At 68.3% G+C, this 114,182-nt stretch carries 101 protein-coding genes, 3 rRNA genes, 14 pseudogenes and 1 riboswitch (1 of these 119 only partly in view); of the genes and pseudogenes, 48 read left to right on the top strand and 70 right to left on the bottom strand.

The window, feature by feature from the left end; translation table 11 throughout:
- Positions 1-157: 157 nt before the first annotated feature.
- The 6 genes and pseudogenes from cutA (at position 158) to OG609_RS34795 (ending at position 4,278) form a co-directional block, all read left to right on the top strand.
- A pseudogene (gene cutA / locus OG609_RS34820) lies at positions 158-477 on the top strand (divalent-cation tolerance protein CutA).
- Between the two features lie 48 nt (positions 478-525).
- Entirely contained in the window at positions 526-786 is a 261-nt protein-coding gene (locus tag OG609_RS34815) for a hypothetical protein (RefSeq protein ID WP_327276462.1), read from the top strand.
- Positions 787-812: 26 nt separating this feature from the next.
- Positions 813-1,988: a damage-control phosphatase ARMT1 family protein gene (locus OG609_RS34810; protein ID WP_327276461.1), complete on the top strand. Its 1,176-nt coding sequence runs from the start codon at positions 813-815 to the stop codon at positions 1,986-1,988.
- Between the two features lie 128 nt (positions 1,989-2,116).
- Positions 2,117-2,398 (top strand): annotated as a pseudogene (locus OG609_RS34805) (IS5/IS1182 family transposase); the annotation flags it as partial.
- A gap of 60 nt (positions 2,399-2,458) precedes the next feature.
- Positions 2,459-3,841, top strand: a complete 1,383-nt coding sequence (locus tag OG609_RS34800) for an ASCH domain-containing protein (RefSeq protein WP_327276460.1) — start codon at positions 2,459-2,461, stop codon at positions 3,839-3,841.
- Positions 3,838-4,278 carry an arsenate reductase/protein-tyrosine-phosphatase family protein gene (locus OG609_RS34795; protein WP_327276459.1) on the top strand — a complete coding sequence of 147 codons (441 nt, stop codon included), beginning with the start codon at positions 3,838-3,840 and terminating at the stop codon, positions 4,276-4,278. The genes OG609_RS34800 and OG609_RS34795 overlap by 4 nt, the downstream gene beginning before the upstream one ends.
- Positions 4,279-4,827: 549 nt before the next feature.
- On the opposite strand, the gene OG609_RS34790 is transcribed toward OG609_RS34795, so the two are convergent.
- From OG609_RS34790 to OG609_RS34780, 3 genes are all read right to left on the bottom strand, one after another.
- Positions 4,828-5,064 (bottom strand): DUF397 domain-containing protein, encoded by a 237-nt coding sequence (locus tag OG609_RS34790; RefSeq protein ID WP_327276458.1) that lies wholly within the window; start codon positions 5,062-5,064, stop codon positions 4,828-4,830.
- Positions 5,061-5,960, bottom strand: coding sequence for a helix-turn-helix domain-containing protein (locus tag OG609_RS34785; RefSeq protein WP_327276457.1), 900 nt, complete (start codon positions 5,958-5,960; stop codon positions 5,061-5,063). The genes OG609_RS34790 and OG609_RS34785 overlap by 4 nt, the downstream gene beginning before the upstream one ends.
- A 219-nt stretch (positions 5,961-6,179) precedes the next feature.
- On the bottom strand, positions 6,180-6,818 hold the full coding sequence (locus OG609_RS34780) for a transposase (protein WP_442818022.1): 639 nt from the start codon (positions 6,816-6,818) through the stop codon (positions 6,180-6,182).
- An 826-nt stretch (positions 6,819-7,644) separates the two neighbouring features.
- Here OG609_RS34780 and OG609_RS34775 point away from each other — a divergent pair.
- Together OG609_RS34775 and OG609_RS34770 are read left to right on the top strand one after the other, a co-directional pair.
- A complete protein-coding gene (locus OG609_RS34775) occupies positions 7,645-9,084 on the top strand; it encodes an HNH endonuclease (protein WP_327276456.1) in 1,440 nt (479 codons plus the stop codon).
- A gap of 169 nt (positions 9,085-9,253) precedes the next feature.
- Positions 9,254-9,496: a hypothetical protein gene (locus OG609_RS34770; RefSeq protein ID WP_327276455.1), complete on the top strand. Its 243-nt coding sequence runs from the start codon at positions 9,254-9,256 to the stop codon at positions 9,494-9,496.
- Positions 9,497-9,711: 215 nt separating this feature from the next.
- Here OG609_RS34770 and OG609_RS34765 read toward each other — a convergent pair whose 3' ends face one another.
- The 3 genes from OG609_RS34765 to OG609_RS34755 form a co-directional block, all read right to left on the bottom strand.
- Positions 9,712-9,873, bottom strand: coding sequence for a hypothetical protein (locus tag OG609_RS34765; protein ID WP_327276454.1), 162 nt, complete (start codon positions 9,871-9,873; stop codon positions 9,712-9,714).
- Positions 9,874-10,154: 281 nt separating this feature from the next.
- Entirely contained in the window at positions 10,155-10,373 is a 219-nt protein-coding gene (locus OG609_RS34760) for a hypothetical protein (protein ID WP_327276453.1), read from the bottom strand.
- A gap of 990 nt (positions 10,374-11,363) precedes the next feature.
- Complete coding sequence (locus OG609_RS34755) at positions 11,364-11,819, bottom strand: MarR family winged helix-turn-helix transcriptional regulator (protein WP_327276452.1); 456 nt, start codon at positions 11,817-11,819, stop codon at positions 11,364-11,366.
- A 58-nt stretch (positions 11,820-11,877) separates the two neighbouring features.
- Here OG609_RS34755 and OG609_RS34750 point away from each other — a divergent pair, with 58 nt between their 5' ends.
- The gene (locus OG609_RS34750; protein WP_327276451.1) at positions 11,878-12,747 is read left to right on the top strand and encodes an SDR family NAD(P)-dependent oxidoreductase; all 870 of its coding nucleotides are present in this window, start codon (positions 11,878-11,880) and stop codon (positions 12,745-12,747) included.
- A gap of 249 nt (positions 12,748-12,996) precedes the next feature.
- Here the strand turns inward: OG609_RS34750 and OG609_RS34745 are convergent, their stop codons facing one another.
- The 21 genes from OG609_RS34745 to OG609_RS34645 all read right to left on the bottom strand — a co-directional run bounded on the left by OG609_RS34745 (position 12,997) and on the right by OG609_RS34645 (position 36,457).
- Positions 12,997-13,425 (bottom strand): SsgA family sporulation/cell division regulator, encoded by a 429-nt coding sequence (locus OG609_RS34745; RefSeq protein ID WP_327276450.1) that lies wholly within the window; start codon positions 13,423-13,425, stop codon positions 12,997-12,999.
- 97 nt (positions 13,426-13,522) lie between these two features.
- Complete coding sequence (locus OG609_RS34740) at positions 13,523-14,257, bottom strand: alpha/beta fold hydrolase (protein WP_327276449.1); 735 nt, start codon at positions 14,255-14,257, stop codon at positions 13,523-13,525.
- A 371-nt stretch (positions 14,258-14,628) separates the two neighbouring features.
- Positions 14,629-15,843: an IS110 family transposase gene (locus OG609_RS34735; protein WP_327270875.1), complete on the bottom strand. Its 1,215-nt coding sequence runs from the start codon at positions 15,841-15,843 to the stop codon at positions 14,629-14,631.
- A gap of 179 nt (positions 15,844-16,022) precedes the next feature.
- Positions 16,023-16,214 carry an AraC family transcriptional regulator gene (locus OG609_RS34730; RefSeq protein WP_327276448.1) on the bottom strand — a complete coding sequence of 64 codons (192 nt, stop codon included), beginning with the start codon at positions 16,212-16,214 and terminating at the stop codon, positions 16,023-16,025.
- A complete protein-coding gene (locus OG609_RS34725) occupies positions 16,211-16,663 on the bottom strand; it encodes a hypothetical protein (protein ID WP_327276447.1) in 453 nt (150 codons plus the stop codon). Before OG609_RS34725 ends, OG609_RS34730 begins: the two co-directional genes overlap by 4 nt.
- Before the next feature lie 189 nt (positions 16,664-16,852).
- Complete coding sequence (locus tag OG609_RS34720; RefSeq protein WP_327276446.1) at positions 16,853-17,710, bottom strand: alpha/beta fold hydrolase; 858 nt, start codon at positions 17,708-17,710, stop codon at positions 16,853-16,855.
- A gap of 155 nt (positions 17,711-17,865) precedes the next feature.
- Positions 17,866-19,113 (bottom strand): PucR family transcriptional regulator, encoded by a 1,248-nt coding sequence (locus tag OG609_RS34715; RefSeq protein ID WP_327276445.1) that lies wholly within the window; start codon positions 19,111-19,113, stop codon positions 17,866-17,868.
- A gap of 141 nt (positions 19,114-19,254) precedes the next feature.
- Complete coding sequence (locus OG609_RS34710) at positions 19,255-22,098, bottom strand: ATP-binding protein (protein ID WP_327276444.1); 2,844 nt, start codon at positions 22,096-22,098, stop codon at positions 19,255-19,257.
- 113 nt (positions 22,099-22,211) lie between these two features.
- The gene (locus tag OG609_RS34705) at positions 22,212-22,826 is read right to left on the bottom strand and encodes an FMN reductase (RefSeq protein ID WP_327276443.1); all 615 of its coding nucleotides are present in this window, start codon (positions 22,824-22,826) and stop codon (positions 22,212-22,214) included.
- Positions 22,823-23,920 carry an LLM class flavin-dependent oxidoreductase gene (locus tag OG609_RS34700; protein ID WP_327276442.1) on the bottom strand — a complete coding sequence of 366 codons (1,098 nt, stop codon included), beginning with the start codon at positions 23,918-23,920 and terminating at the stop codon, positions 22,823-22,825. The genes OG609_RS34705 and OG609_RS34700 overlap by 4 nt, the downstream gene beginning before the upstream one ends.
- Before the next feature lie 68 nt (positions 23,921-23,988).
- Positions 23,989-24,825, bottom strand: coding sequence for an alpha/beta fold hydrolase (locus OG609_RS34695; protein ID WP_327276441.1), 837 nt, complete (start codon positions 24,823-24,825; stop codon positions 23,989-23,991).
- A 138-nt stretch (positions 24,826-24,963) separates the two neighbouring features.
- Entirely contained in the window at positions 24,964-27,732 is a 2,769-nt protein-coding gene (locus OG609_RS34690; protein ID WP_327276440.1) for an ATP-binding protein, read from the bottom strand.
- On the bottom strand, positions 27,729-28,616 hold the full coding sequence (locus tag OG609_RS34685; protein ID WP_327276439.1) for a carbohydrate ABC transporter permease: 888 nt from the start codon (positions 28,614-28,616) through the stop codon (positions 27,729-27,731). Before OG609_RS34685 ends, OG609_RS34690 begins: the two co-directional genes overlap by 4 nt.
- Positions 28,613-29,578 carry a carbohydrate ABC transporter permease gene (locus OG609_RS34680; protein ID WP_327276438.1) on the bottom strand — a complete coding sequence of 322 codons (966 nt, stop codon included), beginning with the start codon at positions 29,576-29,578 and terminating at the stop codon, positions 28,613-28,615. Before OG609_RS34680 ends, OG609_RS34685 begins: the two co-directional genes overlap by 4 nt.
- Complete coding sequence (locus tag OG609_RS34675) at positions 29,578-30,906, bottom strand: ABC transporter substrate-binding protein (protein ID WP_327276437.1); 1,329 nt, start codon at positions 30,904-30,906, stop codon at positions 29,578-29,580. Before OG609_RS34675 ends, OG609_RS34680 begins: the two co-directional genes overlap by 1 nt.
- Positions 30,907-31,091: 185 nt before the next feature.
- A complete protein-coding gene (locus OG609_RS34670) occupies positions 31,092-31,406 on the bottom strand; it encodes a GNAT family N-acetyltransferase (RefSeq protein WP_327276436.1) in 315 nt (104 codons plus the stop codon).
- 44 nt (positions 31,407-31,450) lie between these two features.
- The gene (locus OG609_RS34665) at positions 31,451-32,191 is read right to left on the bottom strand and encodes an acetate uptake transporter family protein (RefSeq protein ID WP_327276435.1); all 741 of its coding nucleotides are present in this window, start codon (positions 32,189-32,191) and stop codon (positions 31,451-31,453) included.
- A 16-nt stretch (positions 32,192-32,207) separates the two neighbouring features.
- Complete coding sequence (locus OG609_RS34660) at positions 32,208-34,073, bottom strand: amidohydrolase (RefSeq protein ID WP_442818089.1); 1,866 nt, start codon at positions 34,071-34,073, stop codon at positions 32,208-32,210.
- A 17-nt stretch (positions 34,074-34,090) separates the two neighbouring features.
- Complete coding sequence (locus OG609_RS34655) at positions 34,091-35,044, bottom strand: alpha/beta hydrolase (RefSeq protein ID WP_327276433.1); 954 nt, start codon at positions 35,042-35,044, stop codon at positions 34,091-34,093.
- A 220-nt stretch (positions 35,045-35,264) separates the two neighbouring features.
- Positions 35,265-35,789 carry a DoxX family protein gene (locus tag OG609_RS34650; RefSeq protein ID WP_327276432.1) on the bottom strand — a complete coding sequence of 175 codons (525 nt, stop codon included), beginning with the start codon at positions 35,787-35,789 and terminating at the stop codon, positions 35,265-35,267.
- Between the two features lie 5 nt (positions 35,790-35,794).
- Complete coding sequence (locus OG609_RS34645) at positions 35,795-36,457, bottom strand: hydrolase (protein ID WP_327276431.1); 663 nt, start codon at positions 36,455-36,457, stop codon at positions 35,795-35,797.
- A gap of 313 nt (positions 36,458-36,770) precedes the next feature.
- Here OG609_RS34645 and OG609_RS34640 point away from each other — a divergent pair, with 313 nt between their 5' ends.
- The 12 genes and pseudogenes from OG609_RS34640 (at position 36,771) to OG609_RS34590 (ending at position 46,017) form a co-directional block, all read left to right on the top strand.
- Positions 36,771-38,021 carry a PucR family transcriptional regulator gene (locus OG609_RS34640; protein ID WP_327276430.1) on the top strand — a complete coding sequence of 417 codons (1,251 nt, stop codon included), beginning with the start codon at positions 36,771-36,773 and terminating at the stop codon, positions 38,019-38,021.
- Positions 38,022-38,249: 228 nt separating this feature from the next.
- The gene (locus OG609_RS34635) at positions 38,250-39,116 is read left to right on the top strand and encodes an alpha/beta fold hydrolase (RefSeq protein WP_327276429.1); all 867 of its coding nucleotides are present in this window, start codon (positions 38,250-38,252) and stop codon (positions 39,114-39,116) included.
- A 225-nt stretch (positions 39,117-39,341) separates the two neighbouring features.
- Positions 39,342-40,037, top strand: coding sequence for a helix-turn-helix domain-containing protein (locus tag OG609_RS34630; protein ID WP_327276428.1), 696 nt, complete (start codon positions 39,342-39,344; stop codon positions 40,035-40,037).
- Between the two features lie 50 nt (positions 40,038-40,087).
- Positions 40,088-40,304: pseudogene (locus tag OG609_RS46355) on the top strand (alpha/beta hydrolase fold domain-containing protein); the annotation flags it as partial.
- A gap of 26 nt (positions 40,305-40,330) precedes the next feature.
- A complete protein-coding gene (locus tag OG609_RS34625) occupies positions 40,331-41,050 on the top strand; it encodes an alpha/beta fold hydrolase (RefSeq protein WP_327276427.1) in 720 nt (239 codons plus the stop codon).
- 62 nt (positions 41,051-41,112) lie between these two features.
- The gene (locus tag OG609_RS34620) at positions 41,113-41,304 is read left to right on the top strand and encodes a hypothetical protein (protein ID WP_327278422.1); all 192 of its coding nucleotides are present in this window, start codon (positions 41,113-41,115) and stop codon (positions 41,302-41,304) included.
- A gap of 223 nt (positions 41,305-41,527) precedes the next feature.
- Positions 41,528-42,253, top strand: a complete 726-nt coding sequence (locus OG609_RS34615; RefSeq protein WP_327276426.1) for an alpha/beta fold hydrolase — start codon at positions 41,528-41,530, stop codon at positions 42,251-42,253.
- Positions 42,254-42,335: 82 nt separating this feature from the next.
- Positions 42,336-43,190 (top strand): alpha/beta fold hydrolase, encoded by an 855-nt coding sequence (locus OG609_RS34610; RefSeq protein WP_327276425.1) that lies wholly within the window; start codon positions 42,336-42,338, stop codon positions 43,188-43,190.
- Between the two features lie 166 nt (positions 43,191-43,356).
- Positions 43,357-43,594: pseudogene (locus tag OG609_RS34605) on the top strand (fumarylacetoacetate hydrolase family protein); the annotation flags it as partial.
- Between the two features lie 116 nt (positions 43,595-43,710).
- Positions 43,711-44,685, top strand: coding sequence for an SMP-30/gluconolactonase/LRE family protein (locus tag OG609_RS34600; RefSeq protein WP_327276424.1), 975 nt, complete (start codon positions 43,711-43,713; stop codon positions 44,683-44,685).
- A 140-nt stretch (positions 44,686-44,825) separates the two neighbouring features.
- Positions 44,826-45,335: a MaoC family dehydratase gene (locus OG609_RS34595; protein ID WP_327276423.1), complete on the top strand. Its 510-nt coding sequence runs from the start codon at positions 44,826-44,828 to the stop codon at positions 45,333-45,335.
- A gap of 190 nt (positions 45,336-45,525) precedes the next feature.
- Positions 45,526-46,017: a DUF4232 domain-containing protein gene (locus OG609_RS34590; RefSeq protein ID WP_327276422.1), complete on the top strand. Its 492-nt coding sequence runs from the start codon at positions 45,526-45,528 to the stop codon at positions 46,015-46,017.
- A gap of 350 nt (positions 46,018-46,367) precedes the next feature.
- Here OG609_RS34590 and OG609_RS34585 read toward each other — a convergent pair.
- The 4 genes and pseudogenes from OG609_RS34585 to OG609_RS34570 all read right to left on the bottom strand — a co-directional run.
- A pseudogene (locus OG609_RS34585) lies at positions 46,368-46,714 on the bottom strand (GNAT family N-acetyltransferase).
- A gap of 15 nt (positions 46,715-46,729) precedes the next feature.
- A pseudogene (locus OG609_RS34580) lies at positions 46,730-47,194 on the bottom strand (pirin family protein); the annotation flags it as partial.
- 111 nt (positions 47,195-47,305) lie between these two features.
- The gene (locus OG609_RS34575; protein WP_442817924.1) at positions 47,306-48,568 is read right to left on the bottom strand and encodes an IS701 family transposase; all 1,263 of its coding nucleotides are present in this window, start codon (positions 48,566-48,568) and stop codon (positions 47,306-47,308) included.
- 53 nt (positions 48,569-48,621) lie between these two features.
- A pseudogene (locus OG609_RS34570) lies at positions 48,622-49,153 on the bottom strand (pirin family protein); the annotation flags it as partial.
- Positions 49,154-49,267: 114 nt separating this feature from the next.
- Here OG609_RS34570 and OG609_RS34565 point away from each other — a divergent pair.
- Together OG609_RS34565 and OG609_RS46350 are read left to right on the top strand one after the other, a co-directional pair.
- On the top strand, positions 49,268-49,756 hold the full coding sequence (locus OG609_RS34565; RefSeq protein ID WP_327276421.1) for a carboxymuconolactone decarboxylase family protein: 489 nt from the start codon (positions 49,268-49,270) through the stop codon (positions 49,754-49,756).
- Between the two features lie 37 nt (positions 49,757-49,793).
- Positions 49,794-49,918 (top strand): annotated as a pseudogene (locus tag OG609_RS46350) (IS256 family transposase); the annotation flags it as partial.
- 160 nt (positions 49,919-50,078) lie between these two features.
- Here the strand turns inward: OG609_RS46350 and OG609_RS34560 are convergent.
- Positions 50,079-50,303: pseudogene (locus tag OG609_RS34560) on the bottom strand (helix-turn-helix domain-containing protein); the annotation flags it as partial.
- A gap of 25 nt (positions 50,304-50,328) precedes the next feature.
- Between OG609_RS34560 and OG609_RS34555 the strand changes: the two are divergent.
- Positions 50,329-50,688 (top strand): annotated as a pseudogene (locus OG609_RS34555) (helix-turn-helix domain-containing protein); the annotation flags it as partial.
- On the opposite strand, the gene OG609_RS34550 reads toward OG609_RS34555, so the two are convergent.
- The 4 genes from OG609_RS34550 to OG609_RS34535 all read right to left on the bottom strand — a co-directional run bounded on the left by OG609_RS34550 (position 50,658) and on the right by OG609_RS34535 (position 54,719).
- The gene (locus tag OG609_RS34550; protein ID WP_327276420.1) at positions 50,658-52,397 is read right to left on the bottom strand and encodes an MFS transporter; all 1,740 of its coding nucleotides are present in this window, start codon (positions 52,395-52,397) and stop codon (positions 50,658-50,660) included. The pseudogene OG609_RS34555 and the gene OG609_RS34550 overlap by 31 nt on opposite strands.
- Positions 52,398-52,581: 184 nt before the next feature.
- Positions 52,582-52,740 carry a hypothetical protein gene (locus OG609_RS34545; RefSeq protein ID WP_327278421.1) on the bottom strand — a complete coding sequence of 53 codons (159 nt, stop codon included), beginning with the start codon at positions 52,738-52,740 and terminating at the stop codon, positions 52,582-52,584.
- A complete protein-coding gene (locus OG609_RS34540; RefSeq protein ID WP_327276419.1) occupies positions 52,665-52,883 on the bottom strand; it encodes a DUF1275 family protein in 219 nt (72 codons plus the stop codon). Before OG609_RS34540 ends, OG609_RS34545 begins: the two co-directional genes overlap by 76 nt.
- A 408-nt stretch (positions 52,884-53,291) precedes the next feature.
- Complete coding sequence (locus tag OG609_RS34535) at positions 53,292-54,719, bottom strand: NF041680 family putative transposase (protein WP_327276414.1); 1,428 nt, start codon at positions 54,717-54,719, stop codon at positions 53,292-53,294.
- A gap of 270 nt (positions 54,720-54,989) precedes the next feature.
- Here OG609_RS34535 and OG609_RS34530 point away from each other — a divergent pair.
- Positions 54,990-55,205: pseudogene (locus OG609_RS34530) on the top strand (hypothetical protein); the annotation flags it as partial.
- Positions 55,206-55,223: 18 nt separating this feature from the next.
- Here the strand turns inward: OG609_RS34530 and OG609_RS34525 are convergent.
- Positions 55,224-56,351 (bottom strand): low temperature requirement protein A, encoded by a 1,128-nt coding sequence (locus OG609_RS34525; protein ID WP_327276418.1) that lies wholly within the window; start codon positions 56,349-56,351, stop codon positions 55,224-55,226.
- A 50-nt stretch (positions 56,352-56,401) separates the two neighbouring features.
- Positions 56,402-57,769 (bottom strand): dihydrolipoyl dehydrogenase family protein, encoded by a 1,368-nt coding sequence (locus OG609_RS34520; RefSeq protein ID WP_327276417.1) that lies wholly within the window; start codon positions 57,767-57,769, stop codon positions 56,402-56,404.
- A 242-nt stretch (positions 57,770-58,011) separates the two neighbouring features.
- On the opposite strand from OG609_RS34520, the gene OG609_RS34515 reads away from it, so the two are divergent.
- The 3 genes from OG609_RS34515 to OG609_RS34505 all read left to right on the top strand — a co-directional run bounded on the left by OG609_RS34515 (position 58,012) and on the right by OG609_RS34505 (position 60,690).
- Complete coding sequence (locus OG609_RS34515; protein WP_327276416.1) at positions 58,012-58,590, top strand: Dps family protein; 579 nt, start codon at positions 58,012-58,014, stop codon at positions 58,588-58,590.
- Positions 58,591-58,845: 255 nt separating this feature from the next.
- A complete protein-coding gene (locus OG609_RS34510) occupies positions 58,846-59,184 on the top strand; it encodes a LysR family transcriptional regulator (RefSeq protein WP_327276415.1) in 339 nt (112 codons plus the stop codon).
- 78 nt (positions 59,185-59,262) lie between these two features.
- Positions 59,263-60,690, top strand: a complete 1,428-nt coding sequence (locus OG609_RS34505; protein WP_327276414.1) for an NF041680 family putative transposase — start codon at positions 59,263-59,265, stop codon at positions 60,688-60,690.
- A 401-nt stretch (positions 60,691-61,091) separates the two neighbouring features.
- Here the strand turns inward: OG609_RS34505 and OG609_RS34500 are convergent.
- The 3 genes and pseudogenes from OG609_RS34500 to OG609_RS34490 form a co-directional block, all read right to left on the bottom strand.
- Positions 61,092-61,196 (bottom strand): annotated as a pseudogene (locus tag OG609_RS34500) (HipA family kinase); the annotation flags it as partial.
- A gap of 53 nt (positions 61,197-61,249) precedes the next feature.
- Positions 61,250-61,597 (bottom strand): hypothetical protein, encoded by a 348-nt coding sequence (locus OG609_RS34495; protein WP_327276413.1) that lies wholly within the window; start codon positions 61,595-61,597, stop codon positions 61,250-61,252.
- Between the two features lie 119 nt (positions 61,598-61,716).
- A complete protein-coding gene (locus OG609_RS34490) occupies positions 61,717-62,097 on the bottom strand; it encodes a YunG family protein (RefSeq protein WP_327276412.1) in 381 nt (126 codons plus the stop codon).
- Between the two features lie 327 nt (positions 62,098-62,424).
- On the opposite strand from OG609_RS34490, the gene OG609_RS34485 reads away from it, so the two are divergent.
- Together OG609_RS34485 and OG609_RS34480 are read left to right on the top strand one after the other, a co-directional pair.
- Positions 62,425-62,829, top strand: coding sequence for an alpha/beta hydrolase family protein (locus OG609_RS34485; protein ID WP_327278287.1), 405 nt, complete (start codon positions 62,425-62,427; stop codon positions 62,827-62,829).
- A gap of 72 nt (positions 62,830-62,901) precedes the next feature.
- A complete protein-coding gene (locus OG609_RS34480) occupies positions 62,902-63,378 on the top strand; it encodes a Rieske (2Fe-2S) protein (protein ID WP_327276411.1) in 477 nt (158 codons plus the stop codon).
- Positions 63,379-63,402: 24 nt separating this feature from the next.
- On the opposite strand, the gene OG609_RS34475 is transcribed toward OG609_RS34480, so the two are convergent.
- On the bottom strand, positions 63,403-64,050 hold the full coding sequence (locus tag OG609_RS34475; RefSeq protein WP_327276410.1) for a cysteine hydrolase: 648 nt from the start codon (positions 64,048-64,050) through the stop codon (positions 63,403-63,405).
- A gap of 112 nt (positions 64,051-64,162) precedes the next feature.
- Between OG609_RS34475 and OG609_RS34470 the strand changes: the two genes are divergently transcribed.
- Complete coding sequence (locus OG609_RS34470; RefSeq protein WP_327276409.1) at positions 64,163-64,639, top strand: pyridoxamine 5'-phosphate oxidase family protein; 477 nt, start codon at positions 64,163-64,165, stop codon at positions 64,637-64,639.
- A gap of 16 nt (positions 64,640-64,655) precedes the next feature.
- Here OG609_RS34470 and OG609_RS34465 read toward each other — a convergent pair whose 3' ends face one another.
- Positions 64,656-65,570, bottom strand: coding sequence for a LysR family transcriptional regulator (locus OG609_RS34465; protein WP_327276408.1), 915 nt, complete (start codon positions 65,568-65,570; stop codon positions 64,656-64,658).
- 74 nt (positions 65,571-65,644) lie between these two features.
- Here OG609_RS34465 and OG609_RS34460 point away from each other — a divergent pair, with 74 nt between their 5' ends.
- Positions 65,645-66,655 (top strand): DMT family transporter, encoded by a 1,011-nt coding sequence (locus tag OG609_RS34460; RefSeq protein ID WP_327276407.1) that lies wholly within the window; start codon positions 65,645-65,647, stop codon positions 66,653-66,655.
- On the opposite strand, the gene OG609_RS34455 is transcribed toward OG609_RS34460, so the two are convergent.
- The gene (locus OG609_RS34455; RefSeq protein WP_327276406.1) at positions 66,646-67,977 is read right to left on the bottom strand and encodes an aminotransferase class I/II-fold pyridoxal phosphate-dependent enzyme; all 1,332 of its coding nucleotides are present in this window, start codon (positions 67,975-67,977) and stop codon (positions 66,646-66,648) included. The two genes, OG609_RS34460 and OG609_RS34455, sit on opposite strands and share 10 nt — an antisense overlap.
- Positions 67,978-68,012: 35 nt before the next feature.
- On the opposite strand from OG609_RS34455, the gene OG609_RS34450 reads away from it, so the two are divergent.
- Positions 68,013-68,708, top strand: coding sequence for a pyridoxamine 5'-phosphate oxidase family protein (locus OG609_RS34450; RefSeq protein WP_327276405.1), 696 nt, complete (start codon positions 68,013-68,015; stop codon positions 68,706-68,708).
- Between the two features lie 54 nt (positions 68,709-68,762).
- Here the strand turns inward: OG609_RS34450 and OG609_RS34445 are convergent, their stop codons facing one another.
- The 3 genes from OG609_RS34445 to OG609_RS34435 form a co-directional block, all read right to left on the bottom strand.
- A complete protein-coding gene (locus OG609_RS34445; protein WP_327276404.1) occupies positions 68,763-69,719 on the bottom strand; it encodes a DMT family transporter in 957 nt (318 codons plus the stop codon).
- A 157-nt stretch (positions 69,720-69,876) separates the two neighbouring features.
- Entirely contained in the window at positions 69,877-70,905 is a 1,029-nt protein-coding gene (locus OG609_RS34440) for an EamA family transporter (RefSeq protein WP_327276403.1), read from the bottom strand.
- A gap of 95 nt (positions 70,906-71,000) precedes the next feature.
- Complete coding sequence (locus tag OG609_RS34435) at positions 71,001-71,420, bottom strand: nuclear transport factor 2 family protein (protein ID WP_327276402.1); 420 nt, start codon at positions 71,418-71,420, stop codon at positions 71,001-71,003.
- An 87-nt stretch (positions 71,421-71,507) separates the two neighbouring features.
- On the opposite strand from OG609_RS34435, the gene OG609_RS34430 reads away from it, so the two are divergent.
- A complete protein-coding gene (locus OG609_RS34430; RefSeq protein WP_327276401.1) occupies positions 71,508-72,074 on the top strand; it encodes a TetR/AcrR family transcriptional regulator in 567 nt (188 codons plus the stop codon).
- A 25-nt stretch (positions 72,075-72,099) separates the two neighbouring features.
- On the opposite strand, the gene OG609_RS34425 is transcribed toward OG609_RS34430, so the two are convergent.
- Complete coding sequence (locus tag OG609_RS34425; protein WP_327276400.1) at positions 72,100-72,669, bottom strand: Clp protease N-terminal domain-containing protein; 570 nt, start codon at positions 72,667-72,669, stop codon at positions 72,100-72,102.
- 254 nt (positions 72,670-72,923) lie between these two features.
- Between OG609_RS34425 and OG609_RS34420 the strand changes: the two genes are divergently transcribed.
- Positions 72,924-73,145 carry a hypothetical protein gene (locus OG609_RS34420; protein WP_327276399.1) on the top strand — a complete coding sequence of 74 codons (222 nt, stop codon included), beginning with the start codon at positions 72,924-72,926 and terminating at the stop codon, positions 73,143-73,145.
- 61 nt (positions 73,146-73,206) lie between these two features.
- Positions 73,207-73,638, top strand: a complete 432-nt coding sequence (locus tag OG609_RS34415; protein ID WP_327276398.1) for a type II toxin-antitoxin system Rv0910 family toxin — start codon at positions 73,207-73,209, stop codon at positions 73,636-73,638.
- 68 nt (positions 73,639-73,706) lie between these two features.
- Here OG609_RS34415 and OG609_RS34410 read toward each other — a convergent pair whose 3' ends face one another.
- The gene (locus OG609_RS34410) at positions 73,707-74,333 is read right to left on the bottom strand and encodes a PadR family transcriptional regulator (RefSeq protein WP_327276397.1); all 627 of its coding nucleotides are present in this window, start codon (positions 74,331-74,333) and stop codon (positions 73,707-73,709) included.
- A 293-nt stretch (positions 74,334-74,626) separates the two neighbouring features.
- Here OG609_RS34410 and OG609_RS34405 point away from each other — a divergent pair, with 293 nt between their 5' ends.
- The 3 genes and pseudogenes from OG609_RS34405 to OG609_RS34395 all read left to right on the top strand — a co-directional run.
- Positions 74,627-75,271, top strand: coding sequence for a TnsA-like heteromeric transposase endonuclease subunit (locus OG609_RS34405; RefSeq protein ID WP_327276396.1), 645 nt, complete (start codon positions 74,627-74,629; stop codon positions 75,269-75,271).
- A 525-nt stretch (positions 75,272-75,796) separates the two neighbouring features.
- Positions 75,797-77,321 (top strand): annotated as a pseudogene (locus tag OG609_RS34400) (Mu transposase C-terminal domain-containing protein).
- Positions 77,306-77,886 (top strand): annotated as a pseudogene (locus tag OG609_RS34395) (ATP/GTP-binding protein); the annotation flags it as partial. The pseudogenes OG609_RS34400 and OG609_RS34395, both read left to right, overlap by 16 nt.
- On the opposite strand, the gene OG609_RS34390 reads toward OG609_RS34395, so the two are convergent.
- Complete coding sequence (locus OG609_RS34390) at positions 77,885-78,610, bottom strand: DUF2625 domain-containing protein (protein ID WP_327276394.1); 726 nt, start codon at positions 78,608-78,610, stop codon at positions 77,885-77,887. The pseudogene OG609_RS34395 and the gene OG609_RS34390 overlap by 2 nt on opposite strands.
- 455 nt (positions 78,611-79,065) lie before the next feature.
- Positions 79,066-79,662: a hypothetical protein gene (locus OG609_RS34385; RefSeq protein WP_327276393.1), complete on the bottom strand. Its 597-nt coding sequence runs from the start codon at positions 79,660-79,662 to the stop codon at positions 79,066-79,068.
- Positions 79,663-79,729: 67 nt separating this feature from the next.
- On the opposite strand from OG609_RS34385, the gene OG609_RS34380 reads away from it, so the two are divergent.
- On the top strand, positions 79,730-79,873 hold the full coding sequence (locus tag OG609_RS34380; protein WP_327276392.1) for a hypothetical protein: 144 nt from the start codon (positions 79,730-79,732) through the stop codon (positions 79,871-79,873).
- A gap of 163 nt (positions 79,874-80,036) precedes the next feature.
- On the opposite strand, the gene OG609_RS34375 is transcribed toward OG609_RS34380, so the two are convergent.
- Positions 80,037-80,474: a VOC family protein gene (locus OG609_RS34375; protein ID WP_327276391.1), complete on the bottom strand. Its 438-nt coding sequence runs from the start codon at positions 80,472-80,474 to the stop codon at positions 80,037-80,039.
- A 213-nt stretch (positions 80,475-80,687) separates the two neighbouring features.
- Between OG609_RS34375 and OG609_RS34370 the strand changes: the two genes are divergently transcribed.
- Entirely contained in the window at positions 80,688-81,509 is an 822-nt protein-coding gene (locus OG609_RS34370) for a PhzF family phenazine biosynthesis protein (protein WP_327276390.1), read from the top strand.
- Positions 81,510-81,637: 128 nt separating this feature from the next.
- On the opposite strand, the gene OG609_RS34365 is transcribed toward OG609_RS34370, so the two are convergent.
- The gene (locus OG609_RS34365) at positions 81,638-82,417 is read right to left on the bottom strand and encodes a CPBP family intramembrane glutamic endopeptidase (protein ID WP_327278286.1); all 780 of its coding nucleotides are present in this window, start codon (positions 82,415-82,417) and stop codon (positions 81,638-81,640) included.
- A gap of 185 nt (positions 82,418-82,602) precedes the next feature.
- On the opposite strand from OG609_RS34365, the gene OG609_RS34360 reads away from it, so the two are divergent.
- Entirely contained in the window at positions 82,603-84,393 is a 1,791-nt protein-coding gene (locus OG609_RS34360) for a substrate-binding and VWA domain-containing protein (protein WP_327276389.1), read from the top strand.
- A gap of 51 nt (positions 84,394-84,444) precedes the next feature.
- Here the strand turns inward: OG609_RS34360 and OG609_RS34355 are convergent, their stop codons facing one another.
- Entirely contained in the window at positions 84,445-85,950 is a 1,506-nt protein-coding gene (locus OG609_RS34355) for a glutamate-cysteine ligase family protein (protein ID WP_327276388.1), read from the bottom strand.
- Positions 85,951-86,434: 484 nt separating this feature from the next.
- On the opposite strand from OG609_RS34355, the gene OG609_RS34350 reads away from it, so the two are divergent.
- Complete coding sequence (locus tag OG609_RS34350) at positions 86,435-87,028, top strand: hypothetical protein (RefSeq protein WP_327276387.1); 594 nt, start codon at positions 86,435-86,437, stop codon at positions 87,026-87,028.
- Positions 87,029-87,358: 330 nt separating this feature from the next.
- A complete protein-coding gene (locus OG609_RS34345; protein ID WP_327276386.1) occupies positions 87,359-87,565 on the top strand; it encodes a DUF5999 family protein in 207 nt (68 codons plus the stop codon).
- Between the two features lie 87 nt (positions 87,566-87,652).
- On the opposite strand, the gene gcvP is transcribed toward OG609_RS34345, so the two are convergent.
- Positions 87,653-90,538: an aminomethyl-transferring glycine dehydrogenase gene (gene gcvP / locus OG609_RS34340; RefSeq protein WP_327276385.1), complete on the bottom strand. Its 2,886-nt coding sequence runs from the start codon at positions 90,536-90,538 to the stop codon at positions 87,653-87,655.
- A gap of 194 nt (positions 90,539-90,732) precedes the next feature.
- Positions 90,733-90,829: riboswitch (glycine riboswitch) on the bottom strand.
- Between the two features lie 112 nt (positions 90,830-90,941).
- Here gcvP and OG609_RS34335 point away from each other — a divergent pair.
- Entirely contained in the window at positions 90,942-91,310 is a 369-nt protein-coding gene (locus tag OG609_RS34335) for a PRC-barrel domain-containing protein (RefSeq protein WP_327276384.1), read from the top strand.
- Here the strand turns inward: OG609_RS34335 and OG609_RS34330 are convergent.
- From OG609_RS34330 to OG609_RS34270, 13 genes are all read right to left on the bottom strand, one after another.
- Positions 91,235-92,695, bottom strand: coding sequence for a DNA polymerase IV (locus OG609_RS34330; RefSeq protein WP_327276383.1), 1,461 nt, complete (start codon positions 92,693-92,695; stop codon positions 91,235-91,237). The two genes, OG609_RS34335 and OG609_RS34330, sit on opposite strands and share 76 nt — an antisense overlap.
- A 57-nt stretch (positions 92,696-92,752) precedes the next feature.
- Positions 92,753-93,370, bottom strand: a complete 618-nt coding sequence (locus tag OG609_RS34325) for a MerR family transcriptional regulator (protein WP_327276382.1) — start codon at positions 93,368-93,370, stop codon at positions 92,753-92,755.
- 168 nt (positions 93,371-93,538) lie between these two features.
- Positions 93,539-94,012, bottom strand: a complete 474-nt coding sequence (locus OG609_RS34320; protein WP_006123076.1) for a bifunctional nuclease family protein — start codon at positions 94,010-94,012, stop codon at positions 93,539-93,541.
- 53 nt (positions 94,013-94,065) lie between these two features.
- Positions 94,066-94,809, bottom strand: coding sequence for a transcriptional regulator FtsR (gene ftsR / locus OG609_RS34315; protein WP_327276381.1), 744 nt, complete (start codon positions 94,807-94,809; stop codon positions 94,066-94,068).
- A 17-nt stretch (positions 94,810-94,826) separates the two neighbouring features.
- Positions 94,827-95,615 (bottom strand): FHA domain-containing protein, encoded by a 789-nt coding sequence (locus OG609_RS34310; RefSeq protein WP_327276380.1) that lies wholly within the window; start codon positions 95,613-95,615, stop codon positions 94,827-94,829.
- 190 nt (positions 95,616-95,805) lie between these two features.
- Entirely contained in the window at positions 95,806-96,594 is a 789-nt protein-coding gene (locus OG609_RS34305) for a DUF881 domain-containing protein (RefSeq protein WP_382902274.1), read from the bottom strand.
- A gap of 5 nt (positions 96,595-96,599) precedes the next feature.
- Positions 96,600-96,932: a small basic family protein gene (locus tag OG609_RS34300; protein WP_003970459.1), complete on the bottom strand. Its 333-nt coding sequence runs from the start codon at positions 96,930-96,932 to the stop codon at positions 96,600-96,602.
- Complete coding sequence (locus tag OG609_RS34295; RefSeq protein ID WP_327276379.1) at positions 96,929-97,852, bottom strand: DUF881 domain-containing protein; 924 nt, start codon at positions 97,850-97,852, stop codon at positions 96,929-96,931. The genes OG609_RS34300 and OG609_RS34295 overlap by 4 nt, the downstream gene beginning before the upstream one ends.
- Positions 97,853-97,950: 98 nt before the next feature.
- Entirely contained in the window at positions 97,951-100,446 is a 2,496-nt protein-coding gene (locus OG609_RS34290) for a mannose-1-phosphate guanyltransferase (RefSeq protein ID WP_327276378.1), read from the bottom strand.
- Positions 100,447-100,560: 114 nt separating this feature from the next.
- Positions 100,561-101,169 (bottom strand): CDP-alcohol phosphatidyltransferase family protein, encoded by a 609-nt coding sequence (locus OG609_RS34285; RefSeq protein WP_189280773.1) that lies wholly within the window; start codon positions 101,167-101,169, stop codon positions 100,561-100,563.
- 146 nt (positions 101,170-101,315) lie between these two features.
- Positions 101,316-101,432, bottom strand: a 5S ribosomal RNA gene (gene rrf, locus OG609_RS34280).
- Positions 101,433-101,511: 79 nt separating this feature from the next.
- Positions 101,512-104,636, bottom strand: a 23S ribosomal RNA gene (locus OG609_RS34275).
- A 298-nt stretch (positions 104,637-104,934) separates the two neighbouring features.
- Positions 104,935-106,460: ribosomal RNA gene (locus OG609_RS34270) — 16S ribosomal RNA — on the bottom strand.
- The 16S, 23S and 5S rRNA genes sit together here, the layout of an rRNA operon.
- A 675-nt stretch (positions 106,461-107,135) precedes the next feature.
- On the opposite strand from OG609_RS34270, the gene OG609_RS34265 reads away from it, so the two are divergent.
- On the top strand, positions 107,136-107,585 hold the full coding sequence (locus tag OG609_RS34265) for a PTS sugar transporter subunit IIA (RefSeq protein ID WP_189281020.1): 450 nt from the start codon (positions 107,136-107,138) through the stop codon (positions 107,583-107,585).
- A gap of 76 nt (positions 107,586-107,661) precedes the next feature.
- Entirely contained in the window at positions 107,662-109,332 is a 1,671-nt protein-coding gene (ptsP, locus tag OG609_RS34260) for a phosphoenolpyruvate--protein phosphotransferase (protein ID WP_327276377.1), read from the top strand.
- A 62-nt stretch (positions 109,333-109,394) separates the two neighbouring features.
- On the opposite strand, the gene OG609_RS34255 is transcribed toward ptsP, so the two are convergent.
- Positions 109,395-110,330 carry a hypothetical protein gene (locus OG609_RS34255; protein WP_327276376.1) on the bottom strand — a complete coding sequence of 312 codons (936 nt, stop codon included), beginning with the start codon at positions 110,328-110,330 and terminating at the stop codon, positions 109,395-109,397.
- A gap of 67 nt (positions 110,331-110,397) precedes the next feature.
- Positions 110,398-112,374, bottom strand: a complete 1,977-nt coding sequence (locus OG609_RS34250) for an acetoacetate--CoA ligase (RefSeq protein WP_327276375.1) — start codon at positions 112,372-112,374, stop codon at positions 110,398-110,400.
- Positions 112,375-112,597: 223 nt separating this feature from the next.
- Here OG609_RS34250 and OG609_RS34245 point away from each other — a divergent pair, with 223 nt between their 5' ends.
- Positions 112,598-114,182 carry the 5' portion of a glycoside hydrolase family 31 protein gene (locus tag OG609_RS34245; RefSeq protein WP_327276374.1) on the top strand. 767 nt of this gene lie beyond the right edge of the window, so 1,585 of the gene's 2,352 nt are visible here — the first part of the coding sequence; it begins with the start codon at positions 112,598-112,600; its stop codon lies off the right edge, out of view.

The following is a 114,182-nucleotide window of genomic DNA, read 5'->3' as shown; positions in this document are numbered from 1 at the left end:
CGTAACCGCCCTGCCACCTGCCGGGTCGAATACGGCAGCGGCGATGTGTACCTGCGGGTGGCGGTGTGGGCGGCGTGGCCCGAGCAGACGGTGCGGCATCCGGTGTGCCCTGGCCGACTGGGTAGGGTCACGGTACCCGAGCTGGAGAGGTAGTTGCATGGCCAACGATATTGTGATTGCGCAGACGACCAGCGACAACGAGGATCAGGCGAAGGCACTGGCCCGGGGCGCGGTCGAGAGCAAGCTGGCAGCGGGCGTTCACATCGATGCGCCGATCACTGCCTTCTACTGGTGGAAGGGGAATGTCGAGAGGCGCAGGAGTGGCGGATCTCGTACATGACTTCGACGGACCGTCTCCCGGCGCTGGAGGCGTGGCTGCACGAGAAGCACCCGTACGACGTCTCCCAGTGGATCACGCTGCCCGTGACCGGCGGGTCGGAGGCGTGCCTGTCCTGGGTTGTCGAGGAGACGGCATAAGACTGAGGAGCGACGGGCCGGCCGTACGACGGCGTTCGCGTCCGGAGCGTGTCCGACGACCGGTTCACCTCCCACCTCCCGGGGCACACCGGTCGGGTTCTCATTGCCGCGTTCCTCGATGACCCAGACCACCTGGCGTTGGCCGCGGCTGACGGCACCGTACGCCTCTGGTCGCTGACCGAACAGCGACAGCTCGCCAAAGTACGCGTCGCCGCCTCGCTGCGCAGCGCGGCCTACGACCAAACCACCGGACACGGGGTCGTCGGCACCGCGGCCGGCACCATCGCCTTCTCCATCCGCCCCCACTGAACCACCGCGAAGGAAGCCCGCACACCATGACGCAGCCCCCTCCCGCCCCCGTCGTCGTCAGCAACGTCGCAGGCTCCTTCGCCTGGGGTGTCCTGCACGACCGACACCCCACCCTGATCGAGCGCGTCCGCCAGACCACCCCCTACCCCCTCGAACAGCAGCGTGCCCTGGACACCCTCCTACAGGAGATCGCCGAGGACGGCGTGATTCTCCCCCTGCCTGACACCGAGCCCGGAGCGGACCAGTGGCAACAGTGGGGCAAGGAGCACATCGGCAGCCGCTGGGGGGACGCCCCGTTCCTCTGGGCGGAGAGCTACTTCTACCGCAAACTCCTGGCCGCCCTCGGCTACTTCGCCCCCGGCCCGTGGCAGGGGATCGACCCCTTCGCCCCGTTCAAGAACGCCGAACTCGCGGGCCCAACGGTGGAGGCCGAACTGGCCGCCCTCGACCAACTCCCCCAGATCCCGGCAGTCGAACAGGATCGCACCCTCCTCCACGCCTCCCTCTGGGGCAACCGCGCCGACCTCGGCTTCGCCGTCTCAGCGGGCGACGCCGGCCTTGGCGACCGTGTCACTAACCTCGTCGCCGACAACTCCGCCGTCTTCTGGGAAACCCTGTCCGCCAGCCCGCCCGGCAAGGTCTGCCTCGTGGCCGACAACGCCGGCCCCGAGCTCCTCCCGGACCTGGTCCTCGCCGACCACCTGCTCCACACCGACCGCGCCGCGTGCGTCGTTCTGCACCTCAAGCCGTACCCGTACTACGTCTCCGACGCCACGGCCACCGACACTCTGGCCTGCCTCCACCGCCTGACCACGGCCCCCGGCTACGCCTCCGAGATCGGCAAGCGCCTGCGGCAGGCCCTCACCACCGGCCGCCTCACCCTGCGCGCCCACCCTTTCTCCTGCGCCCCGTTCCCCTACGCGGACATGCCCGCCGACCTCCACGAGGACTTCGCCACCGCCACCCTGACGATTATGAAGGGCGACCTGAACTACCGCCGCCTCGTCGGTGACCAACACTGGTCGGCCACCACCCCGTTCACCGACGTCACGTCATACTTCCCCGGTCCGGTCGCAGCTCTGCGCACACTGAAGTCGGACGTCATCGTCGGCCTGGCGCCGCAAACCGTGCACGAGCTGGAAGTTACCGGGCCCCAGTGGCGTACGAGCGGCACGCACGCGCTGGTCCAGGTCACTTCATGACGCCCGGGTTTCGTCCTTACAACCGGGTTACGTCCCTCGTCAGCACGTGGCTTCCACGCTGATGCCAAGGCACCTGAAGACGCGGGAAACGTAAGCTCGCCCCGGCCGTCGGCGCGCTCCTCGGCTGGAACAGCTGCTACCTGCACAAACGCAACATCAAAGCGGTCATCCCGGTGAAGAAGGACCAGGCTGCCAACCGGAAGAAGAAGGGCAGCCGGGGCGGCCGCCCCGTCAACCACGACGCCGATCTCTACAAAGAACGCAACACCGTCGAGCGCCTGATCAACAAGCTCAAAGCCTGGCGGGGCATCGCAACCAGGTACGACAAGACACCCGAAAGCTACCTCGCCGGCCTCCACCTCCGCGCCTCGATGATCTGGATCAACGACCTCCTGCAGACACCCGATTGATCACAACCTCACACACGCCCTAACAGCGTCCTCGCGAATGCCCTCCTGCGCACCATCGACATGATCCGACCCCGCGTGCAGGCGATGCGGCCCCAGCGCATTGAGTTCGTCGTCGGCACACAGATCAATGGGGCCCCGCACCTCGGCACGAACCTCGTCCAGGCATCTGCGTTCCTCCTCGCCCAGCAGGCCCGGCGCACATTCCGTACGGACACCGCGGTGAACTTCGGGGCGCTCGACAACGCCCCTCACGACATCGTCCTCGACCCCGAAACCCACCACGCCTACCAGCAGACGTATTTCCACGCGCTCGGCAAGGACGGAGTCGCCAATCTGATAGATGGCTACTACCGGCCCTTCTTCGACTCGTTGTCGGACGCCACCGACGTCGAGTACGGCACCGAGACGTACAACGACCAGCAGGCCAGCCCCGCCTTCAGGGCCGAGTTCCTGCGAACCCTGGAGGTTCTGGACGACCTCCGGTGGTGGCTGAACCCGTCCACGGGCGTCGTCCACACGCGGCTGCCCTGCCCGACGTGCGGGTGGGCTGAGAAGCGGGCCGAGCGGACACGCCTGGTCCGGCTCGACGGCGACGGCGCTGTGTTCTCGGCGATCTGCCATGATCACGGCCCGTACGAGCTGTGTATCGACCCCATGGACGGCGGTTACCTGGACCTGGCCACCCTGTACCGCAACGTCGTCAAGGAGCGTTCCTTCACCCGGAACACGAGCACCCTGCACGTCATGCTCAAGGGTGGTGACTGGGCATTCGGCTGCCAGTTGGTCGACGGAGCGCTCGCCGAGCTCGGTACGCCGGCCCGTGCCATGCCGGTCCGGATCTTCACCCCGCAGGTGCTCTCCGACACTGGCGGCAAACTCTCCAAGTCCCTCATCCGGGCAGCGGGGAAGATCACAGATTTCCCCGGCGTCGAGCCGTGGATGCTCTCCACCACCGAGTGGCCGGGTACCACTGACCAGTACGTGGATGCCCTCCTCTGGATGGTCAGTCACCTGCTCACCGACCCCAAGCACTTCTTCCGCAGTTTCACCTCACAGGAGTTAGGACGTCTCATGGCCTCGCGCCCCTCCCGCCTCGCCACAACCCCTCGCGCCCGGGACATGCCGATCTACAAGCAGTACTACGACCTCATCGCCGCTGGCACGAAGACCATCGAGGTCCGCGTCGCCTACACGTCGATGCAGCGCATCAAGGAGGGTGACCAGATCCGCTTCACGTGCCGCAACGAGGCGACGCTCACCCGGGTGAAGCGCGTTACCCGGTACACGTCCTTCACAGAAATGTTCGACCACGAGAGCGCGGCCGCGATCAACCCGACGACCACCCCCGAGGAGCAGCTGCGCGCGATCCGGGACATCTACCCGGTCGAGAAGGAAGCGCTCGGGGTCCTGGCCATCGAGGTTGAGAAGGTCGAGTCCCGGTGACCGCTGACCGGCCCCGGCGGATTCTGACGGTGTGCATGGGCTGCCACTGCCGGGCACCGCTGGCGGCCGCCGTGCTCGCCGCGCGGGGCGGTGACGCTGTCGAAGTACGGTCTGCCGGCATCCGCGATTGGCACGTAGGCCGCGGTGCCCACCCCGTCATGATCGAGGTTGCGGCCGAGCACGGTTACGACTTGAGCGGCCATCGTGGGGTCCAGGTCAGCGAGGGCCTCCTCGCTTGGGCGGACGTGGTGCTTGCCATGGACGCCAGGATCCTGGAGGCCCTGCGGGACTTGGCCGGTCGGAAGTCTGGTCCGGAACTGAAGCTCTACCTGGGCGACAATGACGTCCCCGACCCGTGGGAGAAGCCACGCGAGGCGTTCACCGAGTGTGTGACTGCGGTCGAGGCCGGCGCGCACCAGCACCTGGCACGGACGTAGATGGCCGTGGGCGGCTCCTGCCGCCGGGCAGTTCGCTCAGATATGGCCGCCGACCGACTGGGTCGGTGGCCATATCGCTGCCCGATGTGGTCCGGGGTGGGGCGCGGAGCGCTGCCGAGGCGCGGCCCGTTGCGGCAGGAGGAGGAGGTTCCCCGTCGCTCGCTGTTGATGCGGCTCTGTGTTCACTACTGCGCACTGCCCATCGCCGACCGCCGGCCGTCGGGTTACTACACACGGCAGCATCCTCGTCCTCGCCCACAACCACGACCGGGTTGAGTCCCTTCGCCGGGCCAGGTCTTCCGGGGCGCGATTGCTGAGGGCCAACCTGATCGGGCCCGCACCGCCCCGCAGCAGTTTCGGGCAAGGCCGTTTGCCGGACGTGCCCCAAGCTCTCGTGGTTCAGCTAGCGGCTGTCAGCACCGTTACGCGCTGCCCCGTCGGGACGACGAGGGTTGCTGAGCCGTCCTCGTCCACGGTCAGGACGAAGCCGTCAGAGCTGTGCTCGTTGCTCGACCACCTGTGTGTGGCCAGGTTACGGCGCTGCAATGGCTATGCGGGTGGGTTCTCCTCCTGGACTACGACGGTCAGGAAGGCTGTCAGCGCCGCAGCAGGGAATGACAGCACCGCACCACCGGGAATTTTGCTGTCCCGGACCAAGATCTGGCCAGGTCGGGCCAAGGCAAACTCGACACAGTTTCCGGACCCGCCGCTGTATGAGGACTTGCGCCACCGGACGCCGTCGCTGCTGCAAGGGGTACCTGTGGTGACGGTCTTGCTGGGGTTCACTGTTGAAGCTCCTCCATCGCTGTTCTGAGACGATTCTGGGTCTCGGTGGGGGTGAGCGCCCGCTGCCACAGCCAGTCGAATGCGTTGTGGTAGCGGGAGACTTCGTCCTCGTCCTGCGGGTAGACGGAGCGGCTCATGAGTTCTGCGCACGCAACGTCCCGGACCGCGTGCGAGGGGAACTTCATGATCACAAAGCCGCCCGTGAGTCCTGGGTGGAGGCCGACGGACTTGAGGCTCATCCGAAGCGTAATTCGAGGGTGGTCGGCCGCGTCGATGAGGTGTTGAAACTGACGGTTCATGACAGCCGGCCCGGCTGCGGGAGGCTCGACCGCCCGCTCGTCCACGAGAATTGTCAGCCGAGGTCCGTCGCCCTGGTCCGAGGGGGCGGCCAGGATGCGCCGCTGGCGTGCGGCCCGGATCTCAGCGAACCGCCGGACCTGGGCTTCGGTCAGATCCGGACGCAGTGCAGGTACGACGGCGCTGGCGTACTCGGGAGTCTGAAGAATGCCCGGAATCACCAGCGGTTCGTAGTTCCTGATCTCACTGGCCACCGCTTCCAGGCCAAGGTAGTTGTCGAAGGCGGTCGGGCTGAGTACGTCGTTGTGCCTCTTCCACCACTGCGGCTTCCGCCTCAGTGACGCGTCAAGACGGATGAGCTCAAGAATCTCGTTCCGTACTCCTTCGCCGGTGACGTTGTAGCAGTCCAGGAGGCGCTCGGCGGTGGGCTGAGTGATTCCTCGGGTACCGCCCTCGACTCTGCTCAGCCCGCCCTTGTCCAGGACGCCGGCCTTGGTCACGGCCTCGCTCTGGCGCAGCCCGGCTTCAACCCGTAGTTGGGCCAGCAGGGCGCCCAGTTGGGACCGGACCATGGAGGTCGGGGGCGCTTTAGTCGACATGCCGACAGTGTGCCGTCGCTCGCCTCGTATCACAACCAAAAGTGCGAGCAATTTTGCTCAGCTAGTTGTCAAGCACAGTTGATTAGGAGCATCCTAGCCAGGTCACAGTGCGTGCAGAAGCTGTCGCCTGTCGTGGCTGTCGCTGTCTCGGTTGGCTTGTCCCAGGAGGACTGTCGTCTTGACCCGGAAGATTTCAAGTCCAGTGAGACGGTCGTGATGCTATGAGGTTTGTGGTGCGGGTTCCCTGCGCTTGGCCGGGTCGTTGATCCACACTTTCTGAGGTATCTGGGGTGGTCGGGGGCGCCGGCCGAAGCGTTCGGGGTGGCGGGTGTATGCCTCGGCGAGGGTGACGGCTCGCTGGTCGCGGACTTCCTCGGCGGTGCCGAAGTGCACGCTGGCGGGCGTGTGCCAGCCGATGCCCGAATGCCGGTGCTCGTGGTTGTAGTACGCGATGAACGCGTCGAACCACTCGCGGGCATGGGTCAGCGAATCGAACCGCTCGGGATAGTCGGGCATGTACTTCGTGGTCTTGAAGTGGGCTTCGCTGTAAGGGTTGTCGTTGGAGACCTTCGGCCGCGAGTGCGACCTTGTCACCCCCAGGTCGATCAGCAACTGGGAGACTTTCTTGGAGGTCATTGACGTGCCGCGGTCGGCGTGCACGGTCTCGGGCACGATGCCGTTGCGCGTGATGGTCTCGCGGATCAGCTCCTCGGCCCGCGCAGCTGATTCGGCCGCTTCGACGGTGTGGCCGACGATGTAGCGGCTGAAGATGTCGATCACGACGTAGGCGTGGTACCAGACACCCTTGACCGGTCCGGCAGCCTTGGTGATGTCCCAGGTTCCCGGGCGGCCCGCCATTCCTTGACGTGCGAGTGGTAGAGCCGTTCCCGGCGCAGGACCGCACCCTTCTCGTTTCTGGGCGCGGCGTCGTACTCGGCGATGATCCGAAGCTTGTATTCCGAGGTGAAGGTACGACGCTTCGGCCTCGGCGCCGGGTCGGACCCGACGGGCTCAGTGCTGGGCATAAGGGGCGATTCTCCTGTCGTGCCCTCTCAGGCTAACCCGACGAAGCGGGACGTCTCACCCAAGGCTGACCGAGAGGGGATCGCTGACCCGGAGCCCTGTGATGCGCACCTCTACCGTGCAGGCATGCTCACCATGCGCCGGATGCGGCGTTTGCTTGTGTCCAGGCTGGCGGCAGCCCTCGCGGTCGGGGGCGGAGCGAGTCCGGCCCTCGCGAGGCCTCCACACCCCGACACCACCACGCATACCGAGATCATCCCGCACCAATGATCACGAACCGCAGGAAGGTTGCCGGTTACTGAGACACGCTCCTAGGTAACCACCCGACTCTCCGCACTATCGATGGCCCCTACACACCAATCCCGAGCGGAGGCCCACAGGCAGCAGCAGCCGGGGCACCCCGCACCGTTACTCCCCCCGCTTCTCCTGTCCGCACCCATCGCCCCGGCAGCTCTTCGCCCGCTGGCGGGAGCAAGCACCGGGCACGTCCGTGGCCGCCGCCGGGTTTCCGGAGCCGCAGCAGGCCCTCGAGTTGTCGCCATCGGTGCAGGCGGAGGCGGCGTGCTCGGCGAACTGCCAGGCCCCCCTTTGTCAGTACCGTGGGACAGAATCCCACCACATCAGTGGCCACGATGCGGTGCTCAAGGGGAAGGGGAAGTTGATGGGGGACGACATCACCTACCGAGGACCGCTGGGGAGCTTAGCGCTGGCTGAAGCCGGGGCAGCGGGTGTCGATCCGGCAGATCTGTACCTCGCAGCAGTCAGCTGGTGGTCGGCAGCTGTCGCTCCTGCAGTGTCGCTCTCGGCCTGGCCGGGCCTCACAACAGTCTGGACCGCACTCGTTCATCGCAACACTCCCGAGGCTGACCCGCTCCTTCCCCTCCTGCAACGTCTCCTCGACGGCATCAGCCCACTCGCGGTGCACGCAGACGTGACAACCGAGAGGCAGTTCGACGCTGCCACTCACGCGACCCAACGAGCAGTCAATGCCGGCAAAGGCACCTCCAGCATGCTCCTGACGGGGTCCCCCTTCACCACAAACCGCGGCAGACCAAACCTCAGCTGGACTCTGCAAGGCCCCCTCCGCCTCGCATGGGAACGCGAACACATGCCGCCCACACGTGGGAAGGCTCGATTTCGGGGACCATCCGAAAGGCTCGCGCCTCCGGATGTCGCTTCACTCTGGACTCCGTCCATCGCCGAGTGGGAGGGATTCCAGGCCACAGACGCCGCCACATACTCCCGCGTCCTGCATTTCTCCACCCGCCCGGTGGACATCCCGCCTATCTCACCGGAATCGGATACCTGGCAGGATGAACTGGCCTTGGCATACGCATGGGCCTTCAACACCCGCCCTTTCCTGCGTTTCAGCAAGCAAGCCTTACGTCTTCGCAAGGTGATCCGCAGAGTTGATGGCCGATGGGACGAACTGGCGGACCCGCACGCCGATTTCTTTGTCCGCATCGACGATCATGTCGTCCGCATAGCCGGAACTCTCGCAGCATCCGAACGCACCACGGTAGCCAGCGCGCACGTAGAGGCAGCCTGGAACCTGGCACGTCGCGCTGTCCGAGACACGTCGCACCTCATAGGCATGGACACCGATATGGTGAATGAGATTGTCGACGACCTAGACCGGAAGCTGCTCGACGGGGCTGAACCAGAGGGAGAGCTCGAGCGAGTTAAGTCGAACATGCCCAACCCTTACAGCTACACACGCTGGAAGGAACCTTCCGGTGATAATGCCGTACGGAAACTTAAGCTGTGGTACCGGGGGCGCTGCCAGATGTGCGGAACGGTCCTAGCTCTGCCCTCACCGCGCGACAGGTACAGCGAAGCTGCCCACATTCAGGCACGAGAAGACAACGGCCCGGACGTCATCGAGAACCTCTTGTGCCTCTGCCCGAACTGCCACGTGCTATTCGATGCCGGCGGGCGGGTCCTAACCGACGACCTCGCCGTCATTGACACCGTGTCAGGTGACGCGGGCAGGAGACTACATCTTCACAGGTGGCACTTCATCGACCTCCAGTACGTGCGCCACCATCGTGAGCGTTGGCGAAGCTGGCAAGAACCCGCCACCGAAAGCATTTCGTCTTAGAAGCCGCGCGAATTGGTGAGGCAAGGGCGGACTGTGGGTCTGGGGCGGGTCTTGTCCGTTCGGCTGCTGGGGGGCTTCGTCAGTGACGTTGCGTAGTTGGCTACGCGATCGTGTGGTGGGTGTCGGGTGGGGGGTGGCGTGTCGGCGAGGGCTGGCCCCAGGCGGCCACATGCTCCTGGCGTTCAAGGTCGGGGACCAGCATCGGTACCTTGACCAGGCATACGGTCACGAGCTGTCGCTCGATGTCTACTGGATGTCTCCTGATCACGTCGCCAACCTGGTCAGCAAGACCGGCCTGGTCATGGACGCCCGGATGATTCGCGAACCGGACGAGAGCGAGAAACCCCGACAAGGCCAGCAAGCGTTCTTCCTCGCCCACAAGCCCAGGAGTCGTGACAGATATCTCTGGTGAGTGAGCAGACGAACACCCGGAGTTTCACTCACCTGAGGCCCCCACGCCAGAGCGCTGCCCTGCCGACACTGCCAAGTTCGGCGAGAAAGGCGCGCGGCCAGTATCAGCGAGACTGACGAATCCGCAGATCGGAGAGAGCTGCCCCTCGCCAGGATCGATGACACGGCACTGCCCCACTGATCCGCGCTGTGCCGCACCCTGCCGTGGAGTGTGGCTCAGCGAAAGACCGGTTGTCCACCGAGGAGACGTTCACGCAGCCTGTCACCCAAGACCAGCCCCGGGCGTACATTCCAGTCGCTGTGGAACCGGCTGATTGCCGTGATGACCTCGTCGGGGGAGACCTGATTCTTCTTGTAGCTACGCACGTTGGCAATCATGGCCAGGACACTATCCTCGTGTGATTGGTGTCGAGTTCTGTCGAAGTGCATCTGTCAGATGGTGAGCCGCTGAGCCGACCTCTTCGAAGCCACACCGGCATGGTAAACGCCCTCGCCGACACGCCCGCTCCGGCCCGACACTCCATGGCGAAATGCCGTAGCGCAATAGGTACTTCTACCGATACCGCCGATCTGGAGGCACCACCGTACCTGTAGCAACAATCACAGTCCGTAGCAGCGGCCCCGCCTCAGCATGACCTGGCCAAAACGCCCAACCGCCCCTATCCGCGCGGGTTGTTAAACAAGGTCCTGGAACCCGCCAGGCTGACCTCCTTTCCTCGCGTCCGGCACAAGGGGCAGAAGGAGCTGCCCAAGTTGATCAGCAGGTTCGCGCCGGCCGCCCGGCGGGCGGCGGCGACACGCACATCCTGATGGGGATCGTCGTCGGGGGCAGCGCCTTCCTCGAAACCTTCATCCTCTTCGGCGTCGACCCTGGACACTATGACGACGCCTTCGGCCCGAGAAACTCGACTTGCTACTCGCTGTCTGGGGGAACGAAAACGTCACCTGGTCCGGCCGCCATCACCGCGCACTCGACGACGTGCCCGTGCCGCCCCGCCCCCAGGAGGACTTGCTGCCGCTGTGGCTTGCCCTTGTGCTCTCCGCGCGAGCAAGCGTGGTCGATCGGCGACGAAGGGTTCGGGCGGGACGCCGGGCCCCGCTTCGGCGTCCCGCCCGCTCTCACACGCCTCTCACCAACTGTGCCGACTCCTCAAGACTCGAATGCCCTGAGCTGGCATTACGCGCCCGCCCTGGACTGAATGGACGCGACAGGACGGTCTCTACGACCTGTGCCAGGTTGGACCGTCACGGCCCAGGGCGGGCAGCCATCTCGATATCAGTGGCCGGACGCAGTTCCTTCGGAGGGACGGGTACGCACAGGGCGGAGATCTTGGAGCCGAGATCGCCCCTGGGATGCCGGCTGAGCGCCCGCTACAGTCACTCAGCGTGCCTGCGACAGCGCCAAGTTTCGTCTCCCCCGTCCGTCACGGCGGCCCTCCCTGGGGAGAATCTGGGGAGAATCAGCGCTGCTGGGGAGCGTCTAGGGAGAATCGACTACATAAAACGGCACGCCCCTGAAAGGCCCTGAAAGATTCATCGGCGCTGGTCAGAGGCGAATGAAGCTGCATCGCTCCAGGTCAGCCCGACGTGGTAGACAACTTCACAATGAAGTGGTCGAGATGGCGCCGCCGACACCAGGCCCGGGCCCACCGCCGTCACTACACACGGCGCAGTCACTCCTGCGCGGGACAGGCCGGGCGAACCCGCCCCGCACTCGATACCACCTCGCTACAATTCCCGCACCCAAGCCGTTGACCAGGGCATACACCCCGGCTGGAGTACTAGCCCTGAAGCACTTCAGGGCCCCCTGGCCAGAGCGGGCAGGGAACCTGCAGGGCTCAGGTAAAAGAGCCGCACTCGAAGCCTCGTCAGGTTGCACCTGTCGCGGCGTCATTGACGAGGTCGAGCAGTCTCTCCAGGCGGGCCAGCTGGTGGATGTCCAGCGAGCCAAAGAGTTGCTGCAATATCTGCTCACCGGCCTGTTCCGCCGTTGCCAGCGCTGCCTGTCCGGTGGCGGTCAGGGAGACGGTCTTGCGGCGGCGGTCCTCGGTATCGCTGGCCCGGGTGATAAAACCGTCGCGTTCGAGGGCTTCAACGGTCTGCGTGACGGAGCGTGGCGCCTGGCCGAGAGCCTCGGCGAGCTCGGCCTGGTGCAGTGCGCCGCGCCGGGCGAGCAATTGCAGGACTTTGGTGCGGGACAGGGACAGACCGGCGGCGGTCATGCGCTGGTCGACCTTCTCCCGTACCTGGTAGGCGACGGACAGGAAGTGCAGCCCCACCCGTTCGCGGCCGTCGACGGCGGCCTTTGCCTCGTGCTCACTCATGGTGTCGGGTATCGTCCCACACAGAGTTAATGAGGTACCTCACGAATGGAGTCGAGTGATGGACCGTCCCATCGCCGTGATCACCGGCGCCACCTCCGGACTGGGCAGAATCACGGCCCTGGAACTGGCGCGCCGCGGCTACCGCATCGGCGCGGTGGCGCGCTCCAGGCCCAAGGCCGAAGCGCTGCTCAGTGAACTGCGGTCAGCCTCCCCCGATGTTCAAGCGGACTTCTTCTTCGCGGACCTGGGGCTCGTGTCCCAGGCGCGCCGGGTGGGTGAGGAGATCGCCGCGCACTATCCCCGGCTGGACGCGCTGGTCAACAACGCGGGCCTGCACGCGTTCTCCCAGCGCACCACAGCCGAGGGTCTCGCGGAGATGACCGCGGTCAATTACCTCGGCCCGTTCGTGCTGACCGAGACGCTGACGAACACGCTCCTTGCATCCGGCCCGGCACGCATCGTCAACGTCGCTTCCGAGGCCGCGCAGCAGGCCAAGACGATCTCGCCGGGGCCAGACCTGCGCCGCACCGACCCCTATACGCGGCGGGAGTCGATGGCTCTGTACGGCCGGACGAAGCTGATGACCATCATGTGGACCCAAGAGCTGGCCCGGCGTCTGCATGCCGCGAAGGTCACGGTCAACTGCTGCGATCCAGGCTTCAACGCCACTGGGCTCGGCCGGGACCTGCCCGGGTCCGGGCTGCTGCAGCGCGTGCTCAACCTCCTGAGGGTGGGCGATCCCCGCAGGGGCGCCCGGATCATCGTGCGCCTGGCCACCGATCCGGCTTTCGCCGACACCAGCGGAGGCTACTTCTCCGTGCGCGACGCCAAGGCGCTGCAGTGCCCCGAACCCGGCCGCAGCGAGCGCGTACAGCGGGAGCTGCGGGTGCAGACGGTGGCGCTGCTCGCCGGCCTCGGCGCTCCGTAACGGCAGTCGGGGCCGAGGCCGGACAATGAGACCCTGACCAGGCAATATGCCCCCGCCCCTGGATAGGGTGGCACGCCCTGCACACAATCACATCTCACCATTTCTCACGCGCTTGGGCCAAAACCCCGTGCAGGCCCTCCCACGTCGTGGCGGCTCTGCGGAAATCCTCTACGTCGGCGGGGCCGGAGCACGAGCATCGGCCCATGGCGCGGGAGGCGGGGGTTCCTCCTGGACGAGGGCCTCTACCCACTATGAATCCGCATTCTTGACGCCCGCCGGGAGGAGCTCCGTCAACATCCGATCGAGTGCGGTGTCGATCTCCTCGCCGCAGTACACCTCGGCTGACCGCGTCCTGACCACGAAGTCACGCACATCGGCCGATGCCATCCTGACGACACACCAGGCCCATCCCGAGATGAGTTCGACGTCCGTCTCGTCCTCACCGTGCGGACGCACTCGCACATCACCCTCGCCCGACGGAAGGATGAGCCCAGTGGCAAGCAGATCCCGACCGAACACCCAGGTGGCGACCGGCGGCTCGTTCTCGGTCACGTGGAAATCCATCCGAATCGCCAGCGGATCGTCCGGAAAGTTCCGCATAAGCAGGGGCACTTCATGCCATTCACCCACTACCGACTGTACTGTCACGTTGATTCTCTTCTCAACGGGGAGTCTCATGCCAATTCCTTTCGCCACACTCGAAACTACGGGTTCTCCGGATGGCGGCGAGCCTCCCCAAGCACGCGATCTTGACCTCGTGCGCACACCTTGAAGATCAGGGCCAGCCCGGTCGGCTCGTCGCCCGTACCGCGTCCCGGATCAGGTCGGCAACCTGCTTGGGTTCGGACAGGGCGACGGCGTGGGAGGCGTCCGGGAGCTCGACGACGACGGCCCCGGCGCGCTCAGCGCCGAAGCGCTGAACATTGGGGTTGATCGCGCGGTCAGCCCCGGCCACCAGGGCCCAGGACGGCTTCGTCCGCCACGCGGCCGCAGAGGCCGTCTCGGTGAAGGCGACGGCGGCGAGCGGGCGTTGGGCAGCTGCCAGGACCCTGGTGACGTCCTCGGCCACATCCGCGGCGAAGACGGAGGGGAAGGCCGCCTCGTCGATGGTGACCTCAACGGCTGATTCGCCGTCGAGGTGGGGGTACGTCCACTCCTTCAAGTTGCTCGCCAGCAGGGAATCGGGGAAACGCCCCTGCAGCTCGCCGAGGCTCTCGCCCTCATACGGTATGTACGCGGCGACATACACGAGCCCGACGACGTTCTCCGCGGCGCCGGCCACGGTGATCAGCGCGCCGCCGTAGGAGTGACCGACGAGTATGACGGGGCCGTCGATCTGGGAGACGACGTAGGCGACGTAGGCGGCGTCGGAGGCGAGGCCGCGCAGTGGGTTCGGCGGCGCGATCACCGGGATGCCGCGGCTCCGCAGTTCCGAGATGACGCCTATCCATGCTGCCGCGTCGGCGAAGGCGCCGTGCACGAGGACGACAGTGGGGGTGGGGGTGGTCATGGGGAGGTTCTCTTCTCGGTGTCAGGTCGCGTGTGGGGCGTCGCGCAGTATGCCGAAGGTGCCCACGGTAGAGCCGAGGGGACGACACCCCTTGCGCACCGGCGCACCACCGCTGTCACGACAGCGCACCCCCCAGGCGATGCGGGGCCATGGAGAGTCGGTGCGGGGGCTCCTGCGGTGACTCAGGCAGGAGTCGGGCCGAGGACTCCTGCAGCGGTGTGCGAGACCGGCGACGGTGAACGGGGAACGCGGGCGCCGGTGACCGTCGCGGCGAAGACCGAGCTCGCCGGCGATTGCCATTCGCTGGGGGGGGGGTGCCTCTATGTCGTTCGTCAATCCCGCGCTGTCGGTTTTGTGGGTGTCGGTCCTGTTCACGCGGCGAGGGCGATGGTGGGGGTTCGGGACTCGTAGAAGGTTCCGTCGCGGAGCATCGCGAACAGGACGCTGATGCGTTGGCGGGCGAGGCGGAGGAGGGCTTGAGTGTGGGTTTTGCCGCGGGCGCGTTGCTTGTTGTAGTAGGTCCGGGAGGCGGGATCGGCGTTCATGCAGGCGAAGGCGGAGAGGAACATGGCCCGTTTGAGCTGCCGGTTGCCGCCTCGGGGTGCGTGCTCGCCGTGGATCGATGTTCCCGAGGACTTCGTTGTGGGGGCCAGGCCCGCGTAGGAGGCGAGGTGGGCGGCGGTGGGGAAGCTGGTGCCGTCGCCGACGGTGGTCAGCAGGACTGCGGCGGTCCTGACGCCGACGCCGGGCATCGAGGTCAGGACCTGGGAAAGAGGGTGTGTCTCCAGCAGGGTGTTGATCTGGGCTTCCAGGGCTCGGCGCTGTTCGTGGACAGCTCCCAGCGAGCGGGCCAGGGAGGGCACGACGGTGTCGAGGGTGCCGGTCCCGGGGACGGTTACGGTCTGCTCGTCCAGTGCGTCGAAGACCTCGTCGATCAGCCGGGCGGCCATGCGTGGGGCTTTGGGGCGGATGAGCTCGACGAGTCTGTGGCGGCCGGCCTTTCGCAAGGCGGCTGGGGATCCGTGGCGTTCAAGGAGCCAGGTGACGGCCTGGTGGTCCAGACGCGGACCCAGGACGCGCTCCAGGCTGGGGTGGAATTGGGTGAGCAGGCCGCGTATCCGGTTGCTGGTCCGGGTGGCCTCTGCGGCGAGGTCCTGGTCGAAGCCGACCAGGACGGTCAGCTCGGCGGTGATCTCGTCGGTCAGTTCCAGCGAGCGCAGGGTGTGGGGCAGAGTGCGGGCGGCATCCGCGATCACCGCGGCGTCCTTCGCGTCGGTCTTCGCCTCGCCCGGGTAGAGATCGGCGATCCGGCGCATCGCCAGTCCGGGCAGGTAGGCGACCCTGCAGCCCGCGTCCCGGGCGACGGCCAGGGGCAGGGCGCCGATGGAGGCGGGCTGGTCCACGATCACCAGGACGGTGCCGAACTTCGCGGCCAGCTTGTCGAAGACGGCCCGCAGTTTCGGCTCGCTGTTGGGCAGCTGCTTGTCGAAGACCTTCTTCCCGGCCGGGGTCAGCGCGTGCCCGTGATGGGCGCTCTTACCGACGTCCAGGCCGAGGAACACGCCGACGTCTTCGGTGTCGAACATCGCACCCTTCCCAAGGGGTTGGCGGTGCTGGCCTCGGCAGAGGTGTCGTGCGCGCGCATCCACGTTATGCAGACCTGCCGCCCGCGAGCTGTCCGGCATTGCGCCGGACCGGACGGTGGCCGGACCTCTCATCAGCGTCTCCGACGGCACCCCCAGGCCCGGTGACACCACCCCCCAGGTCATCGAGTTCGACAGGGGGACACAGTCATGCCGGGCCCGGAGGCCAGCGGCCCCGTTGCAGGACCGCGAAAAAGATAACGGGGGGACATGCCGTACGCGCCCCTGAAGGTGCGGCTGAAGTGCGAGGGGCTGCTGAAGCCCCAGCGGTGTGCCACCGCGTCCACGGTGAATCTCCGGTTTGACCGGCTCAACTCGACCTGCAGGACTCGAGCCTGCGTCGCCGTACCCTTTGGCTCACCGTGATGCCGTCGTTCTGGAAGAGCTTGTGCAGGTACCGGACGGAGATGTGGTGGGCACGTGCAATCTCCGGTGAGAGGTTCGGGTCCTTCAGATGCTCTTCGATAAAGGCCTGGATCCGGGACAGCATCTCGTTGCCGCCACGCGACCCGTCGGCCGCCTCGTCCGCCGTGCTCGTCTCCAGGAGTTCCATGACCAGTACGGAGAGGAGGTGAACGGCCGTCCGGGAGAGCCGGTCCCTGATCGTGGACCGGCGGAACTCCGCCTTGGCGGCGAGCGAGGACAGGAAGTCCGACACCAGCGTGCCCGGCCCCTCTCCGCCGCGCACGGGCACACCCACCACCTGGTCCACTTCCGACTCCGTGACTCCCAGATAGCAGAGGGGTACCGGGAAGAAGGTCATCCGGCTGTCGTCGCGGACCTCACCAGGTGACGCCGGGCCGGGTCACAGAGGACCAGGTCGTTCGGCTCCAGGACACGCTTGGCGCCATCGCGGACAATCGTGACCGGCCCGCGGACATGCATGCCGAGGTGAAGGAATTTCCTGTCCCCTCGCCCGGCATTCCGGAAAGAATCTGGACAAGGGGTCGGGTCACCGGAACTCCACACCGTATGGTTCCTCGGCCAGGAACTTCTCGACCACTGCGTTGAACGCGGCCGGGTTTTCGAGGAAGGGGAAGTGCGAGCTCGCCACGTCGAAGGGGAAGACGTGCAGTCGCGCATCGGGAATCTGCTCGGCGATGAAGCGCTGCGAATCGGGGTGCACATGGCTTCCCTCACAGCCGATCACCAGGGTCGGCACATCGACCCGGGGAAGCACGTCGCGCCAGTCCTGAGCGCAGTGGTCGAACAGCAGAGGTACACCGGCGTAGGCGGGTGTCGCGGTGATCTGCTCGGCGACAAAGGCGAGCATCTCCGGGTCGGGCTCGCCGGAGAACATGCCGCGTACGAAATCGGCACGCACTTTGTCGCCGCCCGGCGCCGCGAGTGCGGCGCCCAGAGCGAGAAGTGCCGACACGTCGAAGATGGCGCCGGAGTCCTGCTGCTCCCGCTTGGTCATCCAAGGAACGGCGGCGACGGCTGCCGGCTGGTCCACGGCGACGAAGCGCCGGATCCGTCCGGTGCCGTACTGGTCGATGAAGCTCCACCACACCGAGACGCCCATGGACCAGCCCAGCGCGTCGAACCGCTCCAGCCGGAGATGGTCGACGAGTTCGAGCACGTCGCGCGAGAGGCGAGCGATGCGATAGCCGTGATGCGGCTTGTCGGACAGCCCGTGGCCGCGCAGGTCGATGGTGACGACGCGACGGCCGGGGGACAGATCCGCGACCTGGTGGCGGAACATCTCCTGCGTCTGGCCCCAGCCGTGCAGCATGACCAGGGGCACGCCCTCGCCACCACTGTCTCGGTACGCGAGCCGTGTCCCGTCCGTCGTGATCAGTTCTCTCATGGCATCTCTCCTGGCCGCGGTCTGGCTGTCGAGCCCGCCTCGTCCCCACAGTGTCGGATGCGGCGCGGCGCCGTTGCCACCGCGTGCTGTAGGAATCGGGCGGGAGGTCATTCGCACTTCGTCGAAGCGGTGCCGGCCATGAGACCGGGCGGGGATCACGCGCCCACGTCGTCGCCCGTGGGGAGGAGTTCCTCGATCTTGAGCCCCAGGTGCAGAGTGAGCCGGTGTGTACCGTCGTCCAGGTCGAGTCCGGTGATCTTCTCGATCTGGCGCAGGCGGTAGTAGAGCGACGTGCGGTGAAGTCTCAGCGCGTCCGCGGTCTTGGGGATCGAGCCGGCGTGTTCGAGGAAGCACCGCAGAGTGTCCCGCAGCCGGTCGCCACCGTTGGCCTCGTTCAGGGTGCGGAGCGGCTTCGGGACGAGGGACTCGTTCAGTGCGTGCTCCGGGAGTTGGAGGAGCACGGCGAACTCCCCGAGCAGGTCCCAGTCGCCCAGGCTCTTCAGGGAAGGCCGCCGGCGCGCGGCGCGAGCCGCCACGAGCGCCTGCTCGTACGACCGCCACGCGTCGTGCAGGCCCAGGTGCCGCCCGCCGACGCCAATCACGGGGGCCGCCGAGGGGTCCAGGAACGTGGTGAGTTCCTCAAGGATGCGGGCGGACTGGGCGGCAACCTCGGCCGGACCGGAAGCCCGGTCGCTCAGCTGGACCAGGATCGCCCGCTCCTGGTCGATCGCGATGAAGCCCTGCGCCGATCGTGTCTGCCGGAAGCCTTCCAACGTCCCCCACAGGGCTGCCTCGGCCTGCCGCACGGGCTCCGTGCCGCGGCACAGCTGGACGACGGTGACCAGGACGTGCTCGGCGTCCCCGAGCAGCCCGGACTCCATCGCCCGCCGGCGTGCGGCGGTAGACGTGGCGACGTTGGTGTCGATCAGCTCCGACACCAGGGTCCGCTCGTCGGACTTCCGGGTGTCGGCGGCGAGGTGTTCCGCGTACATCTGGGCGGCCATGGCCTCGGCCGCCCGCGCGATGGCTTCGGTCTCCTGCTCCGCGAGCGCCTTTTCCGGCGCGACCACCATCAGAAGCCCGAGGAGGTACCCGCGCTCTCGCAGCGGCACGACGTAGCGGGGAAGCAGTCCGAGATCGTCCCGGCCCTCGATGAATCCGGGCTTCGGCCACTGGGCCACGCCCTGGGCCAGGACGTATCGGACGGTCGCGTTGTCGGCGCGGCCCTGCAGCAGTGTGCCGATGCGCACCGGGTCCTCGTCACCGAAGTGGCGGCTCGTGCAGATCACGCGAACCAGCGGGTCGTCGACCGCGACGGACCGGCCCAGCTTCTCGGCGAGTTCGTCGACAAGCGCCTGAAGCCCGGGGCTGCCAGGACGGGCCCGCTGAGGCCTTCCGGTCATGCACTGTTCCTCTCTTGACCACCTGTGAACTGCGGATCTTTTCTCCTTTCCGCAGCTCTAGATCATTCTGAGGAAGCGACGACGTCAGCACATCGCACGAATCGTCCATGGGGCACGACATCAACAGGGGATACGAAGCGATTACTCTCCGCTGTCGCGAGTCCCTACCAGCCGTGCCAACTCCGTTCGCGAGGCGATGTCGAGCTTGGTGAAGGCGCGGCGCAGGTGCGAGCTCACCGTGTGCGGCGAGAGGGAGAGCCGCTCGGCCACCTGAAGGTTCGTCAGTCCTTGGGCGACGAGCCGTGCCACCCGGACCTCGGACGCCGTCAGCTCGGGCCATTCCTTGATGTGTCCGGCCGACGAGGGCGGCCGGCGGACGCCCGCGGCCCGCAGACGTCGACGGACGCGTGCGACATCCCGCTCGGCGCCTGCCTGCGTGTAAAGGGCGAGGGCTTTGTCCAGGTACGGCACCGCTTCGGAGATACGGGTGGCGGCGAGCTTGCGGCCGGCGTCCTCCAGTGCCGACGCCCGGGCGATCGGCCGAGGGCAGTCCTCGTGCAACCGGACCGCGCGCAGGAGGTGACCGAAGTCGTTGTCGTGCAGCCCGCGGGCGTGCGCGGCCGTGGCGGCGAGGATCGTGACGCCGGGGTTGCGGGCGGCCCGTCGCTCGGCCACCGCGACCGCGAGCGCGGCCCGCTCGTGGGCGCCGGCCCGCAGCGCCATGCGGACGAGGACGGGGGCGTCTGCGGGGTCGACCGGGCCGACGAGGGAAGGCCGGTCCTCGGCGAGCGCCGCGATCACGTCGTCGAGTGCGGCCATGGCGTGGCCGGGCCGGCCTTCGCAGTCCGCCAGCAGGGCCAGCATCCACGAGCCCATGTTGCGGACGAGCGGTGCGCTGTCGCTTCGCATCCGCCGCGCATCGGCCGCGTACCCTCGTACGGCCTCCTGGTCGCCGGTGTGGAGTGCGACGCGCATCAGTGTGTACGAGAGCGTGAGGTCGGCGAGGTTGCCCATGCCGAGCTCGTCCGCCATCGCGGACGCGGCTTCCGCCTCGGCCCGGGCGTCCGTCAGCCGTCCGGCGTCGAGGAGGACTCGGGTGCGGATCATGAGCCACATGCGTGTGGCGGCCGCGTGGCCCGCCTTCCGGGTGTTCCAGAGGCCGGCCTGCGCGACGGCCAGCGCCTCCGCGGAGCGGCCGGCCGCGTTCAGCAGGAAGCCCTGCCACAGGGCCTCCGGAACCCACCCGGAAGGCACGATCCCCAGCTCGGCGACCTGGTCCACCTGACGGAACGCCTCGTTCCAGTCCATCCGGTGGAAGCTGACGATCGAGTCGACCACCCGGAAGGTGGCCTCGGCGGCCCGGTCCCCGGCCGCTTCGACGGTCCCCAGCGCTTCGGCCGCGGTCTGCTCGGCCGCCTCGTTGTCGCCCGACATCGACAGACTGAGACAGAGCAGCGCGAGCAGTCGGGCCCGCAGGGCCGCCGGGATCCCGGGCAGTGCCGCCCCGGCACGGGCCTGCCGGACCGCCTCGGAGAAGTCCAGCTCGCACGACAGGCGTGCCAGGCCGAGGCGTATCCGTGCCTCGTCCTCGGGCCCGAGGCCACCGGCCGACAGGGCCGAGTCCCCCAGGTGACGGGCCCGGGCCCGCTGACCCGTCTGCCAGAGCAGCGGGATCGTCTCGGCGACGACCGCCGGCCGTTCCGGAGCGTCCGCCGCGGTCAGTTCCAGCGCTCTGATGCTGAGGTCCGCGGCCGATCCGGGAGCGGTGGCCGCGAGTTCCGCCGCAGCGGAGCGCAGCCGGTCGACGGCCGCCCGCTCATCGTCCGCGCCACCGACCGGTGGCGCAGGGGGGCCGACCGGGAGTGTCGCGCTCTCCAGCAGCGCCTCGGCCTGACGGCGCAGCGGCCGGCGCACGGAGAGCGGAAGACCGGCTTCCAGCGCCTCGCGGATCAGCTCGTGGCGGAATTCCAGATGATCGCCTCTTTCGGTCAGCAGATCGGAATCGAGGGATTCCCGCACTGCGGTGATCAGTGCCGCCGACGACCTGCCGAGCAGTTCGGCAAGGAGGCCCACGGTGACCGGGTGGCCCGCGACAGCCGCCGTTTCCACGAGTTCGCGAGCCGCGTCGGACAGCATGTCGAGGCGGCGTCCGACGGAGGGCAGGGAGCGGATGGGGAACGCGCGGGCGGGGAGGATTCCGGCCGACAGCCGGGCCGTGCCGCTGTCGACCGTCACCACCCCCTCGTCCCGCAGCCCGCCGAGCAGCTCGGTCAGCAACTGCGGAACGCCGTCGGCACGGCGGGCGACGCGGAGGACGTCCGGGTCGGGAACCGCGCCCAGGACGTCCCGCGCGATCTGCGCGACCGCCGGGTCCGCGAGCGGGCCCAGAGCCACTTCGTGCGCGCCCGCCTGCTGGATCCTGTCCAGTGTCGTACGCACGCCCGGCGGTACGACGCTTCCGCTGCGCACGGCCACCAGCCACAGGATCGCGTGCGGCGAGAGTCGGGCCGCGAGGGTGTGGAAGGTGAGGAGGGTGAGGTCATCACACCACTGGAGGTCGTCGAGGATGATGAGCAGGGGCTCGCTCCGCGCCGCCTCCCGCAAGCGGTCCATCAGCTCCTGGAGCAGCCAGAACCGCTGGCTGGACACCGTGGCGAGCTCCCGGAGCCGGGCGGCGTCCGGCAGCGGCTTCTCCCCGGAGATCAGCCCGTCCAGCAGCGGGGCGAGCGGCACGAACTGGTCATCGGGGTCCGCTCCCCCGTGGAACACCCGCATCCCACGCCCCTTCGCGGATGCCGAAGCCTCCGCGAGGATCGTGGTCTTGCCACTGCCCGCGGGGCCTTCGACACGGACGATCCCGCCTTCGCGGCGGGCCAGCGAGTCGAGCCGCTCCTCGATGAAGGCCAGTTCCGCGTCCCTGCCGCGGACCGGCACGCCCACGCCGCCGGGGTGCTCGGGAAATGGCCATGTTGTCAATCGGGTCACTCTCATTCCGCCGCCCGGGGCCGCACCGGATGGGACTCGGTTCCGGGTGCGGTATCGGCGGATCAGTATGGAGCATGGGGCTGGCCCGATCTCCCCGAGGGTGTCCCCCGGCCTCAGTCGAAGCGCAGGTCGGCGAGTTGCCGTTCGAGCGCGGTGACGTCGTCCTCGGGCTCGGCACGGGCCGGGCGGGCGGCCATGAGCGCGGCCAGTTCGCCGCCCGCCCGCCGGATGCGCGCGGGAAGACCGTCGGTGTACTCGTCTCCCCCTGATCCCCAGTCCTCGGACGCCGCGTACACCGCCGTGGGGACGACGGCGGCGCGCAGATAGGCGAAGAGCGGGCGCAGGGCGTGCTCCAGGACCAGGGAGTGACGGGCGGTACCACCCGTCGCCGCGATCACGACCGGTTTCCCGGTGAGAGCGTCCGGGTCGATCAGGTCGAAGAAGGACTTGAACAGCCCGCTGTAGGAAGCCGTGAACACGGGAGTCACGACGATCAGGCCATCGGCCCCCGTCACCGCGTCGATCGCCGCGGCCAGTCGGGACGGTGGGAAGCCGGTGACAAGGTGGTTGGCGACGTCGCGGGCCAGTTCGCGCAACTCGATGACCTCGGTCGGCACGGTGTGTCCCTGGGCCGCGAGTCCGCCGCGGGCGGACTCGATGAGCCGGTCCGCGAGCAGGCGTGTGGAGGAGGGGGTGCTCAGCCCCGCGGAGACGGCGATCAGCTTCACGCGGCGCTCACTTCCCGCGCCGTCGCGGCGGCGGTGCCCCGTGCCGGGTGCGTCGGTGCGTTCGGCACGTCGGCCGGGCGTCCGTTCGCGAACTCCTTGCGCAGCACAGGCACGACCTCTTCGCCGAGGATGTCGAGCTGTTCCAGGACAGTCTTCAGGGGCAGGCCCGCGTGGTCCATCAGGAAGAGCTGGCGCTGGTAGTCACCGACGCTCTCCCGGAAGGCCAGGGTCCGCTCGATGACCTGCTGGGGAGAGCCCACGGTCAGCGGGGTCTGCTCGGTGAACTCCTCCAGCGACGGGCCGTGGCCGTACACGGGAGCGTTGTCGAAGTACGGGCGGAACTCCCGTACGGCGTCCTGGGAGTTCTTCCGCATGAAGACCTGTCCGCCGAGACCCACGATGGCGTCCTCCGGACGGCCGTGGCCGTGGTGGGCGTACCGGCGCCGGTACAGCTGGACCATGCGCCTGGTGTGGTCCGCCGGCCAGAAGATGTTGTTGTGGAAGAAGCCGTCGCCGTAGAACGCGGCCTGCTCCGCGATCTCCGGTGACCTGATGGATCCGTGCCAGACGAACGGCGCGACGCCGTCCAGCGGCCGGGGTGTCGAGGTGAATGCCTGCAGGGGCGTACGGAACGTACCCTCCCAGTCCACGATGTCCTCGCGCCACAGTCGGCGCAGCAGTGCGTAGTTCTCCTTGGCGAGGTTGATGCCCTGGCGGATGTCCTGCCCGAACCACGGGTAGACGGGCCCGGTGTTGCCACGCCCCAGCATGAGGTCGACCCGGCCGTCGGCCAGGTGCTGGAGCGTCGCGTAGTCCTCCGCGATCTTCACCGGGTCGTTGGTGGTGATCAGCGTCGTGGCGGTGGACAGGATCAGCTTCTCGGTGCGGGCGGCGATGTAGCCGAGCATGGTGGTCGGGGACGACGGGACGAACGGCGGGTTGTGGTGCTCGCCGGTCGCGAAGACGTCCAGGCCGACCTCCTCGGCCTTGAGCGCGATGGCGATCATCGCCTTGATGCGCTCGTGCTCCGACGGCGTGCGGCCGGTGGTGGGGTCGGGTGTCACGTCCCCGACGGTGAAGATGCCGAACTGCATGGGGTCTCTGCCCTCCTGTATCTGCCTGGGTCCTGTGGATGCGGGCCGTGGAAGCGGCGGGTGGGGCGTCACTTCGACAGGAAGGCGAGGAGGGCCGTGTTGACCTCCTCAGCGTGGGTCCACAGGAGGCCGTGCGGGGCGCCATCGATCTCCACGTAGTCGGCGGACGGGAGCATCCGGTGGAACGGACGCGCCGTTCCCTCGGCCGGGAGGATCCGGTCGGCCGTTCCGTGCAGGATGAGCGCCGGGACGTCGATGGCGGGGATGTCGGCGCGGAAGTCCGTGTACCAGGTGGAGGGCGCGGCCGCGGCCGCGAAGGAACCGCCGCCGGCCGCGACGTTCCAGCTGTTGCTCACCGCTTCGGCGCTGATCCTGGTGCCGAGGTTCTCGTCGAGGTTGTAGAAGTCGTTGAAGAAGGCCGTGTAGTAGGCGTACCGGTCGGCCTTGACGGCGGCGACGACTCCGTCGAAGAACTCCTGGGGGGCGACACCGCCGGGGTTGTCGTCGTTCTTGAGCAGGAACGGCTCCAGCGAGGCCAGGAAGGCGACCTTGGCGACCCGGCCGGAGCCGTACGCGGACACATAGCGGGCGACCTCACCGGTGCCCATGGAGAATCCGACCAGGACGGCGTCGCGAAGGTCGAGGGCCTCCATCACGGTGTTCAGGTCGGCGGCGAAGGTGTCGTAGTCGTACCCGGTCGTCGGCTGGCCGGACTGACCGAATCCTCGGCGGTCGTAGGTGATCACGCGGTAGCCGGCGTCGAGCAGGGCGGCACTCTGCCGCTCCCAGGAGTGGCCGTCGAGCGGGAAGCCGTGGATGAGGACGACCGGCTGACCGGCGCCGTGGTCCTCGTAGTACAGATCGATCGCGGTGGAGTTCTCCTGGCCCACGGTGATGTACGGCATGGGGTGCTTCCTCGTTCCAGTCGGCTGGTCCGCGCATCGGTGCGGCGCGGACTGCCGTCACGCTACGGTCGGCCCGGCGTCGCCTGTTGTCGCGTGACGCACCACGCCTTGCCCAGGTGCGCAGAGTTCGGCCCCGGATCAACCGGCGTCGGCCGGCTCGGCGTCGGCTCCCGCCAGCACGAGCCGGGTCAACTGGACCCTGGAGCTGACCGAGAGCTTGCGGAAGACCGACGCCAGATGGGTGTTCACCGTGTGCGGGGAGACGAACAGAGCGGCGGCGGCCGACCGGTTGGTGTGCCCCGCGGCGACCAGCCGGGCGACCTTGCGTTCCGAGGCGGTGAGCGCGGCCCAGCCCTGGGTGGGACGCGGCCGGGCCGCGGTGCGCCGGCCGGAACGGGTCGTGGCCCGGTCCAGGACCGCCCGGACCCGGTCGGCCTCGAAGCCTGCCCCCGCCTGCATGTACGCCTCGTACGCGCTGGTCAGCTCGGGTGTCGCGGCGCCGTCGCCGGTGGTCAGCAGGGCGCGCCCGAGGTCGGCGGAGGCGGCTGCGAGGTGCAGGGGGCGGGGTCCGGTCCGCAGGATCCGGACGGCCCGCTCCAGGAGCGCGTCGTCGGAGTTCACCAGGGCGGCCGCGTGGGCGGCGATTCCGTTCGGGGTCGGCACGGAGGGGTTGCGGGAGGCGTGCTCGGCCGCCTGGGCCGCGAGGTCCTCGGCCAGGGACCGGTCTCCGGCACGCAGGGCGATCCGCACGGCTTCGACGAACCGTGTGCGCAGGAGCCGCCATCGGACGAACGGGCTGTCCCGCTGGGCGGACCGGAGCAGCGCGGCCGCCGCCGCGTGGTCGCCGTCGGCGTCCGCGAGCACGGCCTCGAGGTACTGATGAGCGGCGTGGTTGCCCGCGTTCGGCCGGTCGGCCATGGCCGCCCTGACCACGCCGACGTGTTCCTCGGCGGCTTCGCGGTCGCCGCGCAGCATCGCGATCCGGCCCCGGTTGACACGCAGGTTGACGAGGTTGCCGGGCACACGGATGTCCGCTTCCAGCCGTTCAGCGGTGATGAAGTCGGCTTCCGCGTCGTCGAGCCGCCCGAGTCCCAGGTTCAGGCTTCCCTGGGCCCACATCAGCATCGCGGGGCGCAGGGGTTCGCCGTCCGCCTTCCTCAGCAGTTTCCGGGCGCAGTCGAATTCGTCCAGGTGGAGCCGGGCGACGACCTCCTCGGGCAGGAAGGCCGCGTCGAACGCGCTCAACGCCGTGTGATGGCCGGCGGCGGCGGCGCATTCGCCCGTGTTGAGGGAGATCTCGCCGAGGCCCCACAGCGCGATGACGCGGGCCTCTCGGTCGCCCGCACGCTCCGCCGCGGCGAGCGCCCGCTCCCCGGTCCTCCGCGCGACCGCGAGATCGTGTCCGCGCGACTGCGCCAGTGCCTGCAGCGCGGTCAGACGAGCGGATACGGCCGGGTCGGTGACGACGGCCAGTGCCGCCGTCGACCGGCGGGCCAGCTCGGGGATTTGGTCAAGGTGCCACAGCACGTCGCCGAGTGCGGACTGCAGGCCGGCGTAGACGTCCAGGGGCGGCAGTCGGGCGAGCAGCATGTCGCCGGTCTCCCGCGCCTGCGAGTAGCGGCCCGCGCGGGTCAGTGCGGTGATGGCCTGTTCTCCCATTCCGAAGGCCACGGGATCGTTGGGCGGCACGAGTTCCAGGGCACGCAGCGCCAGGTCGGCGGCGAGCTCGGGCATGACGGCGAGCACGTCCGCGGCGGCTCTGCCGAGCAGCCGGGCCGCCTCGTGATCACCGGGTTCGGCGCTCTTCAGCAAGTGCGGAACCGCGTCGGCGGCGGTCCGCCCCGCCGCGACGAGCCGGGTCGCCGCCTCCCGGTGCAGGGCTCTTCGTGCCGAGGGAACGAGGTCGGTGTACACGGCCTGGCGGAGCAGATCGTGGCGGAACACGAGGCGCTCGCCGTCGTCGTCGAGGAGCCCGGCGGCGAACGCTTCCCGCAGCTCGCCGAGGAGACCGGTCGCGGTTCTGCCGCTCAGGGCCGCGGCGTCGGCGAGCCGGAACGAGCGCCCCAGGACCGAGCCGATCCTCAGGAAATCGAGCGTGCCCGGCCGGAGCCCGGCCAACCTGCCGCGTACACCGAGTACCACCCGCTCCAGCGGCTCCGTCCCGTCCGCACCCGACGCCGCGATGCCCATGAGCATCTCGCCGGCGAGGAAAGGGTTGCCGCCCGACCCGTCGAGGAGATCCGTGACCTTCTCCGGTAGGTCCTCGCCGAGCACGTCGCACGCCAGCTCGGCGAGGGCCTCGCCGGACAGCGGACGCAGGGGAAGCGTCGTGGTCCGCTGACCGTTCCCGCGCAGGTCCGGGTCCTTCCTGCCGGCGAGCAGCCACAGGACCGGGGAGGCGAGCAGTCGTGCCGGCATGACGTTCAGCGCGAACCGGCTCAGCGGATCGGCCCAGTGCACATCGTCGATCGCGATCAGTACGGGCGTGCCCGCCGAGCGCTCCTCGATCAGCTGGGCCAGCCGTTCGACGAGCCAGACGCGCTGATCGTGGTGGCCCGCGAGCTGCGCGAAGTCCTCGGCCGACACCAGGGGCGGGTCGCCGTGAAGGAGGCCCGATGCAAGCGAGGCGAGCGGTGCCAGCTCATGGAGCTCCTCGGCGTGTCCCTGGCTGACGACGAACCCGTGGGCCCGTGCGATCGAGACCGTCTCCTCCAGCAGTACGGTCTTCCCGATCCCCGGCTCCCCCACGAGCAGAGCGATCGCGCCGCCCTCACCGTCACGCACGGCCCCGATCAGGGCACGCAGCCGCTCCAGCTCGGCTTCCCGGCCCCGCAGCCCCGGCCGGCTCAGCCTCCCGCGCATGGCCTCGTCGTTTTCTCCTGACCCGAACGCCTCCACCGCGGTCATCCCTTGACGGAGCCCGCGAGCAGGCCCCGGGCGAAGTGCCGCTGGAGGGAGAAGAAGACCAGCACCGGGACGGAGGCCGCCACGAACGCTCCTGCCGTGAGCCGCTGCCACTCGTTGCCGCGCGTCCCGGCCAGTGCCGCCAGTCTGACCGTGACCGGCGCGGTCTCGGCCGTCCCGCCCGACATCGCCAACGCCACCAGCAGGTCGTTCCACACCCAGATGAACTGGATGACCGCGAATGTGACCAGGGCCGGGCGGGCCAGCGGCAGGACGATCCGGAGCAGCAGCGTCCCGTGCGACGCGCCGTCGACCCGGGCGGATTCGATCAGGTCTCTCGGCAGTCCGGCAAGGAAGTTGTGCAGAAGGAAGATCGCGAACGGCAGGGCGAAGACGGTGTGGGCGAACCAGATGTGGCTGAACCGAGCCGGTCCGGTGGGGTTCCAGGCGGGCAGGAACAGCCATCCCCGGGAGAAGAGCTTCAGCAGGGGAACGAGCGCCATCTGAAGGGGCACGATCTGGAGCGCGAAGATGCCGACGACGAGTGCGTCGCGTCCCTTGAAGTCGATCCATGCCAGGGCGTAGGCGGCGAAGAAGGCCAGGACCAGGGGAAACAGCACCGACGGGAGGGTGATGACGATCGAGTTGACCAGGTGGTCGGCGAGCTGCCCCGACGCGTTCCTGCCTCCGAACAGCACCTCGCCGTAGTTGTCGAGCGTGACGTGCGGCGAGCCGAACATGGTCCACCAGCCCGTCGTCTTGATCTCGTCCTCGGGACGGAACGAGGAGAGGAAGAGACCGAGGGTCGGCGTCGTCCAGAGGAGCGCGATCACCACGGCGGCCAGCGAGAAGGCGCGGGAGCCCAGACGCTCCCGGGCACGGCTCATCGCGCGCTCCGCTGCGCTCGGACCTTGTAGGCGACGACCGGGGTGACCAGGGCGAAGAGGAGGACGGCGAGAGCCGCGCCGCGGCCTGTCTGGCCGTAGCGGAATGCCTGGTCGTACATGTCCTGGGCAATGACACCCGTGTCGAACTGACCGGCGGTCATGGTTTTGACGATGTCGAATGCCTTGAAGGTGCCGATCACCTCGGCGAGGACCACGACGAGCAGCGTGGGTCTGATCAACGGCAGAGTGATGTGCCAGAAGATCCGCCGGGGCGACGCGCCGTCCAGTCGGGCCGCCTCGGTGATCTCGCCGGGAACCGCCGTGATCGCTCCCGCCAGCAGGACGGCCGCGAAGCCCGCCTGCGTCCACACCATGGCCACGATGAGGAACAGGACGTTCCAGGAAGGGTCCACGAGCCACTGTCCCGGCGTGCCGCCGAAGGCCACGACGAGCTGGTTCAGCAGCCCGATCTGTTCCGCCCCGGCGGGCCGGTAGGCGTAGACGAACTTCCACACCAGGCCGGCGCCGACGAACGAGATCGCCATCGGCAGCAGGACGAGGGACAGGGCGAGTGCGCGGAACCGCGACCGTACGACGGCCGCCGCGTAGAGAAGGCCGACCGCCGTCACCAGCAGGGGCACCAGCACCACCCAGAGCAGGGTGTTGCGCAGCGCGACCAGCGCGTCGGGATCGGTGAACATCCACGCGTAGTTGTCGAGTCCGACCCATGCGTCCCCCTCCCCGTCCATGAACGACAGCAGCAGGGTGCGCAGACCGGGAAGGAGAAGACCGACCGTCAACAGCAGCAGCGCGGGAGCCAGCAGCAGGAAGGCCGGGCCCCGCCGCCGCATCGGCCCCCGGTGCACGGCGAGGAGGATCAGGCAGACGACCGCCGTGAACACGCCTGTTCCCTGGAGAAGGTGCAGCAGCTTGGGCTGCTGTGCCACAACATCGAACGACATCAGGGGCGCGGCCAGGACCGTTCGACAAAGTCGGCCATCGCCTCGGTGCTCTCTCCGCCGATCCAGTCGACGACAGCCTTCCAGAACGTCCCGGCACCCACCGCCGCGGGCATCAGGTCCGAACCGTCGAACCGGAACTGTGTCCGGGGATCCTGGAGCAGCTGGATCGACAGCTTGTCGACCGGGCCGGCGGCGTCGGCCGGATCCACGCCCTTGTTCGCCGAGACGAACGGACCCTTCTTCATGCGCGCGTTGGCGAAGTCCGCGGTCGCCAGGTACTCCTGGAAGGCGCGGACCTCGGGGCGGTCGGAGAACGCGGCGGTGAACACGCCACCGCCGAGCACCGGACGGCTGGTCCTGTCCATTCCCGGCAGGAGGAAGGCGAACACGTCCTTGTCCGGCCCGATCCCGGTACCGTCGGGCCAGTGCTCGGCGTAGAACGAAGCCTGGCGGTGCATCGCGCAGTCGCCGGACAGGATGGGCGTGCCGCCCTCCTGGTAGGCGATCGAGGCCATCGACCGCGCCGGACCGTACCCGCCGTTGGCGTACCGGTCGTTCTTGAGGACGGATCCCACCGTGTCGATGGCTCGGATCACTCGCGGGTCGTTGAAGGGAATCTCGTGAGCGACCCACTGGTCGTAGACGTCCGGCCCGAGCCGGCGCAGCAGGACGTCCTCGATCCAGTCCGTCAGGGGCCAGCCGGTCGCCTCACCGGATTCGATGCCCGCGCACCACGGCTTGACCCCCGATGCCGCGACCTTCTCCGTCACGTCCATCAGCTCGGACCATGTGCGGGGAACGCTCAGTCCCCTGTCCCGGAAGAACTTCGGCGAGTACCAGACGAACGACTTCACGTTCGCGACCAGTGGAGTGCCGTAGAGGGTGCCGTCCACGGTGGCGTAGCTGTTCCAGTCCGCCGACCAGCCCTGCTTCGCCAGTGACGCGAGCCGCGCGCCCGCGGGCTTGAGCTTCCCCGCGCGCGCGAAGCGTTCCAACAGCCCCGGCTGCGGGAAGAACGCCACATCCGGCGCGTTGCCGCCCTCGACCCGGATCTGGATCTGGGCCTCGAACTCCCCGTCGCCCTCGTACGCGACGTCGATGCCCGTGCACTGCGCGAAGTCCGCCCAGGTCTCTTCGAACAGATCGGCTTCCCTGTCCCGGTTCTCCGCGTAAACGGTGACCTGCGTGCCGGGGTGCTTGCCGTACCGTGCGTAGGGTCCGCAGTCCTTGCCCTCATGGGGCTGAGAACTGCTCTTCGGCGCACCGCAGGCGCTGACCGTGACGGCGAGGGTTGTGACGGCGAGCGCGAGTCTCGCGCCGAACCTCATGGGTGTGCTTCCTCCGATCGCTCACCAGGTGTTTCTTGGTGAGCGACCGGAGGCTATCAGCGCTCGAACACCATCGCCCAATCGTTCGAGCCCACCCCGGAGGGTGGGCTCGAACGGGGCCTCGGGCCGGGCGGGCACGACCCGGTGCAGGGCCAAGCGTCGCGTGCTTCAGGGACCGACGTGCTTCAGAGACCGAAATGTGCGCGGCGCGCCTCGGGCACCAGGTCGGCGTACTCGGGGTGCTTGCCGATCCACCCCCGGATGAAGGGGCAGTACGGCAGGACGCGCAGCCCGCGTGCCCGGGCGTCGTCGAGAGCGCCCCGGGCGAGCATCCCGCCCAGCCCCCGGCCCGCGAACCGGGGATCGGTCTCGGTGTGGATGAAGGCGATCTCGGTCTCGGAGAGGTGGTACTCGGCGAAGCCCGCGGTCTCGGCGCCGTCGTCGCCGGCGAGGATCTCGTACCGGGACTTCTCGGGGCGGTCCACTACCTGCGGTTCCATGGGTGCTCCTGTGCGGTTGCGGTGTTCGTGCTGCGGCTGTGCGTTCAGAGCGTGCGGCGCACGCCCGCCTGGCGTTCCAGGTTGCGGAGCTGGACCGCGAGGTCGCCCTCGACGGCGGCGTGGGCGGGGCCGCTGCGGCCGATCGGCAGCACCTCCTCGCTGCGCATGTCCTCCAGCATCAGGGCGAACGCCGCGTACATCGCGACGAGCGCCACCACGAGGCCGAGAGCCCCGGACGTGCGCGTGAGCCATTCCGCGCCGGTCAGCCCCGACAGACCGGTGGCCGCCCAGCGGGGCATCGAAACCACCAGGACGAACCACAGGGCCCGCTTCGGCCGCGTCACGGCGGCCATCAGCGCCCCGAAGCAGAGGAAGGCCAGATTGAAGACGCCCAGCACGCGGAGGCCATCCGGCGCGCCGGTGAGCATGACGAGCGCGTAGGCCAGCCAGCTGCCGGCGAACGTTCCCATGAGCGTCGCGGCGATCACGTCCCGGGCCCCGAAGGCCAGGATGCTCACCAGGAACTGCAGGGCGAAGGCGGGCAGCACGCACAGGGCGACGGCCTTCCGGGCCTCGGTGTCGAAGAGCCCGAGCTGCAGGCACCCCGTCATCACGGAGGCGATCGCCACCGTGAAGAAGCCCAGCGGCATGGGCGAGGCGATGGGGCGCAGGTTGATCCGGGTCATCGACCGGAGGTCCGGTTCGAAGCGGCGTCCCGGTGAGGTGTCCGGCTGGTCGCCCGGCGCGTCCTCGGCGCCGGCAGCGGGGACGGAAGCGGTACTCATCTGGTGGTTCCCTCGTTCAGTGCGCGAAGCAGGGGTCGTGGAACGGCGGAGGCGTATCGGGGGTGGAGCCACGTGCGACGCGCCACTGGCGGTGCTGCTCGGACTCGGCGACGGCCTCGGCCACGAGCGACGCCTGGCGAGCACCGCCCTGGTAGCCGCCGAAGTGGGCCACCGGGCTCCACGCCGGAGCGACCGGTGGGAGCGCCTCGTCGAGCCCCTCGTACTCCGCGCTCGCGTAGACGATGCGGCCGCCGACGACGGTGAGCACGGACTCGATGTCGGGGATGGCCGCGTCGGGCACGGTGAGGTAGTCGTCGGACAGGATCGCGAGGTCGCCGTAGCAGCCTTCCCGCAGGACTCCCTTGACGTCCTGTTCGCCGGTGAGCCGCGCCCCTCCCCGGGTGTAGAGGCCGAGTGCGGTCTCCCTGCTGATCAGGTTCCCGGCCGGGTAGAGCGCGGTGCCGCCGACGGTGCGCCCGGTCACCAGCCAGTGGAGCGCGACCCACGGGTTGTAGGAGGAGACACGGGTGGCGTCGGTTCCGGCGGCCACGGTCAGGCCCCGGTCGAGCATCGCCCGGACCGGCGGGGTGTGGGCGGCGGCCTCGGCGCCGTAGCGGTCGCGGAAGGCGGTGCCCTGGAAGGACATGCGGTTCTGGATGGACAGGGCGCCGCCGAGGGCCGCGATCCGGTCCAGGCTGTCGGCCGAGACGGTCTCCGCGTGATCGAAGAGCCAGCGGTTGCCACCGGGGAAGAGCCCTTCCGCCGCGAGCTTCTCGAAGACGGCCAGATCGCGCCGGATCGTTTCGTCGTAGGTCGCGTGGAGCCTGAAGCCCCAGCCGTTCTCCATCAGGAGCCGGACGGCCTGCTCGAACTCGGTCTCGTACCCGGCGGCGAGTTCGGGCCGGGGCTCGGAGAAGTTCTCGAAGTCGGCGGCGGCCCAGGTCAGGTTCTCGCCCGCGCCGTTCAGCCGGAGCCACTCGTCCCCGTCCTCGGGCTTCACCATCTCGGTCCAGCGCTTCAGGTCGGCGAGCTCCTGGCCGGCCGTCTGCGGGAACAGGTGATAGGCGATGCGCAGGGAGAGTTCCCCCGACCGGGCGAGGTCGACGACCGTGGCGTAGTTGTCGGGGAAGTTCTGGAACCCGCCGGCGGCGTCGACCGCGGAGGTCAGTCCGAAGCGGTTGAGCTCGCGCAGGAAGTGTCGCGTCGACGTCCGCTTGTCGGCCTCGTCGAGCGTCGGTGCCTTGGCCAGGGTCGAGTACAGGATGAGGGCGCCCGGCGCGGCGAGGAGGACCCCGTTGGGTTCGCCGTCCCGGCCCCGTACGATCTGTCCCCCGCGCGGGTCCGGGGTCTCCTGGGTGAATCCGGCGGCCCGCACCGCGGCCCGGTTCATCAGGGCCGACTGGTACAGGTGCAGGACGAATACCGGGGTGTCGGGGGCGGCGGCGTTCAGCTCGGCGATGGTGGGCATCCTGCGCTCGGCGAACTGTTCGGCGGTCCAGCCGCCGACGACCCGGATCCACTGCCCCTTGGGGGTGCGGCCTGCCTGCTCGCGCAGCATGGCGAGGGCCTGCCGGAGGCTGCGCACCCCGTCCCAGCGCAGCTCCAGGACGTAGTTCAGGCCGCCCCGGATGACGTGCAGGTGCGAGTCGTTCAGGCCGGGGATCACCCGGCGCCCGAGTGCGTCGACGACCCTGGTTCCCGGGCCGACGAGGTGGGCGAGGTCGTGGTCGTCGCCGAGGGCCGCGACCCGGCCGTCGCGGATCGCGACGGCGCGGGCCTCGGGGCGGTCGGGGTCACCGGTGAACACCTTCGCGTTGCGGACGAGGAGGTCGGCCTGCGGGTGTTCCTGTCGCGGGCCGGGCACGAGGCCCGCCACAGGCATGCTCATCGACGGCCCCATCACGCCAGGGCCTTGCGCAGGGTGTCGATCGCGACGCCGATGGCGAGTTCCGCGCCTTGCGTCTCGCGCAGCGCGTTCAGCATGACGAAGTCGTGGATGACCCCCTGGACGCGCAGGGCGGTGACGGGGACTCCGGCGGCGCGCAGCTTCGCCGCGTACGCCTCGCCCTCGTCGCGCAGGACGTCGGCCTCGGCGGTGATGACCAGGGCCGGGGGCAGGCCGGTCAGCTGCTCGGTGGTGGCGCGCAGCGGAGAGGCGGTGATCCGGGCGCGTTCGGCCTCGTCGGTCGTGTACTGGTCCCAGAACCACTGCATGCCGTCGCGGCGCAGGAAGTAGCCCTCGGCGAACTGCTGGTACGAGTCGGTGTCGAAGCTCGCGTCGGTGACCGGGTAGAAGAGGACCTGCTGGGCGAGGCGGACGTCGCCGCGCTCCTTGGCGATGAGGGTGAGGGCAGCGGTCATGTTGCCGCCGACCGAGTCGCCGGCGACGGCGATCCGGGTGCCGTCGAGCTCCTTGTGGTGTCCCTCTCGGGCGATCCACTGGGCGACGCTGTAGTTCTGCTCGATGGCGACGGGGTAGCGGGCCTCGGGCGAGAGGTCGTACTCGGGGAAGACGACGGCCGCCCCGGTACCGACGGCGAGTTCGCGGACGAGCCGGTCGTGGGTGTGGGCGTTGCCGAAGACCCAGCCCGCGCCGTGGATGTAGAGGATGACGGGCAGGGGGCCGGTGACACCGCTCGGGCGCACGATCCGCGCGCGGATGTCGCCGGTCGGACCGCCGTGGACGGTGATCCATTCCTCGTCGACGGCGGGCAGCAGGACGCCGTCACCGCTCTGGACGTCGTCCACGGCCTTGCGGCCCTCCGCCACGGGAATCTGGAAGAGGAACGGCGGCTGGGCGGTGGCCTCGGCGAACGCCTGGGCGGCGGGTTCGAGGATCGGCCGGTTCGGCATGAGGGGTTCTCCTTCGGAGGGTGTGCGAAAGGGGTTCAGCGGGTGGTGCCACGCGCGGCGGCGCCGGGAAGGGCCGCCCGCGCATGAGTCAGTGGTGTTCTCGTGGGGGGGATGCGGTGATCGCGGTTCGGTTCAGGTGTTCCTGGTCGGATGGGCGGGAGGGCCCGGCCGCCCGCGCGGGGGACGCTGAGCGGCCGGACCCGGTCTGCGCGGCCCGCGCTCAGCGCCGGCCGTGGGCGGCGGCCCGCGGCGCCGGGGCCGGGGCCGGCCGGTGCAGTACGAGCCGGGTGAGCAGCCCGCTGCCGAGACCCGCCACGAGAGCGAGGGCCGCCCACCACAGCGGGTACGGCGTGAGGCCGAGGGCCGCGTCGAGCGACCAGGCGCCCGGTCCGGTGGCGGCGAGAGCGGTGGCGGAGCCGATGAGGACGAGCGGGTATTCGTACCCGTCGTTCTGCACCCAGAGGCCGTTGTGCCACTTCACGGTGAGGGCGACCGTCATGACCCCGATGGCCCCGGTCGCCGCCAGCGGGGTCAGGAGGCCGGCGGCGAGCAGCAGACCCGATCCGATCTGGCCTCCGCCCGCCGCCAGGGCGGTAACGGCGCCGCCGCGGAAACCATCGGCACGGAACTCCTCCGTACCGCCCTTGAGTCCCCTGCCGCCCAGGTGCGAGCTGATCTTCTGCACCCCATGGCCGGCGACGAGCAGCCCCACCAGCAGACGCAGGATCAGAATGCCGGTGTCCAAGGTGATCAGCCGGCCGCGTGCGCGCCGATGACGCTCTGCGCGTACACAACACCCAGGCCGTACGCGCCCGCGTGGGCCTTGACGATCTCCATGACCGCGCCGTACGTCTCCTGACGCGCCCAGTCACGCTGCAGCTCCAGCAGCACCTGCACCCAGGTCACCGGCACCGCGCCGGCGGCGATCATCCGCTGCAGCGCGTGCTCGTGGGCGGCCGGGCTGACGCCGCCGGAGGCCTCGGAGACCACGTAGACCTCGTAACCCTGCTCCAGCGCGGACAGCGCGGGCAGCACCAGGCAGACCTCGGTCCACAGGCCCGCGAGGATGATCTTCTTGCGCCCGGTCGCCTTGACCGCCGCCACGAGCGCCTCGTCCTCCCAGGCGTTCATGCTCGTGCGGTCGATGACCTCCTGCCCGGGAAACACCTCGGCGAGCTGCGGCAGCAGGGGGCCGGAGAACGACTCGGCGGCGACCGTGGTCAGGACGGCCGGCACATCGAACGCCCGAGCCGCCTTGGCGAGACCCACGGTGCTGTTGATGATCGCGGCGCGGTCACCGCTCCCGGTACCGAAGAACATCTGCGGCTGGTGGTCCACGAAAAGCATGACCGCGTTGTCGGGCGTGAGCAGGTCGGCGCTGGGGGCGGCCTGCACCTTGTTGATGTCAAACATGAGAAGTCCTTTCGGAACGGTCGGTAGGGCACCCGCCGCGTCTCCGCGGCCCGGCACGTCCTCAAGCTATGACCGGCCCGACCGGCCGACTTTTCTCCCTGCGCCCAGGAGTTGGCACGACAGCGCACTACCCGCTCCGCGATCACGCCACGTCGTCATCGCCGGTACGCACGGCCGTCCACACCAGCCCCTGGCCGTCCACGGCCTCAAATGGGACACCGAGGGACGAGTCATCGTGCCGCACCTCACACTGTCGAAAATTTGGAGTCCCGGATTCACGCCTTGTAGAAAGGGGGTCAAGGGAAGGAACGCCATGGCTGAACGGCTTCAACGGGCTCGGGCGAGCAGCGACGCGCTGCAGGAACTCGTGGAGGAGCTGGCCGAGAGGCTGCAGCGTTCCGTGGTCCTCGACGACCCTCTCGTCAGGTTCATCTGCTCCAGCAGGCACTTCGATGACGCGGATCCGGTACGCGTCCGCAGCCTGCTGCAGGGCCTCGCGGACAGCGAGATCATCCGGTACGTACTCGACCAGGGCGTTGCCCAGTGGTCGAAGCCGGGATACATCGAGGGCCGGGACGACCTGGGACTTCTCGCGCGCTACTGCGTGCCGCTGCGAGAGCGCGGGCACCTTGTCGGCCTGCTCATGGTCATCTCCGCCGACAAGAGCCTGACGGCGGACGAGACGGCCGCCATCTCCAAGTCGGCCCGGATCATCGCGGCCCAGATGTACGCGGAACATGTGGCCGACCATGCCGAGGAGAGCGGCGCGCGGGAACTGCCCTGGGCCCTGCTCAACCCGAGCCCCGCCGCACGCGGGGCCGCCCAGCAGCAGATCCTGGACACCGGCGTGCTCCCGAACGCCCCGCACGCCGTGGTCAGCGTCGTTCAGGTGACTCGCTCCCACGAGCCGCCCGGGCAGGTCGAGAACGCGCTGCGGGGTGCGCTGGAGAGCTTCTGCCGCACGCGGTGGGCGCACGGCGCCATCGCGGTCACCACCGACCGCGCGGTCCTGCTCCAACTGAGCGAGCAGTCGCCGGATCCGCGGGAACTGAAGGAGCAGTCCCGTCGGATCATCGAAGCCCTCGACACCTTCCTGGACCCCACCGCCACTCCTGTGCTCGGCATCGGAGGGCGTCAGACCGGCCTGGCCGACGCGTGGGTCTCCTACGAGCAGGCACTCGTGGCAGCTCGCGCGGCCCGACGGATGCCCCATTTCGAGCGCCTCGGAGACTGGGAGGAACTGCGGGAGTTCACCGTCCTCCTGCAGCTTCCGGACCATGCCCTGAACGCCTCCCTGCTGCCCAAGCCGCTGCGCACCCTCCTCGCGGCCGCCGGGGGACATCGTCTTGAGGAGACCCTGCGGTCCTTCCTGGAGCACGCCGGCTCGGTTCCGAGGACCGCGGAAGCGCTGCGGATCCACCGCACCTCGCTGTACTACCGGCTGCGGCAGATCCAGGAGATAACCGGGCTGGACCTGGACAGCGGCCCGGACCGGCTGGTTCTGCACCTCGGCCTGCGTATCCGGGAACTGCTGCAACCGGACGGGCACGCCACCACCGTCTGAACCGACCGACCGCCACCACCGGCCACGCCTGTGGGTTCCTCTGCTACGAAGTGACGTGGTTTTCGTCGGCCAATCCCTACGGAGCGCGGTGGTGGTGGCGGACCTGCCCGAACGACAATGGGTCCAGGCGCGAGCCGACTACGACGTCGGCCGGCCATCGCGTGGGTTGCCGACACGGCGGAGCAAGGTACGCCGTGAAGGCTTGGCAGGGAGAGCGAGGCAGGAACCATGGGCGAGCTGACGACGAACGACCGCGTGCGGCTGACCTATCGGGACAGCGGGGGCGGGGGCGTTCCCCTGGTCATGCTGCACGGCTGGGGACAGACCCAGGCGATGTTCCGACACCAGATGGACGGTCTCGCTCCGGCCCGCCGCGTCATCACACTGGACCTCAGGGGCCACGGGCTCTCGGAGAAACCGCGGCACGGCTACCGCATCGCCCGGTTGGCCCGGGACGTCCTCGACCTCGTCGATCACCTGGACCTCGATCGTTTCGACGCGCTCGGCTGGTCGATGGGTGCCTCGGTGTGGTGGAGCTTCATCGACCAGTACGGCACCGGCCGGATCCGCCGGTTCGTCGCCGTGGACCAGCCCGCGGCCGTGGCGGCCGTTCCCTGGCTCACCCCCGAGGAGCAGCGGGACTCCGGTGCCATCTTCGATGTGGCCGGGCTGCTGGAACTCGGCGCCGCGCTGGCGGGCCCGGACGGCGAGCGGGTGCGTGACGACTTCGTGCGCGGCATGTTCTCCGGTGACCCCGACCCCGGCCTCCTCGCGTTCGTCGCCGAACAGATCAAGTCGACCCCGTCCTACGCCGGGGTGCCCCTGCTCTACGACCACTGCGCCCAGGACTGGCGCGACGTCCTTCCCCGAGTGGACGTGCCGACCCTGGTGATCGGCTGCGAGGGAAGCCATGTGAGCCCGGCCTCACAGCAGTTCATCGCGGGCCGGATTCCCGGCGCACGGCTCCATGTCTTCCCGGCCGGTGTCGCGAACTCCCACTTCCCCTTCCTCGAAAACCCGCCCGCTTTCAACGCGGTGGTCGACACCTTCCTTTCCGAAGTGGCGGACGCGGCCCCTTACGCCGCGGTCCCGTAAATCCCGCGCGGTACGCGGCACTTCACTTCACATTGACGAACGACGGCACGACTGGAGCTCATAGTGACCAGGTCGGTCATTTCAACCATGCCGAAAAACGCGGAAAAGCACACGGCCCACACACCTCAAGGTGCGGATTCCGGACACTGCAGAACACTTCCCTGGGCATCGCAGAAGGGAGACGACGCATGCCTGTACCTAGGACTCGAACGCCGCTCACCGGAGATGTTTCCTCATGGGGGACCCCAGACGTCCCCGGCGGCCGGTGACCTTGTCCTGCTCGACGCCCTGCGCCCCGAGCACCTGGCACCCGGCCATGAGTTCGCTTTCTTCCGCATACCCTGCTCCTACCTGGGGATCGCACGGGACGACGTGCGGCACCTGGCGGGCCTCCGGGTCAGCGGAGCCGACGGCGTCGCGGCGCTGGTGTCGAAGTTCCTGGCCGCGCTGATCGGCGAGGACGGCCTGTGGAACTCGATGAACGGCAAGCGGCTCGCCCTCAACGCCGTGGACGTCATCGCCCTGCTCGTTGCCGAACTCCTCACGCCTTACCGGTCCGAGTCCACCGACAACGGCAGCGAGATGCTGGCCCGCATACGGTCGTACATCGAAGAGAGGCTGATGGACCCGGACCTGTCGCCGGAGTCGATTGCGCGCGCCCACCACATATCCGTCCGATACCTGCACAAACTGTTCCAGAGCGACGGCACGACGGTGAGTACCCATATCCGGCAGCGCAGGCTCGCCGCCTGCCGCCTCGACCTCGGCCGGCTGCCGAACCGCAGGCGCTCCGTGGCCGCGGTCGCGCAGAGCTGGGGCTTCGCCAGCCCCTCCCACTTCAGCCGCCTCTTCCGACAGGCATATGGCGAATCGCCCAGCGAATGGCAGGTCTCGGCTTCCGTCCAGGGACGGAATCCCTGACCCCTGGGTCCGGCGCCGCCGACGTGGCCAGTCGGGCGCGGGAGCTCTCCGGCCCGCGCCCGGCGCTGGTCGTCTCCGGCGAGGCCGATGCCCTGCCCGACGAGGGAGACGCCTGCGCCGACAAGCCGCGGGAAGCCGGCTCCCGTCACCGCCGTCCGTCTCCAGGGTGTCATCCACGACTTCGTCATGATCAACGCCCGCCGCCAACCCCACGCCGCCCGGACCGCCATCGCGCCGGCCGCCGACACCCCGCGCACCGCACTGAACGCGGTGCGAGAAGAAAGAGTCCACACATGTCTCCTGCTCCTCCCACGGTCGTCCTCGTGCACGGTGCCTTCGCCGACGCCGCGGGCTGGCTCGGCGTCATCGACGAACTCCAACGCGACGGCATCGCGGTCCTCGCGGTGGCCAACCCACTGCGCGGCCTGACCTGCGACGCCGCCTACCTGTCCTCCGTGGTCTCCCAGATCGACGGTCCGGTGGTGCTCGTCGGCCACTCCTACGGCGGTGCTCTGATCACCGTGGCGGGCACCGCGGACAACGTCGTCGGACTCGTCTACATCGCCGCCTTCGCCCTCGAAGAAGGCGAGAGCCTCAGTGAGTTGCAGGACCGCTTCGCCCCTCCGCCGCTCGTAGGCAGCCTGAGGCAGTGGACCTACCCGACCGACGGGGGGAAGACCTCCACCGAGGTCAGCATCGCCCCGGAGGCGTTCCCCTCAGTCTTCGCCGCCGACGTCTCCCCGTCCGTCGTCAGGGTGCTGGCGACTTCCCAACGCCCGCTGGCCTCCTCCGCGTTCACCGAGGCGGCCTCTGCGGCGGCCTGGCGGACGAAACCCTGCTGGGCCCTCGTGGCCGACGCGGACCAGGCGATCAACCCCGAGGTGGAGCGCTTCGGCGCCAGGCGGGCCGGTGCGACCACCGTCGAGCTGGAAGGCGCTTCCCACGCGGTCACCATCTCCCGGCCGTCGGCGGTGGCGGACCTGATCCGCGACGCCGTTCGCGCGACGAGCTGACGCGCACAGTCAGCTGACATGATGTCGAGTCAATTACCTTACGCATTACGGGAGTTCACAGCATGCGCCGCCCGGTGGGCGGCGTGTCCCCGTTCGTCCGGCACGGCTCCCTCCACACACCGGAGACCGCCGAGCAGGCCGCCTGCTTCAGCGACGGCACCTTCCACGACTGCTCCGCGACCGGGGACAACGTGGGCACGCGCAGGCCACAGTCAGGGCGCGGACAGGCAATCACGCCGCCCGGCACTTCCTAGAGTTGCTCACGCTTCGACGGCTTTCCGCTCGACAGGGCACCTGGCGCGGGGGCCCGGCGGAGCCTCCGGCAGAGTCCACGGCCGCCCGGTCAGTGCCCACCGCACAGCACACGCTCCCGAGGCCGGCCCGCCACATCTCACGGCAGCGGGGCCGCCACGGCAGCCCCGACCCGGCCGACAGGCCACACGACACCCGACCACCCCATTGATGAGGGAGTTTCCCATGCCCAGTTCCGACAAGCCGACCGTCGTCCTCGTCCACGGCGCCTTCGCCGACGCCTCCAGCTACGCCCAGGTCATCCCCCGGCTGATCGCCCGCGGCCTGGACGTGGTCGCCCCGGCCGTACCCAACCGCAGCCTGATAGGGGACGCCGCCTACATCGCCTCCATCGTCCGGCAGGTACCCGGTCCGGTCGTCCTGGTGGGCCACTCCTACGGTGGCGCCGTCATCACGGTCGCCGGCACCGAGGACAACGTCAAGGCACTGGTCTACCTGGCCGGTTACGCCTTGGAGAAGGGCGAGAGCCTCGGTGATCTGCAGGGCCGCTTCCCGGACAGCGACCTCGCCGCCGCACTCGTCTACACCCCCTTCCCGGTAGAGGGCTCGGCCACGCCGGGCACCGACGTGTCGGTGCGGACCGACAAGTTCCCGGCCATCTTCGCCGCCGATGTCGACCCCCGGCTCGCCGCCGTCCTCGCCGTGTCCCAGCGCCCGCTGGCCGCCCAGGCGTTCGCCGACGCGGCCCCGGCCGCGGCCTGGAAGACCAAGCCGTCCTGGGGCCTGGTCGCCTCGTCCGACCACACCATCAACCCCGACGTGGAGCGCTACGGCTACCAGCGGGCCGGCATGACCACCGTCGAGGTCGACTCCTCCCACCTGGTGATGCTCGCCCACCCCGAGCGCGTCGTCGACCTGATCGAGGAAGCCGTACGGGCCACCTGCGACTGATCCCCCGCGCACCCGCTCGCGCCCGGACGACCGACCGGCCGTCACACCACGGCCACCTCCACCCCTTCGCAGAGAGCGAACGATGAACCCACCGATCTCCCGCCGCACCATGGCCGTGTCCCTCCTGGCCGGCGCGGCCGCCCTGGGTACCGCCGGCGTCGCGCATGCCGCGCAGTCGGCGACGGCCGGCCGTCCGGCCGAACCGCGCGGTCACACGGCCGCGCCCACCATCGTCCTGATCCACGGCGCGTTCGCCGACGCCTCCAGCTGGAGCGCGGTCGTCGAACGCCTGCAACGACAGGGCCACCGTGTACTGGCACCGGCCCTGCCACTGCGCGGACTGGCAAGCGACTCCGCCTACATTCGCAGCGTTCTGGACAGCGTGACCGGACCGATCGTGCTGGTGGGGCACTCCTACGGCGGAGCGGTCATCAGCCAGGCCGCGGCCGACGCCCCGCAGGTCAAGGCACTCGTTTACATAGCCGCCTTCGTTCCCGACATCGGGGAGAGCGCGCTCCAGCTCACCGACAAGTTCCCCGGCAGCACACTGGGACAGGCCACCGCCACCCAGTACTACCCGTTGCCCGACGGCGGACAGGGGGAGGAACTGGTCATCAAGAAGGACCTGTTCCGCAAGCAGTTCGCGGCCGGTGTCACCCGAGCGACCGCCCAGGTCATGGCCGCGGGACAGCGTCCGATCACCCTGGCAGCTCTCCAGGAGCCGGCCACCGCAGCCGCGTGGAAGAGGATCCCCAGCTGGTACCTCGTGGCCACCGAGGACCGCAACATCCCGCCGGCCGCCGAGCGCTGGATGGCCGAGCGCGCCCGCGCCCGCACGGTCACTGTCCGCGCCCCGCACGCGGCCTCCGTGAGCGATCCCGGCCCTGTCACCGGCCTGATCCTGCGGGCGGTCCGTTCCGTCCGCTCCGGCCACTGACCGGACGCATTCCTCCCTCCCCCCTGTCCTGCCGTCCGGCACGGTGGTCGACACCGCGGCCCCGGACGCCGACGAGATGCTCCGGACCACCGAGCCCAAGCGCCGGCCCGCCCCAGGAGACCGCCGCTCTGCTGGTGGAGTTCCGCGCCCCGGACGAATCGGCGCCTGCGCCGTCAACGGTGAGGAGATGCAGCGTGGCCGCACCCGGCAGCTCATCTTCTCCGTGCCGGCCCTCGTCGCCAAGCTGTCCGGGGTGCTCCCGCTGCTGCCGGGAGACGTCATCCTGACCGGCACCCCAGCCGGTGTCGGCCTCGGCCGCACACCTCAGCGCTGGCTGGCCATCGGCGACGCTCGTCAGCTCCGTCCAGGCCATCGGCGAACTGCGACAAGGGTTCGTCGGTTGACCCTCTACAAGGTCCGCGACGCGCGGCAACTGACGTCTCAAGCGCCCGCGCACCAGCGGCCCAGCGGCGAAATCCCACAGCCCCCTGCAATCAGAGAGAAAGAGAAGAGAGCCCACATGCCCAGATTCCTGACAGGGACGCGCACCGGCCTCCTGGCCTCGGCCGTGGCGGCGGCCCTCGCCATGACCGCGGCCGGCCCGACGACCGCGGCCACCGCCGCCCCGAAGCCGGACGTGCGCTTCGTGGCACACCTGGACATCGCCGACGGACAGCGACCGGAGAACATCACCCTGGAGCCTGGCGGCAGCGCCGTCGTCACCTTCGCCTACAGCCGCCAGGTGGCCCGCATCCACCCCGACGGCCGGGTGCACGTCCTCGCCACTCTGCCCCAGCCTCCGGCCGGCGCCGACACCCCTGCCCTCTCCTCGCCCTTCCTCGGCGGAATCGTCCGTGCCCATGACGGGACGCTGTACTTCTTGTACGCCACCGGCAGCAGCGACCTGACCGGCCTGTGGCGCCTGCGCCCCGGCGGCGCCCCGCAGCGCATCGCCGCGCTCCCGGCCGACGGCCTGCCCAACGGCCTGGCCCTCGACCGGCACGAAGGCCAGCTGTACGTGGCCGACTCGGTCCTCGGCACGGTTTGGCGAGTGCCCGTGACCGGGGGCACGCCCACCCGGTGGGCCACCGCGCCCGAACTGGCAGCCGCCGGATTCCTCGGAGCCAACGGCATCAACATCCACAACGGGGCGGTCTGGGTGTCCAACCTGGACAAGGGCACCGTGCTGCGTATCCCGGTCACCCGGTACGGCATCGCCGGCCCCGTCGAGACCCGGGCCACCGACCTGATCAACATCGACGACTTCGCGTTCACCGGCCGCGGCGACACCCTCCTGGCCGCGATCAACGCGGACAACGAGGTGGCCCTGGTCAGGCCGGGCGGCAGCCACACCGTCGTGCTGACCGGCGCCGACGGGCTGGAGAACCCGACCTCGCTCGCCGTACGCGGCAACACGGCTTACATCGCCAGCGGCGCCTACTTCACCAACAACGACCCCAACCTCCTGGCCGCCCGGATCAACCCCGCCCAATAAGCCGACCCCGCGCCCGTGCCGCCGCACCTGCCCGGTGCGGCGGTACGCGGCCCGTAGGCCATCAGATCCGCCGTACGACGAGCGGGTGGACCGGCGGTCGCACGCGGCAGCACCCAACACCGAAGAAGAGGACAGAGTTGATGGACCAGCAGGACACGCAGCAGGCGGCAGCCGCCACACCGCCCGCGTTCGACCCCGACGCATTCCTGGTCGTCCCGTCCAGAACCTTCGAGGACCTACGCATCGGTGAAGTCTTCCGAGCCCCCAGCCGCACCCTGACAGACGCCCACGCCGCGGCCTTCCAGACAGTCTCCGCAGACAACCACCCGGTGCACTACGACGCCGAATGGGCACGCAGGCACGGCCACTCAGCACCGGTGGTGCACGGCCTGCAGGTGCTCGCCTTCACCGCGCCGGGCGCCACCCTGTTCCCCCACTTCATCGGAGAGGTGTTCATCAGCTTCCTCGAACTGTCCTGCACCTTCCTGGCCGAAGTGCACTCCGGAGACACCCTGTACCCGGCGCTCACCATCACCGGCCTGGAGCCGCAGGGCGACAACGGTGTCGTAGTCACCGCGGCCACCATCCACAACCAACGCGGCGAACTGGTGCTGTCCGGCCAGCACAAGTACCTCCTGCGGCGTCAGTGAATCCTGAGGAAAAAACGTGACACACCGTAGAACCCTCCTTGCCGCGCTCGCCTGTTGTGCCGCGCTGACCGGGTGCACGAGCCACACACCGGACGACGGCCCGCCTGAGGTTGGCTCCACGTCCCCGACGTCGTCCGTAATCAGCCCAGGATCCGTCGACAGCGGCACCTCCGGTCCCTCCAGCGAGCCGATGCCGACGCCGACGCCGCCCGCGTCCGGCGGCACGGGGGCGACGGCGCCATCGCCGACCGAACCGACGGTGAGACGCTGTCATACTTCCGAATTGAGGGCGTCCGTCGGCCCCAACCGTCCCGGAGCCGGGCAGTCAAGCTTCGCTATCGTTTTGACCAACGGATCCCGCCGCACCTGCACCCTGTACGGCTTCCCGGGCGTGGCGTTCGTCAATGGCGCCGGTGAGGCCGTCACCCCGGACCCCGAGCGAGCCACCGGTCAGCAGGGACAGGCTGTGACGCTCAGCCCGGGAGACAGCGCTTGGTCGACGCTGGCATACACCAATCCAGCGATTACTGGCGCCACCACTGTCACCCCGGCGGCCCTGCTCGTCACCCCGCCCGACGAGACTGCTCCGATCTCAATCCGCTGGACCGGGGGCAAGGTCTCCAACACAGGGAAGGCGTCGGTGCCCCGGGTGAGTCCCCTCATGCCAGGCAATGGCGCCTGACTGCGCCGAGCGCGGGAGCGGCTCCCGCAATCGGTGGTGACGAAGCGTGGACCAGGGCGTCCATGCGAGACGTCAACTCCCTCGTGGAGACCGTACTTTCGGCAGCATAGACTGCGCATCCGCGCCGAACCGAACCGCGGCACCGAACGTAGTCCGGTCACCGGACGTGGCTTGAGCACATGAAACGGTCCCGTCCCCGGCAGAGCGTCCGGCGGGGACGGGACCGGAACTGCCGGTGCCGGCGGTCCATGCTCATGCGGTGCTCCCGCCTTGATGTCACCGATCCCGCTCCGCCTCCGAGCCGCCGGTCCGGACGTACCGGGGCTCGGAGAAGGTGGCGGCACGGGGCATCAGTGCTGCAGCACGGTGTCCAGCCACTTCAGGACCTCGGGGGTCACCGGTCGGTGATGCCGGCGAACTCGTCATGCTTCTTGAGCAACTTCGCCACGTAGGGGCAGACCGGCACAATGCGCTTCCCCGAGGTGCGTACGTCGTTCAGGGGCCTGCCTGCTGTACGAGTATCGAGACCAGGCCCTGTCCGGCGAAGGCGTCGTCGATTTCGGTGTGGCAGAAAACGCGCTGGTCGTCGCGGTCCCGGTTACGCGGTGAGGACTGCGGTTTTGCCGTCGACCAGGATTTCGTAACGGTGTTTGGGGTCCACTGGCTGGACAGCCGGAGCGGCGGCAGGCTGCGTCATCGTATGCCTTCGTTGGCGCGTCAGGTTCTTGCGCGGTGCGATGGTGGCGTTGGGAAGGACGGGCGCGGGGAGACGGTCGCCGTCGTAACCATCGACCTTGCCGAAGCGGTCGGATGCGCTCTGCCACGCTTCCCTGGCCTCGACGATGTCATCGTCGCTCCGGCCGATGAAATTCCACCACATGACGATCTGTTCCTCGAACGGCGTCCCGCCGAGCAGGACCACCCTCGCAGCGGTATCCGTCTCGTTCGCCAGCGTCAGTGTGTCGCTTCCCGTACCGAGGCAGCCCAACTCCGCCGGGCGCAGGATTGTTCCAGCGATACGGACATCCCCGTGGTCGACGAGTAGACCGTGCTCGAAGCCGGTGTCGATGGCGAGCGTGGTCGTCGAGCCCGGCTCAAGGATGAGTTCGGCACCGACCAGCGGCGTGAAGGTCCGCACCGGAGAGATGCCACCTGCCAGCGTCCCTAGTAGGGCTTTGTTAGGTCCTGTGGTGGGGTTCGGGGGTTGGTGCGGGTTGGCCGCATATCGAGCAGGCGCCGGTCCAGGTGGCCAGGAGGGCCTGGAGTTCGCGGAGGACCGCGTAGAGGGTCAGGCCGGCGCAGGGGCTTTTGGGTCGAGTCTGAGCAGGGTGCAGAAGGCCTGGGCGAGGGAGGCGAGGGTGACGTGGCGGTGCCAGCCGAGGTAGTTGCGGCCCTCGAAGTGGTCCAGGCCGAGGCCGTCCTTGAGCTCGCGGTAGTCGTGTTCAACTCTCCAGCGGATCTTGGCGATTCGCACCAGCTCGCGCAGTGGGATGTCGGCGGGCAGCGTCGAGAGCCAGTAGTCGGTGGGCTCGGCAGAGTCGGGAGGCCACTCGACGAGCAGCCAGCATTCGGGCAGGGAGCCGTCGGCGGCGCGGCGGATGGACCGGTTGGCCGGGCGGACCCGTAGGGCCAGGAATTGCGAGCGCATCTCGGCCCGTGGGTTGTGCTTGGTGGCCTTGCTGCCCTGACGCCAGGTAACGGTGCGGGTGGCCGCTTGCCCGGCGGCCAGGGCCAGCACGCGCAGGGTGGTGTGCGGCTGGGGGTAGGCGGACACGGGAGGGCGGCCCTGCCCGGAGTACGGCGGACGCTCGGGCGTGGCGTCGCCCGGGTGCGCGGTCGTGGTGGCCTTGACCGCGACCGCGTAGGTCAGGCCTCGTTCGGTCAGACCCTCTCGAAAGCCCGTGGCGTCGCCGTATCCGGCATCGGCGACGACCGGCAGGCCCGGCAACTCCCAGTCCCCGCGAACCTCGTCGAGCATGTCCAGGGCCAGGCGCCACTTCTCCCGGTGGCGAGCAGTCTCGGGGATGCCGGCCTTGGCGCGGCGCCGGCGGATCGCCGAAGCCAGCAGCGCGTCCTCGGTATGTTTGGTGTCGTCCCAGCCCTCGGGCAGGAACAGACGCCAGTCGACGGCCGAGGAGGCGCGGTCGCTGACCAGGTTCACACTGACCCCGATCTGGCAGTTGCCCCGCTTGCCCAGCGCGCCGCAGTACATCCGCGCCACCCCTGGCGAGTCGTAGCCGTCCTTGGGGAAGCCGACATCGTCAATCGCGTACGCCTCGGGCGAGATGTGCGCCGCGGCCCAACGGGCCAGCCGCTCACGGACCTTGGCGTAGTCCCAGGTGGAGGAGGACACGAACTGCTGGAGCTGCTGGTGGTCCACGCCCAGGCGCTCGGCCATCGGCTGCATCGACTTGCGCTTGCCGTCCAGCATCAGCCCGCGCAGGTACAACTCACCCTTGGCCCGCTGGTCCCGACGCGCCAACGAGCCCAGCATCTCGGCCGCGAACGCCTCCAGACGCGGACGGACCTCTTCCATCTCCTCAGGAGTCACAACTGAAAGAAGATCACAATCTATCCAACGAGGATCACTTGGGGTACCTAACAAAGCCCTACTAGGAACACTCTGACTTCGGCTCCGTCCACCCGGACCGGGCTCGGGACGTAGTGCTGGAAGTCACGGCCGGTGTGCCGGTGTTCTTCGGGAAGCGCAACCCCACAGCTGGACGCCGTGGAGGATCGTGGTGCGGGTGGTGGAGACTTCCGAGTGGCTGATGCCGTATCCGCCCGTCATGAGGTTCAGCTCGCCGGGCCTCACGAGGGCGTGGCTGCCCATGCTGTCCCGGTGCTCGATCTCCCCGCTGAACAGCCAGCTCACCGTCTGCAGACCGGTGTGAGGATGGGGCGCGACGTCCATGCCGCCCGTGTCGGTGACGTCGTCGGGGCCGTAGTGGTCGACGAAGCACCAGGCCCCGATCAATGTCCGGGCCCGCTGCGGCAGCGTGCGCCGTACCGTCATAGCCCTCGGACCGCCCAACGGGACGTCCCGCGCGGAGAGGACGTCGACCTTCGGCGCATGCTGATCACGGTCCGAGGCCCCGCAGTGAAGTTCGGCGGGCTCCCTCTCGACGTCGCTCATCGCACACCCCCAGGGATGATTTCATGTTCAATGATCACGTCTGATGGTAAACCGACGCTCCATCAAGCACACGACAAGACGAGCGGGCCCGAGCGTCCCATGAAGGAGTCCAGGTTGAGTGGCACTGTGGCAGACCCCGTGAGCAGGCGGGTCTTCGTGGACAAGCAGAGTCCGAGTGCCTACCACGCACTGGTCGAGACCTCCGATGCGGTCCGCGCGGTCGCCTCCGACGCGGGACTGGACCGCACGATCGTGGAGCTGATCAACCTCCGCGTGTCACAGATCAACAACTGCGCCTACTGCCTCAGCGTGCACACCCGGGCCGCGCTGCGTGCGGGCGAGACCACCCAGCGCCTGGGCGTGCTGGCCGCCTGGCGCGACACTGAACTGTTCACGACACAGGAACGTGCGGCGCTCGCCCTGGCGGAGGCGACCACCGAGCCCGCGAACGCTGTCGCGCAGGAGAGCGCCTACGACGCAGCCCGCCAAGCCCTCACCGACGACGAGATCTCCGCAGTGATCTGGGTGGCGATCACCATCAACGCGTTCAACCGGGTCTCCATCATGAGCAAGCACCCCGTGCGCGGGACCCCCCAGCAGTGATCCGGTCTCTCCCCGGCCGTGCGCCGAGTCATCGGCCGTACGCTACGGCTTCCGTCAACCACGGAGGGTGACCAGGGCGGCCGGGAAGTCGAGGTGATGGCCTCGCGGTTGAACGACAAGCGCGTCGACGAGGCGACCGGTGAGCGCAAGTGGTTCTCCTCGTGGCAGGCCGACCACACGGCATGGCACGCGACCTGTCCACCACCGGCTCCGTCTACGTCCGGACCACCGGCGGGCCGCGCACCTGGCCGTCGGAGACGGCGCACTCGACGCCGAGGAGACGGCCGTGGTACCGGCCCGGCAGGGGCACTCACACGCTGAGTCAGTCCGGCCGCGGAACGTGGCCGAGGGCATCGCGCAGTTGGACGCGGCCCGTGATGCCGAGCTTGGGGAAGATCTTGTGCAGGTGGAAGCCGATGGTGCGGGGAGACAGGTAGAGCCGGGCACCGATGTCCCGGTTGGTCAGTCCCTCTGCAGCGAGTTGGGCGATCTGCAGTTCTTGCGGCGTCAGGTCGGCCACGCCCGCCGAGCGGAGTTCGGCACTCGCCTCCGAGACGGCGTTCCAGCAGCCGCACATCGGCGACCGGCTCGGATCGCACCGAAGCCTCAGGCGTCGGTGCGCAGACGCTTTCACAATCCGGACCTTCATCGAACTGCATCTGGCTGATCCGGATCTGTCGCCGGAGTCGATCGCACTCGCCCACCACATCTCCGTCCGCTATCTGCACAAGCTCTTCCGTAGCGAGGGCACAACAGTGAATCAGTTGATACAGCTGCGCCGGCTCGCAGCCTGCCGGTACGAACTCGGCCGGGCACCGGATCGCAGGCTCGCCGTGGCCGCCGCGGCGCACCGTTGGGGTTTCGCCAGCGCGTCACACTTCAGCCGGGGCTTCCGGGCCGCCTACGGCATGTCGCCCAGTGAGTGGCAGGCTTTGGCGTCGGCCGACTCGGAAGTGTCCGTTCCTGGCCGTTCTCCCGGTGGGCATCGACGCCCCGGGGTTGTCATCGCGTCGCCCGTCTCGGGCACCACGGCTCCCGCGGCGGCGTCGAAGGCATGAGTCACCTCCGGTGCGGTGCCCTCGACGAGCAGTCGGCGGGCCCTCTCCTCGTGACGGCGGTCGGTGGCCGTGAGCCGGCTGTGGTGCTGGGCGAGATGCTCCGACCAGGACGCGACCAGGTAGTTCTCGACGAATCGGCCCGGATCGCTGCCGTCCTGGTAGAGGCCCCAGGTGAGGGCTCCGGTGCGTCGGCGTGAACGGGCCACATGGTCCATGCAGTCGATGAAGGCGGCCCTGTTCGCGGCCGCAATCCGGTACACGACGGAGACCAGCACGGGGCCGTCGGCCGGTCCGGGCTCGAACACCAGGGGCGGAACGGGCCAGTGGTCGGACGGGGACGGGTCGATGCCGTCCGCGCCGTGCAGCGGCCAGCGGCGCACACTCACCGCGCCGAGCAGCAGCAGACCGCTGCCGGCCAGAAGGGAGACGGTCAGCCCCGGCCCGTCGGCCAGCGCACCCCACAGGGGTGCCGCCAGCGCCTGCCCGCCCTGGAAGACCAGAAGATAGACGGCGAGTCCCCGGGCCCTGACCCAGCCGGGCAGCCGTGCCTGGACAGCCGCGTTGAGGGTGGACAGCACGCCGATCCAGGCCAGACCGGCGGGCAGCAGCACGACCGCCGCGAGCCACGGGACCCGGACCGTGGCCAGTACCGCCAAGACTCCGGCGAAGACGAGGGCCCCTGCGGCCAGAGTGCCGTTGACGCCCAGAGCGCGGCGGATCGCGGGCAGCGCGAAGGCCCCGCCCACAGCACCAGCTCCGACCGCACCGAGCAGCACCCCGTACCCGCCCGAGCCCAGGCCGAGGGAGCGGCTCGCGACCAGTGGAAGCAGCGACCACAGCGCGGCCCCTCCGGGGATGAACAGCACCGTGCGAAGCAGGACTCGGCGGACACCGGGCGCGTTCCACACGTAGCGGCGGCCGGCGTGCAGAGCCGTCAGGAGCTTCTCGCCCTGCGCAGTCGGCGGTTCCGCCCCGGGCCGTCTCCACAGTGCGAGAACGGCCGCGGTGCCGAGGTAGGAAGCGGCGTTGAAGGCGAAGACCCAGCCCGCGCCCGCTGCCGCGACCACCACTCCCCCGAGTGCCGGGCCGAGGGCGCGAGCGAGGTTCATGTTCACGGCGCCGAGAGCGGCCGCCTGTCCCAGCTGACGGCGTTCCACGAGTTCCGGCTGGATGGCCTGCCAGGCCGGGCCCATCAGAGCGGTACCGCATCCCAGCAGGAAGGTGAGACCGAGCAGCAAAGCCGGAGTGAGCGCGTCCGCGAACGCCAGAACCGACAGCGCGGTGGAGGCGGCGAGCATGGCGAACTGAGCGGCCAGCAGCACCGTACGACGGTCGAAACGGTCGGCCAGCACGCCAGAAGGCAGAGCCAGCAGCACAACGGGGAGACTGGACGCGGTCTGCACGAGCGTCACCAGGGCGGCGTCGTGGCCGATCAGCAGCCACTGGGCGCCCACGGTCTGCATCCAACTACCGATGTTGGAAACCAGTTGTGCGATCCACAGCGCCCGGAAGACACTCGCCGCGAGCGGGGCCCAGGCTGAATCGGACTCCGGGAAGTCTTTCGGTGGCAGTGCGGTGTTCACATCGGTCCCTAGCGGTATGGGGCACGGACACCTTTCTTCCGGCGGTGTCCCGGGTGCCGTGCGGGCGCGGCCGAGGCTGGCTGCGAGGACGGTCGCGGGTGCCCGTCGGCTGGGAGTGCAGCGTCTGTGGTCCCACGGCTCACTGACGAGGGCGTCGGCCCCTCCTGCGGGGTCGGCGCCGAGTTCACGCCTGCGGCTTGACCCGGGGGCCGTCGGAGGCCGAGAGGCGACGGGCAGCCGCGGACGTCACCACGAGCAGCACCATCGTCAGGACCAGGACCAGGACGAGTCCGGTGTGTGCCAGAAGCGCGGCGCCGGCGAGGGCTCCGAGGAATATGGCCACAGGATCCGCGGGCCGGACCGGGGTACGGCCCCGCCGGCAAGCGCGCCGACGAGGAACGCGGCCATCGACACGACAGAGGCGAGCACGGACAGGCCGTCGGCACCTGCCAGGGCGAACCCAAGGAACACCACGTTGCCGATCATGCTGGCTCCGCGGGGTTGTCGGTGGCGCTGGGCACCAGCCCACCGACCGGCATCGTGGACACCCTTTCGACAACCTCCTGCGGTATGAACAGCGTCGATTTCCATCTGCATCGGCTTCCAACTGCAGCGACAACGGCGAGCAGAGAGAATCGGGAGAACACGCAATCAATGCGTCTACGCTCAACCGAAGAGAATTCCGGGTGGGCCTTCTGTGCGATGCACAGCACCAACTCCGGCAACCTGCAACTGCTTCGCCACCAGGCTATTTCGAGCCGAAGCATCCATGTGTCCTGGCAGTGCACAGCATTGGTTCCGACAGTGCACTGCGTCTCCTTTCCATGCACTGTAGGGCCAACTCCGGTGCACCGACGGTCAATCTCCACCGCCTTCAGGGTTTTAGCTTGGCGTTTATGCAGCTCTCCTGTTTGTGATGGCTGCCGCGAGGTTTGGTTTGTCCTGTTTCCCGACGGGGTGCTCCCGTGCGCGGTGCTTGTTCTTCACCCCAATTGGCCGGCCGGGGCCTGCGGTGCTGGGTTTCGGTGCGCTGGCCGGCTGAGGCGTTTTCCCGTGGAGGCGGCGAAATCCTCGACGGACGCGCGCGGGTGTGAGGCGCCCTTGGCGGGCGGGCCGCTCCCAGGGATTGCGGAGGTCTTCTGCGAGGGGCCGGGCAAGGCGGAGTTGGGTGTGGGCTGCAATGACGAGCCAGGTCCAGCGGTCGGCGGCGGCCGGCTCGCGGAGTTTGGGAGCGGTCCACCCCAACGTCTGCTTGAACATCCTGAAGGTGTGCTCAAGGTCGAATCTGCGCAGGAATGCCTGCCAGAGCCGGTCCACATCCCCAGCAGTCGCGGCGGTGGCCGACCACCACAGCCAGACCGGCCTGGGGCTGCGGTCTCCACGGAGGTGGTCGACCTGAAGACGGATGACGGTGCCTTCGATGACCGGCAGGTCTCCTTCGGGGTGGTTGGCCCAGGCCGAGCGCCGGACCAGTAGTGGGTGCAGTCGATCCCAGGCAGTGGCGACGGCCTTCCCGTAGTGGGTGGTGTCGGTCACCGTGGTGACCGACGGGATCGGCTGAGTGGCCGCAACCTCGAACGCGAACTCCGCCCCGCGCTTGGGCTTGCGCCCGCGTTTGCCCGCCGGCTGTGGCGGGGGCGGGAAGTACAGGACGCGGTCCGAACGCATCCGGCCCAGCAGTTCCACGGGCAGGTCCGCGAGCAGGAAAGCCAGACGGGTCACGTCATAGTCGGCATCGACGACGACCAGGACGGGCGGGTCACCGATCTGCCACTGCCCTGTCACGTACAGCCGCTGGAACACGTCCCGGACCTGGGCTGCGGTGACGGCGATCGCGTCGTCCCACGGACACAGCCGGACCACGTCCAGCATGGCAGTCCACGACGTCCGCCCCGGTTCCAGAGCGGCAATGAAGGAGTAGGGCCACCCGGGGATCATCTGGGCCGAGCCCCTGCCCCGACCGTATGTATGGCAAAACAGCCGATCCGGGCTGGTATTCGCATCAGGCCGCAACCAGTTGCTGACATCGACCGCCAGGACCAACCGCCCCTCCGCCGTCCGGGGAAGCGGCAGACCCGCCAGCGCCCGGCGCAGCCGTGCCACATCCAGATGCCCGAGGTTCAGCCCGCCGTACAACGCACCATGTCCACGCTGATGCTCAGGCGCCAGGGACAGCTCGACCAACGTCCTCACTGGGCCGTCCGCACACAGCAAGGCGTCACTCAGCTCGAACAAGGCGTCGGGCCTCTTGGTCAGGCAGGCATAGAACTCCGTCCGGAAGCCCGACAGTTCGGCAAACGCATCCCGCTGCAGCAGACTCATTGTTCCGGCCTTCGTGCTGGTCAAGTGCCTCTGTGACGGAGCACAGGATCAGGCGAAGGCCGCTCTCGCGTCAGGCACTCAGCCGAAAGCGACACCAAGTTCGACGCTACGTTCGACCGCGGACGATAAACGCCAAGCTTAGTGGCGATCGAACGGCCTCGCAGATCTCCATATCTGGCGGGGAGTCGCCCCGCCGGAGGGACCAGCACATCGCATGAAACTCAGGAGACTCACAGGCTTCGGCCGCCGCGTGGAGGACCAGGCGATCAACCCGAGGTCGAGCGCTTCGGAGCCAAGCGGGCCGGGGTGACGATCGTCGAGATCGAGGGCGCCTCGCACGCCGTGGCCGTGTCCCGGCCCAAGGATGTCGCCGAGCTGATCCGCGATGCGGTACGCGCGACGAGGCTGCGGGCGGTATGGCGGCCGCGCGGCGGCACTCACCACACTGAGCGCCGCCGCGCGGCCTTCGGTCCCGGCACAGGGTGAGTCCCGCCGCGGGCCTCTTCACCGGCGCTCCACCGTGACCACCACGACCAGGACCGCCAGCAGCGCACCGGCGGCGAGGGCAGGTGCCGGGAGGAAAGCGGCCAGCAGGACGCCGACCGCGGCGACGGGGTACGGAATCCACTCGGCCACGGTTCTTTGATGGGGCTGGAGGTGTACGGCCCAGACGGTGATCAGGAAGACGGCCGCGGGGACGGTGACCGCCGCGCCCGCGGCCAACGGCGAGGCGTCCGTGCGACGCGTGACGTGATCGGCGTACGCGGCCAGGCCGGCTCCCTCGGCGGTCGCCGAAGCGAAGATCAAGTAGTGGCCGTAGGCCCAGGTGAATCTCCTGCGGTGGGCCTGGTGCGTCGTGGCAAGCAGGGTGTGCGCGGATCTGGCGAAGTACAGCCACCACATGGCGTAGGCCATGAACAGGCCACCGGCCGCCACCGCGTACAGCGAGCCGGTGACGTGGTGCCGGTCGAAGGCACTCCGGACGGCGACGGTGGCGGCCGCGACGGACTCTCCGAGGACGATGAGGGTGAAGAGTTCGTAGCGCTCGGCGATGTGGCGCGGATGCCATGGGGTCATCCCGGCGGACTGTGCCCACACCGGGACGGAGACCTCGGCGATGATCAGCACCACAATGCCCGGCAGCCGGGCCGATGCCGGGAGACCGAGCAACCCGACCCACCCGATCTGGCATACCGTCACCCCAACGGCGAAGCGCAGGGTGGTCGGCCGCCGAGCGGGGTCGGACCACGCGGCGCGCAGCCACAGGGCGGCCAGCGCCGTACGCAGCACGACGTATCCGATGGTGATGACCCGCAGGTCACCCTCCTCGAACGCGCGGGGAACGCCTGCGGCGAGCACGAGCGACCCCGTGATCTGGACCAACACCGTCAACCGGTACGGGACGTCGTCCGGGTCGTAGGCGGAAGCGAACCAGGTGAAGTTCATCCACGCCCACCAGATGGTGAAGAAGACCAGCGCGAAGCGCAGGACACCGGTGGCGTACTCCCCGTCGGTCAGCGCCTCGTGCAGACTCCCGGACGCCTGCGCCACCGCGATCACGAAACACAGGTCGAAGAGAAGCTCCAGCGAGGTGGCGGCCCTGTGCGGCTCTCCGGGGTCGCGGCCCGGCATGGTGCGCCATCGCCTGGGCGCCGGGGCCGCGTGGGCGATCGGGGGGCGGCTCAGCGGAGGGCTCCGAGCGCGGCCTCGACCGTCCGGTGGAAGGTGGGATACGTGTAAATCATGTGCTGGAGCCGGTCGACGGGTATCTCGGCGTGGACGGCCACGTTCAGTCCGTAGAGCACCTCGCCTCCCGCCGGCCCCGCCGACGTCGCGCCGATCAACACGCCCCGGTCCGCGTCCTCGACAAGCTTGATGAGCCCCTCGTTGCCCGGCCCGTGGATCCAGCCTCGCGTGGAGAAGGCGATGGGCAGCACACTGGTGCGTACCCGCAGCCCCCGCTCACGCGCCTGCCGCTCCGTCAACCCGACGGCTCCGATCTCCGGATCGGTGAAGGTGACGCGAGGCAGCGCCCGGTAGTCGGCGTCGAGACCGGGCTGTCCGAGGATGTCCCGGACGGCGATCTGCGCCTGGTACATAGACACATGGGTGAAGGCGCCTCGGCCTGTGATGTCGCCGACCGCCCACAGCCCCTCCCCCGCCCGCATCTGCCCGTCCGTGTTCACGGCTCCCGCCGATGGATCCAGCCCCACCGTGTCGACCGCCAGTGCGGCCAGGTCGGCGTAGCGCCCGGTGGCGACCAGAAGCCGTTCGGCACGAAGCGGCTCCCCGTCACCCTCAAGGCGGATGGTGAACTCGATGCCGTCATGGCTGACCTGCCGTGCCCGAGCACCCGTGAGTACGGTGACTCCGTCCGCCCGCAGCACCTCCGCGGCCAGCTCCCCGGCTTCCGGTTCCTCCTGCGACAGCAGCCGGTCCTGCCCCTCGATCACCGTGACCGCACACTTGAAGCGGGCGAAGACCTGGGCGAGTTCGACACCGATGGCGCCCCCGCCGAGCACGACCATCGACTCCGGCAGCTCCTTGGCCGCCATGGCATCCCTGTTCGTCCAGTACGGCGTTCCCTCGAGGCCCGGCACCGGGGGGATCCGGGGCCGCGTGCCGGTGGCCAGCACGACACCGCGCCGGGCTTCGAACGTGCGGTCGCCGACCGCCACCCGGCGCGGCCCGGAGAGACGGCCCGTCCCCCGGACGAGCCGGCCGCCCTTGGCCGCGAGACGGCCGGCGGCGGCCTGGTCGTTCCAGTCGTCAGTGGCCTCGCCGCGGATACGCCCGGCGACCCTGCCCCAGTCCGGAGTCACGACCGCTTCGCCGGCGAGGGCGGGCACCCGGCCCGCCTCGGCGAGCAGATTCCCGGCCCGGATCATCATCTTGCTGGGCACGCACCCCCAGTACGGACACTCGCCCCCGACGAGTTCCGCCTCGACCCCCACCACGTCCAGCCCAGCTTCGGCCAGCGTGCCCGCGACGTACTCACCACCCGGCCCCAGCCCGACGACCACCACATCCGCCTGCTCGTTCGCGCTCATGCCTGCCTCTCCTCGTTCCTCGGGCTCCACGGACGTGGGCCGTTCTGCCGAGGCTAGATCGGCCGGTCGAAGGCCCGTGCCCGACAGCGCACGGGGGCTTGCCCGAAAGCGAACGCTCGGCACGGGACGCCGCGCACTGTGCACTGGCGGACACCACCGCATGCGTTCCCGGTCAATGCGCCCTGCGTCGGGCACCTAGCGTCACTCGGGTACGCACAGCAAGGCACCACAGGAGGCGAACCATGACCACCAGTACCAAGCCCGTGAGCAGCAGCCAGCCGTGGCTGCACCAGAGGGGCGAGGTGATCCAGGAGTTCGGCACCGTCAAGCAGTTCCCGATCGGCCTGTCCTACGAGGCGCGGATGTACTCCTGCCAGCGCCTGAACAAGGTCCTGGCGGACACTCAGATCCTCTACGGCCTCTACAAAAAGCACCACTGGCTGATGCGCGGCGCGACCTTCTACCAACTGCACCTGGTCCTGGACAAGCACGCGGGGGAACAGCTCGAACTCGTCGATACCATCGCCGAACGCGTCCAGTCCCTGGGCGGCGTCGCGGTGGGCGACCCCAGGCACGTCGCGGAGATCACATCGATACCGCGGCCTCCGGACGGAGTGGAGGAAGTACCGGCGATGCTGTCACGGCTGCTGGAAGCCCACGAGACCATCCTCGTCGAGGCCCACGACGCCGCCGCCCGGACCGGGGAGCTGGGTGACGACGGCACCAACGATCTCCTGGTCTCACAGGTGATCAGGACCGGGGAACGGCAGACCTGGTTCCTGGCCGAGCATCTGGTCGACACCCCGCTCGTCCGCGCCTGAAGGATCCCGCCGGCCCGCGTCCGAAGGTGCCGGAGCACGTGTCTGAAGGAACATGAGTCGGCCCGGACGACGACATCGTCCGCATACGACGCAGCAAGGATCGTACATCGTCGTCTCTGTATTGGAGGGAGTGCTGTTCGACCGGGAGCGGATGATGGATCTGCGGCAGATGAAGGTCGTCGTCGCGGTGGCGGATGCGGGCGGGTTCACGGCGGCGGCAAGGCGGCCGCACGTGGTCCGGTCCGCCTGTCCAGCATGGTCCGGGCCCTCGAACGTGAGCTTGACACTCCCTTGTTCGACCGCACGACGCACCGCGTCGCCCTGACACCGGCCGGCGAGGCGTTCGTCCCCGCCGGCCGCACGACGCTCCACGCCGCCGAACTGGCACGTGCGGCGGTCAACACCATACGGGGGAGTCTGCGTGGGCGGGTGACGGTCGGCACGATGCAGGGGCTGGGCAAATCTCCACCACGCCCTGGCCGAGCTGTGGGCGGAGCACCCGGGCGCCTCGCCCTAGACCACATGGACGCCTTAGCTTGGCGTTTATCGTCCGCGGTCGAACGTAGCGTCGAACTTGGTGTCGCTTTCGGCTGAGTGCCTGACGCGAGAGCGGCCTTCGCCTGATCCTGTGCTCCGTCACAGAGGCACTTGACCAGCACGAAGGCCGGAACAATGAGTCTGCTGCAGCGGGATGCGTTTGCCGAACTGTCGGGCTTCCGGACGGAGTTCTATGCCTGCCTGACCAAGAGGCCCGACGCCTTGTTCGAGCTGAGTGACGCCTTGCTGTGTGCGGACGGCCCAGTGAGGACGTTGGTCGAGCTGTCCCTGGCGCCTGAGCATCAGCGTGGACATGGTGCGTTGTACGGCGGGCTGAACCTCGGGCATCTGGATGTGGCACGGCTGCGCCGGGCGCTGGCGGGTCTGCCGCTTCCCCGGACGGCGGAGGGGCGGTTGGTCCTGGCGGTCGATGTCAGCAACTGGTTGCGGCCTGATGCGAATACCAGCCCGGATCGGCTGTTTTGCCATACATACGGTCGGGGCAGGGGCTCGGCCCAGATGATCCCCGGGTGGCCCTACTCCTTCATTGCCGCTCTGGAACCGGGGCGGACGTCGTGGACTGCCATGCTGGACGTGGTCCGGCTGTGTCCGTGGGACGACGCGATCGCCGTCACCGCAGCCCAGGTCCGGGACGTGTTCCAGCGGCTGTACGTGACAGGGCAGTGGCAGATCGGTGACCCGCCCGTCCTGGTCGTCGTCGATGCCGACTATGACGTGACCCGTCTGGCTTTCCTGCTCGCGGACCTGCCCGTGGAACTGCTGGGCCGGATGCGTTCGGACCGCGTCCTGTACTTCCCGCCCCCGCCACAGCCGGCGGGCAAACGCGGGCGCAAGCCCAAGCGCGGGGCGGAGTTCGCGTTCGAGGTTGCGGCCACTCAGCCGATCCCGTCGGTCACCACGGTGACCGACACCACCCACTACGGGAAGGCCGTCGCCACTGCCTGGGATCGACTGCACCCACTACTGGTCCGGCGCTCGGCCTGGGCCAACCACCCCGAAGGAGACCTGCCGGTCATCGAAGGCACCGTCATCCGTCTTCAGGTCGACCACCTCCGTGGAGACCGCAGCCCCAGGCCGGTCTGGCTGTGGTGGTCGGCCACCGCCGCGACTGCTGGGGATGTGGACCGGCTCTGGCAGGCATTCCTGCGCAGATTCGACCTTGAGCACACCTTCAGGATGTTCAAGCAGACGTTGGGGTGGACCGCTCCCAAACTCCGCGAGCCGGCCGCCGCCGACCGCTGGACCTGGCTCGTCATTGCAGCCCACACCCAACTCCGCCTTGCCCGGCCCCTCGCAGAAGACCTCCGCAATCCCTGGGAGCGGCCCGCCCGCCAAGGGCGCCTCACACCCGCGCGCGTCCGTCGAGGATTTCGCCGCCTCCACGGGAAAACGCCTCAGCCGGCCAGCGCACCGAAACCCAGCACCGCAGGCCCCGGCCGGCCAATTGGGGTGAAGAACAAGCACCGCGCACGGGAGCACCCCGTCGGGAAACAGGACAAACCAAACCTCGCGGCAGCCATCACAAACAGGAGAGCTGCATAAACGCCAAGCTAAAACCCCTTCGGGCAACCTGTGCCAGGTGGGACCGGTCACGGCCCAGGGCGGACAGCCGTCTCGCTATCAGTGGCCGGACGCAGCACCTTCGAAGGGACGGGTACACACAGGGCGGAGATCTTGGAGCCGAGATCACCCCTGGGATGCCGGCTGAGCGCCCACTACAGTCACTCAGCGTGCCTGCGACAGCGCCAAGTTTCGTCTTCCGCCGTCCGTCACGGCGGCCCTCCTTGGGGAGAATCTGGGGAGGATCAGCGCTGATGGGGACCGTCTGGGGAGAATCGACTACATGAGACGGCACGCCCCTGAAAGACCCTGAAAGATTCATCTGCGCTGGTCAGAGGCGGCTGAAGCTGCATCGCTCCAGGTCAGCGCGACGTGGTAGACACCTTCATGACGTAGGTGCCCAGGTCGTCGGCTTCGGCGATTCCGGGCAGCGATCCGCCCTCCCGCAAGGGCGTGACGTAGCGGGTCGCGGTGACTTCGGTGAGCATTTTCCCAGGCTATCCGGCGCTCGGACCGCACGATCAGCGGTCCGGCCGAAGCCTCAGCCCTCCCGTGAGACCCGGTACCGACCCCGGGGAGCCCCGACTCCGTCTTCGCCGTCGGCGGTGACGTGACAGCCCGCGCGGTGCACACCGACGGCGAGATGTCCGTCTGCGGCGACATCGAGGCCGAGGTCGTCTACGGCTACTACAACGACCAGACTCTCCAGACGGGCACCATCCGCGCCCGGCTGGTCATCGAGGACGGGCACTGCACGATCGCCGCGGTGGAGGCGGACACCCACTTCGATCTGAACGACTACCAGCAGGGTTACGGCGACGGCGTACGGGAGCAGCCGCGCGAACTTTTGGTGGACGAGGTGTTCAGCAACGAGGAGGAAGAGGAGCAACTGGACCGGGCCCTCCTCTTCGCCCGGTGCGCGAGGGAGAACCGGTCTTCCGCGCGAACGACGCGACAGCTCGCTGACCCCGCATCGTCACCGCGCGGGAAACCCCGGAGACGTATCGCCTACGAGCACAGCTCCGCCACTACTCGGCTGCGGAGAAGCTCATACTCCTCACGGAGCCGCACGATCTCCGCAGGCCGTTCGATCACAACTCCGCCGACGACTGTCTCATCAGGGCCGAACTGCTCACGGGTGAGATCGACTTCGATCCCCATGCCCAGACGGTTCCACCAGTGGTAGTCCACTCGCTCGCCACTGACATGAACCTCACCGCGGACCAGCTCACCACCCAACAGGTCGTGCACCACCAGGGCGGTGACACCGCACTGGTCGCGCGCCGGATTGTCCGGGGTCCAGTTCGGACGGTGATCCGGCGTCGTCGTGTCCGCGCCCCAACCGCCGCGAATGGCCCGCTCAAGGTCGTTGAAGTTCCTCAGTGTCATACCGCTCAGCCTTGCAGACGCCTCTGACAATCACGCGCGATGCGTGGCTTCCCCGCAGCCGGCCCCGCCCCTGCCGGGGAAGCGCCGGTCGGTCCGGATTCCGCCTGTCGTAGTCTCCATTGCTCCCCCATTCGACTCCACGGCTGACGACGCGCTCGACAACACCCGGCGATTCCCCCGGCTGCTCGCCCGCACCTTCCGCTTCTCGCTCGGAGTGCCGCGACAGCTCACCGTCTCACCGGACGGCGCCCGGGTGCCCCTCGTACGAGCCATGTCCGGTACGGGACAAATCAGCCGGCTCCTGTGGTACGAGGACGGTGACGTGAGCTGCGCAGCAGGCCCTGTCTGCCGTCGTGGCACCGGCCGGGGGACGCGGAGGTCTTCCACGCGGCGGTCGCCGGTGGTGCGCCGACCGACCGACGGCTCTACGACACCCATTGGGAGGAACGGTTTCTCGGCCACCCGGATGTACTTCCGGAGAACTACGACCGCAGTTCACTGCACTCGGAGGCAGCCGGGCCGACACGCCCGCTCATGCTGATGCACGGACTTGCCGATGACCATGTGGCCGTCGTCCACATGCTGCGGTTCTCCGTCGCGCTGCCGGTCACGGGCCGGTCGCGCGCGGTTCTGCCGTGGTCCCGGTCCGGCCATCCGGTCACCCGGGAGGAGACGGTCAGCAGTCTGTTGCTGCTGGAGCGGGGCTTCCTCAAGAAGTCCCTGGGGCGTTGAACGCGGGCGTTCCGCTGCGCGTACCCCTGGTCGGACACCGAAGTCATGAACATTGCGGAAGGGAAAGTCAGCATGAGCGCATCGCAGGACCACGAGGTCCGTCCCGGGCGTCGGACCATTGTCGCAGCGGTCGGGGCCGTCTCGGCGGCTGCCGTACTCACCGCGTGCGGCAACCAGAAGGACTCGGGCGGTTCGGATCCGGTCGAGCCGGTCCATGGCGGATCAGTCGAGCCGGTCCATGGCGGATCAGAGGGCGGCGGAGTCGCTCTGGCAAAGACCGCCGACATTCCGAAGGGCGGCGGAAAGATCTTCGCCGACCGGGGCGTCGTGGTGACACAGCCCAAGGCCGGCGAGTTCAAGGCGTTCTCGTCGAAGTGCACCCACCAGGGATGCGCGGTGTCGAGCGTGTCGGGCGGCACCATCAACTGTCCTTGTCACGGCAGCAAGTTCGATGTGGCGACGGGCAGTGTGGAGGCAGGTCCGGCCACCCGGCCGCTGCCCGCCCGGCCGATCAAGGTCAAGGGCGACTCGATCACGCTCGTGTCCTAGGGCCGGTCCGGCCCGATTCGCCGGTCAGGCCCTGGCCCGCCCTCGGCTCCGCCAGCAACCGAGTACGTCATCGGTGGTCGTGATGGTGGCGATGAGGGCGAGTGTGTTGCGGATCATCGCGGGGGTGTAGTCGGCCGGCACCCCCGCGATGGCGTCGGACGGCACCACCGACGTATATCCGAGATTCACCGCGTCGAACACGGCGTTGGGGATGGCGACATTGGCTGAGACCCCGGTGACGACGAGCGTCCGGCAGCCGAGGTTGCGGAGCAGTGCGTCCACATCCGTGCCGGCGATGGGCGAAAGGCCATGCAGTCTGCGCACGACGAGGTCCTCGTCCGCCACCTCGATGGGCGCGGCGATCCGTACCGCCGTGGTGCCCGAGTGCTGTTGTACGGGCAACCGGCCGGCGGCCCGGAAGAGGCGGGCGTTGTTGTTGGCACCCCGCCCGTCGGGACGGCGTTCGGCCACCGCGTGCAGTACCTGGACCCCGGCCTCGTGGGCGGCCGCGACCAGTCGGGCGACGCGGTGAAGGGCGCCGGAGGACCTGACCTCCTCGGCCAGTTCGGGCAGCGCGCTGCCCGGGCCCACTACGCCTTGCTGGCATTCGACCGTCAGAAGCACGGTGGTGGCCGGATCGAGCTGCTCGGCGAGCTGTTCCTTCGACGGCACGGCTGCCCCTTTCGGCGGCGGATCGGGCGCGCGAGGTTAACCGCCATTGCGTGATGAGGGAAGAGGCCCCATGATCTCTGACACAGAGTCAGCTATCGGGAGGGAGCGTCCCATGTCCGCCATTCAGCGACGGGGCCGCCGGATCATGATGACGGACGCGGAACGGGACACCTATCTCGCCGAGCAGCGCACCTGCCGGGTCGCCACCGTGTCCGCGGACGGCCGCCCGCATGCCGGCGCCCTCTGGTTCGCCTGGGACGGCACCTCGATCTGGCTGTACTCGATCACCCGCAGCCTGCGCTGGTCCCAGCTGCGCAACGACCCCAGGATCGCGGTGGTCGTGGACGACGGGGTGGAGTACGCGGATCTGCGCGGCATCGAACTTTCCGGCGCGGCCGTCCCTGTGGGCGAGGCACCCCGTACCGGCGAACCGTGCCCCGAACTCGACGTGCCGGAACGGCTGTTCGCGGCGAAGTACTTCGGGATGGACACCATGCCGCACGACGGCCGGCACGCCTGGCTGCGGCTCACTCCTGATTCCATCACCTCCTGGGACTTCCGGAAGCTCGCAGGACCGTCCGCGACCTGAGGACACCTTTCCCGTCCTACGAGGACGGCGCATCCAGCTCCCGACCGGCCATCCGCAGCGCCGCCACCGCCGCCCTGATCGACGGACGCCGGTCCGCGTCGGTACGCCACACCGCATGGACGTGCCGTCGCATCTTCTGCCGTACGGGCACGAGCCGCACCCCGTCGGGCACCGGCCCTCGGCCCAGCCTCGGCGCCACACAGACCCCCATCCCTGCGGCGATCAGGGCGAGTTGGGTGTGGTGCTCGCCTGCCAGATGCGCGATGCGCGGTTCAATACCCTTCGAGCGCAGAGTGAACATCAGCCAGTCGTAGCAGAATTCGCCCTCCGGCCATGACACCCAATCGTCGTCGGCGAACTCCTCCAGATCCACCTCCACCCGGTCCGCGAGCCGATGACCGGCCGGCATCGCGATGTCCGGTGCGTCGTCGAGGAGTTCGGCCTTGGCCAGGCCGCCGGGCACCGGCAGCCGCTTGTTGCTCCAGTCCAGCACCACCGCGAGGTCGACGTCACCCCTGATCACCGCACGGATTCCGTCCTCGGGCTCCAATTCCCGCGTTCGCACGCGCAGTTCGGGGTGATCGGCGCGCAGCGCGAGCAGCGCCGCGGGGAAGAGTCCGCGCGCCGCGGTCGGAAAGGCGGAGAGCCGGATCTCGCCCACCACCTCACCGCGCTGCGCCTCGATGTCGGACTGGGCCAGCTCGACCTGGGACAGGATCCGGGCCGCATGGTCGGCGAGCAGCTGACCGGCGTCGGTGAGCCGGACCCCGCGGCCGTTCTTGGCGAGGAGCTGCTGCCCCACCTCCCGCTCCAGCTTCGACATCTGCTGGGAGACCGCCGATGTGGTGACATGCAGCCCCTCGGCGGCACCGCTGACCGAACCGTGCCGGGCGAGGGCATCCAGGGTACGCAGGCGCTCCAAGTTCAACATGTAAGCAATGCTACGCGAATTCTCGCACAAAATCTCACTTGTCCTACGCGATTGTTTTCGTCATGGTTGACCCCATGAGCGCCCCTGCCACACAGAGAACCACTCCTCCCGCCAAGCCCTCCGCCCCTGCCCCACCGGCCGGGGCGACTGCTCCGGCTCCGGCCCCAGCGCCTGCCGCGCGCCGGGCGCTGGACTGGCGGATCCGGTTCGGGGCGCTCTCGCTCATCTGGGGTTTCAGCTTCCTTCTGATCAAGGTCGGTACCGAGGGATACGCCCCGTTCCAGGTCACTCTCGGCCGCCTCCTGTCGGGCACGGCGGTGCTTGCCGTCGCGATGGCGGTACGGCGTGAGCGGCTGCCGCGCGGCGCCCGCACGTGGGGGCACCTGGCCGTCGCCGCGTTCTTCCTGAACGCACTGCCGTTCTCGCTCTTCGCGTATGCCGAGCTGAGCATCCCGTCGACGCTGGCCGGAATCTGCAATGCGACCTCGCCCCTGTGGGGCATGGCGCTTTCGCTCGTCGCACTCTCCGAGGACCGGCCGACCCGTCGCCGCGTCGCCGGACTCGGGCTCGGATTCCTCGGTGTACTTACCGTGCTGGGCGCCTGGCAGGGCTTCTCCGGGCTGGACTTCAGCGGTACGGTCATGGCCCTGCTCGCATCCCTCAGCTATCCGGTCGGCTGGATCTACGTCCGCAGGACGCTGGCGGGCGGCAGTTCGTCCACGCTCGCCCTGACCGGCAGCCAGCTCTTTCTCGGCACGGTGCAGATCGCCCTGGTGACCCCGCTGTTCACATCGGCCCCCGATGGATTCCCGCTCCTCCCGACACTTGCCGTGGTCGCCCTGGGGGCGCTCGGCACGGGCCTCGCGGTGCTGATGCAGTACGGCCTGGTGGCGGAGGTCGGACCGACGACCGCGCAGATGGTGACCTACTTCATTCCGGTGATCGCCACCGCGGCCGGAGTCGTCGTGCTCGGCGAGCAGCTGAGCTGGAACACTCCGGTCGGCGCGCTCGTGGTCCTGGCAGGTGCCGCTCTCACCCAGAGCAGGGCCCGCAGCGGCAGGGCCAGGACCGAGACTCAGCCGTAGTTCAGCGGTTTCGCCGGTCCCGCCGCTGCCGCCACCGCATCGGCCAACGGCCCGATGTCGGCCCCGGTCAGCGGTGAGACGGTGAGACGGATCCCCTGGGGCGCAGTCATCCGGAACCGCGCCCCGGGCGCCACCGCCCAGCCTGCGTGCAACAGCCGCGCCACCGCACCGGTCTCGTCGCTGACCGGTACCCACACGTTCATGCCGCTGCGTCCGTGCGCCTCCACGCCCCGCTCCTTCAGCGCCTTCACGAGCGCGTCCCGCCGCTCTGCGTACGCCCCTGCCACCTCGCCCGAATCGACCGCGCCCGAGGACCACAGGTGCACCACGGCCCGTTGCAGCAGTCTGCTGACCCAGCCGGGGCCCAACCGCTGCCGGCCCGACACCCGGTCGACGGTGACCGGGTCGCCGGTCAGCACGGCGACCCGCAGATCCGGTCCGTACGCCTTGGCCACGGACCGCACGAATGCCCACCGGTCCGTGGCACCCGCCAGCGGGTACAGCGGCAGATCGACGATGGCGTGCCCGTGGTCGTCCTCGATCAGGAGAACGCCGCGGTATCCGGCAAGAACGCCCCGCAGCTCGAAGGCGCGCCCGGCGCTGATCGCGGCCCCGGTCGGATTCTGCGCACGGTCGGTGAGCACGAGGGCGCGGGCACCGGCGTTCAGCGCGTGCTCGACGGCATCGGGCAACGGTCCCTCGTCGTCGAGCGCGACGGGCACTGGGCGCAACCCCAGCGCCGGTACGAGATCCAGCAAGCTGCCCCACCCCGGGTCCTCGATGGCCACCGCGTCACCGGGCTTGAGATGCGCGACCAGCACACGCTCGATCGCATCCAGCGATCCGGAGGTCGCGACGACGGATCCGGCAGGCACCGTGTCGGCATCCAGCGCGGCGCGGGCGAGTGCGGCGAACTCCGGGTCCACCGGTGGCTGTCCGTACATTCCGGGCCGCCGCGCATACTCACCCGCGGCCGCCGCGAATGCCTCCCCCAGCGCGGGCAGCAACGCCGGATCGGGGTTCCCCTCCCCCAGGTCCCGCACCCCGGGCGGCGCCTCGACCCGGAGCGAACCGCGCGCCGTACTCGCGGGTCGCGGCCGCACCCTGCTGCCCCGGCGCCCGGCCGTCTCGATCACCCCGCGCTCGCGGAGCGTGCGGTAGGCGGCCGCCACCGTATTGGGATTCACCCCCAGCAGGTCCGCCAACTCCCGCATGGGCGGCAGTACTTGTCCGGGCGCGAGCTCCCCCGAACCGACCCCGCGCTCCACACTGGCGGCAATTTCCGCTGCACGCCGCCCGACGATCCGATACTCTCCTAGCACAAACAAGATTATGCACTAGTGCAATGGAGTACGCAATGCCGGACACCGCATCGCCGCAGACCACGGGCCCGGACGCCGCGGCCGGATACCAGCCGACCGAGCGCACCGTCCCGACCCGTTCCCGCGATCGCGCGGCGTACGACCGGGAACTGGTCCACTCGATACTCGACGAGGCGTACGTCTGCCATCTCGGCTTCGTCCGTGACGGCTCACCGGTGGTCCTGCCGACGCTCTTCGGCCGGATCGGCGAGCGGCTCTACGTACACGGCTCGACCGGCTCCCGGCCATTGCGGGAGGCCGGCCGGACCGATCCCGGCCTGCCCGTCTGCCTGACGGTGACGCATGTCGACGGACTGGTGCTCGCCCGTTCCGCCTTCCACCACTCGATCAACTACCGCTCCGTGGTGGTCCACGGCATCGCGCGGACGGTCACCGACCCGCAGGAGCGGCGGACCGCCCTCGACGCGATCGTCGACCATGTGGTGCCGGGCCGGTCCGCGGACTCGCGGCCCGCCGACGAGAAGGAGCTGGCCGCGACAGCGGTCATCCGGCTGGACCTCCAGGAGGTCTCCGCCAAGATCCGCACCGGCGACCCCAACGACGAACCCCGCGACCTCGAGCTGCCCCACTGGGCGGGCGTCGTCCCGCTCGCCCACGGCTATGCGACGCCGCTCCCCTCGCACGACCTCGATCCCGCCGTCGGGGTACCGGACTACATCGCCGCGCTCTGACCCCGCCCTGGGTGGCCGAGCCCGCCGCCGGGTACGGCCCGGCCACCCCGGCGGTCAGGCCGGTACGGCCGCCCGGCGGCGGGCGTGCGCGGCGCTGCGCGCCTCGGCGAACGCCAGCCCCGCCACGGCCATGAGGAGCAGCAGTGTCCCGGCGACGGTGGCCGCGGTGAGCTGTTCACGGAGCACCACCACGGCGATGACCGCCGCGCTGACCGGTTCGAGCAGCATGATCACGGACACCGTCGCGGCACGTACCGCCGCGGCGCCCGCGAAGTACAGCGCATAGGCGAGCGCGGTCGGCACCGCCGCCACATACCCCAGCAGCGTCACGACCTGCGCGGCCTGAGCGGTATGCGGTACGAGCCCCTCGGTCGCAGCCATCGGCAGCAGTCCGACGGCTCCGATCCCGAATGCCCATGCGCTGGTGGCGAGCGAGTCGGTGGCGCCGCCGTCGCGACCGAGCCACCGGGTCAGCAGGGTGATCGTCGCGTAGCCGGCCGCGGAGAGCAGTGCCAGGGCAACCCCGGCGGGCCGCACAGCGGCCCCGTCGCCGCCGAGCACCAGTACGGCGAGCCCTGCCAGCGCACCCACCACCGCAGTGAGTCCGCCGCGTCCCAGCCGCTCCCCCATGGTCAGCCGTGCACCGACCGCGATGAACACGGGGCCCGCTCCAAGGGTGACGACGGTCCCGACCGCGAGGCCGGTCGCCTCGACGGCCGCGAAGTACGCGCTCTGGAAGACGGTGAGACCGACGCCGGTCCCCAGGACGCGCAGCAGCCGACGGCGGCGCGGTTCGGCGGGGACGGCCACGCGTCGGGGCCGTAGCGCCAGCGCGGCAAGCAGTAGCACGAGGCCGCCCAGGCAACGCCAGAACGACAGGGCGAGCGGGCCCAGATCGCTGACCTCGAAGATCAGCGAAGCGGCGGCCCCGGCAGTGCCCCAGGCGATACCGGCGACGATCAGATAGAAGAGGCTCCGCCCGACGGGCAGGCCGGTAGCAGGGTTCGACACGTGACTTCTCCAGATGAAGACAGGACGGTGGTCGCTCGGCTCCGTACACGGGCAGCGACGTACCGCTCGGAACTGCCCGAGCCCGGTCTTCGTCAGGAGTGGCCGCCCGCGCTAGGCGGCAGGCGGCGGAAGTACGGTCGAATGCATGATCGTCACATTACGTCGCAGTACGACCCGCGGACAACTCCCCCTCGGCAGCGGCAGGGCCTCCGTCCGGTCGCGCAGTGCGCCCCTCGCCCCGTCCGGATGCGACGGGACCGGAGGGCGTCTTCGGTGTCGCCGACTGAGCGATGAAGGCACCGATCAGCACCATGGAACCGCCGATGAGCTGCGGCGCCGACAGGTGCTCGCCGAGCATCACCCAGGCGAGCACGGTCGCGATGACCGCCTCGAGGCAGGCGACGACGCCCGCCACCGCGGGTGAGAGCAGCCGCACCGAGATCACCCCGGTGACGTAGGCGATCACCGTCGATATCAGCACGATCCAGACGAGCAGCAGCCAGGCGGGTACATCCGTGCCGTCCATGCCCGCGCTGTCTCCCAGAACCGACCAGTCCATGCCCCAGGGCCGTGCGACTACGGTGAGGACGACCGTGCCGATCAGCAGCCCGTACGCGATGACGCCGACCGGATGCGGAGGTTCGACTCCTTCCGAGCTGCCCGCGCTGCCCTGGTCCGACAGGACGAAGTAGCCGACCTGGCAGCAGGCGGCGCCGAGCGCGAGCAGCAGCCCGACCACGTCGAAGCTCAGCCCCGACCAGATCTCGACCACGCAGGTGAGTCCCCCGACGGCGAGCACCACACCGACCGCGGCACCCCGGGCGACCGGCCGGCGCTGGACGAAGCGGACCCACCCGAGGACGAGCGCGGGCGCCAGATACTCGACGAGAAGAGCGACACCGACCGGGACACGGGAGATCGCAGCGAAGTAGAAGGCCTGCACACCCGCCACGGCGAGCAGCCCGAACCCCAGCAGCAGGATTGGCCGGCTGCGCACGAGAACCCGGTGGCGCCAGGCGATGGGCAACATGACAAGGGCGGCGCCCGCCACCCGTAGCCACACCACATGGAGCGGATCAAGTCCTGCCTCGATCAGCGGCTTGGCCGCCACCCCTGAACCACCGAATGCGAACGCCGAGGCCAGGGCAAGTCCCAGGCCGGCGCTTCTCCCCTGAGACGCGTGCATCGGCACATCATGACAGCTGTGGTCAGTAGCGTCACCCCTGTAACCCCTGACGCACGCTCTCGGTCAGAAGCTCGGCTCCACCGCCGCTTTCGCCATCAGCTCCCCAGCCCGGCGACAGCCAGTCCGTCCATGTAGTCACGGACCCGCGTGATCAGTCCGTCATGGACGCGGACGATCAGCACACCGGGCACGATGAAGGTCCCGGTCGGCAGTGCGCCGACCACGACGTGCTCGCCAATGATCACTTCCGGATCGGCGGTCTCGTGGATCTCCATGTCCTTGACGGCCTCCACCCGGACGGGGCTCGCGCCCCAGGCTGCCCGGTATCCGGCGCGCACCTCCTCGCGCCCCTCATAGCGGGAGGGAAACCCGGGGGAGGAGAACGGGAACTCATGCACCGCGTCCGCGGCGTACAGGTCCGCGAGGTCGTCCGCGGACTTGTCGAGCATGGACTGGTGATAGCGGCCCAGCACCTCGCGGGGCGTACGGGCCGAGGGTATCTGCCGACCTGACACGGAACTCACTCCGTTCACTCAACGAATGTTGACGCAATTACCGTACGAGCCCGCAAAGGCTTCGGTCAACGGCTGTAGAGTTAAATCGTGACCGTCCCTCCCGTCTCCCGCGCCGACCGCCGCCGAGCCACCGAGGCGCGCATCCTCGACAGCGCCCGCGAGCTGTTCGCCGAGCGGGGCTTCGATCGCACCACCATCCGTGCCGTGGCAGCCGCGGCAGGCGTCGATCCGGCTCTGGTCATGCAGTACTTCGGGTCGAAACGCGAGTTGTTCACCCAGGCCGTACAGGCGCCCCCCGCGCTGCCGACCGACGCCGACGGCGACGCGCTGCTGGATCAGCTGATCACCACGCTCGGCCTCAAGCTCGGCGGCCTCCCCGACGGCACGCTGGCGATGATGCGCTCCATGCTCACCGATCCGGCCGCGGCCGATCACGCCCGCGCGAGCCTCAACCGGCAGATCGGCAGCATCGGCGCGGCACTACCGGAAGTCGCGGACGCCGAGCTGCGCGCCGCACTGGTCATCACCACCATGGTCGGCGTCACCATCGGCCACCAGCTACTCGGCCTCGACGCCCTTCGCGACGCTCCCGCCGACCGCATCGCCGCCCTGCTCCGCCCGGCTTTCAAGGCCCTGACCGAACCGCCACGCTGAATCGACGCCCGCACGTCAGGTGCCGTCAGCCCCCGGCTCCCCGCCACCCCTGGCCGGACGCCCCCACGATCCGGGCCGTGAGCTGCTCCGCATCGACGCCGGCCCGCTGCAGCACCTCGACGGCCCGGCACTCGTGGTCCGAGGCCAGCGCCGCCAGCAGATCGAGCCCTCCGGCCCGTGCGTCGCCGCGCAGCTCCGCCCGCTCGCGGGCTTCGGCCATCGCCGAAGCCGCCGAGGGCGACCAACCCTCCACCCCCGTGTCCCGCACCGCGGAATCCAGGTCCTCGACGACCGGGACAGCGCCGGTGTCCTCCACCGCACCCTGCCAGCGGAGCCCGTATCCGATACTGCGCTGGACAAGATATCCGAGCACCTTGGCCAATTGCGGTCCGCCCTCGAAGGCCGCCCGCACCTCGGGGTCCGATTCGATGAGGGAGTGCAGCAGATGCGCGGTGTCGATCTGCCGGTCGCCGTCGCGCAGTGCGCGCCTTCGGGCACCCGTCACCACGGCGGCCAGCTCCACAGTGAGTCTGGCGTCGAACTCAGCACGGTTCGGTGCGGGCTGCTGAGGGATCCGCGGCGTCCGGTTTTGCACACCTCTTACCCCATCAGCCCCACCGCGCCGAAGCATCGCCGGAAGGACCCATTTAGGCATCCCACGCAAGTTGGGCACACCCGAGCGGTTCCTCCTCCTTACGGATGAGATCTCGCCATTCCCGGATCCGATCCGGGAAAACGGCGCGCGCCGCCTTGCACCGCGCCCCCGGAGCAACCGGGGCCTCCCTCGTAACGTCCCACACGCCACACCACCCAACCACCCATACGGCAGCCGGAAGGGAGTCCGCGGACGTGTCCTGGCTGGTCGCCCTACCGGCGCTCGACGGACGGGAGTACGTATACCGGATCCACGCACCGGCGGACGCCCTGCGTGCCGATCTCTTCTGGGCCGCGTTCCACTGCCATGACGACGGCCCGCACCCGCGCGCCTCCGACCGGTTCGACGCCGCACTGATCTGGCGGGCGGGAGCGAAGGGAACGGACCACACGGATCTGACAGTTCATCAGTATTGAATGTTCGCGTCACCGCGACTACGTTCCGCGACACCGTAACCCGCCGAGAAGGGGTGGTCGCATGGCCGAAGTCAGTGCAGAAGCACGCATCGAAGCACCAGCCGAGAAGGTCTGGGCCCAGCTGACGGACTTCACCGCGTACGGCCAGTGGAACGCCACCCACACCAGCTTCCCCAAGGGCGGCCCGACAACACTCGAACTCGCGGCCACCTACGAGGAGAACATGAAGCTCATGGGCTTCCCCGCCGAGGTGACCTGGACGGTGGCGGAGCTGGAGACCGCGCGCCTGCTGACCACCAAGGGCAAGGGTCCGATGGGCGTCAACCTGGCCATGCGCTACTCACTGACCCCCGACGGGGACGCGACCACGGTACGCATCGACGGAGAGTTCACCGGCGCCGCGGTCTCACTGATGGCGGGCAAGCTCAAGGACTCGGCAACCGCCGCGCTCGTCGAGTCGCTGCGCAAACTGGGCGGGCTCGTCGCCGCCTGACCGCCATCGGAGCGACGGGAAGGGCCTCGCGGCTCGGCCGCGAGGCCCTCGGCACCCCGCCCACGGGCTCAGTGCTCGTCGGCGAGGATCAGGTAGAGCTTCTTACGGGCTTCATTGATGACCGTGAGCGCCTTCTGGCGCTGATCGGCCGAGCCGGTCTTCCATACCTGACCGAACGCCTCCATCAGACCGAAACCGGCCTGCCGGATTTCATTGACGCTCTCCCAGTCGACTCCGCGCCCGACTTCCTCCCAGGGCGCGTCGGGGCCCGACTCCGCCTCGGTACGGCCGGTGTCGGTGAGCGTGAACAGCTTCTTGCCGCCCTCGCTCGCGCTGACGATCAGGCCCTCGTCCTCCAGCAGCTGGAGGGTCGGATAGACCGAGCCCGGACTGGGCCGCCAGGCCCCGCCGCTGCGCTCGCCGATCTCCTGGATCATCTCGTACCCGTGCATCGGCCGGTCCTTCAGCAGCGCCAGGATCGACGCACGTACGTCACCGCGGCGCGCCCTTCCCCGGCCACCGCCCCGGCCGCGTCCGCCACCGAAGGGGCCACCCCCGAAGGGACCGCCACCGAAAGGCGGACCGAACTGCCCGAAGGCCGCCCGCCGCCCCTCGAAGTCGCCCCGACCTTGATGACCGGGCCCGCAGTGCCCATGTCCGTGCCCGTGCTCATGCTCGTGTCCATGTGAACGCATCGCTACGCTCCTTCCATCGTTGATCTGTCGCGATGCGTCAACGATATATCGAGACCAGTCGCTTGGCAAACACTCTGGTCGGCCTTTGGTGTCCTCTGACAGCGAATCTCGTTCGATTTCCACTGAACTTTGACCACCGGTACGTTCCTGACACCGAACTTTGACCGGGGCGGTTGGGGGCAAGGGTGGGGGTACCGGCTCGTCTCTATGGCGACTCCGCGTTATCAACCTTTGAGCTGGAGTTTCACGGTCCTGCAGGTCGCCGTCGGCTGCCGTTGGGAGAGGCCTGGAGCGTGCGGTTCGAGGCGGCCGAGCCGGTTCGCCAGTTCCGCTGGGCGAAGGGCGGCGAGAGCTTCCCGGGCTGGTACTACGCCGCGACGACGGCTGATCATGTGGGATACGAGTCGTGGCTGGAGCGGGACCGGCTGGTCCTGCTGGATCACGATCCGAAGGTGGTCGGAATCGCCTCGCAGCCGTTCTGGCTGCACTGGCACGACGGGCGGGAGGTGCGTCGTCACGCCCCTGATTACTTCGTACGGCTCGCCGACGGTCGGGCTCGGGTGGTCGATGTACGGTCCGCCGATCGTCTGGACGAGCGGACGGAGGAGGCCTTCGAGGCCACGCGCGAGGCCTGCGGGGCGGTGGGCTGGGAGTTCGAGTGGGCGGATGCGCCGGAGCCGGTGTTCATGGCGAACGCCCGCTGGCTGGCCCGATACCGGCGCCGCCGCTCGGGGCGGCCCGCAGCGGTGGTGTCCTCGCTGATCGATGTATTCGCTGAGCCGTTGCCGCTGTGGACCGGGGCCGCGCGAGTCGGCGACCGACTGCAGGTTCTTCCGGTGCTGTTCCATCTGCTGTGGTCCGGGCGACTCAACGCAGACCTGGAGTCCGCCCTCCTGGGGACGGACAGCCTGGTCTGGACTGGGAAGCGGTCGTCGTGAGCGGGCTGAAGCGGCCAGCTCGGGATCGAAGATCGGGTCCGATTCAACGGGCAGCTTCGCGGGGTTCTCGCGGTGTCCGCCCTGGCTGTGACGTTGAGCGATGACGAACAGCCTTACCTGGTGGTGCCGTTGCTGGAGTTGTTCGAGGCCGAGGACTTCGGGGTCGTGGACACCCCGATGCGGATGCCCCTGCCTCCGGCTTCACTACTGGAGACCTTCCCGGAGGCGGTGGTGGAGAGGGCCCTGTGGTGGGAGGGGCACATCCTGGAAGTCCTGCACGGCCTGCCGCCCGGTGCCGAACCGGGCACAGCGCCACGGCCCGAGTACGGGCCGGGCCGGTCACTGACCGCCCGTCAGCGGACCAAGGCAGCCGAGCTGTCCGCTGCCGGGCACCGGGTGAGTCCCAGCACGGTCGCCCACCACCGACGCCGCCACCAGGAACACGGCGTGGTCGGCCTCGCTGACCACCGGCCTGTCCGCAAGAAGCCACAGTTCGGCGAGGTGGACGATGCGGCGGTCGAGGCGATGCGGCGGGCGATCGACGAGGCCGTGGACGCCTCAACTCGCACGGGCACGTTCCTGCTCTGGCGGACCAGCGAGATCCTCAAGGCATCGCCGGAGGGGCAGCAGGTCAAGCTGCCCTCGCAGCGGACGCTCTACCGGCTGCGGGCGAAGCTGACCGCGGGCACTCACACCACCGGCTCCGCCACGACCCGCCGGTCCCGGGCCCACGGAGCCCAAGGACCCCATGCCGAACTACCGGTGTTCGCCCCCGGCGAGGTCATGCAGATCGACTCCACCCCGCTGGACGTGCTGGTCCGGCTGGACAACGGCGTCGCCGGCAAGGTCGAACTCACAGCGATGGTCGACATCGCGACCAGGACGGTGACCGCGGCGGTGCTGCGGCCGACCACGAAGTCGGTCGACGCCAGCGTGCTACTGGCCCGCACCGTCACTCCCGAACTCATGCGGCCGGGCTGGGTGGACGCGCTGAAGATGTCCCGCTCGGTGCTACCGCACCGCAGGCTTCTGGCCCTGGACGAACGGCTGGAGCACGCCGCCGCACGGCCGGTGATCGTCCCGGAGGTGATCGTCTGCGACCACGGCAAGGCGTTCGTCTCCCGCAACTTCCGCTCGGCCTGCGGGTTTCTGGAGATCGAGTTCCAGCCGACGCACAAGGGCTCGCCTTTCGAGAAGGGGCACATCGAGAAGATGCTGGGCTCGGTGGCGACGCTGTTCGCCCAGTTCCTGCCTGGCTACACCGGCCGCAACAGTGACCACCGCGGACGTCACCTGGAGAGCGAACGTCTTTGGTCGCTGCTGGAGTTGCAGGATCTGCTGGGCGAGTGGATCGCCGCGCACTGGCAGAATCGCCCCCATGACGGCCTGCGCGACCCCGCTCATCCGGGCGGGCTGTTCACTCCGAACGAGAAGTACGCCGCCCTGGTCGAGGCCTGCGGCTACGTCCCAGTCGCGCTCAGCGGCGACGACTACGTCGAACTCCTGCCCGGCGAGTGGCGGGTGGTCAACGACTACGGTATCCGGATCAAGAACCGCACCTACGACAGCCTCGAGTTGGGGCGGATGCGCCGCCGGGACTCCGGCATCAGGGCGAAACGGGGCCTTTGAGAGGTCCACCGCGACCCCTACGACGTCTCCCGCATCTGGGTACGCGACCACCGCCGCGACAACACCTGGGTCCCAGGCCACCTGGAAATACCTCAACCGGGTCCCGGTTCCCTTCGGTGACCTGGCCTGGGACCACGTCAGCCACCAACTGCCCCGCGCCACCGAGGCGGAGATCGCCGACACAGTCGCCGCCCTGCTCACCCGGGCCTACACCGGCCCGCAGACCGAGACCGGCCCCCAATCCAGCAAACGCGACCGCCGCGTCGCCGCCCGCACGAAGGCCGCCAGCCCCGTCACACCGGCCTCCGCCGGCTCCGGCACCTCCTGCGAGGACACTCCCGAAGAGTCCGAGGACACGCTGGCCGAGGTGATCCCGCTCGGCTTGTTCGACCCGCTCGAAGACCCATGGAAGCGCCCATGACGACACCCCAGCCCCAGGAGACCGAGCGGCACCTGACCAACCTGGACGGCTGGCGCCGCTTCATCGAGGAGCCACCGCCTCCGCCGCCCCGGCTCACGGACGACGAATACGACGCCGTCGGTGAGGCCGGGCAGGCCGCGTTCGACGAGGCCCGCCTGGACCATCACGCGAGACTGCTGGTGGTCCGCACCTCCGTCGTCCGGCACACCGTGACCTGCGGCCGCGCCTGGTCCTGCTGAACCGGCACGCGATCAGCGCCCGCCGAGGGCTGATCGTCTCCGGCGCCGCCGGCACCGGCACCGGCACCGGCAAGACCATCGCGATCACCCAGCTCGGCAGGTCCCACGAACTGCTGGACCAGGCCCGCCACCCCACCGCTGCGGACCGCATCCCGGTCCTCTACATCACCGTCCCGCCCGCCGCGACACCCCGCATGATCGCAGCCGAGTTCGCCCGGTTCCTCGGCCTGCCAGTGATGGCCCGGATGAACATCACCGGCCTCATCGAGGCCGTCGTCGGGGTCTGCACCGACTCCCGCACCGGCATGGTGCTGGTCGACGACGTCACACGTCGCCGAAGAACCCAGGATCAGACGGCCCCATCTGCCGGGCGAAATCCGCAGCAACTCCGACAACCTCGCGCATCGGCACAGGCCGCCGACTCGTGGCCGCCAGATCAGCCTGAGCCTCCTCGGACCACAGGAACGGATACACAGAAATGCCCTGCGAGGGGGCGAGGGCTGCAGCTTCCTCACGCCAGCCGGGCCACCGCAGCCCGTCATAGAAGGTCTCCAACTGCCCCGAGAGCAGCCAGGAGACCCACACGGAGTGGCCCACTTCCATCGCTTCCCACTCAAGAGTGTCGGGAGCGAAGTACGTCATCTGTCCAGGTGCCCCAGGCCGGCCCATGGCCGCAGGATTGCCACCGTTCAGCGCGAAGACTCCGCCGACGACGTCGTGGCCGACGATGAGACCTGTCGCGGGATGCCAGACCGGATCGAAGTCCGCTGGGAAACGGTTGACCTGCGCCAGACTCGGGAGCCCCCCACCCGTGATTGACCCCCCGCCGAAAACTCGCACCCACCCGTTGTCCACGAGCAGTCCGCCGGTATTCAACGCCAGAGCACCCAGCACCGATCGCGCCGTGACCTGCATCTGCAGAAGGCATCGGCGACCCTCGTCAACGTCGGCAGGCAGCACCTGAACGGGCACGGAGCCCGCCGAAAGCATCTCGCGAAGCTCCGGCCACGCCGGATCATCCACATTGACCAACTCGTCGATCTCTCGCATCCGAGGATGGTCGCACCCTCCCTCATCGCCTCATCAAGCGGGCTGGACCACGCTGACCTGGAGGCCGGGGCGATGGATTGGGCAGCAGCGACCTCGTGGTCAAACTTCGCTGACAATGGTCAAGGTTCACTGTCACAGGACATTTGGGTGAGAGGTTCCGGCCGCGAAGCCGGCTTATGCACTCGGCGGAGTAGTACGCGTTGTCTGCCCGGATCTTCACCGGCCGCTGCCGACGGGACCGCGCCGGGAACGGGGCAGTCGCACAGCGCTGCGCTGCCGACGGTCTCCGTCCTCCTGGCGGGCCTGCTCGACGAACTGTCGGCCGACGCCCGGGACCTGGTGCTGGAACTCCTGCAGCAGATCGTCATGGGCGAGTCCGACGACGAGGGCGCCCTGGGGCAGACCGACCTGGGCGACCGCTGCCGGGAAGCCGCACGCACCGGTCTGTGGCTCGTCTACCGCGAACCGGTTACCCGACGCCGAGAGACAGCAAAGGCCATCCCGGAGCGCATCGAGAACGAGGGCAGCCGGTCCACGGCGAGCTGCACGAGGAGCGACCAGCCCTCGTCAGGGTCTTCTTCCTCCTCCTGCAGCCAGCGCGGCGGGATGCCGGGACCGCCGAAGAACTGCAGGCGAGTCTCAGCGCGCTCACGTCTCAGCGATGCCACCGCGTCCACCGCCGCGGTGATGTCCGGGATCCGGCCTCCCCCGGGCTCCCAGGCAGACACCACCCGCACGTTTCCCTCACCGTCCGGAACCCGCCCGACGAACGACGGCAGCGCGGCAGGCCCCTCCCGCCGCTCCACAGGAATCACAGCCCCCGGCCAACCCGCGCCGGGCGGGTCCGGAACATGGTCCGGACCCTCCGTCGGCCCCTGGGCCTGCCTGCGCACGGTCACGAAGTCGGGCACGCGCCCGCCGGGCTGGACCAGCAACGCGTTCTCCCCGGCGTCCGGCTCCCAGCTCCCGGCGACGAATCCCTCCTCGCAGTCCGCCGTGAACAGGTAAGCCAGGCGGCCGCCGGAAAGTGCGAACCACCCAAGTAACTGCATGGGCTCACCGCTCGACCGTGAAAGCGGCCAGGCCGGCTGCTCCGGCCAGACAGGCTGCCCACCGATCTTGGTCACGGCAGTGGGGCGGACCGACCTGCTGTCCCCGGGATCGGTCTCGGCCCGCTTCCGTCGTCTTGACCGGCTCGCCTATTCGCCGCTGTGCGTCGCACTCGCGGCCTCGACCGCGATCGCCTCCCGGCGCAGCCGGTAGGCGACTCACCCCGGAGGCGAAGTGGCGGCGACAGCGGCCAAGAGCAGGGGCCGGTGCGCAAGATCTGCGGCCGGAACCACTGCGGTGCCTTCCGCGACACCACCGCAAGCTCCGACGGGGCTTCTGCACCCAGCGTGCATCCGCAACGGAGCGAAGGCCGCTGTCAGACCAGGCAGAACTCGTTGCCTTCCGGGTCGGCCATCACCACATGATCGGGCCTGCCCTGCAGTTCGTCCACGTGGATCACGGTTGCACCCGCAGCAGTCAGCTGCTCCACCGCCTTGACCACACGCGGCCATCGCTCCTCCCAGGGCCTGTCACGACCGCCACCGACCTGCACGTCCAGATGCAGTCGGTTCTTCACCACCTTCGACTCCGGCACTTGCAGGAAGGACAGACCGGGGCCCACCCCGTCCGGATCGCAGAGGTAGGCGCCCTGATCCCACTCGTCCTGCGGGATCTCATGACGCGCAAACCATTCCTTCCAGCTCCCGAACCCTGCCGGCGCAGGCTTTGCCGTATAGCCCAGTGCCAGCGCCCAGAACTCGGCCAACTTCGCCGGGTGCGCGCAGTCGATCGTCAAGCTCCACCTGGTCGCCATGGGGCCTCCTCGGTCCAATGTGTGAAACGTACCGCCCGCCTCTGACACCCACGGTCGGCCGCATCGAGCCCGGCGCTCACGGCCTGACGAACAGAGCAGCACCCGGAATCGGTGGCAGCCAATCGAAGTCCTTGTCACCGTCCGGGCTTTTTCGGTCCAGCGACACAAAATTGGCCTTGGTCTGCGGCTTTCCGCCGCACGTACGGTCACGTCATGAGGATCCGAATCGTCGATACGTTCACCGACCGCCCCTTCACCGGCAACCCTGCGGGAGTCCTGCTGCTGGACTCCGACGCCTTTGCCGACGACGAACAGCTCCAGCGGATCGCCATGGAGCTGAACCTCTCCGAAACCGCCTTCGCCCACCCGCTGCCGCCGGGCGGCGACGCGGACTGGGCACTGCGCTGGTTCACCCCGACCACCGAGGTCGACATGTGCGGGCATGCCACCCTCGCGACCGCACACGTCCTGCACACCACCCAGGCGGCGAGCGGCACGGTGCGTTTCGCGGCGCGGTGCGGCATCCTCACCGCGACCGCCCACCCCGACGGCGCGGTCACGCTCGACTTCCCCACAGCCCCACTGACACCGGAGATCGCCCCGGTCGGGCTGGCCGTCGCCCTGGGCGCAGAGCCGCTCTCCGTACACGACACCGGCCCTCACATCGGCGACCTGGTCGTCGAACTGGCCGACGAGGCGACCGTACGAGGACTGACCCCGGATCTCGCCGCACTGACCCGACTCTCCCGACGGGGCATCATCGCCACGGCCGCCGCCGAGGACCCCGCCCGCGGCTACGACTTCGTCTCCCGCGGCTTCTTCCCACGCGTCGGGATCGACGAGGACCCGGTGACCGGCAGCGCCCACACCGCGCTGGCCCCCTTCTGGTCGGCCCGCTTCGGCCGTGACGAACTGACCGGACTACAGGCCTCCGCCCGCTCCGGTCTGGTCCGCACAGCGCTGCGCGGCGACCGCACCCTGCTGACCGGCAATGCCGTGACGGTCATCGACGGCGAACTGCTCACGGCGCTCTGACGCCTTCCGACGGCACCGCAGAGGGCATACACGGGCCATTCCCGTACGCCCTCTGCCCTGAACACCACCCACCGACCACCGCCGTACGCCCCCGTCGGTGAACACCGCCCAGCGACGTCCCACCACACTCACGGTGTGGGCAGCCACCCCACCTGCCCCGCAAGTAGGGCATATCCGACAAATGCCCCGATGTCGAGTAGTGCATGCGCCGCGACCAGCGGACCGACCCGGCCCCAGCGCCGGTACAGCAGCACGAAGACAACACCCATCACCATGTTGCCGATGAAGCCACCGATGCCCTGATACAGGTGGTACGAGCCACGCAGCACCGAACTCGCCACCAGGGCTGCCATCGGCGTCCACCCCAACTGTCCGAGTCTGCGCAGCAGATACCCGACGACGATCACTTCCTCCACCACGGAGTTCTGGAGCGCGGAAAGGATCAGAACCGGGAATTTCCACCACACATCGGGCAGTGATTCCGGGACCACGGTCAGATTGAAACCGGTTGCCCGCGCCACCAGGTAGAAGGCGAGCCCGGCGCTTCCGATACCCGCCGCGACCACCGCGCCGCGCCCCAGGTCCGGCCATGGCCTGGTCCGGTCGAAACCGATGGCACGCAGGCCGGTCCCCTCCCTCATCAACAGATGCGCGACGAGGGCGACGGGCACCAGAGCCGTCGCGATTCCAAAGAGCTGCCAGGCAAGATCCAGCCATGGACGCCCTGGTGCGTACGAGCTGTTGAGCGTCGCGGCCTGATGCTTCAAACCCCCTGGTTTCGTCAGTGATCCGACAAAACTGATCAGGGCAGACACCCCGCTGGCGCCCAACGAGAGAGCCAGCACCAGCACCGTTTCGGACCGCAAGATCCGTCGCGACACAGCCTCTTGGGAGAAAGATTCAGCCATGTGCCCCGCCTCCACCTGTACACCTGCCTTGAGTTGTGCATTCACGCCCCATCCCGCTCCCCGTCCCGCTAAGGTCTCGAATACAGGTACGAAGATCATGCGCGACAGGCCGGGGGACAACCACCATTGGCGATGGGTGTGGTCCCCCTTTTCCTTGTTCATCCTCAAGGAGGGGCACCACCGTCATGGGACGTCACAGCTTGCCCGACGACTACGCGGCCGATGGAAGCGGGGACGGTCCGCCGCTGCGCCGTCGGCGGACCGTAGCGATCGCGACCATGCTCGTCCTCGCGGTGGCGGCGGGAACGGCAGTCGCGGTGCAGGGCGATCTGCTGTCGTTCTCGAAGTCCTGCGAGGACTCCGCCGTACGTCTTTCCATGGCGGCCTCACCGGACATCGCCCCCGCCGTGCGTGCCGTCGCCGACAAGGCGCGCAAGGACGACCTGAGATCCGACGGCCGCTGTCTGTATGTGCGGGTGGTGGCCCGCGATTCCTACAAGGTCGCCGACGCTCTCTCCTCCGGCACCCGTACCCCGGACTACCAGATCTGGCTGCCGGACTCCGACCTCTGGCTCGACCGGGCCAAGGGCTCCGGTGACGGCATCCCGATCACACCCGGCGATTCCGTCGCCTCCTCCCCCGTCACCCTGGCCATGGTGCCGTCGGCGGCCAAGAGCCTCGGCTGGCCGAAGAAGAAGTACTCCTGGGCCGAGTTGACGGCCGCGACCACGGACTCGGACAAGGTGCGTCTCGGCGCGGCCGACCCAGCACGCAGTGCAACCGGTCTGCTCGCGCTCTCCAGCATCGGCGCTTCCTCCGAGAAGCAGGGCGGCGACAGCGACACCAGGGTCGCGGCGACCGCCAAGCTGCTGGCACAGCGCATGTCGGACGGTGACACCCAGGTGCTCGAAACTCTGGCGCAGGGCGATTCGGGCGCCGAGCAGGGGAACCCGGAGCGCAACCAGGCGGTGCTCCTCTCCGAGCAGGCCGCGTTCGCCCACAACGCGGAGTCGACCGACGGTGGAAGGCTCGATCTGTTCTACCCCAAGGACGGCACCCCGCTGCTCGACTATCCGTACACGCTGGTGGACGAGACCAGGATGAGTACCTTCGAGGGCCGGGCGGCCCTGCGGTTCATGACACTGCTGAATGGACCGGGCGCGCAAACCATCCTGAAGGAGCACGGCTTCAGAAACGTCGACGGGGCGGCCGGGGAGTCGGTGGTCGCATCGGCGGGCGGCAGGAAGCCCCAGCCGTATGCCACCGCGGCCGCCGCCGCGCCGTCCGCCGAGGCGCTCCAGCAAACGCTCGGCATGTGGACGATCACGGTGCAGAGCGCCCGGCTGACGACGGTCGTCGATGCCTCGGGTTCGATGGCCACGATCGTGCCGGGGCGCAACCAGTCCCGGATGGACGTCACGAAGGCGTCCCTGATCCAGGCCCTCAACCAGTTCACCCCGAACGACGAGATCGGTCTCTGGGAGTTCGCCACCACGCTCGACGGCGACAAGGACTACCGCAGGCTGGTGCCGACGGGTCGACTCGGGGACCCTGCGAAGGGCGGCGGCACCCACCGCGAGAGGCTCGCCGCGGCCTTCTCCGCGCTGCAGCCGGTACCAGGCGGCGCGACCGGTCTGTACGACACCACTCTGGCCGCGTACAAAGATGCCCAGGCAACGTATGTGAAGGGCAAATTCAACGCTGTGGTGATCCTCACCGACGGCTCGAACCAGGACAACCGCTCCATCTCCCGCAGTGCCCTGGTCGCGGAACTGAAGCGGATCGCCGACCCGGAACGTCCAGTGCCGCTCCTCGCCATCGCGGTCGGCCCCGAGGCCGACCGCGAAGAGGTGAACGAGATAGCGAAGGTCACCGGCGGCGGGGGCTACCAGGTCACCGACCCGGCGGAGATCCAAGCCGTGATTCTGCAGGCCGTCATGACGGCCGGGCAGAGCAACCACGCCGCCCAGGAGTAGCGCTCGGCGCGGTCGGGAACGGCAGCGGTTGTCGGCGCCCGCCACGACGGGTCACAGTGCGGGGACACCCATCGGCCAGCTGTGCACGGGTTCGCCGCTGTGCATCAGCTCGGCGTACCGACGGGTGGTCGCGGCCAGTGCCGCATTCCGGTCGAGTCCGGCCTCCCGTGCCCGGTGGTAAGTGTCCACCTGCCAGGACGCCCCATTCACCCGCCGCTTGCAGCGCTCCTCGATGACCCCGAGGTAGCGGTCGCGGTCCGCGGGCTCGATGTTCCAGGCATCGAGCCCCGCAGCGGCCAGCGGCAGCAGTTCGTCCCGTACGAGCTTGACCGCCGGCACCCGGGTCAGCCCGCCCGAACGGCCGGGACGGGGCCAGTTCAGCTCCGCGTCGATGCCATGGCGGCAGGCGGTGTCGAAGTTCTCGGCCGCTGCTGCGAACGGGAGCCTGGTCCACACCGGACGGGATTCCTCGGCGAGCGCCCGCACGAGCCCGTAGTAGAGGGCGGCGTTGGCGATCACATCGGTGACCGTGGGGCCGGCGGGCAGGACCCGGTTCTCCACCCGCAGATGGGGTACACCGTCGGCCAGTCCGTACACGGGCCGGTTCCAGCGGTAGACCGTACCGTTGTGGAGCACGAGCTCCTGCAGCCGCGGCACCCCGCCCTCGTCGAGCACCCGCAGCGGGTCCTCCTTGTCACAGATCGGCAGCAGCGGGGGGAAGTAGCGCAGATTCTCCCCGAAGAGCTCGTACGCCGAACCGACCCATCGCTCGCCGAACCAGGTCCTGGGCCGCACCCCCTGGTTCTGGAGTTCGGGCGGTCTTGTGTCCGTGGCCTGCTGGAAGAGCGGCGGCCGCGATTCCCGCCACAGCTCCCTGCCGAACAGGAAGGGCGAGTTGGCACCGAGGGCGATCTGAACCCCGGCGACAGCCTGGGCCGCGTTCCATACGGCCGCGAAACGCGCCGGTGTCACCTGCAGATGCAGCTGGACCGATGTGCAGGCGGCCTCGGGAGTGATCGAGGAGGAGGTAGAGACCAATCGTTCCACGCCTTGGATATCGAGGGAGAAATCCTCGCCCCGCGCAGCCACCATTTGATCATTCAGCAGTGTGTAGCGGTCCACGTCCGAGAGGTTCGCCGCAACGAGGTCCTCACGGCCCAGGGTGGGCAGAATTCCGATCATCATGATCCCGGCATCGACCTCGCCCGCCTTCCGATGGGCATATCCGAGGCCGGTCCTGAGCTCTTCCGCCAGCTGATCGAAAACGCGTCCGTCCAGGTGGTGCGGGACTATGTTCACCTCCAAATTGAACATCCCTAGTTCGGTCTGGAAATCACGGCTCGCGATGCGCGGGAGCACCTCCCCATTCATCATCTTCGGCATGCCGTCGGAGCCTGCCAGATTCAACTCGATCTCCATGCCCATGAGGTTGCGGGGGCGGTCGAACCTCCGCTCTGCCAGGAGCCTCTCCAGCCCCTCCAGGCACTGGTGGAGCTTCCTCCGGTACCTCTGCCGATCGGACAGATCAAAGGCGCCCGCCACGACCTTCTCCCCCATCGAAGCGTCCCTCCCTCGAGTGGGCGGCCCGCGGCCCAGGCCGCTCGCATCACGATCGATAATGCCCAGGCCGGGTGATCCATAACGCCCCCGTGAACGCCGCGCACCCAGTAATCTGAGGGCAGCCGACCGGGGCACATTCCCTCGGCATGGTGCAGTGCGCAGTTTCCGCCGCTCGAAGCGTGGTGAAAACGCCGACGCGTTTCGGCCGACCGCGTCCAGGGAAAAATCCCTGGCGGTGGCTGCGCCGCTGACGACGAATCAGCAGAATCTCCGCATAATAAAGTCCTGATACCGCCTTGTCGGCAATACCTGCGACGGCTAGTGGAATCACTGCGTGAACACGTGTCGTATAAACTTCGCGGACGAGGCAGAGAGTTGACGCACCGGCCCAGTCACCGGCCTCCTCTGGCCCCGCACGCCGACAGCGCCGTCTGCACCCGCCCACGCATCACCGTGTCTCCGAAGTGAGAGGCGACCCACTATGCCGCTGCATGTTCCCCCGGCTCCCGCGCCCGCTCTGCGCAGCGTTCTCGCGGCACTCGGTTCACCCACCGCAGTCCGCGAGGCCCGCACACCTGCCCTCCGAGCCGCCCAGGGACCACTGAGCCCCGAACTCCCGCTCCCCGTCCATGTACTGGACCGGATCGGCCCGAGCGGGCTCGCACCCGTCACCCGGCTTGCCGCGTGGCGGTTCCTGATCCGCAGCTCGGAGCAGGCCGTCGCCGCGGCAGACACCATGCTCACTCCGGACGGCTGGACCTTCTCGCACTTCTTCGAGGGCCCCTACATCGCCTCGACCGAACTCGCCGTGCGCCAGGCCGAGACGGTGACACCGCACTACCAGCCACGGCTGCTGTCCATCCCGGAGCTCTACATGCTGGCGCTGTGGCTGCACGCCGACGCCGAGGCCGACGCCTCCGGCGGGGCACTCGCCCCCGCCGATCTCCTGGTACCGCTGGCACCCGCACCGCCGGGTATCGCGGCGCATCGACCACACCGGGTCGCCGATCTGCTCCGCGTGATGACGCTGCGCATCACCCCGGGCACCGGCCCCCTGCTCGGATCACCGGCCTGACGACGGCCGCACCCCACATCACCGCGCTGTGCCCCGCCACCCTCCCCTTGAGTTCTGGTGGTGGGGCACAGTGCTGCGGGGCGCACACCCTGCCCATCTGGACTAGCCCGGTCCGGCCACCCCGAACCACCCGAAGTGACAGTGCAGTTGCGGTGAACCGTCCGGCCGGGTGACACGTCCTTGGAGTAAGGAGAAGTGCTGCTGCGAAATCCCTGCGGATTGACGCCCGTGGGGCAACACTGGGACCGGACCGATCGATACGGGGGGGCGGCCATGAACACCTCATCAAGCCGCAGGACATTCACCACAACGCAGCGAAAGAACCCATCCATGTGCCAGCATCAGCCACCATGCCCGACCGCCGACTCAGCCGACCGGGAAGCCGCCCGCCTGACGGCACACCATCCGGAACAGGGCTGGAGCCTGCTGTGCAACGGCGTCCTGCTCTTCGAGGACACCGGTGAGCTGCTCCCGGACGGGCAGATCATCGCCCCGCACCGGCCCCTGCAGACCGGCCGGGTGATGAAGGCCGCCTGACCGCGGCCGGTACGAACTGGGGCCGGCCCGGAGAACTCTCCGCACCGGCCCCGACGCATGTCCGCGTCACGCCCTACCGCTCATGCCTCAGTTGTCGTACTCGTCCAGCGGCGGGCAGGAGCAGACGAGGTTGCGGTCACCAAAGGCACCGTCGATCCGGCGCACCGGCGGCCAGTACTTGTCGGAGGCCGAGACTCCGGCCGGGAAGACCGCCACCTCACGGCTGTAACCGTGGTCCCACTCCCCGCCCAGCATCGCCGCGGTGTGCGGAGCGTTGCTCAGCGGGTTGTCGTCCGCGCTCCACTCGCCGGAGGCCACCTTCTCGACCTCGCCACGAATGGCGATCATCGTGTCGCAGAATCGGTCGAGCTCCGCGAGGTTCTCGCTCTCGGTCGGCTCGATCATCAGCGTCCCGGCGACCGGGAACGACATGGTGGGCGAGTGGAAGCCGTAGTCGATCAGACGCTTGGCAATGTCGTCGACGCTGACGCCGGTGGCCTTGGAGATCGGCCGCAGGTCCACGATGCACTCGTGCGCGACGAGCCCGGCCGGGCCGTTGTACAGGATCGGGTAGTGCGGTTCGAGACGCTTGGCAATGTAGTTGGCAGCGAGTACGGCAACCTGCGTCGCACGCTTCAGGCCCTCCCCGCCCATCAGGCGTACGTACGCCCAGGAGATGGGGAGAATACCGGCCGAGCCCCACGGAGCGGCCGAGATCGGTCCGACACCGGTCTCGGGGCCCGCCGCGGGCTGCAGCGGGTGGTTCGGCAGGTACGGCGCGAGGTGCGCGCGGACACCGACCGGGCCGACGCCGGGACCGCCGCCGCCATGCGGGATGCAGAAGGTCTTGTGCAGGTTCAGGTGCGAGACGTCGCCGCCGAACCGTCCCGGCTTGGCGAGGCCGACCAGCGCGTTGAGGTTGGCACCGTCGACGTAGACCTGACCGCCGGCGTCGTGCACCTCGGCGCAGATGTCGGCGACGTGCTCCTCGAACACACCGTGCGTCGACGGGTACGTGATCATGAGCACGGCAAGCTCGTCGCGGTGCTTCTCGATCTTGGCGCGGAGGTCCTCGATGTCGACCTCGCCGTCGTCGGCGGTCTTCACCACGACGACCTTCATGCCGGCCATCACGGCGCTGGCGGCGTTGGTGCCGTGCGCGGAGGACGGGATGAGGCAGATGGTCCGCTGGTCGTCGCCGTTGGCCCGGTGGTACGCACGCACGGCCAGGAGGCCGGCGAACTCGCCCTGCGATCCGGCGTTCGGCTGGATCGAGACCGCGTCGTACCCGGTGACCTCGGCGAGGCGCTCCTCAAGCTCACGGATGAGGGTGAGGAAGCCCTGCGCCTGCTCGGCCGGCGCGAAGGGGTGCATGGCGCCGAACTCGGGCCAGGTGATCGACTCCATCTCGGTGGTCGCGTTCAGCTTCATGGTGCAGGAGCCGAGCGGGATCATTCCACGGTCCAGGGCGTAGTCCCGGTCGGCGAGCTTGCGCAGGTAGCGCAGCATCGCGGTCTCGGAACGGTGCTGGTGGAAGACCGGGTGGGCGAGGATCTCGCCGGTGCGCAGCAGGCCCTCGGGCAGTGCGTCGGCGGTCGCGGCGTCCAGTGCCTCGATATCCCCGTCGGCGCCGAACGCGGCCCAGACGGCGGCGATCTGCGCACGCGTAGTGGTCTCGTCGCAGGCGAGGGAGACCAGGTCTGCGTCGACGAGCCGCAGATTGACACCGCGCTCGCGGGCGCCGGCCACGACATCGGCGGCCTTCCCCGGGACACGCACGGTGAGGGTGTCGAAGTAGGCGCCGGTCACGACGTCGATACCGGAGGCGCGCAGGCCCTCGGCCAGGATCGTCGCATAGCGGTGGGTGCGCTGAGCGATCATCCGCAGCCCGTCCGGGCCGTGGTAGACGGCGTACATCCCGGCCATGACGGCGAGCAGCACCTGAGCGGTACAGATGTTGCTGGTGGCCTTCTCGCGGCGGATGTGCTGCTCGCGGGTCTGCAGGGCCAGCCGGTATGCCTTGCTGCCGTCCGCGTCGACGGAAACGCCGACGAGGCGGCCCGGCAGGCTGCGGGCGAACTTCTCGCGTACGGCCATGAAGCCTGCGTGCGGTCCCCCGAAACCCATCGGTACACCGAAGCGCTGCGTGGTGCCGACCGCGATGTCCGCACCCAGGTCGCCCGGTGAGGTGAGCAGGGTCAGGGCCAGCAGGTCGGCGGCGACCGTGACGATCGCGCCGAGCTCGTGAGCCTGCTCGATGACGGGCTTGATGTTCCGTACCGCCCCGGAGGCGCCCGGGTACTGCACCAGGACACCGAAGACGCCGCGCTCGGCGATCTCCGCCGGGATGCCGTCGGAGAGGTCGGCGACAACGACCTCGACACCGGTCGGCTCGGCGCGGGTCTCGATGACGGCGATCGTCTGCGGCAGCGCGTCGGCGTCGACCAGGAAGACACCGTTCTTGACCTTGCCGACACGCCGCGCGAGCGCCATGGCCTCGGCGGCCGCGGTGCCCTCGTCGAGCAGCGAGGCGCCGGAGGTGGGCAGCCCGGTCAGCTCGGCGACCATCGTCTGGAAATTGAGGAGCGCCTCCAGGCGGCCCTGCGAGATCTCCGGCTGGTAGGGCGTGTAGGCCGTGTACCAGGCGGGGTTCTCCATGACGTTGCGGAGAATCACCGGCGGGGTGAAGGTGCCGTAGTAGCCGAGCCCGATCATCGGGGCCAGCACCTGGTTGCGGTCGGCGAGGGAGCGCAGCTCCGCCAGGACCTCGGCCTCGGTGCGGGCGGTCGGCAGCTGCAGCGCCTCCGCGCTCTTGATGACATCGGGCACCGCTGCCGCGGTCAGCTCGTCCAGCGAGCCGTAACCGATCTGAGCGAGCATCTTCGACTGCGCCTCGGCATCGGGACCGATGTGGCGCTGTTCGAACGGAATGCCCTGCTCCAGCTGCGAGAGCGGAGTGCGACGGGGGGTCATGGTGGAGGCCTCCTGGTCTGTCACGACCTGCGAGGGGCACCACGGCGCGGGTGCCCGAACGGCCTCCCCCTCTGTCATCTCAACCTGAGAGCTTCACCGGCGCGCCCTGCGGCGTACCAGCTTTCACCGTCGGTGAGGAAGGGAACCGTACCGGCACTCGGCCGCACGAAACCCGCCCTGCTTTCCAGAGTGACCTCGTCCGTGCGGTACGGGGGCCTGAGAGATTCCGGGGAGGATTTGCTCCTTCGGCGCCTTCGGATTCGCTCCGGAGGACTCTCCCGCACGGGGTCAGCAGCCATCACCAGCCTACCAGCGGGGTCGCGGCGGAATTCTCGAGTGGCCAACCCCCCGGATCTGCACTTCTGTAGTGCTTGTGGAGTAGCCGCGACCAGTGGGAGGGACAGTGCAGACCGACATCGATCCGCGCAGCCTGATCGGCCGCAAAGCGTTCGACCGCAAGGGCACCAAGATCGGAACCGTGGACGAGGTGTACCTCGACGACGCGACCGGTGTGCCCGAGTGGGCGGCCGTACGTACCGGACTGTTCAGCCGGGACGCGTTCGTCCCGCTGGAGCCCAGCGAATTCGTGGAGGATTCGCTCCGCGTCCCCTTCGACCGTGCGCTGATCAAGGACGCGCCAGACTTCGGCGTAGGCCGCCATCTCTCGCCGGAACAGGAGCTCCAGCTCTACCGGCACTACGGTCTGGACTCCCCGCCCGAGGAGACCGGCCCGGACAGGGACTTCGGCAGACTGGCCGGCCAGGACGAGTAGTCCACCGGGTTCCGCACCAGCGGCAGCGGGTCGGCCGGCTGCAGTTCCGGATCGTCGATACGGAACGTACGCACCCGGCCGGGCGCCGATTCGGGTTCCTCGAACCGCACCGTCACCCGGCCGACACCGCTGCCCTGCACCCAGCCATGGCCGTAGGTGTCATGACGTACGTCGTGTCCGGCGGGCCAGCGCCGTGCGGCGAGCTGCTCGGCGGTCTCCTCGGCCTCCTCCCGCGCACCGTCCACCGGCTCGTCCCCGTCGCCCCCCGCCGCTGTCTCCTCCTCGGCGGCTTCCCCGGTTGCGGCCTGCTCACCGGCGGCCTGGGCGAAGAGGTCTTCCTGCGTGTAGTCGGCAAGCCCCGTGACGCCCACCCCCAGGAGCCGTACCCCTCCGGTGGTGTCCACGGCCTCCAGGAGCCGTGCGGCGGCCTCCCGGACCACCGTCGGGTCGTCCGTGGGCCCACGCAGCGTCTCGGACCTCGTGAGCGTGGAGAAGTCGTACCGCCGTACCTTCAGCACCACCGTCCGCCCGGACCGCCCCGCGCCCCGCAGTCGCTGGACACATCGGTCGGCCAGCCGTTCCACTTCCGTCCTGACCCGCACCCGGTCGTGCAGATCCGCGTCGAAGGTGTCCTCGACCGACACCGATTTCGCGTCCCGCTCCGCGACCACGGGCCGGTCGTCGTACCCGAACGCCATGCGGTGCAGCGAGCCGCCGTGCGCCTTCCCCAGCAGCCGTACGAGCTCCGCCTCACCCGCCTCGACCAGGTCATTGACCGTCGTCATCCCGGCGCGGCGCAAATGGTCCGCCGTCGCGGGCCCGACGCCGGGGAGGATCCGTACCGACATGGGCGCGAGCAGTTTCCGCTCCGTCCCCGGCTCTATGAGCAGCAGCCCGTTCGGTTTCGCCTCCTCCGAAGCGATCTTGGCCAGCATCTTGGAGCCGGCGAGCCCAACCGAGCCGGTGAGCCCTGTGACCGCCTTGATGGCCGTACGCAGCTGCTCACCGATCTCCAGCGCGGAAGCGGCGTCATCGGCCGTGCCACCCGCTTCGAGGTCCACAAAAGCCTCGTCCAGGCTGAGCGGCTCCACCAGCGGGGAGAGTCGCGCCAGCAGCCCCATCACCTGGTCACTGACCGTCCGGTACAGCAGGAAGCGGGGCACCAGATAGGCCGCGTTGGGAGCCAGCCGCCGCGCCTGCGCCGTGGGCATCGCCGAGTGCACTCCGAAGCGCCGTGCCTCGTACGACGCGGTGGCGACGACTCCGCGCGGTCCCAGCCCGCCCACCACGACCGGTTTGCCGCGCAGGCTGGGCTTCGCCGCCTGCTCGGCAGAGGCGTAGAAGGCATCCATGTCCAGATGCAGGATGGTGGGCGCGGCTCTCACATCAATCGATGCTGTCCTACGGCACTGACAATCGCCGCGCCCGATTCCCCGGCCGGGTCAGCCGGCGCGGTTGCGTCGGCGCGCGAGCTCATCGGTGGGGTTGTTCCCGACCAGCGTCTCGCCGGTGTCCACCCGCTCACCGTGCAGCTGTGACAGGGCGGCGTCGACGTCCTGCCACACCACACCCACGGCGATACCGAAGACCCCCTGGCCGCCCTGGAGCAGATCGACGACCTCGTCGGGCGAGGAGCACTCGTAGACCGTCGCCCCGTCGCTCATCAGCGTCATCCGCTCAAGATCCTGGAAACCGCGGGCCCGCAGATGCTGAACCGTGGTGCGGATGTTCTGCAGGGCGACGCCCGTGTCCAGGAAACGCTTCACGATCTTCAGCAGGACAACGTCCCGGAAGCTGTAGAGCCGCTGTGTCCCCGAGCCGTATGCCGGACGCACGCTCGGCTCGACCAGCCCCGTGCGCGCCCAGTAGTCGAGCTGCCGATAGGTGATCCCCGCGGCCGCGCAAGCTGTCGGCCCGCGATAGCCGATGTCGTTGGCCGATGCCACGCCGCTCCCCGCCACCGCCGCCGGTTCAACCGGTTGCCTGATGGTGTGGCCGGCTGTACTCCCCTGCTGCGGATACGGCCCACCTGCTGCCGTACCGTCGCCGCTGCTTCTCACGCCGACCTCCGTCCTTGACCTGCCATCTCGAAGGTAGGCAGTCACCCGGGGTGCGTCAACGATCGCCACACTCGGCACGCCGAGTGATAATCACCCTGAGAGTGGTTTCCCGTGTGTCGCGAGCGGGAAGGGCTTGTCGGATGCGCTGACTGCGACCCCGTAGAACGGTTACTGACTGTTGGTACCGAAGTCCTCCGGTGAGATCTGGTCGAGGAACTCGCGGAACTTCTCCACCTCGTCCTCCTGCTCGTCCGGGATGGCGATACCTGCATCGTCGAGCACCCCGTCACTGCCGTAGATCGGCGTTCCGGTGCGCAGTGCGAGTGCTATGGCGTCGGACGGCCGCGCGCTCACCTCGACCCCACTGGCGAAGACCAGCTCCGCGTAGAAGACCCCTTCCCGCAGGTCCGTGATACGGACCTCGGTGAGCTCCTGGCCGACGGCCTCGAGCACATCCTTGAAGAGATCATGGGTCAGCGGCCTGGCCGGAGCCATGCCCTGCTGGGCGAAGGCGATCGCGGTCGCCTCACCAGGACCGATCCAAATGGGGAGGTACCGGTCGCCTCCCACTTCACGCAGGAGCACGATCGGTTGGTTGGAGGGCATTTCCACCCGGACACCCACAACGTCGAGCTCGTTCACACAGCAACCCTAGGACGTGCTCGGCAGGTTTGGGTAGTCGGGCACCGACGTGATCAGTGGAGCCGGACCCGCAGAGCGGTCTGCACAAGCGCCGAATGAAGCCGTACGGACAGCTCTGCGAGCTCCCTCGCGGTGGCTTCGGCATGCGCTCTGGTCTGCGGATTCCGGTGCCGGCGCAGGGGCGCGACCACCTGCTCGATGAGTCCCGCCTCACGGTCCGCGGCCGCCCGAATGGCACGCAGGTGGCGCGGTTCCAGACCGAATCGACCCAGATCCGCCACAAGCTTGGCCACCGTGACCATTTCTGCGTCGTAACCGCCCTCGGCGGTCGGAGCGACCAGGCCGTACGACTCCCACTCATCCAGGTCACTCTCGGTGACCTCGGCGGCCGCCAGCAGCTCGGCACGACCGATACGGGCCGCGGTCGCCCGTCCGGAGCCGGCGTCCCAGCCGCCGTCGGTCAGATCCCGCGGGTCGCCCCCGGACGGCAGCGTGGACTGTTCGCCGCGGGCGAGGGCATCCAGATGCTCTCGGATGACTTTCAGCGGGAGGTAGTGGTCCCGCTGCATACGTAGCACCTGAGCCAGCCGCTCCACGTCGGCCCCTCGGAACTTGCGATAGCCGGAGGGGCTCCGCTGCGGCTCGACGAGACCTTCGGCCTCCAGGAAGCGAATCTTGGAGATCGTGACTTCGGGAAACTCGTCCCGCAGTTGCAGGAGCACCGTGCCGATGCTCATCGGGCGGTCGTCGGCGGTGGCGGTGCCGTGACCGGCACCGCCCGTCGGTGTTCTCAGCATGGACCTTCCCTGACGGGTCAGATGCCCCGCTGGCTCGCATAGAAGACCAGCCGGTACTTGCCGATCTGCACTTCGTCACCGTTGGACAGGGCGACGGAGTCGATGCGCTCGCGGTTGACGTAGGTGCCGTTCAGGCTGCCCACGTCCCCGACCGTGAAGCTGCCGTCGGGGCTCCTGCGGAACTCCACGTGCCGCCGCGACACCGTCACGTCGTCGAGGAAGATGTCGCTCTGTGGATGGCGGCCGGCCGTGGTCAGCTCGCCGTCCAGCAGGAAGCGGCTGCCGGAGTTCGGACCACGTCGCACCACGAGGAGTGCCGAGCCGAGCGGAAGAGCATCGACTGCGGCCTGCGCCTCGGGCGAGAGGGACGGTACGGGCGTCTGCCCGGTGGCCTCCGCCTCGTATGCCTCAAGACCGGAGATGGAGATGGTCGAGGTCGTCTCCGAGGCACGCTCGGGAATTCCACCCCTCAGCGGCGCACCGCAGTTGGAGCAGAAGCGACTGGCCTCGGCGTTGCGATGCCCGCACCTCGTACAGACCGGCATGGACGAACCCTCCTGCCTCGGGGTGAACCCTCCACCCGTACTTGAGGTTGACGGTTCCGAGAAACCTATGCGGCCGACACCGGCAGGGTCAACAGACGACGCGCCGGAAGCGCCCGAATTGTCACTGCCCGAACCGGACATCTGATCGCGGAAGAGCGGGCGCTCCGAGCCCTGCTCCTCCGCCTGGCCATGGCGCGGTGCGCGATGGCGGGCAGCTTCATCGCGAGCGCTCTTGCCGAACAACTTCCCAAACAACTTCACGGGCGATTCCCCTTGACCGAAATAGACCCGCCCGTGGGGCAGGACGAACCCTGAACGAACACACCTGCCGACCCGGACATCTTCACAACGTCCGTATCCACTCGACAGTTTCCACCACGCACCACCATTACGATGCGGCGACCCCCCGCAACCACCTGCCCGTGTCCTTCGACCCCTCCATGGCGCGGCCTCACGAGGATGACGACCGAGCGTAGTCAGGCCGCTTCGCCGGTCGCAAGACGTCCACGACGATGTCGTCGGCCTGCTCCACATGCACGGTGGCCTGCTCCTTCTCCAGTGTCTGCACCACACCGCCAGGGATGTTCAGCGCCGGCTCCAGATCCTGGGGCTTGCCGATCACCTTGAACACGTACGGCGCGGTGATCTTACGGCCGTCAACCTTGACGTTGCCGCCGTCACCGGAGAAGAACGTATTGGCCACGACTCTCACTCCGTTGACCTCGATCGCCTCGGCACCCGCCGCACGCAACTCCTGCAGCGCGTCGAGCAGCATGTCCGCCTTGATCCCGTTTCCCGGGTCATTGACGGTGAGCGTGATCCCGGGCCCGTGTGCCGCCACGGTGCCGGCGAGAATACCGAGTTGCCGCTCCTTCTCCACCGTCTGCCTACGCGCCTCCTCAGCCTGGTCGGAGCTGTTCTCCAGCTCCGTACGCTGAGCGTCGAGGCGCTGCTTCTCGTCCTCCAGACGCTGTGTTCGGTCGTCCAGCTCATCGAGAATGCGGACCAGGTCCTCCTGGCGGGCACCCCGCAGTGCGCTGTTGTCACTGTTCGAGCGCACCTGAATGGCCAGCCCGAGACCGAGGACGAACAGCAGCACCGCCACGATGAGTTGGGCTCGCGTCACCCGCGGCGGCCAGAGTCCGGCGATCAGCCGCTGACGTCCGGTGAGCTCCTTGGCGGCGTCGGCCGGCTGCTCGCCGATGCGTCCCATGTCGCTGGGAAGTTCTTCGTTGCTCATCGGCCTCAGGCCCGGAAGACGTGCCGGCGGATGGCCGCGGCGTTGGAGAAGATCCGGATCCCGAGCACGACCACCACACCGGTGGAGAGTTGCGCTCCCACGCCCAGCTTGTCGCCCAGGAACACGATCAGTGCGGCCACCACGACGTTCGACAGGAACGACACGACGAACACCTTGTCGACAAAGATTCCGTCGAGCATGGCCCGCAGACCCCCGAAGACTGCGTCGAGGGCAGCCACGACGGCGATCGGAAGATAGGGCTCGACCACCGCCGGCACCTCGGGTCGGACCAACAGTCCGACCACGACTCCCACGACGAGGCCCAGTACGGCGATCACGATGTGCCCTTCCCTTTGTCTGCCGCGCCACTGCCGGTGTCTGCGGCCTTATAAGGCTCTGCTGTTCGTACGATCAGGCTCGGCGCAACCGGAAGGTTCACCTTCTCCTGGACGGACATGCTCGTCCGGATGTCGAAGGTGTCCTTGAGCGCCTGCAGATACTGGCCGTCAGCACTGTCCTGGAATGCGGTGCTGAGCTGCTTCCCGTTCCCCACCGCCAGCAGCGTGTACGGCGGCACGAGCGGTCTGTTGTCGACCAGTATGGCGTCGCCGGCCGCACGGATCGCAGACAGGGCTGTCAGACGCTGCCCGTTGATCGCGATCGCTTCCGCACCGGACTGCCAGAGTCCGTTGACGACCCGTTGCAGGTCCCGGTCGCGAACCCGCCCGGTGTCGGCGAATCCGCTGGTCTCCCTCGGCCCGCCACCGCCCTGGTCAGTGTCCTTGGCGTCGTCGACGACGAGTCTCACACCAGGCCCCTCCGCCGCTGTCGCCCCGGCGAGCAGTGCCACCAGCTCCCCTTGGTCCCCGCCGTGCTTCTCCAACGCCTTGCGCTGGCGCCTACTCACGTCGTCCCGGAGCTTGTCGACCTGTGACTCAAGGGTGTCGGCCGCCGCCGTCTCCCCGTCGATACGATCGATCAACTCCTGACGCTCCTTGGCGATGACCGGCGCGGAGACACGTGCCTGCGCAGCCCCGAGCGTGACCACAAGTGCAGCAAGCACCAGACATGCGGCGAGGCCGAGTCTCGACTTGAGCGTGCGGGGCATGCCCGCGCTCCCGTCGGCCTTCCGACGCGCCGATGCCTCGGCGTATCCGTCGTCCAGGCTGTGGTCCATCACATTGGTCAGCAGCGACATGGACGCGTCGGGGCGCGCAGAAGGCGAGGCGGTACTCCGATCGGGGGGCTGCTGCGACATGCCGCACATCGTCGCACGTCGCCACTGCTACCGCCGAATGGCCCCACCGGTGTGCCCAATGGCGTCGCTGGACGCCGCCGGGAACACCGGTGGAACCCTCAGTGACCTGCGCTCTCCACGATCGCCGCCCATTCGTCCAGCAGTGCCTGCGCGGAGGCGTCGTCCGGGCCCTCAGCCCACAAATGGGTGACCGCTTCGGCCGGGTCCGGCAGCACCATCACCCATCGCCCGTCGGCCTCCACGACCCGTACACCGTCCGTCGTGTCGACACTGCGGTCGCCGGCGGCCTCCACGACCCGCCGCATGACCAGGCCCTTGACGGCCCAGGGTGTGGCCAGATCACGGCGCAGGACATGGGCACGGGGAATACGGGCATCGATCTGACTGAGAGTGAGCTGGGTCCTGGCGACGAGCCCGATGAGTCTTACGAAAGCAGCCGATCCGTCGAAGACGCTGCTGAATTCGGGAACGATGAATCCACCGCGGCCGTCTCCACCGAAGATGGTGCCTTCCTCGCGCCCCACACGCGTCAGATCGTCGGGCGATGTCGTCGTCCATTCGACCTGCGTGCCGTGGTACGCCGCGACCTGCTCGGCGACCCGCGTCGTGGTCACCGGCAGGGCTACCCGCCCGCTGCGCCGCTCGGCCGCCACAAGGTCGAGCATCACCAGGAGCGCCCGGTCGTCCTCCACGATCCTGCCCCGTTCGTCAACCAGGGAGAGCCGCTCGCCCACCGGGTCGAACCGCACGCCGAACGCGGCCCGTGCCGAGGAGACGATCTCGCCCAATCGCACCAGTCCTGAGCGCCGGGTCTCGGCGGATTCGGTGGGCCGTGATTCGTCGAGGCCGGGGTTGATGGTCAATGCATCCACGCCGAGCCTGCCCAGCAGGCTGGGCAGGACAAGCCCGGCACTGCCGTTGGAGGCATCGACGACAACCTTGAGACCCGCGTCGGCAATCCCCGCGGTGTCCACGTTGCGCAACAGCGATCCGGTGTACGAGTCGAAGACGCTGGACGGGAAGTGCAGATCCCCGATCTCCCCCGGGAAGGCACGGCGGTATTCCTGACGTGCGTAGACCCGGTCCAGCTTCCGCTGCCGCGCCTGGGAGAGGTCCGCGCCCCGCTCGTCGAAGAACATGATGTCGACCGAGTCGGACACGCCGGGGGACGTACGAATCATGATCCCGCCGGCGCTGCCCCGCGCGGTCTGCTGGCGTGCGACGGGCAGCGGTACGTTCTCCAGGTCCCGGACATCGATGGCACTGGCCTGGAGCGCCGAGATCACCGCTCTCTTCAGCGCACGGGCGCCGCGGGAGTGGTCACGGGCGGTGGTGACCGTCGAGCCCTTCTTGAGGGTCGTGGCATAGGCTCCGGCGAGCCGGACCGCCAGCTCCGGCGTGATCTCGACGTTCAGAATCCCGGACACACCGCGGGCCCCGAAGAGGTGGGCCTGTCCGCGAGATTCCCAGATCACCGAGGTATTGACGAAGGCGCCGGCCTCGATGGTCTTGAACGGGTAGACGCGGACATTGCCCTGAATGATCGATTCTTCACCGATCAGGCACTCGTCTCCGATGACCGCGCCGTCCTCGATGCGGGCGGCCCGCATGACGTCGGTGTTCTTACCGATCACGCATCCGCGCAGATTGCTGTGCTGGCCGATGTAGACGTTGTCGTGAACCACTGCCCTGTGCAGGAAAGCGCCGCTCTTCACGACGACATTCGACCCGATGACCGTGTGCTCGCGAATCTCCGCTCCGGCTTCGACCTTTGCATAGTCCCCGATGTAGAGAGGTCCCCGCAGTACCGCGTCGGGATGTACATCCGCGCCTTCCGCGACCCATACACCCGGCGAGATCTCGAAGCCGTCGATCTCGACGTCAACCTTGCGCTCAAGAACGTCTGCCTGGGCCTTCACATAGCTCTCGTGGGTACCGACATCCTCCCAGTAGCCCTCGGCGACATAGCCGTAGATGGGCTTTCCTTCCTTCATGAGCTGCGGGAAGACATCACCGGACCAGTCCACGGAGACGTCGGCCTCGACATAGTCGAACACCTCGGGTTCCATGACGTAGATGCCCGTATTCACGGTGTCCGAGAAGACCTGGCCCCAAGTCGGCTTCTCCAGGAAACGCTCGACCTGGCCCGCCTCGTCCACGATGGTGATGCCGAATTCCAGAGGATTCGGCACTCGGGTCAGGCATACCGTCACCAGCCCGCCCTTTTCCTTGTGGAAGGCGATGAGGTCGGTGAGATCGAAGTCGGTGAGCGCGTCACCGGAAATAACGAGGAAGGTGTCGTCCTTCAGTGCTTCCTCGGCATTCTTCACGCTCCCCGCGGTGCCGAGCGGTTTCTCCTCATTGGCATAACTGAGCTCCATCCCGAGCTCTTCGCCGTCCCCGAAGTAGTTCTTGACCAACGAGGCAAGAAACTGGACCGTTACGACGGTCTCGTTGAGCCCGTGCCGCTTGAGCAGCCGAAGCACATGCTCCATGATCGGCCGATTGGCGACGGGCAGAAGCGGCTTGGGCATGCTTGAGGTCATGGGACGAAGACGAGTGCCTTCGCCGCCAGCCATCACGACGGCCTTCATGTCGGAAACGTCCTCCTTGCAGAGACGACGGTTTAGCCGACTTCACCCGTCAGGGCACCACCCGGGTCATCAGCGGCGGGCCGGCCACACTGCGCGGCACCCGCATCAACGAGCTCAATCGGCTGCTACATCCGCCTTGACGAGCCGGCGGACCTGAACCACGTAGAGGATCCCTGCCCACCAATAGAGCGTTGTACCCCAACCTGCGAACGCCCATCCGAAAATGGCGGCCAGCGATGCAAGCCAACCACTTCCGTCGCTGAGCAGCAACAAGGGGAACGCATACATCAAGTTGAACGTGGCAGCCTTCCCCAGAAAGTTCACCTGGGGCGGCGGATAGCCGTGGCGGCGAAGGATTCCCACCATCACGAGAAGCATCAGCTCGCGGGCCAGAAGTGCTGCGGTGAGCCAGAGCGGCAGGATCTCCCGCCAGGTCAGACCGACGAGGGTCGAAAGGATGTAGAGGCGGTCTGCAGCAGGGTCCAGGAGCCGACCGAGGCTGCTGATCTGGTTCCACCGGCGGGCGAGCTTGCCGTCGAGGTAGTCGCTGATGCCACTGAACATCAGCACCAGCAAAGCCCAGCCATCGCTTTGGGGGCCGCCGAACACAGGGCGAAGAATCAGCCACAGGAAGAGCGGAACCCCGACAAGGCGAGCCATGCTGAGGATGTTGGGGATGGTGAGTACCCGGTCCGTCTGAACCCGAGTCTCCTGGACCTCCACCCGGGGGCCTCCTGTGCGAAGAACGTGCCAATGATGCCCCCTGACCTTACCCTCAGCCACCGCTGGCAGGTGCACAGGGGTATCGCAAGGCCTCGTGAACGCAGAAAAGCCCCGCACCAGAGGTGCGGGGCTTTCCCGTAAAAGAAGTTCGGCGGCGTCCTACTCTCCCACAGGGTCCCCCCTGCAGTACCATCGGCGCTGAAAGGCTTAGCTTCCGGGTTCGGAATGTAACCGGGCGTTTCCCTAACGCAATGACCACCGAAACACTATGAAATTAACCAACACCGGAACACAACACGGCCGTTCGTTATTTCAGAACTAACACAGTGGACGCGAGCAACTGAGGACAAGCCCTCGGCCTATTAGTACCAGTCAGCTCCACCCGTTACCGGGCTTCCACATCTGGCCTATCAACCCAGTCGTCTACTGGGAGCCTTAACCAATCAAGTTGGTGGGAATACTCATCTCGAAGCAGGCTTCCCGCTTAGATGCTTTCAGCGGTTATCCTTTCCGAACGTAGCCAACCAGCCATGCCCTTGGCAGGACAACTGGCACACCAGAGGTTCGTCCGTCCCGGTCCTCTCGTACTAGGGACAGCCCTTCTCAATATTCCTACGCGCACAGCGGATAGGGACCGAACTGTCTCACGACGTTCTAAACCCAGCTCGCGTACCGCTTTAATGGGCGAACAGCCCAACCCTTGGGACCGACTCCAGCCCCAGGATGCGACGAGCCGACATCGAGGTGCCAAACCATCCCGTCGATATGGACTCTTGGGGAAGATCAGCCTGTTATCCCCGGGGTACCTTTTATCCGTTGAGCGACAGCGCTTCCACAAGCCACTGCCGGATCACTAGTCCCGACTTTCGTCCCTGCTCGACCCGTCGGTCTCACAGTCAAGCTCCCTTGTGCACTTACACTCAACACCTGATTGCCAACCAGGCTGAGGGAACCTTTGGGCGCCTCCGTTACTCTTTAGGAGGCAACCGCCCCAGTTAAACTACCCATCAGACACTGTCCCTGATCCGGATCACGGACCCAGGTTAGACATCCAGCACGACCAGAGTGGTATTTCAACGGCGACTCCACAACCACTGGCGTGGCTGCTTCAAAGTCTCCCACCTATCCTACACAAGCCGAACCGAACACCAATATCAAACTGTAGTAAAGGTCCCGGGGTCTTTCCGTCCTGCTGCGCGAAACGAGCATCTTTACTCGTAGTGCAATTTCACCGGGCCTATGGTTGAGACAGTCGAGAAGTCGTTACGCCATTCGTGCAGGTCGGAACTTACCCGACAAGGAATTTCGCTACCTTAGGATGGTTATAGTTACCACCGCCGTTTACTGGCGCTTAAGTTCTCAGCTTCGCCGACCCGAAAGTCAGCTAACCGGTCCCCTTAACGTTCCAGCACCGGGCAGGCGTCAGTCCGTATACATCGCCTTACGGCTTCGCACGGACCTGTGTTTTTAGTAAACAGTCGCTTCTCGCTGGTCTCTGCGGCCACCCCCAGCTCACCGAGCAAATCGGATCACCAGTGATGGCCCCCCTTCTCCCGAAGTTACGGGGGCATTTTGCCGAGTTCCTTAACCATAGTTCACCCGAACGCCTCGGTATTCTCTACCTGACCACCTGAGTCGGTTTAGGGTACGGGCCGCCATGAAACTCGCTAGAGGCTTTTCTCGACAGCATAGGATCATCCACTTCACCACAATCGGCTCGGCATCAGGTCTCAGCCTTAACGTGTGACGGATTTACCTACCACACGGCCTACACCCTTACCCCGGGACTACCACCGCCCGGGCTGGACTACCTTCCTGCGTCACCCCATCGCTTACCTAGTACAAGTCTGGTTCGTCGGCTCCACCACTACCCTCAACTCCGAAGAGATCGGGCCGGCTTCACGGACTTAGCATCGCCTGATTCAGTATTGGGCGTTTCAAAGCGGGTACCGGAATATCAACCGGTTGTCCATCGACTACGCCTGTCGGCCTCGCCTTAGGTCCCGACTTACCCTGGGCAGATCAGCTTGACCCAGGAACCCTTAGTCAATCGGCGCACACGTTTCTCACGTGTGTATCGCTACTCATGCCTGCATTCTCACTCGTGAACCGTCCACAACTCGCTTCCGCGGCTGCTTCACCCGGCACACGACGCTCCCCTACCCATCCACACAGGCGTTAGCCCTTAATGTATGAATGACACGACTTCGGCGGTACGCTTGAGCCCCGCTACATTGTCGGCGCGGAATCACTTGACCAGTGAGCTATTACGCACTCTTTCAAGGGTGGCTGCTTCTAAGCCAACCTCCTGGTTGTCTCTGCGACTCCACATCCTTTCCCACTTAGCGTACGCTTAGGGGCCTTAGTCGATGCTCTGGGCTGTTTCCCTCTCGACCATGGAGCTTATCCCCCACAGTCTCACTGCCGTGCTCTCACTTACCGGCATTCGGAGTTTGGCTAAGGTCAGTAACCCGGTAGGGCCCATCGCCTATCCAGTGCTCTACCTCCGGCAAGAAACACACGACGCTGCACCTAAATGCATTTCGGGGAGAACCAGCTATCACGGAGTTTGATTGGCCTTTCACCCCTAACCACAGGTCATCCCCCAGGTTTTCAACCCTGGTGGGTTCGGTCCTCCACGAAGTCTTACCTCCGCTTCAACCTGCCCATGGCTAGATCACTCCGCTTCGGGTCTTGAGCGTGCTACTGAAACGCCCTATTCGGACTCGCTTTCGCTACGGCTTCCCCACACGGGTTAACCTCGCAACACACCGCAAACTCGCAGGCTCATTCTTCAAAAGGCACGCAGTCACGACTGCATGTGCAAGCACATACAGCGACGCTCCCACGGCTTGTAGGCACACGGTTTCAGGTACTATTTCACTCCGCTCCCGCGGTACTTTTCACCATTCCCTCACGGTACTATCCGCTATCGGTCACCAGGGAATATTTAGGCTTAGCGGGTGGTCCCGCCAGATTCACACGGGATTTCTCGGGCCCCGTGCTACTTGGGTGTCTCTCAAACGAGCCGTTAATGTTTCAGCTACGGGGGTCTTACCCTCTACGCCGGACCTTTCGCATGTCCTTCGCCTACATCAACGGTTTCTGACTCGTCTCACAGCCGGCAGACCGTGAAAGAGAGATCCCACAACCCCGCATGCGCAACCCCTGCCGGGTATCACACGCATACGGTTTGGCCTCATCCAGTTTCGCTCGCCACTACTCCCGGAATCACGGTTGTTTTCTCTTCCTGAGGGTACTGAGATGTTTCACTTCCCCTCGTTCCCTCCACACTGCCTATGTGTTCAGCAGCGGGTGACAGCCCATGACGACTGCCGGGTTTCCCCATTCGGACACCCCCGGATCAAAGCTCGGTTGACAGCTCCCCGGGGCCTATCGTGGCCTCCCACGTCCTTCATCGGTTCCTGGTGCCAAGGCATCCACCGTGCGCCCTTAAAAACTTGGCCACAGATGCTCGCGTCCACTGTGCAGTTCTCAAACAACGACCAGCCACCCATCACCCCACCCCGAAAGGCGAGTTCACTGGGACCGGCAACTGAAGGCAACCTTGCGGCCGTACCCTCAGATACCCAACAACGTGCCCGACACAACCGATCCCTTCCCACGTTCCACGCCGAAGCAGTACTAGTGAAAAACAACCTGTCGTGCCGAATAGTCAACGTTCCACCCATGAGCAACCACCGCCGAACATTTGCCGACGTAGTGGCCTCTGACCGAGCAAGCCCGGTAAGAAGTGCTCCTTAGAAAGGAGGTGATCCAGCCGCACCTTCCGGTACGGCTACCTTGTTACGACTTCGTCCCAATCGCCAGTCCCACCTTCGACAGCTCCCTCCCACAAGGGGTTGGGCCACCGGCTTCGGGTGTTACCGACTTTCGTGACGTGACGGGCGGTGTGTACAAGGCCCGGGAACGTATTCACCGCAGCAATGCTGATCTGCGATTACTAGCAACTCCGACTTCATGGGGTCGAGTTGCAGACCCCAATCCGAACTGAGACCGGCTTTTTGAGATTCGCTCCGCCTCGCGGCATCGCAGCTCATTGTACCGGCCATTGTAGCACGTGTGCAGCCCAAGACATAAGGGGCATGATGACTTGACGTCGTCCCCACCTTCCTCCGAGTTGACCCCGGCAGTCTCCTGTGAGTCCCCATCACCCCGAAGGGCATGCTGGCAACACAGAACAAGGGTTGCGCTCGTTGCGGGACTTAACCCAACATCTCACGACACGAGCTGACGACAGCCATGCACCACCTGTACACCGACCACAAGGGGGGCACCATCTCTGATGCTTTCCGGTGTATGTCAAGCCTTGGTAAGGTTCTTCGCGTTGCGTCGAATTAAGCCACATGCTCCGCTGCTTGTGCGGGCCCCCGTCAATTCCTTTGAGTTTTAGCCTTGCGGCCGTACTCCCCAGGCGGGGAACTTAATGCGTTAGCTGCGGCACCGACGACGTGGAATGTCGCCAACACCTAGTTCCCAACGTTTACGGCGTGGACTACCAGGGTATCTAATCCTGTTCGCTCCCCACGCTTTCGCTCCTCAGCGTCAGTAATGGCCCAGAGATCCGCCTTCGCCACCGGTGTTCCTCCTGATATCTGCGCATTTCACCGCTACACCAGGAATTCCGATCTCCCCTACCACACTCTAGCCTGCCCGTATCGACTGCAGACCCGGGGTTAAGCCCCGGGCTTTCACAACCGACGCAACAAGCCGCCTACGAGCTCTTTACGCCCAATAATTCCGGACAACGCTTGCGCCCTACGTATTACCGCGGCTGCTGGCACGTAGTTAGCCGGCGCTTCTTCTGCAGGTACCGTCACTTTCGCTTCTTCCCTGCTGAAAGAGGTTTACAACCCGAAGGCCGTCATCCCTCACGCGGCGTCGCTGCATCAGGCTTTCGCCCATTGTGCAATATTCCCCACTGCTGCCTCCCGTAGGAGTCTGGGCCGTGTCTCAGTCCCAGTGTGGCCGGTCGCCCTCTCAGGCCGGCTACCCGTCGTCGCCTTGGTAGGCCATCACCCCACCAACAAGCTGATAGGCCGCGGGCTCATCCTTCACCGCCGGAGCTTTCAACCCCGTCCCATGCGGGACAGAGTGTTATCCGGTATTAGACCCCGTTTCCAGGGCTTGTCCCAGAGTGAAGGGCAGATTGCCCACGTGTTACTCACCCGTTCGCCACTAATCCACCCCGAAGGGCTTCATCGTTCGACTTGCATGTGTTAAGCACGCCGCCAGCGTTCGTCCTGAGCCAGGATCAAACTCTCCGTGAATGTTTTCCCGTAATCGGGACACACATCACGAGAGCGGAACGATCAGCCGGAATAAGACCGATCGTTCACAGCGTCCTCGCTGTGTAAATTGCCTACCGGAACCGTGAGGCCCGGCAGGACTTTCAAAGGAACCACCAACCTGCCGAAACAGGCCGGGGTATCAACATATCTGGCGTTGACTTTTGGCACGCTGTTGAGTTCTCAAGGAACGGACGCTTCCTTTGTACTCACCCTCTCGGGCTTTCCTCCGGGCTTTCCCTTCGGTCTTGCGTCTCCGACTCTATCAGACTCTTTCGTGTCCGATTCCCGGTCGAAACGGGGCCGCTTTCCAGTTCTTCGCTTTCGCGTTTCCCTTTCCGGCGAGTCCGACTCTATCAGGCCTTTTCATTTCCCTTGACCAACCTCCTGCAGGCATGCAGGTGCCGATCCGGGTTAGAGTCAGGGCTTAAAAGTCGCCGCCGACCCCCGACTTAAAGTCGCGCTGGGGCCAGGCAGGAGTACGACAGTACAGGGCGCCGGGAGTTGAGGCAAATCGTTTCCGGTGCCCCTCTAAGGCCGCGAACCATCAGGACTCAGACGGAACCGGAACTTCTTATGACTTACCCTGCTGAACAGTACGCCGACGCCCACAAGCTGTGACGGCGCCATTCAAGCTCCACCCCTGGGAGGTTCCCCATGACCACTGTGACGTCCCCTCTTGCCGGACGTGCCATCGGGCTCGCTGCGGTACCGGACCCGGTCTTCTCCGGTGCGATGGTGGGTCCTGGAACCGCCATTGATCCCGTGCGCGAGCCGTCCGAGGCCGTATCGCCGGTCGACGGCATCGTTGTCTCCCTGCACCCGCACGCGTTCGTCGTCGTGGATGAGCACGGGCGCGGCGTTCTCGTGCACCTCGGCATCGACACCGTTCAGCTCAATGGTGAAGGCTTCGAGCTGCTCGTGAACAAGGGGGACACAGTCACGCGGGGTCAGGGCATCGTGCGTTGGGATCCTGCGGGCGTCGAGGCGGCGGGCAAGTCCCCTGTGTGCCCGATCGTCGCGCTGGAGGCCACCGCTGATTCCCTCTCCGACGTCCGCGAGGACGGGGACGTGAAGATCGGCGACACGTTGTTCGGTTGGCAGTGACGGACTCGGCGCAGTGAAGGCCGACTGGATATCCACCGCGGAGGCACGGGCCGCCGCACAACCGGGGACGGGTGAAATGGAGACAACGCTGCGAGGCGTCGGTGTGAGCCATGGAGTGGCGATCGGCGAGGTGCGTCATATGGGCACGGCGGTACTCGAGCCGCCGGCCAAGCAGATTCCGGCCGAGGAGGCGGAGCGCGAACAGGGGCGGGCTCGCCAGGCTGTGGAGGCTGTGGCGGCCGACCTGATTGCGCGCGGCAATCTGGCCGGTGGCGAGGCCCAGCATGTGCTCGAAGCCCAGGCCATGATGGCGCAGGACCCCGAGCTGATGGCTGATGTGGAGCGGCGCATTGCCGTCGGCAGCACCGCCGAGCGCGCCGTCTACGACGCGTTCGCCGCCTACCGGGCGCTGCTTGCGAACGCCGGGGAGTACCTGGCGGGTCGGGTTGCCGACCTCGACGACGTGCGCAACCGGATCGTGGCTCGCCTGCTCGGTGTGCCGATGCCAGGTGTGCCGGACAGCGACGAGCCCTATGTGCTGATCGCACGGGATCTCGCGCCCGCCGACACGGCGCTGCTCGACCCGGCTCTGGTGCTCGGCTTTGTGACCGAGGAGGGCGGGCCGACCAGTCACAGCGCGATTCTGGCGCGGGCGCTCGGTGTGCCTGCCGTGGTGGCGCTCCCCGGTGCCGGCGAGCTGGCCGAGGGCACGGTCGTCGCGGTGGACGGCAGCACCGGTGAGATCTTCGTCGAGCCCAGCGCCGAGAAGCGTGCGGAGATGGAGAGCGCCGCTGCGACGCGCAAGGCCGCACTGTCCGCTTCGACCGGTCCCGGCGCTACCTCCGACGGCCACAGGGTCCCGCTGCTCGCCAATGTCGGTGGGCCGGGCGATGTGCCGGCAGCGGTCGAGGCCGGCGCCGAGGGCGTGGGGTTGTTCCGTACCGAGTTCCTGTTCCTGGACGACAGCAAGCAGGCACCGTCCGAGGAGAAGCAGGTTGCGGCCTACCGGGCAGTGCTTGAGGCATTCCCCGAGGGGCGTGTCGTGGTGCGGGTGCTGGATGCCGGCGCCGACAAGCCGCTGGACTTCCTGACGCCGGCGGACGAGCCGAACCCGGCACTGGGTGTGCGCGGGCTGCGGAGCCTGCTGGACCACCCCGAGGTACTGCGGACCCAGCTGACCGCGCTGGCGAAGGCGGCCGAGGGTCTGCCTGTCCACCTTGAGGTCATGGCTCCGATGGTGGCGGACCGCAAGGATGCGAAGGCCTTTGCCGATGCCTGCCGTGAGGCCGGGCTGCGGGCGAAGTTCGGCGCGATGGTGGAGATTCCGTCCGCGGCGCTGCGGGCACGCTCGATCCTGCAGGAGGTGGAGTTCCTCTCGCTGGGCACCAATGACCTCGCGCAGTACACCTTTGCCGCCGACCGTCAGGTGGGTGCGGTGTCCCGGCTGCAGGATCCGTGGCAGCCCGCGCTGCTCGACCTCGTGGCGCTGTCGGCGGATGCGGCCAGGGCCGAGGGCAAGAGCTGTGGTGTCTGTGGTGAAGCCGCCTCCGATCCACTGCTCGCCTGTGTCCTGACGGGGCTGGGTGTGACGTCGTTGTCGATGGGGGCCGCGTCCATTCCTTATGTCCGCGCCACGCTGGCTAAGTACACGCTTGCGCAGTGCGAGCGTGCCGCTTCCGCCGCGCGTGCGGCGGACTCCGCCGAAGAGGCACGGGTGGCGGCTCAGGCGGTGCTGTCGGGCGAGTAGCCCTGCGGTGTCCGTGGTGAAGGGGCTCCCTGCTGATGGTGGCGGGGAGCCCCTTCGGCTTGTCAGTGGTGTGATTCCGGTTCATCCGCGCCCAGGTCGAAGCCCGCGCAGTACTCCACATGTGACTCCGGGGCGACCGGTTCGCCGGTGTCGGCGTCGGTGCAGTAAGCGCTGAAGACCTCACCGGCGGTGAGCGGGACCAGGCTGCCGCGGGCCAGCCGCCAGCCGTGGACCCGGTCCTGGGTGCCGGGGCTGCTCGTACGGAGTACGACTCCCCCGGGCTTTTCGAGGGCGATACCGACGGCGAGCACCGTGACGAACTCGGCTCCTTCCGCTGTTTCGAGGCGGGCGGGTCCCGCGGTGTCGCGCTCGGTGTGCAGGACGGCGAGCAGATGCTCGTTCTCGGTGGGGGCGCTGCACACGAGGTGGTGGGTGCCTGGGCCTGCCGTCTCCAGCATGCGCAGCAGCAGGTGGGAAGCCCGGTCGAAGGCGGCGCGGCCGATGTCCTGGCCGCAGTCCGCGCAGTCTCCGAGGCCGGCCAGGGTCATCGTGGCGTACTCCCAGGTGGCCTGGCGGACGGCTCGGCTGATCAGGAGCGGGATCAGGGTGTCGATGGGCTGCCCGGCGTACGCGACAGTGGCCCCGGCTGAGGCGATCTCGGCGGTGAAGCGGCTGCGGCTGGCGGGAGCGTCGGGGGCGATTCCCGACTCGGTGCAGAACTCCGCGTACTCCTCCGGGTCGAAGAGAGCGACCGTGGCGTGCATGCCCTGTGCGGCGAGGGCTTTGAGCAGGCCCTCGACCTGCTGCAGATAGACAGTGTGGTCGTCGAACGTGAAGGTGCGGTAGCGCTGCATCGCCGCGAAGTCCTGCTCATCGGCCAGGAGGCCGATGGTGCTGGGTGCTTCGCGGCGCAGCGTACGTCGCATGGATGTGCCGGAGCGGCTGTACCCGGCGGTCGCGCTGTGCTTGGCGTGCTTGGTGTTCCTGGTGTGCGCCATGACTCCCCCAGTGCGCTGTCGATCATTGCTCACTCAGAGTAATCAGGGGCACTGACAGTGCGGACGGTCAGGCACGTTTGCGGGCGAGTTCCTCGTAGAAGCGGAGGAGTTCGAGGTTGTCGATCGAGCCGGGATTGACCGCCTTGGCCAGGGCCGTGCCTTGCAGGAGGCGTTTGACCGGAACCTCGATGCGCTTGCCGGTCAGAGTGTGCGGAATGCCTGGGACCTCGATGACCTCGTCCGGGACATGGCGCGGGGACAGGTTCTCGCGGATGGTCTGCTTGATGCTGTTGCGCAGGTCGTCGTCGAGCGCGGCCCCGTCGGCGAGGTGGACGAAGAGCGGCATCCAGTACCCGCCGTCGGGCTCCTCGATGCCGATGACGAGGGATTCGCGGATCTCGGGGAGCCGCTCGACGGCTTCGTAGATGTCGGCGGATCCCATGCGCACACCCTGGCGGTTGAGGGTGGAGTCGGAGCGGCCGTGGATGACGACCGAGCCGCGTTCGGTGATCGTGATCCAGTCGCCGTGACGCCACACACCGGGGTACATGTCGAAGTAGCTGTCGTGGTAGCGGCTGCCGTCGGGGTCGTTCCAGAAGTGGATCGGCATGGAGGGCAGGGGTGCGGTGACGACGAGTTCGCCGACTTCGCCGATGTGCGGCTTGCCTGCGGGATCCCAGGACTGCAGGTCCGTGCCGAGGCACGGGGCCTGGAGTTCGCCGATGTGCACGGGGAGGGTGGGGACCGCGCCGGCGAAGCAGCTGCAGACGTCCGTGCCGCCGCTGACGGAGGCGATCCAGAGATTGTCGTCGACTTCGTCGTGGAGCCAGCGGAAACCGTCGGGCGGGAGCGGGGAGCCGGTGGTGGCGACGCACTGAATACGGGAGAGGTCGAAGTCGCGGCCCGGGTGGATGCCGGCCTTGCGGCAGGCCATGACATAGGCGGCGGAGGTACCGAAGAGGGTCGCTCCGGTCTGTTCGGCGACGCGCCACTGGGCGCTGACGTCCGGATAGCCCGGGCTTCCGTCGTACAGCACGAGCGTGGTCCCGGTGAGCAGGCCGGAGACGAGGAAGTTCCACATCATCCAGCCGGTGGAGGTGTACCAGAAGAACCGGTCGTCGGGGCCGAGGTCGCAGTGCAGGCCGATCTGCTTGAAGTGTTCCAGCAGGATCCCGCCCTGGGACTGGACGATCGCCTTGGGGAGTCCGGTCGTGCCGGAGGAGTAGAGCACCCACAGCGGATGGTCGAAGGGGACCTGTTCGAAGACGGGCTCGGTGTCCGCGGATGTGAGGGCGGACCATTCGAGAGCGCCTTCCGGGGCCTCGGTGCCCAGCAGCGGGATGTGGACGACGGCGCGCAGGGTGGGGAGTTCGCGGCGAAGCTCCGCGACGGTGTCGGCGCGGTCGTGTTCCTTCCCGCCGTAGCGGTAGCCGTCGACGGCGAAGAGGACGACGGGTTCGACCTGCTGGAAGCGGTCGAGGACGCTGCGGGCTCCGAAGTCGGGGGCGCAGGAGGTCCAGACACCACCGACGGCCGCGGTGGCGAGGAAGGCGACGACGGCCTGGGGGACGTTGGGGAGGTAGGCGCTGACACGATCGCCCGGTTCGACACCGAGAGCACGGAGCTCGGCGGCGAGCGATCCGACCCGGCGGCGGAGTTCGGACCACGAGATGGGGACCTGGGTATGGGTCTCGTCGACGTGGAGCAGGGCGGGGGCGTCTGCGCGCAGGGGGTCCTCCGCAGTGCGCAGGGCGTGTTCGGCGTAGTTGAGGGTGGCGCCGGGGAACCACTGGGCGCCGGGCATGGTGCGGTCGCCGATGACGGACTCGTACGGGGTGGAGAACCGTACGTCGAACCAGTCGGCGACGGCCTGCCAGAACGTGTCGAGTTCATCGACCGACCAGCGGTGCAGGGCCGGATAGCCGCCGTCGGCCGGTGCTCCGTACCGCTCGGCCGCCCAGTTCTGGAAGCGGGTGACGGCCGCGGCCGCGATGCGGTCGGGGCCGGGCTGCCAGAGGGGGGCTTCGTTGGCTGCTGCGGTCATGGGGCGGCTCCCTGGCTGTACGGGTACGCGGGATGGGCGTGGGTCGCGCGCACACGTGCTGGGGTGTGCGCGTGAGGCGGCTTTTACGGACGATGCCATGTGATCGTCTTTCGCACCAGGGTTCGCCACCCATGGTCGCGTGTCCGGATATGTGGTCCGGCCACGGGTGAACGGAAGTTGAACGGAGCCCGCTCCCGCCCTGTCGGGTGGCAGGGTGAACTGCATGAACGGTAGTGACCTGGTGCGCTCGGTGAAGATGGTCGGTTCGGCGCAGGGGCTGCGCGCGGTGCGCTCCTCCTTGCGGCGTCGCAATGCGGATGCGCGGGCGCTGCCGCGGCGCGGTGCGGAGCGGGCGAGAGTGCCGGGACTTGTGGTCGGGGCGGATCCGGGACCGGGCGGGGGTGTGGTGCGGTTCGCGCGTTCGGAGCTGCGGGTCCGGGTGGCGGTGGGCGGTGCGGTGTTCTGGGGCTGGGACGGCGCGGAGCCGTTGCCGTCGTACGCATTGGCCGGTGCGGCGCCCGAGGCGGATCCGCGGGCCGAGCTGGAACCGGACAAGGACGGCGGCTGGCAGGTGGTCTCGGAGCGGCTGACCGTTGCGGTGTCGCGGCACGGGGCCGTGGAACTGCGTACTCCTGGCGGGGTGGTGCTCCGGCGCGAGTTGCCGCCGCGCTGGTGGGAGCCGGTGGCGGGTGGTGCGGCTCGGTGGGTGCAGCGTTCCGAGGTGCCGGCGGACGCCCGGTTCTTCGGGCTCGGCGGACGGGCGTCGGGGCCGCGGCTGCGGGACGGTGTGTACGAGCTGTGGAACACCGATCCGGGTGGGCGCTTCGGGCCGGATGACGATCCGCTGTATCTGACGATGCCGGTGCAGATGGTGGTCTCCGATGCGGGGACGCATCTGGTGTTCCACGACAACACCTGGTCGGGGCGGGTGACGTTGCGCGAGGGCGAGGAGGGTGCGGGGTCCGGCCATGACCGTCCGGGGATGTGTGAGGTGCGGATGGACGGGGGGCCGCTGCGCTGCTGGGTGATGGCCGGTACGCCGGCCCGGGTGCTGAAGGGCTGGACGGCGCTCACGGGTGCGCCAGCGCTGCCGCCGTCCTGGGCGTTGGGTCCGCAGCATGCCCGTTGGGGGTTCGGGAGCGAACGGGAGGTGCGGCGGATCGTTGCCGGGTACCGGGAGCGGGGACTGCCCTTGTCGGTACTGCATCTGGACATCGACCACCTCGACGCGCATCGGGTGTTCACCGTCGACCGTGAGCGGTTTCCCGATCTTCCGGGGCTGGCTGAGGAGTTGCGGGAGGACGGGGTGCGGCTGGTGTCGATCGTCGATCCCGCGGTGAAGGCTGAGCCGGGGGATGCGGTGTTCGACTCGGGTAGGGCGGTCGGGAGCGGAGGGGCGTTCGTCCGGGATGCGCGGGGGCGGGCGGTGCGCGGGGAGGTGTGGCCGGGTGAGTGCGTGTATCCGGACTTCACCGATCCGCAGGTGCGGGAGTGGTGGGGCGGCCTGTACGGGGAGCGGCTCGCGCAGGGGTTCTCCGGTGTGTGGCACGACATGAACGAGCCGGTGTCGTTCGCGGCGTTCGGGGATCCGACGCTGCCGCGGTCGGCGCGGCACTCTCTGGAGGGCCGCGGGGGTGATCACCGCGAGGCTCACAATGTGTACGGGCTCGCGATGGCGCGTGCCGGGTACGAAGGGCTTCGCCGGCTGCGGCCGGAGACGCGCCCTTTTCTGTTCTCGCGTTCCGGTTGGGCGGGGATGCAGCGTTACGGGGGCACCTGGTCCGGTGATGTGGAGACCGGCTGGCCGG

The sequence above is a fragment of the Streptomyces sp. NBC_01224 genome (genome assembly GCF_036002945.1).
Lineage (GTDB): Bacteria > Actinomycetota > Actinomycetes > Streptomycetales > Streptomycetaceae > Streptomyces.
This window is presented reverse-complemented; position numbering and strand designations above follow the sequence as displayed.

Coding starts and splice junctions, on each gene's coding strand:
- OG609_RS34350 (WP_327276387.1), top strand. CDS start 86,435: ATGCCGCTGCATGTTCCCCCGGCTCCCGCGCCCGCTCTGCGCAGCGTT.
- OG609_RS34415 (WP_327276398.1), top strand. CDS start 73,207: ATGGCCGAAGTCAGTGCAGAAGCACGCATCGAAGCACCAGCCGAGAAG.
- OG609_RS34690 (WP_327276440.1), bottom strand. CDS start 27,732: ATGACCGCGGTGGAGGCGTTCGGGTCAGGAGAAAACGACGAGGCCATG.
- OG609_RS34745 (WP_327276450.1), bottom strand. CDS start 13,425: ATGAGACTCCCCGTTGAGAAGAGAATCAACGTGACAGTACAGTCGGTA.
- OG609_RS34715 (WP_327276445.1), bottom strand. CDS start 19,113: ATGACCGGAAGGCCTCAGCGGGCCCGTCCTGGCAGCCCCGGGCTTCAG.
- OG609_RS34535 (WP_327276414.1), bottom strand. CDS start 54,719: ATGAGTCTGCTGCAGCGGGATGCGTTTGCCGAACTGTCGGGCTTCCGG.
- OG609_RS34675 (WP_327276437.1), bottom strand. CDS start 30,906: ATGAGGTTCGGCGCGAGACTCGCGCTCGCCGTCACAACCCTCGCCGTC.
- OG609_RS34460 (WP_327276407.1), top strand. CDS start 65,645: ATGAGCGCCCCTGCCACACAGAGAACCACTCCTCCCGCCAAGCCCTCC.
- OG609_RS34665 (WP_327276435.1), bottom strand. CDS start 32,191: ATGAGTACCGCTTCCGTCCCCGCTGCCGGCGCCGAGGACGCGCCGGGC.
- OG609_RS34390 (WP_327276394.1), bottom strand. CDS start 78,610: ATGCGAGAGATCGACGAGTTGGTCAATGTGGATGATCCGGCGTGGCCG.
- OG609_RS34770 (WP_327276455.1), top strand. CDS start 9,254: ATGCTCCTGGCGTTCAAGGTCGGGGACCAGCATCGGTACCTTGACCAG.
- ftsR (WP_327276381.1), bottom strand. CDS start 94,809: ATGCTGAGAACACCGACGGGCGGTGCCGGTCACGGCACCGCCACCGCC.
- OG609_RS34625 (WP_327276427.1), top strand. CDS start 40,331: ATGTCTCCTGCTCCTCCCACGGTCGTCCTCGTGCACGGTGCCTTCGCC.
- OG609_RS34410 (WP_327276397.1), bottom strand. CDS start 74,333: ATGCGTTCACATGGACACGAGCATGAGCACGGGCACGGACATGGGCAC.
- OG609_RS34800 (WP_327276460.1), top strand. CDS start 2,459: ATGATCCGACCCCGCGTGCAGGCGATGCGGCCCCAGCGCATTGAGTTC.
- OG609_RS34440 (WP_327276403.1), bottom strand. CDS start 70,905: ATGCACGCGTCTCAGGGGAGAAGCGCCGGCCTGGGACTTGCCCTGGCC.
- OG609_RS34620 (WP_327278422.1), top strand. CDS start 41,113: ATGCGCCGCCCGGTGGGCGGCGTGTCCCCGTTCGTCCGGCACGGCTCC.
- OG609_RS34755 (WP_327276452.1), bottom strand. CDS start 11,819: ATGAGTGAGCACGAGGCAAAGGCCGCCGTCGACGGCCGCGAACGGGTG.
- OG609_RS34700 (WP_327276442.1), bottom strand. CDS start 23,920: ATGCAGTTCGGCATCTTCACCGTCGGGGACGTGACACCCGACCCCACC.
- OG609_RS34645 (WP_327276431.1), bottom strand. CDS start 36,457: ATGTTTGACATCAACAAGGTGCAGGCCGCCCCCAGCGCCGACCTGCTC.
- OG609_RS34265 (WP_189281020.1), top strand. CDS start 107,136: ATGACCACTGTGACGTCCCCTCTTGCCGGACGTGCCATCGGGCTCGCT.
- OG609_RS34465 (WP_327276408.1), bottom strand. CDS start 65,570: ATGTTGAACTTGGAGCGCCTGCGTACCCTGGATGCCCTCGCCCGGCAC.
- OG609_RS34635 (WP_327276429.1), top strand. CDS start 38,250: ATGGGCGAGCTGACGACGAACGACCGCGTGCGGCTGACCTATCGGGAC.
- OG609_RS34740 (WP_327276449.1), bottom strand. CDS start 14,257: ATGACCACCCCCACCCCCACTGTCGTCCTCGTGCACGGCGCCTTCGCC.
- OG609_RS34515 (WP_327276416.1), top strand. CDS start 58,012: ATGACCACCAGTACCAAGCCCGTGAGCAGCAGCCAGCCGTGGCTGCAC.
- OG609_RS34355 (WP_327276388.1), bottom strand. CDS start 85,950: ATGGGGGAGAAGGTCGTGGCGGGCGCCTTTGATCTGTCCGATCGGCAG.
- OG609_RS34470 (WP_327276409.1), top strand. CDS start 64,163: ATGTCCGCCATTCAGCGACGGGGCCGCCGGATCATGATGACGGACGCG.
- OG609_RS34630 (WP_327276428.1), top strand. CDS start 39,342: ATGTTTCCTCATGGGGGACCCCAGACGTCCCCGGCGGCCGGTGACCTT.
- OG609_RS34540 (WP_327276419.1), bottom strand. CDS start 52,883: ATGATCGGCAACGTGGTGTTCCTTGGGTTCGCCCTGGCAGGTGCCGAC.
- OG609_RS34695 (WP_327276441.1), bottom strand. CDS start 24,825: ATGCCGTACATCACCGTGGGCCAGGAGAACTCCACCGCGATCGATCTG.
- OG609_RS34615 (WP_327276426.1), top strand. CDS start 41,528: ATGCCCAGTTCCGACAAGCCGACCGTCGTCCTCGTCCACGGCGCCTTC.
- OG609_RS34640 (WP_327276430.1), top strand. CDS start 36,771: ATGGCTGAACGGCTTCAACGGGCTCGGGCGAGCAGCGACGCGCTGCAG.
- OG609_RS34375 (WP_327276391.1), bottom strand. CDS start 80,474: ATGGCGACCAGGTGGAGCTTGACGATCGACTGCGCGCACCCGGCGAAG.
- OG609_RS34785 (WP_327276457.1), bottom strand. CDS start 5,960: ATGTCGACTAAAGCGCCCCCGACCTCCATGGTCCGGTCCCAACTGGGC.
- OG609_RS34725 (WP_327276447.1), bottom strand. CDS start 16,663: ATGACCTTCTTCCCGGTACCCCTCTGCTATCTGGGAGTCACGGAGTCG.
- OG609_RS34525 (WP_327276418.1), bottom strand. CDS start 56,351: ATGCCGGGCCGCGACCCCGGAGAGCCGCACAGGGCCGCCACCTCGCTG.
- OG609_RS34595 (WP_327276423.1), top strand. CDS start 44,826: ATGGACCAGCAGGACACGCAGCAGGCGGCAGCCGCCACACCGCCCGCG.
- OG609_RS34655 (WP_327276433.1), bottom strand. CDS start 35,044: ATGCCGAACCGGCCGATCCTCGAACCCGCCGCCCAGGCGTTCGCCGAG.
- OG609_RS34250 (WP_327276375.1), bottom strand. CDS start 112,374: ATGACCGCAGCAGCCAACGAAGCCCCCCTCTGGCAGCCCGGCCCCGAC.
- OG609_RS34780 (WP_442818022.1), bottom strand. CDS start 6,818: ATGGCGGGCCGCCCGGGAACCTGGGACATCACCAAGGCTGCCGGACCG.
- OG609_RS34750 (WP_327276451.1), top strand. CDS start 11,878: ATGGACCGTCCCATCGCCGTGATCACCGGCGCCACCTCCGGACTGGGC.
- OG609_RS34385 (WP_327276393.1), bottom strand. CDS start 79,662: ATGCAGTTACTTGGGTGGTTCGCACTTTCCGGCGGCCGCCTGGCTTAC.
- OG609_RS34305 (WP_382902274.1), bottom strand. CDS start 96,594: ATGAGCAACGAAGAACTTCCCAGCGACATGGGACGCATCGGCGAGCAG.
- OG609_RS34810 (WP_327276461.1), top strand. CDS start 813: ATGACGCAGCCCCCTCCCGCCCCCGTCGTCGTCAGCAACGTCGCAGGC.
- OG609_RS34670 (WP_327276436.1), bottom strand. CDS start 31,406: ATGGAACCGCAGGTAGTGGACCGCCCCGAGAAGTCCCGGTACGAGATC.
- OG609_RS34360 (WP_327276389.1), top strand. CDS start 82,603: ATGGGACGTCACAGCTTGCCCGACGACTACGCGGCCGATGGAAGCGGG.
- OG609_RS34505 (WP_327276414.1), top strand. CDS start 59,263: ATGAGTCTGCTGCAGCGGGATGCGTTTGCCGAACTGTCGGGCTTCCGG.
- OG609_RS34345 (WP_327276386.1), top strand. CDS start 87,359: ATGTGCCAGCATCAGCCACCATGCCCGACCGCCGACTCAGCCGACCGG.
- OG609_RS34510 (WP_327276415.1), top strand. CDS start 58,846: ATGGTCCGGGCCCTCGAACGTGAGCTTGACACTCCCTTGTTCGACCGC.
- OG609_RS34290 (WP_327276378.1), bottom strand. CDS start 100,446: ATGAAGGCCGTCGTGATGGCTGGCGGCGAAGGCACTCGTCTTCGTCCC.
- OG609_RS34765 (WP_327276454.1), bottom strand. CDS start 9,873: ATGATTGCCAACGTGCGTAGCTACAAGAAGAATCAGGTCTCCCCCGAC.
- OG609_RS34490 (WP_327276412.1), bottom strand. CDS start 62,097: ATGACACTGAGGAACTTCAACGACCTTGAGCGGGCCATTCGCGGCGGT.
- OG609_RS34450 (WP_327276405.1), top strand. CDS start 68,013: ATGCCGGACACCGCATCGCCGCAGACCACGGGCCCGGACGCCGCGGCC.
- OG609_RS34520 (WP_327276417.1), bottom strand. CDS start 57,769: ATGAGCGCGAACGAGCAGGCGGATGTGGTGGTCGTCGGGCTGGGGCCG.
- OG609_RS34295 (WP_327276379.1), bottom strand. CDS start 97,852: ATGTCGCAGCAGCCCCCCGATCGGAGTACCGCCTCGCCTTCTGCGCGC.
- OG609_RS34720 (WP_327276446.1), bottom strand. CDS start 17,710: ATGAGAGAACTGATCACGACGGACGGGACACGGCTCGCGTACCGAGAC.
- OG609_RS34365 (WP_327278286.1), bottom strand. CDS start 82,417: ATGGCTGAATCTTTCTCCCAAGAGGCTGTGTCGCGACGGATCTTGCGG.
- OG609_RS34600 (WP_327276424.1), top strand. CDS start 43,711: ATGCCCAGATTCCTGACAGGGACGCGCACCGGCCTCCTGGCCTCGGCC.
- OG609_RS34480 (WP_327276411.1), top strand. CDS start 62,902: ATGAGCGCATCGCAGGACCACGAGGTCCGTCCCGGGCGTCGGACCATT.
- ptsP (WP_327276377.1), top strand. CDS start 107,662: ATGGAGACAACGCTGCGAGGCGTCGGTGTGAGCCATGGAGTGGCGATC.
- OG609_RS34255 (WP_327276376.1), bottom strand. CDS start 110,330: ATGGCGCACACCAGGAACACCAAGCACGCCAAGCACAGCGCGACCGCC.
- OG609_RS34370 (WP_327276390.1), top strand. CDS start 80,688: ATGAGGATCCGAATCGTCGATACGTTCACCGACCGCCCCTTCACCGGC.
- gcvP (WP_327276385.1), bottom strand. CDS start 90,538: ATGACCCCCCGTCGCACTCCGCTCTCGCAGCTGGAGCAGGGCATTCCG.
- OG609_RS34735 (WP_327270875.1), bottom strand. CDS start 15,843: ATGTTCGACACCGAAGACGTCGGCGTGTTCCTCGGCCTGGACGTCGGT.
- OG609_RS34685 (WP_327276439.1), bottom strand. CDS start 28,616: ATGAGCCGTGCCCGGGAGCGTCTGGGCTCCCGCGCCTTCTCGCTGGCC.
- OG609_RS34680 (WP_327276438.1), bottom strand. CDS start 29,578: ATGTCGTTCGATGTTGTGGCACAGCAGCCCAAGCTGCTGCACCTTCTC.
- OG609_RS34590 (WP_327276422.1), top strand. CDS start 45,526: ATGCCGACGCCGACGCCGCCCGCGTCCGGCGGCACGGGGGCGACGGCG.
- OG609_RS34610 (WP_327276425.1), top strand. CDS start 42,336: ATGAACCCACCGATCTCCCGCCGCACCATGGCCGTGTCCCTCCTGGCC.
- OG609_RS34660 (WP_442818089.1), bottom strand. CDS start 34,073: ATGCCTGTGGCGGGCCTCGTGCCCGGCCCGCGACAGGAACACCCGCAG.
- OG609_RS34775 (WP_327276456.1), top strand. CDS start 7,645: ATGGGGGACGACATCACCTACCGAGGACCGCTGGGGAGCTTAGCGCTG.